The organism is Herbaspirillum sp. C9C3 (assembly GCF_013359625.1).
In the GTDB taxonomy this organism is placed as follows: domain Bacteria; phylum Pseudomonadota; class Gammaproteobacteria; order Burkholderiales; family Burkholderiaceae_D; genus Herbaspirillum.
In genome coordinates this window covers 1-115343 of the sequence record NZ_JABFMQ010000012.1, presented here as the reverse complement: position 1 = coordinate 115343, position 115343 = coordinate 1, and the positions used below count along the sequence as shown (strand labels likewise).

The 115343-nt window shown below is 61.7% G+C and carries 91 protein-coding genes, 1 tRNA gene and 1 other RNA gene (1 of these 93 running past the window's edge); 50 read left to right on the top strand and 43 right to left on the bottom strand.

Annotated elements, in window-relative coordinates; translation table 11 throughout:
* The 3 genes from alaS to HNO82_RS13270 form a co-directional block, all read left to right on the top strand.
* Positions 1 to 1282: the final stretch of an alanine--tRNA ligase gene (gene alaS / locus HNO82_RS13280; RefSeq protein ID WP_175344038.1), read on the top strand. The gene continues 1343 nt to the left of window position 1, outside the view; the window shows 1282 of its 2625 coding nt (coding positions 1344-2625); the start codon falls outside the window, past its left edge; it ends in the stop codon at positions 1280 to 1282.
* Between the two features lie 28 nt (positions 1283 to 1310).
* A complete protein-coding gene (locus HNO82_RS13275) occupies positions 1311 to 1865 on the top strand; it encodes an NUDIX domain-containing protein (RefSeq protein ID WP_175344037.1) in 555 nt (184 codons plus the stop codon).
* 161 nt (positions 1866 to 2026) lie between these two features.
* Positions 2027 to 2263: a sulfurtransferase TusA family protein gene (locus HNO82_RS13270; protein ID WP_006464319.1), complete on the top strand. Its 237-nt coding sequence runs from the start codon at positions 2027 to 2029 to the stop codon at positions 2261 to 2263.
* A gap of 104 nt (positions 2264 to 2367) precedes the next feature.
* Here HNO82_RS13270 and HNO82_RS13265 read toward each other — a convergent pair whose 3' ends face one another.
* The gene (locus HNO82_RS13265; protein ID WP_008331414.1) at positions 2368 to 3963 is read right to left on the bottom strand and encodes an FMN-binding glutamate synthase family protein; all 1596 of its coding nucleotides are present in this window, start codon (positions 3961 to 3963) and stop codon (positions 2368 to 2370) included.
* Between the two features lie 412 nt (positions 3964 to 4375).
* On the opposite strand from HNO82_RS13265, the gene HNO82_RS13260 reads away from it, so the two are divergent.
* The 14 genes from HNO82_RS13260 (at position 4376) to HNO82_RS13195 (ending at position 24005) form a co-directional block, all read left to right on the top strand.
* Positions 4376 to 6460, top strand: a complete 2085-nt coding sequence (locus HNO82_RS13260) for a putative bifunctional diguanylate cyclase/phosphodiesterase (RefSeq protein ID WP_175344061.1) — start codon at positions 4376 to 4378, stop codon at positions 6458 to 6460.
* Between the two features lie 422 nt (positions 6461 to 6882).
* On the top strand, positions 6883 to 7797 hold the full coding sequence (gene scpB, locus HNO82_RS13255; RefSeq protein ID WP_175344036.1) for an SMC-Scp complex subunit ScpB: 915 nt from the start codon (positions 6883 to 6885) through the stop codon (positions 7795 to 7797).
* Entirely contained in the window at positions 7784 to 9823 is a 2040-nt protein-coding gene (gene rluB / locus HNO82_RS13250) for a 23S rRNA pseudouridine(2605) synthase RluB (RefSeq protein ID WP_175344035.1), read from the top strand. The genes scpB and rluB overlap by 14 nt, the downstream gene beginning before the upstream one ends.
* Before the next feature lie 385 nt (positions 9824 to 10208).
* Positions 10209 to 10703 (top strand): ribosome maturation factor RimP, encoded by a 495-nt coding sequence (rimP, locus tag HNO82_RS13245; RefSeq protein WP_175344034.1) that lies wholly within the window; start codon positions 10209 to 10211, stop codon positions 10701 to 10703.
* Positions 10700 to 12259 (top strand): transcription termination factor NusA, encoded by a 1560-nt coding sequence (gene nusA / locus HNO82_RS13240; RefSeq protein WP_175344033.1) that lies wholly within the window; start codon positions 10700 to 10702, stop codon positions 12257 to 12259. The genes rimP and nusA overlap by 4 nt, the downstream gene beginning before the upstream one ends.
* Before the next feature lie 52 nt (positions 12260 to 12311).
* Entirely contained in the window at positions 12312 to 15182 is a 2871-nt protein-coding gene (gene infB / locus HNO82_RS13235) for a translation initiation factor IF-2 (protein ID WP_175344032.1), read from the top strand.
* A 109-nt stretch (positions 15183 to 15291) separates the two neighbouring features.
* Entirely contained in the window at positions 15292 to 15684 is a 393-nt protein-coding gene (gene rbfA / locus HNO82_RS13230; protein WP_008331399.1) for a 30S ribosome-binding factor RbfA, read from the top strand.
* 98 nt (positions 15685 to 15782) lie between these two features.
* Positions 15783 to 16787, top strand: a complete 1005-nt coding sequence (gene truB / locus HNO82_RS13225) for a tRNA pseudouridine(55) synthase TruB (RefSeq protein ID WP_175344031.1) — start codon at positions 15783 to 15785, stop codon at positions 16785 to 16787.
* A gap of 155 nt (positions 16788 to 16942) precedes the next feature.
* Positions 16943 to 18784: a translational GTPase TypA gene (gene typA / locus HNO82_RS13220; RefSeq protein WP_008331395.1), complete on the top strand. Its 1842-nt coding sequence runs from the start codon at positions 16943 to 16945 to the stop codon at positions 18782 to 18784.
* Between the two features lie 649 nt (positions 18785 to 19433).
* Entirely contained in the window at positions 19434 to 20423 is a 990-nt protein-coding gene (dusA, locus tag HNO82_RS13215; protein WP_249777002.1) for a tRNA dihydrouridine(20/20a) synthase DusA, read from the top strand.
* A gap of 66 nt (positions 20424 to 20489) precedes the next feature.
* Positions 20490 to 21611, top strand: coding sequence for a bifunctional 3,4-dihydroxy-2-butanone-4-phosphate synthase/GTP cyclohydrolase II (gene ribBA, locus HNO82_RS13210; protein ID WP_008331358.1), 1122 nt, complete (start codon positions 20490 to 20492; stop codon positions 21609 to 21611).
* A 57-nt stretch (positions 21612 to 21668) separates the two neighbouring features.
* Positions 21669 to 22154 (top strand): 6,7-dimethyl-8-ribityllumazine synthase, encoded by a 486-nt coding sequence (gene ribH / locus HNO82_RS13205; protein WP_008331356.1) that lies wholly within the window; start codon positions 21669 to 21671, stop codon positions 22152 to 22154.
* Between the two features lie 104 nt (positions 22155 to 22258).
* The gene (gene nusB / locus HNO82_RS13200; RefSeq protein ID WP_008331354.1) at positions 22259 to 22729 is read left to right on the top strand and encodes a transcription antitermination factor NusB; all 471 of its coding nucleotides are present in this window, start codon (positions 22259 to 22261) and stop codon (positions 22727 to 22729) included.
* A gap of 94 nt (positions 22730 to 22823) precedes the next feature.
* Positions 22824 to 24005, top strand: a complete 1182-nt coding sequence (locus HNO82_RS13195) for a pyridoxal phosphate-dependent aminotransferase (RefSeq protein ID WP_175344029.1) — start codon at positions 22824 to 22826, stop codon at positions 24003 to 24005.
* A gap of 131 nt (positions 24006 to 24136) precedes the next feature.
* On the opposite strand, the gene HNO82_RS13190 is transcribed toward HNO82_RS13195, so the two are convergent.
* Positions 24137 to 25132 carry a lytic transglycosylase domain-containing protein gene (locus HNO82_RS13190; RefSeq protein WP_175344028.1) on the bottom strand — a complete coding sequence of 332 codons (996 nt, stop codon included), beginning with the start codon at positions 25130 to 25132 and terminating at the stop codon, positions 24137 to 24139.
* A gap of 463 nt (positions 25133 to 25595) precedes the next feature.
* Between HNO82_RS13190 and ubiD the strand changes: the two genes are divergently transcribed.
* Together ubiD and ffs are read left to right on the top strand one after the other, a co-directional pair.
* Complete coding sequence (gene ubiD, locus HNO82_RS13185) at positions 25596 to 27080, top strand: 4-hydroxy-3-polyprenylbenzoate decarboxylase (RefSeq protein ID WP_008331348.1); 1485 nt, start codon at positions 25596 to 25598, stop codon at positions 27078 to 27080.
* A 163-nt stretch (positions 27081 to 27243) separates the two neighbouring features.
* An RNA gene (gene ffs / locus HNO82_RS13180) (signal recognition particle sRNA small type) lies at positions 27244 to 27342 on the top strand.
* A 168-nt stretch (positions 27343 to 27510) separates the two neighbouring features.
* Here the strand turns inward: ffs and HNO82_RS13175 are convergent.
* Together HNO82_RS13175 and HNO82_RS13170 are read right to left on the bottom strand one after the other, a co-directional pair.
* Positions 27511 to 28515 (bottom strand): glucokinase, encoded by a 1005-nt coding sequence (locus tag HNO82_RS13175; protein WP_175344027.1) that lies wholly within the window; start codon positions 28513 to 28515, stop codon positions 27511 to 27513.
* A gap of 172 nt (positions 28516 to 28687) precedes the next feature.
* The gene (locus HNO82_RS13170) at positions 28688 to 30499 is read right to left on the bottom strand and encodes a tetratricopeptide repeat protein (protein WP_175344026.1); all 1812 of its coding nucleotides are present in this window, start codon (positions 30497 to 30499) and stop codon (positions 28688 to 28690) included.
* A 283-nt stretch (positions 30500 to 30782) separates the two neighbouring features.
* On the opposite strand from HNO82_RS13170, the gene HNO82_RS13165 reads away from it, so the two are divergent.
* Both HNO82_RS13165 and HNO82_RS13160 read left to right on the top strand, forming a co-directional pair.
* Complete coding sequence (locus tag HNO82_RS13165) at positions 30783 to 31466, top strand: fumarylacetoacetate hydrolase family protein (protein ID WP_008331332.1); 684 nt, start codon at positions 30783 to 30785, stop codon at positions 31464 to 31466.
* Between the two features lie 325 nt (positions 31467 to 31791).
* The gene (locus HNO82_RS13160) at positions 31792 to 33246 is read left to right on the top strand and encodes a DEAD/DEAH box helicase (protein ID WP_175344025.1); all 1455 of its coding nucleotides are present in this window, start codon (positions 31792 to 31794) and stop codon (positions 33244 to 33246) included.
* A 24-nt stretch (positions 33247 to 33270) separates the two neighbouring features.
* Here HNO82_RS13160 and gluQRS read toward each other — a convergent pair whose 3' ends face one another.
* Both gluQRS and HNO82_RS13150 read right to left on the bottom strand, forming a co-directional pair.
* Positions 33271 to 34164, bottom strand: coding sequence for a tRNA glutamyl-Q(34) synthetase GluQRS (gene gluQRS / locus HNO82_RS13155; protein ID WP_175344024.1), 894 nt, complete (start codon positions 34162 to 34164; stop codon positions 33271 to 33273).
* Positions 34161 to 35099, bottom strand: a complete 939-nt coding sequence (locus HNO82_RS13150; RefSeq protein WP_175344023.1) for a LysR family transcriptional regulator — start codon at positions 35097 to 35099, stop codon at positions 34161 to 34163. Before HNO82_RS13150 ends, gluQRS begins: the two co-directional genes overlap by 4 nt.
* Before the next feature lie 149 nt (positions 35100 to 35248).
* On the opposite strand from HNO82_RS13150, the gene HNO82_RS13145 reads away from it, so the two are divergent.
* The gene (locus tag HNO82_RS13145; RefSeq protein ID WP_008331323.1) at positions 35249 to 35950 is read left to right on the top strand and encodes a pirin family protein; all 702 of its coding nucleotides are present in this window, start codon (positions 35249 to 35251) and stop codon (positions 35948 to 35950) included.
* A 100-nt stretch (positions 35951 to 36050) separates the two neighbouring features.
* Positions 36051 to 36626 (top strand): flavodoxin family protein, encoded by a 576-nt coding sequence (locus tag HNO82_RS13140; RefSeq protein WP_008331321.1) that lies wholly within the window; start codon positions 36051 to 36053, stop codon positions 36624 to 36626.
* Between the two features lie 85 nt (positions 36627 to 36711).
* On the opposite strand, the gene HNO82_RS13135 is transcribed toward HNO82_RS13140, so the two are convergent.
* Complete coding sequence (locus tag HNO82_RS13135) at positions 36712 to 37593, bottom strand: sulfurtransferase (RefSeq protein ID WP_175344022.1); 882 nt, start codon at positions 37591 to 37593, stop codon at positions 36712 to 36714.
* A 219-nt stretch (positions 37594 to 37812) separates the two neighbouring features.
* Between HNO82_RS13135 and dnaE the strand changes: the two genes are divergently transcribed.
* From dnaE to HNO82_RS13120, 3 genes are all read left to right on the top strand, one after another.
* The gene (gene dnaE, locus HNO82_RS13130; protein ID WP_175344021.1) at positions 37813 to 41271 is read left to right on the top strand and encodes a DNA polymerase III subunit alpha; all 3459 of its coding nucleotides are present in this window, start codon (positions 37813 to 37815) and stop codon (positions 41269 to 41271) included.
* Positions 41272 to 41340: 69 nt separating this feature from the next.
* Positions 41341 to 42333, top strand: coding sequence for a glycosyltransferase family 8 protein (locus HNO82_RS13125; protein WP_217509912.1), 993 nt, complete (start codon positions 41341 to 41343; stop codon positions 42331 to 42333).
* Between the two features lie 119 nt (positions 42334 to 42452).
* Positions 42453 to 43694, top strand: coding sequence for an O-antigen ligase family protein (locus HNO82_RS13120; RefSeq protein ID WP_175344019.1), 1242 nt, complete (start codon positions 42453 to 42455; stop codon positions 43692 to 43694).
* 21 nt (positions 43695 to 43715) lie between these two features.
* Here the strand turns inward: HNO82_RS13120 and HNO82_RS13115 are convergent, their stop codons facing one another.
* The 14 genes from HNO82_RS13115 to HNO82_RS13050 all read right to left on the bottom strand — a co-directional run bounded on the left by HNO82_RS13115 (position 43716) and on the right by HNO82_RS13050 (position 58159).
* Positions 43716 to 44753: a glycosyltransferase family 9 protein gene (locus HNO82_RS13115; protein WP_175344018.1), complete on the bottom strand. Its 1038-nt coding sequence runs from the start codon at positions 44751 to 44753 to the stop codon at positions 43716 to 43718.
* Positions 44754 to 44815: 62 nt separating this feature from the next.
* Positions 44816 to 45802, bottom strand: coding sequence for a glycosyltransferase family 8 protein (locus HNO82_RS13110; protein ID WP_175344017.1), 987 nt, complete (start codon positions 45800 to 45802; stop codon positions 44816 to 44818).
* Complete coding sequence (locus HNO82_RS13105; RefSeq protein ID WP_175344016.1) at positions 45802 to 46905, bottom strand: glycosyltransferase family 9 protein; 1104 nt, start codon at positions 46903 to 46905, stop codon at positions 45802 to 45804. Before HNO82_RS13105 ends, HNO82_RS13110 begins: the two co-directional genes overlap by 1 nt.
* Positions 46906 to 46907: 2 nt before the next feature.
* Positions 46908 to 48650 carry a lipid A export permease/ATP-binding protein MsbA gene (msbA, locus tag HNO82_RS13100; RefSeq protein ID WP_175344015.1) on the bottom strand — a complete coding sequence of 581 codons (1743 nt, stop codon included), beginning with the start codon at positions 48648 to 48650 and terminating at the stop codon, positions 46908 to 46910.
* Positions 48651 to 48696: 46 nt separating this feature from the next.
* Positions 48697 to 49923, bottom strand: a complete 1227-nt coding sequence (locus HNO82_RS13095; RefSeq protein ID WP_175344014.1) for an O-antigen ligase family protein — start codon at positions 49921 to 49923, stop codon at positions 48697 to 48699.
* An 81-nt stretch (positions 49924 to 50004) separates the two neighbouring features.
* Positions 50005 to 51468: a ribonuclease G gene (gene rng / locus HNO82_RS13090; RefSeq protein WP_008331299.1), complete on the bottom strand. Its 1464-nt coding sequence runs from the start codon at positions 51466 to 51468 to the stop codon at positions 50005 to 50007.
* Entirely contained in the window at positions 51465 to 52079 is a 615-nt protein-coding gene (locus HNO82_RS13085) for a Maf family protein (RefSeq protein ID WP_008331290.1), read from the bottom strand. The genes rng and HNO82_RS13085 overlap by 4 nt, the downstream gene beginning before the upstream one ends.
* Positions 52080 to 52136: 57 nt before the next feature.
* On the bottom strand, positions 52137 to 52607 hold the full coding sequence (gene rlmH, locus HNO82_RS13080; RefSeq protein ID WP_006464668.1) for a 23S rRNA (pseudouridine(1915)-N(3))-methyltransferase RlmH: 471 nt from the start codon (positions 52605 to 52607) through the stop codon (positions 52137 to 52139).
* Complete coding sequence (gene rsfS / locus HNO82_RS13075) at positions 52607 to 53362, bottom strand: ribosome silencing factor (RefSeq protein WP_175344013.1); 756 nt, start codon at positions 53360 to 53362, stop codon at positions 52607 to 52609. Before rsfS ends, rlmH begins: the two co-directional genes overlap by 1 nt.
* Complete coding sequence (locus tag HNO82_RS13070; RefSeq protein ID WP_008331281.1) at positions 53362 to 54030, bottom strand: nicotinate-nucleotide adenylyltransferase; 669 nt, start codon at positions 54028 to 54030, stop codon at positions 53362 to 53364. The genes rsfS and HNO82_RS13070 overlap by 1 nt, the downstream gene beginning before the upstream one ends.
* Entirely contained in the window at positions 54030 to 54950 is a 921-nt protein-coding gene (gene hemF, locus HNO82_RS13065; RefSeq protein ID WP_175344012.1) for an oxygen-dependent coproporphyrinogen oxidase, read from the bottom strand. Before hemF ends, HNO82_RS13070 begins: the two co-directional genes overlap by 1 nt.
* A gap of 133 nt (positions 54951 to 55083) precedes the next feature.
* The gene (locus tag HNO82_RS13060) at positions 55084 to 55914 is read right to left on the bottom strand and encodes a mechanosensitive ion channel family protein (RefSeq protein ID WP_175344011.1); all 831 of its coding nucleotides are present in this window, start codon (positions 55912 to 55914) and stop codon (positions 55084 to 55086) included.
* Positions 55915 to 56092: 178 nt separating this feature from the next.
* A complete protein-coding gene (gene purD, locus HNO82_RS13055) occupies positions 56093 to 57361 on the bottom strand; it encodes a phosphoribosylamine--glycine ligase (RefSeq protein WP_175344010.1) in 1269 nt (422 codons plus the stop codon).
* A 72-nt stretch (positions 57362 to 57433) separates the two neighbouring features.
* Positions 57434 to 58159, bottom strand: a complete 726-nt coding sequence (locus tag HNO82_RS13050; protein ID WP_008331277.1) for a YebC/PmpR family DNA-binding transcriptional regulator — start codon at positions 58157 to 58159, stop codon at positions 57434 to 57436.
* Positions 58160 to 58387: 228 nt separating this feature from the next.
* On the opposite strand from HNO82_RS13050, the gene HNO82_RS13045 reads away from it, so the two are divergent.
* From HNO82_RS13045 to HNO82_RS13020, 6 genes are all read left to right on the top strand, one after another.
* Positions 58388 to 60031: a helicase HerA-like C-terminal domain-containing protein gene (locus tag HNO82_RS13045; protein ID WP_175344009.1), complete on the top strand. Its 1644-nt coding sequence runs from the start codon at positions 58388 to 58390 to the stop codon at positions 60029 to 60031.
* Positions 60032 to 60100: 69 nt separating this feature from the next.
* Positions 60101 to 61021, top strand: coding sequence for a DMT family transporter (locus tag HNO82_RS13040; protein ID WP_175344008.1), 921 nt, complete (start codon positions 60101 to 60103; stop codon positions 61019 to 61021).
* Between the two features lie 75 nt (positions 61022 to 61096).
* Positions 61097 to 62071 (top strand): quinone oxidoreductase family protein, encoded by a 975-nt coding sequence (locus HNO82_RS13035; protein ID WP_175344007.1) that lies wholly within the window; start codon positions 61097 to 61099, stop codon positions 62069 to 62071.
* 48 nt (positions 62072 to 62119) lie between these two features.
* Entirely contained in the window at positions 62120 to 62290 is a 171-nt protein-coding gene (locus tag HNO82_RS13030; protein WP_008331263.1) for a hypothetical protein, read from the top strand.
* A gap of 261 nt (positions 62291 to 62551) precedes the next feature.
* Positions 62552 to 63640, top strand: a complete 1089-nt coding sequence (locus HNO82_RS13025; protein ID WP_175344006.1) for an ABC transporter substrate-binding protein — start codon at positions 62552 to 62554, stop codon at positions 63638 to 63640.
* 107 nt (positions 63641 to 63747) lie between these two features.
* Positions 63748 to 64683: a DMT family transporter gene (locus HNO82_RS13020; protein ID WP_175344005.1), complete on the top strand. Its 936-nt coding sequence runs from the start codon at positions 63748 to 63750 to the stop codon at positions 64681 to 64683.
* 6 nt (positions 64684 to 64689) lie between these two features.
* Here HNO82_RS13020 and HNO82_RS13015 read toward each other — a convergent pair whose 3' ends face one another.
* Positions 64690 to 65343 carry a DUF4136 domain-containing protein gene (locus tag HNO82_RS13015; protein WP_175344004.1) on the bottom strand — a complete coding sequence of 218 codons (654 nt, stop codon included), beginning with the start codon at positions 65341 to 65343 and terminating at the stop codon, positions 64690 to 64692.
* Positions 65344 to 65767: 424 nt separating this feature from the next.
* Between HNO82_RS13015 and pepN the strand changes: the two genes are divergently transcribed.
* Positions 65768 to 68464, top strand: a complete 2697-nt coding sequence (pepN, locus tag HNO82_RS13010; protein ID WP_175344003.1) for an aminopeptidase N — start codon at positions 65768 to 65770, stop codon at positions 68462 to 68464.
* A 75-nt stretch (positions 68465 to 68539) separates the two neighbouring features.
* A complete protein-coding gene (locus tag HNO82_RS13005) occupies positions 68540 to 69541 on the top strand; it encodes a class 1 fructose-bisphosphatase (protein WP_008331252.1) in 1002 nt (333 codons plus the stop codon).
* Between the two features lie 92 nt (positions 69542 to 69633).
* On the opposite strand, the gene HNO82_RS13000 is transcribed toward HNO82_RS13005, so the two are convergent.
* The 3 genes from HNO82_RS13000 to HNO82_RS12990 form a co-directional block, all read right to left on the bottom strand.
* Complete coding sequence (locus HNO82_RS13000) at positions 69634 to 71181, bottom strand: sensor domain-containing diguanylate cyclase (protein WP_034350850.1); 1548 nt, start codon at positions 71179 to 71181, stop codon at positions 69634 to 69636.
* A 109-nt stretch (positions 71182 to 71290) separates the two neighbouring features.
* Positions 71291 to 72196 (bottom strand): EamA family transporter RarD, encoded by a 906-nt coding sequence (gene rarD / locus HNO82_RS12995; RefSeq protein ID WP_008331250.1) that lies wholly within the window; start codon positions 72194 to 72196, stop codon positions 71291 to 71293.
* 139 nt (positions 72197 to 72335) lie between these two features.
* The gene (locus HNO82_RS12990; RefSeq protein WP_175344002.1) at positions 72336 to 72647 is read right to left on the bottom strand and encodes a hypothetical protein; all 312 of its coding nucleotides are present in this window, start codon (positions 72645 to 72647) and stop codon (positions 72336 to 72338) included.
* Positions 72648 to 72853: 206 nt separating this feature from the next.
* On the opposite strand from HNO82_RS12990, the gene HNO82_RS12985 reads away from it, so the two are divergent.
* From HNO82_RS12985 to HNO82_RS12975, 3 genes are all read left to right on the top strand, one after another.
* Complete coding sequence (locus HNO82_RS12985; RefSeq protein WP_175344001.1) at positions 72854 to 73150, top strand: hypothetical protein; 297 nt, start codon at positions 72854 to 72856, stop codon at positions 73148 to 73150.
* A 254-nt stretch (positions 73151 to 73404) separates the two neighbouring features.
* Positions 73405 to 74232: a substrate-binding periplasmic protein gene (locus tag HNO82_RS12980; RefSeq protein WP_175344000.1), complete on the top strand. Its 828-nt coding sequence runs from the start codon at positions 73405 to 73407 to the stop codon at positions 74230 to 74232.
* A 390-nt stretch (positions 74233 to 74622) separates the two neighbouring features.
* Positions 74623 to 76563 (top strand): methyl-accepting chemotaxis protein, encoded by a 1941-nt coding sequence (locus HNO82_RS12975; protein WP_175343999.1) that lies wholly within the window; start codon positions 74623 to 74625, stop codon positions 76561 to 76563.
* Between the two features lie 113 nt (positions 76564 to 76676).
* Here the strand turns inward: HNO82_RS12975 and HNO82_RS12970 are convergent, their stop codons facing one another.
* The gene (locus HNO82_RS12970) at positions 76677 to 76925 is read right to left on the bottom strand and encodes a DUF3297 family protein (RefSeq protein ID WP_008331244.1); all 249 of its coding nucleotides are present in this window, start codon (positions 76923 to 76925) and stop codon (positions 76677 to 76679) included.
* A gap of 242 nt (positions 76926 to 77167) precedes the next feature.
* Here HNO82_RS12970 and HNO82_RS22380 point away from each other — a divergent pair, with 242 nt between their 5' ends.
* The 4 genes from HNO82_RS22380 to HNO82_RS12955 all read left to right on the top strand — a co-directional run bounded on the left by HNO82_RS22380 (position 77168) and on the right by HNO82_RS12955 (position 79321).
* On the top strand, positions 77168 to 77290 hold the full coding sequence (locus HNO82_RS22380) for a hypothetical protein (RefSeq protein ID WP_008331242.1): 123 nt from the start codon (positions 77168 to 77170) through the stop codon (positions 77288 to 77290).
* A gap of 474 nt (positions 77291 to 77764) precedes the next feature.
* Positions 77765 to 78250 carry a FecR family protein gene (locus HNO82_RS12965; RefSeq protein WP_237713574.1) on the top strand — a complete coding sequence of 162 codons (486 nt, stop codon included), beginning with the start codon at positions 77765 to 77767 and terminating at the stop codon, positions 78248 to 78250.
* A complete protein-coding gene (locus HNO82_RS12960; protein ID WP_241820836.1) occupies positions 78243 to 78854 on the top strand; it encodes an OmpA family protein in 612 nt (203 codons plus the stop codon). Before HNO82_RS12965 ends, HNO82_RS12960 begins: the two co-directional genes overlap by 8 nt.
* A 290-nt stretch (positions 78855 to 79144) precedes the next feature.
* Complete coding sequence (locus HNO82_RS12955) at positions 79145 to 79321, top strand: hypothetical protein (protein ID WP_008331236.1); 177 nt, start codon at positions 79145 to 79147, stop codon at positions 79319 to 79321.
* A 31-nt stretch (positions 79322 to 79352) separates the two neighbouring features.
* Here HNO82_RS12955 and HNO82_RS12950 read toward each other — a convergent pair whose 3' ends face one another.
* Entirely contained in the window at positions 79353 to 79730 is a 378-nt protein-coding gene (locus HNO82_RS12950; RefSeq protein WP_008331232.1) for a response regulator, read from the bottom strand.
* A 256-nt stretch (positions 79731 to 79986) separates the two neighbouring features.
* On the opposite strand from HNO82_RS12950, the gene HNO82_RS12945 reads away from it, so the two are divergent.
* Positions 79987 to 80607, top strand: coding sequence for a LysE family translocator (locus HNO82_RS12945; protein ID WP_175344060.1), 621 nt, complete (start codon positions 79987 to 79989; stop codon positions 80605 to 80607).
* On the opposite strand, the gene HNO82_RS12940 is transcribed toward HNO82_RS12945, so the two are convergent.
* A complete protein-coding gene (locus tag HNO82_RS12940; protein WP_249776999.1) occupies positions 80604 to 80840 on the bottom strand; it encodes a hypothetical protein in 237 nt (78 codons plus the stop codon). The two genes, HNO82_RS12945 and HNO82_RS12940, sit on opposite strands and share 4 nt — an antisense overlap.
* 183 nt (positions 80841 to 81023) lie before the next feature.
* A complete protein-coding gene (locus tag HNO82_RS22375; protein ID WP_175343996.1) occupies positions 81024 to 82301 on the bottom strand; it encodes a methyl-accepting chemotaxis protein in 1278 nt (425 codons plus the stop codon).
* A 243-nt stretch (positions 82302 to 82544) separates the two neighbouring features.
* On the opposite strand from HNO82_RS22375, the gene HNO82_RS12930 reads away from it, so the two are divergent.
* The 3 genes from HNO82_RS12930 (at position 82545) to HNO82_RS12920 (ending at position 84799) form a co-directional block, all read left to right on the top strand.
* Positions 82545 to 83447, top strand: coding sequence for a DNA/RNA non-specific endonuclease (locus HNO82_RS12930; RefSeq protein ID WP_175344059.1), 903 nt, complete (start codon positions 82545 to 82547; stop codon positions 83445 to 83447).
* Positions 83448 to 83549: 102 nt separating this feature from the next.
* Positions 83550 to 84101, top strand: a complete 552-nt coding sequence (locus HNO82_RS12925; protein ID WP_175343995.1) for a DUF2846 domain-containing protein — start codon at positions 83550 to 83552, stop codon at positions 84099 to 84101.
* A 128-nt stretch (positions 84102 to 84229) separates the two neighbouring features.
* Positions 84230 to 84799, top strand: coding sequence for a hypothetical protein (locus tag HNO82_RS12920; RefSeq protein WP_034350847.1), 570 nt, complete (start codon positions 84230 to 84232; stop codon positions 84797 to 84799).
* A gap of 38 nt (positions 84800 to 84837) precedes the next feature.
* On the opposite strand, the gene HNO82_RS12915 is transcribed toward HNO82_RS12920, so the two are convergent.
* The 5 genes from HNO82_RS12915 to HNO82_RS12895 form a co-directional block, all read right to left on the bottom strand.
* Complete coding sequence (locus HNO82_RS12915) at positions 84838 to 85953, bottom strand: sterol desaturase family protein (RefSeq protein ID WP_175343994.1); 1116 nt, start codon at positions 85951 to 85953, stop codon at positions 84838 to 84840.
* A gap of 189 nt (positions 85954 to 86142) precedes the next feature.
* Positions 86143 to 87474 carry a hypothetical protein gene (locus HNO82_RS12910; RefSeq protein ID WP_175343993.1) on the bottom strand — a complete coding sequence of 444 codons (1332 nt, stop codon included), beginning with the start codon at positions 87472 to 87474 and terminating at the stop codon, positions 86143 to 86145.
* Complete coding sequence (locus tag HNO82_RS12905) at positions 87474 to 88763, bottom strand: lipopolysaccharide biosynthesis protein (RefSeq protein WP_175343992.1); 1290 nt, start codon at positions 88761 to 88763, stop codon at positions 87474 to 87476. The genes HNO82_RS12910 and HNO82_RS12905 overlap by 1 nt, the downstream gene beginning before the upstream one ends.
* Before the next feature lie 444 nt (positions 88764 to 89207).
* Positions 89208 to 89283, bottom strand: a tRNA-Thr gene (locus HNO82_RS12900).
* A gap of 130 nt (positions 89284 to 89413) precedes the next feature.
* A complete protein-coding gene (locus HNO82_RS12895) occupies positions 89414 to 89920 on the bottom strand; it encodes a hypothetical protein (protein ID WP_008331221.1) in 507 nt (168 codons plus the stop codon).
* 343 nt (positions 89921 to 90263) lie between these two features.
* Between HNO82_RS12895 and HNO82_RS12890 the strand changes: the two genes are divergently transcribed.
* On the top strand, positions 90264 to 90590 hold the full coding sequence (locus tag HNO82_RS12890) for a plasmid stabilization protein (protein ID WP_175343991.1): 327 nt from the start codon (positions 90264 to 90266) through the stop codon (positions 90588 to 90590).
* A gap of 225 nt (positions 90591 to 90815) precedes the next feature.
* Here the strand turns inward: HNO82_RS12890 and HNO82_RS12885 are convergent, their stop codons facing one another.
* Positions 90816 to 91958: a branched-chain amino acid ABC transporter substrate-binding protein gene (locus HNO82_RS12885; RefSeq protein WP_175343990.1), complete on the bottom strand. Its 1143-nt coding sequence runs from the start codon at positions 91956 to 91958 to the stop codon at positions 90816 to 90818.
* A 203-nt stretch (positions 91959 to 92161) separates the two neighbouring features.
* Here HNO82_RS12885 and HNO82_RS12880 point away from each other — a divergent pair, with 203 nt between their 5' ends.
* The 3 genes from HNO82_RS12880 (at position 92162) to rpiA (ending at position 95683) form a co-directional block, all read left to right on the top strand.
* On the top strand, positions 92162 to 92674 hold the full coding sequence (locus HNO82_RS12880; RefSeq protein ID WP_008331218.1) for an Lrp/AsnC family transcriptional regulator: 513 nt from the start codon (positions 92162 to 92164) through the stop codon (positions 92672 to 92674).
* 481 nt (positions 92675 to 93155) lie between these two features.
* Positions 93156 to 94919 (top strand): cation:proton antiporter, encoded by a 1764-nt coding sequence (locus HNO82_RS12875; protein WP_175343989.1) that lies wholly within the window; start codon positions 93156 to 93158, stop codon positions 94917 to 94919.
* Positions 94920 to 95002: 83 nt separating this feature from the next.
* Positions 95003 to 95683: a ribose-5-phosphate isomerase RpiA gene (gene rpiA, locus HNO82_RS12870; RefSeq protein WP_008331214.1), complete on the top strand. Its 681-nt coding sequence runs from the start codon at positions 95003 to 95005 to the stop codon at positions 95681 to 95683.
* A gap of 103 nt (positions 95684 to 95786) precedes the next feature.
* Here rpiA and HNO82_RS12865 read toward each other — a convergent pair whose 3' ends face one another.
* The 3 genes from HNO82_RS12865 to argA all read right to left on the bottom strand — a co-directional run bounded on the left by HNO82_RS12865 (position 95787) and on the right by argA (position 100361).
* The gene (locus tag HNO82_RS12865; protein ID WP_175343988.1) at positions 95787 to 98534 is read right to left on the bottom strand and encodes a M16 family metallopeptidase; all 2748 of its coding nucleotides are present in this window, start codon (positions 98532 to 98534) and stop codon (positions 95787 to 95789) included.
* Between the two features lie 143 nt (positions 98535 to 98677).
* Positions 98678 to 98950, bottom strand: a complete 273-nt coding sequence (locus HNO82_RS12860; protein ID WP_008331210.1) for an oxidative damage protection protein — start codon at positions 98948 to 98950, stop codon at positions 98678 to 98680.
* A gap of 97 nt (positions 98951 to 99047) precedes the next feature.
* Positions 99048 to 100361 (bottom strand): amino-acid N-acetyltransferase, encoded by a 1314-nt coding sequence (gene argA / locus HNO82_RS12855; protein ID WP_008331208.1) that lies wholly within the window; start codon positions 100359 to 100361, stop codon positions 99048 to 99050.
* 185 nt (positions 100362 to 100546) lie between these two features.
* On the opposite strand from argA, the gene hrpA reads away from it, so the two are divergent.
* Positions 100547 to 104596: an ATP-dependent RNA helicase HrpA gene (gene hrpA / locus HNO82_RS12850; RefSeq protein ID WP_175343987.1), complete on the top strand. Its 4050-nt coding sequence runs from the start codon at positions 100547 to 100549 to the stop codon at positions 104594 to 104596.
* A gap of 38 nt (positions 104597 to 104634) precedes the next feature.
* Here the strand turns inward: hrpA and HNO82_RS12845 are convergent, their stop codons facing one another.
* From HNO82_RS12845 to HNO82_RS12825, 5 genes are all read right to left on the bottom strand, one after another.
* Positions 104635 to 106104: a TolC family protein gene (locus HNO82_RS12845; protein WP_249776998.1), complete on the bottom strand. Its 1470-nt coding sequence runs from the start codon at positions 106102 to 106104 to the stop codon at positions 104635 to 104637.
* Positions 106094 to 107437 (bottom strand): HlyD family type I secretion periplasmic adaptor subunit, encoded by a 1344-nt coding sequence (locus HNO82_RS12840; protein ID WP_175343986.1) that lies wholly within the window; start codon positions 107435 to 107437, stop codon positions 106094 to 106096. The genes HNO82_RS12845 and HNO82_RS12840 overlap by 11 nt, the downstream gene beginning before the upstream one ends.
* Before the next feature lie 4 nt (positions 107438 to 107441).
* Entirely contained in the window at positions 107442 to 109604 is a 2163-nt protein-coding gene (locus HNO82_RS12835) for a type I secretion system permease/ATPase (protein WP_349627564.1), read from the bottom strand.
* Positions 109605 to 109726: 122 nt separating this feature from the next.
* A complete protein-coding gene (locus tag HNO82_RS12830) occupies positions 109727 to 113842 on the bottom strand; it encodes a calcium-binding protein (RefSeq protein ID WP_349627563.1) in 4116 nt (1371 codons plus the stop codon).
* Between the two features lie 516 nt (positions 113843 to 114358).
* Complete coding sequence (locus tag HNO82_RS12825) at positions 114359 to 114859, bottom strand: hypothetical protein (RefSeq protein ID WP_175343985.1); 501 nt, start codon at positions 114857 to 114859, stop codon at positions 114359 to 114361.
* Between the last annotated feature and the right edge of the window lie 484 nt (positions 114860 to 115343).

The following is a 115343-nucleotide window of genomic DNA, read 5'->3' as shown; positions in this document are numbered from 1 at the left end:
TGAATACACCGGCGACAAGACCCGCTTCGTCGGCTACGAATCGCTGGCCCAGTCGGCCAAGGTGGTGGCCCTCTACGTGGCCGGCAGCCCGGTGCAGAAGATCGAGGCCGGCCAGGACGCCATCGTGGTGCTGGACACCACCCCGTTCTATGCGGAATCCGGCGGTCAGTGCGGTGACGCCGGAGCGCTGGAAGCGGCCAATGGCCTCTTCGCCGTAGCCGATACGCAAAAGATCCAGGCCGAGGTGTTCGGTCATCACGGCCAGTTGATCAAGGGCAGCCTGGCCATCGGCGACGCCGTCGAGGCCAAGGTCGATGCCGACCAGCGCGCCCGCACCATGCGCAACCACTCGGCCACCCACCTGATGCACAAGGCCCTGCGCGAAGTGCTGGGTTCGCACGTGTCGCAGAAGGGGTCGCTGGTCGATGCCGACAAGACGCGTTTCGACTTCAGCCACAACGCCCCGATGACCGCCGACGAAATCCGCCGCGTGGAAGACATCGTCAACCGCGAAGTGCTGGCCAACGTCGCCACCGGCGCCCGGCTGATGGGCTACGACGATGCCATCGCCGCTGGCGCCATGGCGCTGTTCGGCGAAAAGTACGGCGACCAGGTGCGTGTGCTCTCCATCGGTACTTCCACCGAACTGTGCGGCGGTACCCACGTCACCCGTACCGGTGACATCGGCCTGTTCAAGATCGTCTCCGAAGGGGGCGTGGCCGCTGGTATCCGCCGCGTTGAAGCCGTCACCGGCGAAGGCGCGCTGGCGCTGGTGCAGTCGCTCTCGACCCGCGTGGCCGAAGCCGCTGCGGCGCTCAAGACCCAGCCGGAAGAACTGCTGCCGCGCATCGGCCAGGTGCAGGACCAAGTCAAGGCGCTGGAAAAGGAACTGGCTTCACTGAAGTCCAAGCTGGCTTCCAGCCAGGGCGACGAACTGGTCAGCCAGGCGGTCGACATCAACGGCATCAAGGTCCTGGCGGCCACGCTGGAAGGCGCTGACGTCGCCACCCTGCGCGAGACCATGGACAAGTTGAAGGACAAGCTCAAGACCGCCGCCATCGTGCTGGGCAGCGTCAAGGATGGCAAGGTCAGCCTGATCGCGGGCGTGACTGCGGACGCTACCGCCAAGGTCAAGGCCGGTGAACTGGTCAACTTCGTTGCCCAGCAGGTCGGCGGCAAGGGTGGCGGTCGTCCGGACATGGCCCAGGCGGGCGGCACCGAGCCGGCGGCTCTGCCGGGTGCGCTGCAGGGTGTGGCCGGCTGGGTTCAGTCCAAGCTGTAATGTTCAACGGCCCTGACCCGGAGCGCGCATGAGCGAGTTCAAGTTTTGTCCGGTCTGCGCGGCATCGCTGGTGCTGCGCGCCGATGAAGGCGAGGCCGGCAAGGTCCGGCTGGCCTGTCCTGATGGCCACTGGACCCATTGGGACAACCCCCTGCCGGTGCTGGCCGCGCTGGTGGAGATCGACGGCAAGATGCTCACTGCGCGCAATGCCGCCTGGGCCGAAGGGCGTTTTGCGCTCATCACCGGTTTCATGGAACGCGACGAAACCCCTGAACAGGGGATCGCCCGGGAACTGAAGGAAGAGACCGACCTGGACGCCCAGGAGATCGAGTTGATCGGCGTCTATGAATTCATGCGCAAGAACGAGCTGATCATTGCGTACTACGTGAAGGCGAGCGGCACCATCAGGCTTTCTCCGGAGCTGCTGGAATATCGTCTGACAGCCCCGGCCGACCTGCGCCCCTGGCCTGCCGGGACCGGCCATGCCGTCGCGGACTGGATGCGGCGGCGTGCGCTGCCGGTACAGTACGTCGAATTTGCCGGGTCAAGCACGCCGATCGAAACACCCCAGGTCCTGAAGTAAGCGGGTAGACAAGACAAGACGAACCGTTCCATCGTGGCACATGTTCTTCTTGCTTTTGCACAAGCCTAGTGCGGCGAAAACAACAGAACTTGTGCAACGCATCAAGTCGGCGCATTTTGCAGTAAAATCGTTTTCGTCGTGATCCATTTTGAGTCGAAGTAATGACCATCCAATTTCACCGGGAACTCGATGCGCGCGGTCTGAACTGTCCGCTGCCCATCCTCAAGACCAAGAAAGCCCTGGCGGACATGGCCAGTGGCCAGGTGCTCAGGGTGACCGCCACCGATACCGGTTCGGTGCGCGATTTCCAGGCCTTCGCCAAGCAGACCGGCAACGATCTGCTGGAGCAATCGCAGAATGATGAACACGAGTTCATCTTCTTCATGAAGCGCAAATAAGCCCTACCCCTGTCCATCCCGGCAAGATCAGGCTGGCAGCATTGAAAAACCCGCAGCTCGGTTGAACTGCGGGTTTTTGTTTGTCCGGGGAGATGAAGCTTTCTTCAAAATTCCGGATGGAAGCTTTCCGCACGGGCAATCGGCCAGAACTTTTCGTAGACCCGATAACGATAATTGCCTTCCAGCAAATCGTTGGGCTGCAGATACTTCAGCACGTTGGACATGAGCTGGATCTCATGGTCGTTGATGCGCCGCACGATGTGATGCGGCCGCAGCGCCGAGGTGTGCGGCAGACCGGCTGCCTGCACCAGCTCCTGCAGCGCGTGCAGGGTGCTCTGGTGGAAGCGGAAGACGCGCTCGGCCTTGTCCGGCACCACCAGGGCGCGGGCGCGCTGGGCATTCTGGGTCGCCACGCCCGTCGGGCAGCGATCGGTATGGCAGCTCTGCGACTGGATGCAGCCCAGGGCGAACATGAAGCCGCGCGCCGAATTGCACCAGTCCGCTCCCAGTGCCAGTGTGCGCGCCACATCGAAGGCGGTGATGATCTTGCCGCTGGCGCCGATCTTGACCTTGTCGCGCAGGCCGATGCCCGTCAGGGTGTTGTGCACCATCAGCAGCCCCTCCTGCAACGGCATGCCGACGTGGTCCACGAATTCCAGCGGCGCCGCACCGGTACCGCCTTCGGAGCCATCCACCGTAATGAAGTCGGGCACGATGCCGGTCTTCAACATGGCCTTGGCGATGCCGAAGAATTCCCAGGGGTGTCCCACGCACAGTTTGATGCCGACCGGCTTGCCGCCGGACATCCCGCGCAGCTTCTCGATGAATTCCAGCAGTCCGATCGGCGTGGAGAAGGACGAGTGCACGGCCGGCGAGATGCAGTCCACACCCATCGGAATGCCGCGCGTGGCGGCGATCTCGGGGGTGATCTTGGCCGCCGGCAGCACGCCGCCGTGGCCCGGCTTGGCGCCTTGTGAAAGCTTCACCTCGATCATCTTGATCTGTGACGACTGCGCCTGGACGGTGAATTTCTCTTCATTGAAGCTGCCATCCGCATTGCGACAGCCGAAATAGCCCGAGGCGATCTGCCACACCAGGTCGCCGCCGAATTCGCGATGGTATTCGGAGACCGAGCCTTCGCCGGTGTCGTGGGCGAAATTGCCCTTTTTGGCGCCCTGGTTGAGCGCACGGATGGCATTGGCCGAAAGCGAGCCGAAGCTCATGGCCGAGACGTTGAAGACCGACATCGAATACGGCTGGGCGCGGTCGGCCCCGACGACGACGCGGAAGTCATGGCTGGCGATCTTGGTGGGGGAGAGTGAATGGCCTATCCATTCATGGCCGGCCTGCTGCATGTCCAGCTCGGTGCCGAAGGGGCGGCTGTCGACATCGGCCTTGGCACGCTGGTAGACCACGCTGCGCTTCTTGCGCGAGAAGGGGCGGCCATCCATTTCATCTTCGAAGAAATACTGGCGCAGTTCCGGCCGGATGGCCTCGAACAGGAAGCGGAAGTGGCCGATCAGCGGATAGTTGCGCAAGACCGCATGGCGTCGCTGCACCAGGTCGTGGACGCCGATGACGCTCAATACCAGGGGAATGAGCGCCCAGCCCCAGCCCAGGCCATGGGTGGCCGCCAGGGCCAGCAAGACTGCAGTCAGCACGAGCACTGACCAGAACACGAAATACCGATTTGCCCACATAGAAGAGTCCGCTAGTTGTCATGAGGAAACCTGCACCGGCCGGTGCGGTCGGTGGGCGGGTTTGCATGGATTCTACCGCCCGCGCTCAACCGTAGTGCGCGATGAAGTGAAGGGTTTTTCCGGCCGATTCTGGCGAACTGCTCTGTGTGCCGCTTCTCAGGCCCGCTGCTTGCGCAGTGGCATCCTTATTGCTTTGATGAATCTTCCAGTCAGGCACCGTGGGGAACCGGTGCCCGGCACCCGGGCCAACCGCACCATCACAGCCAGCCTGCACACCAGAGGCCAGAGACACGATGTCGTTATGAAAACAGTTGCTTCACGAGGCGCATTGGCGGCCTCTTCCTCCTCCTCGCGCCCTGCGGCCAGGGCATTGTGCCGCCAGGACGCCACGCAGAGCCAGTCGGTGGTGGTCATGGCGCGTCCGCCGAGACTGCTGGAGACACTGCTGGCCAACCTTGACGGCATGGTCTACCGCTGCCGCGACGATGCTCACTGGACCCTGGAATTCGTCAGTGAAGGCTGCTACGCCCTGACCGGCTACACGCCGGAGGACCTGTTGCTCAACAGCCGCATTTCTTTTCTGCAACTGACGCATCCCGAAGACCGCGCGATGGTGCGCAGCCACATCGATCTCTGCATGCGCGAGCGGCGCCGCATCGACATCGAATATCGCATCGTGCATGCCGACGGCAGCCTGCGCTGGGTGTGGGAGCGCGGGGTGGGGCTGTACAACGCCGCCGGCGCGGTGGAGGCCATGGAAGGCTTCCTGCAGGATGTGACCGAGCGCAAGGAGGCCGCACAGGCATTGCAGGAAGCTGAGCGCCGCTATCGCAGCATCTTCGAGAACGCCATCGAAGGGGTCTTCCAGACCACGCCCGATGGCACCTACATCGCCGTCAACCCGGCGCTGGCACGCATTTACGGCTACCACTCGCCGGAAGACCTGATCGTCGGTCTGCGCGACATTCGCCATCAGTTGTATGTGGAGCCGGAGCGGCGTAGCGAATTCATGCGGCTCATGGAGCAGCAGGGCTCGGTCTCCAATTTCGAGTCGCGCGTGTACCGGCGTGATGGCGACATCATCTGGATCTCCGAGAACGCCCGTGCCGTCTATGACGATGGCGGCACCCTGGTTTGTTATGAAGGCACCGTCGAAGCCATCACCGAGCGCAAGCTCTATGAAGCCGAGATGCGCCACCACGCGACCCACGATGCGCTCACCGGATTGCCCAACCGCAACATGCTGCACGAGCATCTGCAGCGCGCCATTCAGGCGGCGCGCCAGAAGGGCGGGCTGACGGCGGTGGTGTTCGTGGATCTGGACCAGTTCAAGTTCATCAATGACAGCCTGGGCCACCAGGTCGGTGATGAACTTCTCAAGACCGTGGCACAGCGCCTGCAAGCCTGCCTGCGCGATACCGACATGGTGGCGCGCCAGGGTGGCGATGAATTCGTGCTGGTGTTGCAAAACCAGACCGGCGGCGAGTTCGGCATCGCCGAGGTGATGCAGCGTATCCTGGCGGCGGTGGCGCGCCCCTGGCAGGCTGGCGATCGCGAGTTCCAGGTCACCGCCAGCATCGGGGTCAGCCGCTATCCTATCGATGGCAAGGATGTCGAGACCCTGTTGAAGCAGGCCGATTCAGCCATGTATCGCGCCAAGGAGCAGGGGCGCAACAACTTCCAGTTCTTTGCGCCCTGGATGGACACGCAGGTCAGCAATCGTCTGGAAATGCTGATCAACCTGCGCCGTGCGCTGGATCAGGACGAGTTCAAGCTCTACTACCAGCCCAAGCTGAGCCTCAAGGATGGCAGTGTCATCGGCGCCGAGGCGCTGATCCGCTGGCAGTCGCCGGAGCAGGGCATGGTGCCGCCGGACCGCTTCATTCCGTTCGCTGAAGAAGCCGGGCTGATCCTGCCCATCGGGGAGTGGGTGCTGCGCAGCGCCTGCCACCAGAACAAGCGCTGGCAGGAGGCCGGGCTGCCGACGATACCGGTGGCGGTCAACCTCTCGCCACGGCAGCTCAACCAGAGCTTGCCGGAGTTCGTCGCCGGCGTACTGGAGCAGAGCGGCCTGGCGGCCTCCTGTCTTGAACTGGAGATCACCGAGAACGTGGTCATGAAAGATGCCGAGAAGAGCGTGGCGACCCTGCATGCCTTGAAGCGCCTGGGTCTGCAGATTTCTGTCGATGATTTCGGCACCGGCTATTCCAGCCTCTCCTATCTGCGCCGCTTCCCGGTCGACGCCCTGAAGATCGACAAGTCCTTCGTACGCGACATTGCGCGCGATGCTGACAGCGCAGCCATCGTCAAGGCCGTCATATCGCTGGCCCATATCCTGAACCTGCGCGTCATCGCCGAGGGAGTGGAGGATGAAGAGCAATATGCTTTCCTGAAGGAAAATGCCTGTGACGAGGTACAGGGTTATCTCTTTGGCAAGCCCATGACGGTCGAGGATTTCACGGCCTGGCTGACCCGGCAGGCGGGAAGCGCCCGGTAATGGTCATGGAAATAATTGTCCGCAGGCTGCAACAGGCTGCATCCCCGCAAATCTTTGTGCTACACTCCGCCTAGTACTTTTGATGCCTTGCGCCCCGACCGCCGCAGCCTGTGCGGCCAACAAAGGCTCCATGACGCAAGGCCGGTAGTTGAAAAGGTGCAGGTCGGCCGTCCGCAACCCCGCGACATGACGGCTTTGCGAAAGCGCGAGTCCTCCGCGACGCCGATTTGCCCGGGTCTTAGATTCCAGCTCATTCAATCTCCAAACACCGGAAGGCAGCGCCGCCGCATCCAGCACTGCGCAAGACTTGCCGCACCCGGCCTGTTTCGGCTTTCGCTGCCGGACGGGCGGACTGCAGCCGTAGCGCCGGAGACCTGCTGCAAGCCGAACTTTGTTAACAACAAGACGCACAAGAGTGGTACATGAATATTGCTGAGGCCAAGAAAGTCCTCGAAACTGCATTGCTTTGCACGCATGAGCCCCTGTCGATCAATGACCTGAAAAAGCTGTACGTCGATCCCGAGAGCGAAGAGAGCAGCGACATCAACGCCGAGATGATCCGGCAGATGCTCGATGAACTGCGCACCGAATGGGCCGACAAGGGGGTGGAAGTGGTCAGCCTGTCGACGGGCTGGCGCTTCCAGAGCCGCAAGGAAATGAAGGTCTACCTGGAACGCCTGAATCCGGAGAAGCCGCCCAAGTACACCCGCGCCACGCTGGAAACGCTGGCCATTATCGCTTACCGCCAGCCGGTCACGCGCGGCGACATCGAAGAGATTCGCGGGGTGGCCGTCAATACGCAGACCATCCGCATGCTGGAAGACCGGGGCTGGATTGAATCGATCGGCCACCGTGACGTGCCGGGGCGACCGGCGCTGTTTGCCACTACGCGCAAGTTCCTGGATGACCTGGGCCTGAGTTCGCTGGAAGAATTGCCTCCGCTGCAGCAGGTCAGCGGTGAAGCTGCTGCCCAGGGTGCGCTGCTGGAATTGCAGGCCCTCGAGGGCGGGGTGGCGGCGCTGGCAGAGCAGGCGCAGGAAGAAGACGAGGTGCCTGGCGCCGAGGCCCAAGCGGCCCGGTCCGGGGATATCGCCGCAGAGGATGTAGAGCAGTCCGATAGCGCAGCCGCCACCGGGGAAGAGCGCGCTGCAGGCAGTGAAGACGCTTCCCCAGAAGCGCAAGAACCTTTTGAGCAAGACGTTGCCGTAACTGGCACAGACGCCATCGAGGCCGCCGACGAAGCGGCAGGCGAGCACAACGACACCACCGAGCGGGCCGATCAGCGGGGAAATGACGCGCGTCCGCCACATCCAGATTCGAAGAATGAAGCCAACTAGTTCCAAAGACGAGACCCAGGTCGACCTGGCCGCGGCCGATGCTGCCGCATCCGACAAGCCGGTGAAGAAGCGTACCCGCAAGCCTGCGGCCGGCGCTGCGCCGGTCGAGGCAATCGCGGCCGCGCCGCAAGCCGTCGCTGACGAGGCTGCGCCGAAAAAGCGTGCGCCGCGAGCAAAGAAGCTCAGCGCCGAGACGGCGGCACCGGCCGTGGCAGTGGTGGAGACACCTGCTGCCGAGTCCGTACCTGCTCCGGAAAAGAAACCGCGCGTCACCAAGCCGCGTACCAGGAAGGCCGATGTGGTGGCAGACGCCCCCGTCGCCGAGGCCGCGGCTCAGATGAGCCTGGCCATGGAGCCTGCACCTGCCGCGCCGGCCAAGCCCAAGCGCGCTGCCAAGCCCAAGGCGGCAGCGCCTGAGGTGGCCGCGCCGGTATCGGCTCCGGTGGCCGAATTGCCCAAGGTCATCGTCACCGTCGGTGAGGAAGTGGTTGCCCCGCCGGTGCTGCTGGATGCCCCGGTCGATCCCAATCGCGCCAAACCGGCCCGCCGTGGCGTGCGTGGTCCGCGTGCCTTGCGCAACAATCGCGCCGCCCAGCGTGCCGCCGCCGGTGGTGCCGAGGCCGCACCGGTGCATGGCAAGAGCGAGGGCGATGTCGCTCCCGCCGTCGAACGCCAGCCGCGCGGCCAGTTCGGCAAGAACAATGGTCATGGCGCTCATGGCGGTCAGCCTGGCCAGCAAGGCAAAAAGAATTTCGAGAAGAACGGCAAGAAGCCCAAGGCCCCGCAACTGGGCCTGCGTTCGGCCGAACCGGTCGATGACATCTTCTCCTACGTGACCTCGGAAGCGTATGACCGCGACGAGGGCGCCAAGGCCGGTGGCCGTCAGCCGCACCAGATGCGCGGCAAGAATGGCCGTCGCGACCTGACCGCCGAGGACGATGCGCCCAAGCTGCACAAGGTGCTGGCCGATGCCGGTCTGGGTTCGCGCCGCGACATGGAAGAGCTCATCGTTGCCGGCCGCGTATCGGTCAATGGCGAGCCGGCCCATATCGGTCAGCGCATCCTGCCCACCGATGCCGTGCGCATCAACGGCAAGCTGATCCAGCGCAAGGTGAGCAAGCGTCCGCCGCGCGTGCTGGTCTATCACAAGCCCTCGGGCGAGATCGTCAGCCATGCCGATCCGGAAGGTCGCAGCTCGGTGTTCGATCGCCTGCCGACCATGAACGCTGGCAAGTGGCTGGCCGTGGGGCGCCTCGACTTCAATACCGAAGGTTTGCTGCTCTTCACCACCTCCGGTGACCTGGCCAATCGCCTGATGCACCCGCGCTACAACATCGAGCGTGAATACGCCGTGCGTACCCTGGGCGAGCTGGAAGAGGGCATGCGCCAGAAGCTGCTGTCGGGCGTGGAGCTCGATGACGGTCCGGCGCAGTTCTCGCGCATCGCCGATGGCGGTGGCGAAGGTGTGAACAAGTGGTATCGCGTGACCATCGGCGAAGGCCGCAACCGTGAAGTGCGCCGCATGTTTGAAGCGGTCGGCCTGACCGTGTCGCGCCTGATCCGTACCCGTTACGGTGCCATGACCTTGCCGCAGACCCTGAAGCGTGGTCGTTGGGAAGAGCTGGAAGAAAACGCCGTGCGCAACCTGATGGCCGCCTGTGGTCTGGAAAAGCAGGCCGGGGAAGCCAAGTCCGGCAATGCCGGTCACGCCGGTCGCGGCCAGAACAACGGCCCGCGCGGCAACGCCATGCAGAACAAGGGTCCGCAGAAGGGGCGCAATGGCGGCAACTTCGGCAACCAGGGTGGCAACTATGGCAATGGCGGGGGCAATGGAGCAGGTTATGGTGGTGGCAACAAGGGCGGTCAGCCCAAGAGCCGCCAGCCTGATCCGCTGCAGACCGCACTGGGCTTCCCGGATGCCGGCAACCAGCGTCGCGGCAATCGTCCCCAGCGCGGTGGCAACAGTGCCCCCAACTTCATGCTGGGTGGCCTGCCGGGCATGAATCGCCGGCGCGGCGGTCGTTGATGACGTTCTTGCCTGTCGGCAATGTCGGGGCGGGCAAGAGCTTCTTTACACTACCCGTGACGCTTGAAATGCAGCAATGACGTTTTTTATGGACGTTTTTGGCACTGCAATCCTATTTGACATGATTCCGGATTTGCTGTGGATACCTGAATCGGTTATAATATGTTAGTTAAACGCAACCTGCCGCGAATCGCATATGTGATAAATCATTGATAGATCCGCCTGCGCCATGATCGATGGAAGTACGGTGGTTCGCGTGATGTGTGATCTCGCGTTGCGTGAGATAACAAAAGATGGGCAGATGCCCATTTTTTTTTTTGCTGATCAATTTTAGATGTCTGCTTTGCCCGCGCTGGCAAACCGGCATCCTGATGGAGAAATAGTCTTGCAATTGCTGGAGCTGATCGAATCCACCCTCGCGGGCCTGGGCTACGAACTGGTTGAGTTCGAGAAGGCGCAGCGCGGTCTGGTGCGTGTCTTCATCGATTTTCCGTTCGACCCCGAAGCAGAAGAAGCGCGTTCGATCACCGTCGAGGATTGCGAGAAGGCGACGCATCAGCTGTTGCACGTCTTCACCGTGGAAAACGTGCTGTATGAACGCCTGGAAGTCTCCTCGCCCGGGCTGGATCGCCCCCTGAAGAAGTTCACTGACTTCGTGCGTTTCGTGGATTGCGAAGCCGTGGTCAAGTTGCGCGTGCCGCTGCCCGGTACGTCCAACCGCAAGACCTATGAAGGCGTGCTGCGCGAACCGGAAGGCGAGGAACTGGTATTGGAATTTGAAGCAAACGATGGGTCGGCCGCCGTGTTGAATTTCACGCTGGCCGATGTGGATAAGGCACACCTGGTGCCGCAGGTCGATTTTAGGAGTCGCAAAGGATGAGTCGCGAAATTTTGTTGTTGGTCGATGCGCTGGCGCGCGAAAAGAACGTCGATAAGGAAGTCGTCTTCGGCGCACTGGAGCATGCGCTTGCGCAGGCTACCAAGAAGCGCTATGACGGCGAGGTCGACATTCGCGTCTCGATCGACCGTGAAAGCGGCGAGTTCGAATCCTTCCGCCGCTGGCACGTCGTGCCCGATGAAGCCGGCCTGCAACTGCCTGACCAGGAAGTGCTGCTGTTCGAAGCCAAGGAACAGTTCCCCGATATCGAAGTCGACGAATACATTGAAGATCCGATCGAATCCGTTGAATTCGGCCGCCGTTTTGCGCAAGACACCAAGCAGGTCGTCCTGCAGCGCATCCGCGACGCCGAGCGCGAGCAGATCCTGGCGGACTTCCTGGCCCGTGGCGATGCCCTGGTGACCGGCACCATCAAGCGCATGGAGCGCGGTGACGCCATCATCGAATCCGGCAAGATCGAAGCCCGCCTGCCGCGCGACCAGATGATCCCCAAGGAGAATCTGCGCATCGGTGATCGCGTGCGTGCCTACATCCTGCGCGTGGACCGCGGCGCCCGTGGCCCGCAGGTGATCCTGTCGCGTACCGCGCCGGAATTCATCATGAAGCTGTTCGAACTGGAAGTGCCGGAAATCGAACAAGGCTCGCTGGAAATCAAGTCGGCTGCCCGTGATCCGGGTGTGCGCGCCAAGATCGCGGTCTACACCGCCGACAAGCGCATCGACCCCATCGGTACCTGCGTGGGCATGCGCGGTTCGCGTGTGCAGGCCGTCACCGGTGAACTGGGCGGCGAGCGCGTGGACATCGTGCTGTGGTCGGAAGATCCGGCGCAGTTCGTCATCGGTGCGCTGGCCCCGGCCAACGTGACCTCCATCGTGGTCGATGAAGAAAAGCACGCCATGGATGTGGTGGTGGATGAAGAAAACCTCGCCATCGCCATCGGTCGCGGCGGCCAGAACGTGCGTCTGGCAGCCGAACTGACCCGCTGGCAGATCAACATCATGACGGCCGAGGAATCGGCTGACAAGTCGGCGGCCGAAACCGCGCTGATCCGCAAGCTGTTCATGGAAAAGCTCGATGTCGACCAGGAAGTGGCCGACATCCTGGTCGAGGAAGGTTTCTCGACCCTGGAAGAAATCGCCTACGTGCCGATCAACGAGATGCTCGAGATCGAATCGTTCGACGAAGAGACCGTCAATGAGCTGCGCAACCGCTCGCGCGACGCCCTGGTGACCGAAGCGATCGCCTCCGAAGAAGGCCTGGAAGGCATGGAAGAGGAACTGATCAACTTCGAAGGCCTGGACCGTGTGCTGGCTGGCAAGCTGGGTCTGGCGGGTGTGAAGACGCTGCCGGCCTTTGCCGGCCTGGCTTATGACGAATTCGGCGCGATCCTGGCCCTGCCTTCCGAGCGCGCGCGCCAACTGATTGAAAATGCATTTGAAGATGTGACCGACGATGAAATGAAGCTCATCGATTCCAAATACGATGAGCGCGCCAAGGCCCTGCAGGCCAAGGCATGGAGCGCTGTCGAAGGCCGCTGAAAAGCGGAGCGTCTCCACATCATCTGCCGAGCCACATAGAAAAGAGGACTGAATGGCGAGTAACAACGTTGCCCAATTTGCCACCGAGCTTAAGATGCCTGCTGACCTGCTGTTGACCCAGCTGCGTTCGGCCGGTGTCGAGAAGAGCTCTGCATCCGATTCCCTGTCGAAGGAAGACAAGGACCGCCTGCTTGAACACCTGCGCCGTTCGCGCGGGGCCGCGCCGGAAGGCGAGAAGAAAAAGATCACGCTGACCCGCAAGGAAACCACCGAGATCAAGCAGGCCGATGCGACCGGCAAATCGCGCACGATCCAGGTGGAAGTGCGCAAGAAGCGTACCTTCATCAAGCGTGACGAGCCCGGCGTCGACGAGTCCGCAGCACGTGCTGCGGCGCCTCAGCGCGATCCGGCCATCGAGGCGCAGGAACGTGAGCAGGAAGAGGCTCGCCGTCAGGCCGAACTGAAGGCCCAGCAAGAGCGTCTGGCCCAGCTGGAGGCCGAACGCGCCGCCCAGGCCAAGGCTGCCGAGCTGGAACAGCAACGTGCTCGCGAAGAAGCCGAAGCCGAAGCCAAGCGCCAGGCTGCCGAAGCCGCCGCAGCTGCTGCCGAAGCCGAGAAGGCCAAGGCTGCTGCTGCCAGCTCGAAGGCTGCCGCTGCTGCGCCGGCCCCTGCCGCCGATCCGGCCGCTGAAGAAAAAAAGCGCGCTGCTGCTGAGGAAGCGAAGAAAAAGGCCGAAGCTGCCGCCAAGGAAGCCGCTGACCGCGCTGCTGCCGCAGATCGTGCGCGCAAGGCCGTGGAAGACGAAGTGGCCCAGATCAAGGCCATGATGAATGCGCCGCGTCGCGTCATCAAGGCACCGGAACCCACACCGGCCCCGGCCAAGACCTCGGAAGGCACGCTGCACAAGCCGGCGACCGCGGCCAAGCCGGGCGAGAAGAAGGATGACAAGAAGCCCGCCGTGGCGGCAGACAAGAAGTCGATCAAGTCGGCCAATGTCTCCTCCACCTGGCAGGACGATGCCAAGAAGCGTGGCACCGGCGGCATGAAGTCGCGCGGCGCCACCGGTGGTGGTGGTCGCGATGGCTGGCGTGCCGGCCCCAAGGGCCGTCGTCACTCGCACGGCGACGACCAGCGCGAAAGCAACTTCCAGGTGCCGACCGAAGCCGTGGTGCACGATGTCTACGTGCCCGAAACCATCACCGTGGCCGAAGTGGCCCACAAGATGGCAGTCAAGGCTTCCGAAGTCATCAAGCACCTGATGAAGCTGGGCCAGATGGTCACCATCAACCAGGTGCTGGATCAGGAAACCGCGATGATCGTGGTGGAAGAAATGGGCCACCGCGCCCACGCCGCCAAGCTGGACGATCCGGAAGCCCTGCTGGTCGAGGGTGAAGAACATGGTGACGCCGAGGCCCTGCCGCGCGCACCGGTGGTTACCGTCATGGGTCACGTCGACCACGGCAAGACCTCGCTGCTGGACTACATCCGCCGCACCAAGGTGGCCTCGGGTGAAGCCGGTGGCATTACCCAGCACATCGGCGCCTACCACGTGGAAACCCCGCGCGGCATGATCACCTTCCTGGATACCCCGGGCCACGAGGCGTTCACCGCCATGCGTGCCCGCGGTGCCAAGGCAACCGACATCGTGATTCTGGTGGTGGCCGCCGACGACGGCGTCATGCCCCAGACCAAGGAAGCGATCGCCCACGCCAAGGCCGGCGGTGTACCGCTGGTGGTAGCCATCAACAAGATCGACAAGCCGGGTGCCAACCCCGACCGCGTCAAGCAGGAACTGATCGCCGAAGAAGTGGTGCCGGAAGAATACGGTGGCGATGCCCCGTTCATCGCCGTCTCCGCCAAGACCGGCGAAGGCATCGACTCGCTGCTGGAAAACGTGCTGCTGCAAGCCGAAGTGCTGGAACTGAAGGCACCGGTGGATGTGCCGGCCCGTGGCCTGGTGATCGAAGCCAAGCTGGACAAGGGCCGCGGCCCGGTGGCAACGATCCTGGTGCAGTCCGGTACCTTGAAGCGCGGCGACGTCGTGCTGGCGGGTTCGGCCTACGGCCGTGTGCGTGCGATGCTGGACGAAAACGGCAAGAACATCGCCGAGGCAGGCCCGTCCCTGCCGGTGGAAATCCAGGGCCTGACCGAAGTGCCCTCCGCCGGTGAAGAAGTGGTGGTCATGACCGACGAGCGCAAGGCGCGTGAAATCGGCCTGTTCCGCCAGGGCAAGTTCCGCGACGTGAAGCTGGCCAAGCAGCAGGCTGCCAAGCTGGAAAACATGTTCGACCAGATGACCGAAGGCGAGGTCAAGAACCTGCCGATGATCATCAAGACCGACGTGCAAGGTTCCCAGGAAGCTCTGGTGCAGTCGCTGCAGAAGCTGTCGACCGCCGAAGTGCGCGTCCAGGTGGTGCACGCTGCAGTGGGCGGCATCAGCGAAAACGACGTCAACCTGGCAGTCGCTTCGAAGGCCGTCATCATCGGCTTCAACACCCGTGCCGATGCGTCGGCACGCAAGCTGGCCGAAGCCTCGGGCGTGGACATCCGTTACTACAACATCATCTATGATGCAGTGGACGAGGTGAAGGCCGCGATGTCGGGCATGCTCTCCCCGGAAAAGCGCGAACAGGCGCTGGGCCTGGTGGAAATCCGCCAGGTGTTCGTGGTCAGCAAGGTCGGCTCGATCGCCGGCTGCTACGTGCTCGAAGGCCTGGTCAAGCGTGGCTCGCAAGTGCGCCTGCTGCGCAACAACGTGGTGGTGTGGACCGGCGAACTGGATTCGCTCAAGCGCTTCAAGGACGACGTCAAGGAAGTCAAGTCGGGCTTCGAGTGCGGTCTTTCGCTGAAGGGCTACAACGACATCGAAGTGGGCGATCAGCTCGAAATCTTCGAAGTCCAGGAAGTCGCCCGTACCCTGTAATGCAATACGCCGGCGTATCGTTCGCGATGCGTCGGCTTCACTGGCAAGATCCGTCGCAGCAACGCGGGAATCCTCCCGCCACGCCATCGGCGGATTGTTTTTTTAAAGCATGGCAAAACACAGCAAATCCATTCCCGGACGCGGCTTGCGCGTCGCCGACCAGATCCAGCGCGATCTGTCGGAGTTGATCGCCTTCGAGCTGAAGGATCCGCGGGTGGGCATGATCACCATTACCGAAGTGCAGGTCACCCCGGACTACGCGCACGCCAAGGTCTTCTTCACCACGCTGGTGGACAACCCGGACGCGATCAAGAACACCCTGGCCGGCCTGCGCGCGGCGGGCGGTTACCTGCGCACCCAGCTGGGCCGCAGGCTGACCATCCACACCCTGCCGGAACTGCATTTCGTGCATGACAACTCGACCGCACGCGGCATTGAAATGTCGCGCCTGATCGACGAAGCCAACGCCACTCGCGCCAAGGATTCGGACGACGAGGTTTGATGACGGGCAGTTCTTTTCCCGTTGCATTGCAGTTTTCTTCATTCTTTTCGCACCGGTCTGCGTTTCCCTTCATCGGGCGTGGGCGGGTCCTGCATTTCATGGCCGACGATACGACGGCGGACATTGTCTCCGCTTCCCCTGAACTGCCGCAGCCGCGCGCCAAGCGCGGCCAGCAGGCCCGCACGGCGCGTCCTCCCCGTGTGCCGGTGCACGGGGTGCTGTTGCTGGACAAGCCGGTCGGCTTGTCCAGCAACGATGCCCTGATCCGCGCCAAGCGCATGCTCAATGCGCCCAAGGCGGGCCATACCGGCACGCTGGACCCGTTTGCTACGGGCCTGTTGCCGCTGTGTTTCGGCGAAGCCACCAAGTTCTCCCAGGACCTGCTGGAAGCCGACAAGACCTATGAAGCCGTGGTGCACCTCGGCATACGCACCGATACCGGCGATACCGAAGGCCAGGTCATCAGCGAGCGTCCTGTTGAGGTCAGCCTGGAGCAGATCGAAGCGGCCATGGCGCAGTTCCGTGGCCCCATCAGCCAGGTGCCGCCGATGCACTCGGCCCTGAAGCGCGACGGCAAGCCGCTCTACGAATACGCCCGCGCCGGCATCACGCTCGAGCGCGAAGCCCGCAACGTCATCATCCACACCCTGGAACTGCTGGACTACCAGGCCCCCATGCTGCGCATCCGTGTCACTTGCAGCAAAGGGACATATATCCGCGTGCTGGGTGAAGATATTGGCGAAGTACTGGGCTGCGGGGCTCACCTCAATGCCCTGAGACGCACGGGTGTCGGCGCTCTTAAGCTGGAGGGCGCGGTCACGCTGGAGACCTTCGATGCCGCCGGCGAGCTGGAGGCCCGCAAGGCCTTGCTGCTGCCGGTGGACGGCCTCTTGCGCAGCTTCCCCGCGGTGCAACTGACCGATGAGCTGGCGCGCCGCTTCCTGCATGGCCAACGCTTGCCGCTGGGCAAGGAAGGGGTGGCGGTGCCGGAGCAGACCGGCCGCGTAAGGGTCTATCGCGGTTCGGATGAAGCCTTGCTGGGCACCGGACTGTTGCAGGAATACGCCATCCTGGCCCCCGAAAGGCTGGTGTCCACCGCCTGAGGACAGATGGCTTCAAAACGGCCTGCAGAGCGCCTTCCGGAATGCCTCGGAGGTGGCGGCAAGCCGTTGATAACACAGGTTTTTCCAAAGTTCATGCGTCGCAACATGCTATAATGCGCGCCTCCCGAGATTCGGCATTCCCAACCACATTCACCATGTCAAACAATATCCGCGCAATTCGCAACATCGCCATCATCGCCCACGTTGACCACGGCAAGACCACCCTGGTGGACCAGCTGCTGCGCCAGTCCGGCACCTTCCGCGACAACCAGCAAGTGGACAACCGCGTGATGGACTCCAACGACATCGAAAAGGAACGCGGCATCACCATCCTGTCGAAGAACTGCGCGGTGGAATACAAGGGCACCCACATCAACATCGTCGACACCCCGGGCCACGCCGACTTCGGCGGTGAGGTCGAGCGCGTGCTGTCGATGGTGGACTCGGTGCTGCTGCTGGTGGATGCCCAGGAAGGCCCGATGCCGCAGACCCGCTTCGTGACCCGCAAGGCACTGGCCCTGGGCCTGAAGCCCATCGTCGTCCTGAACAAGATCGACCGTCCGGGTGCACGCGCCGAGTGGGCCATCAATGCCACCTTCGAACTGTTCGACAAGCTGGGTGCCACCGAAGAGCAGCTGGACTTCCCCGTGATCTACGCTTCGGGCCTGAACGGCTACGCCAGCCTGGATCCGGAAACCCGCGAAGGCAACATGGAGCCGCTGTTCGACGCGATCCTGAAGTACGTGCCGGCCCGCAAGGATGATCCGGACGCACCGCTGCAACTGCAGATCACCTCGCTGGAATACTCCTCCTACGTCGGCAAGATCGGCGTGGGCCGCATCCTGGCCGGTCGCGTCAAGGGCGGTCAGGACGTGGTCTGGATGAATGGTCCGGAAGACAAGCCGACCAAGGCCCGCATCAACCAGGTGCTGACCTTCAAGGGCCTGGAGCGCGTGCTGGTCGATGAAGCCCTGGCGGGTGACATCGTGCTGATCAACGGTATCGAAGAAATCGGCATCGGCTCCACCATCTGTGCGCCCGATGCCCCCAACGGCCTGCCGATGCTGAAGGTGGACGAGCCGACCCTGACCATGAACTTCATGGTCAACACCTCGCCGCTGGCTGGCCGCGAAGGCAAGTTCGTCACCACCCGCCAGATCCGCGACCGCCTGGAAAAGGAACTGAAGTCCAACATGGCCCTGCGCGTGGTGCAGGCCGAGAACGACGACTCGACCTATGAAGTGTCGGGCCGTGGTGAATTGCACCTGACCATCCTGATCGAAAACATGCGCCGTGAAGGCTTCGAGCTGGCCGTCTCGCGTCCGCGCGTGGTGTTCCGCATGGTCGACGGCGTGCGTGAAGAGCCGTACGAAAACCTGACCGTGGACGTTGAAGAAACCCACCAGGGCGGCGTCATGGAAGAACTGGGCCGCCGCCGTGGCGACCTGCAGAACATGGAACCGGACGGCAAGGGCCGTGTGCGCCTGGAATACCACATCCCGGCACGTGGCCTGATCGGCTTCCAGGGTGAATTCATGACCCTGACCCGCGGCACCGGCCTGATGAGCCACGTCTTCGACGACTACAAGCCGGTCGATACCACCAAGGGCGAACTGGCCGGCCGTCGCAACGGCGTGCTGATCTCCCAGGACGACGGCGCTGCCGTGGCCTACGCACTGTGGAAGCTGCAGGATCGCGGCCGCATGTTCGTCAGCCACAACGACCCGGTGTATGAAGGCATGATCATCGGTATCCACTCGCGTGACAACGATCTGGTCGTCAACCCGATCAAGGGCAAGCAGCTGACCAACGTGCGCGCTTCCGGTACCGACGAAGCCGTGCGCCTGGTGCCGCCGATCGAACTGTCGCTGGAATACGCGGTGGAATTCATCGAAGACGACGAACTGGTCGAAGTGACTCCGAAGAGCATTCGTCTGCGCAAGCGTCACCTGAAGGAACACGAGCGCAAGAAGGCATCGCGCGAAGAATCCATCTAAATCGGTAGCGGGGAAGGGCGGGCCCGCAGGGCCTGCCTGCAGTGAAGAGTCGGGAATGGCGGGCTGTGCTGGTGGTGATATCTGGTTTGTGAATAACTGATATCAGCACAATAAAGCAGACAGCCATGATGCACTGCCATATAGTTACACCTGTCTCCTCCAATTTCCTCCTAAAGAATTGGATTCAAGCCCGCAACTTCGGTTGTGGGCTTTTTTTTTGCCATTTCCACTCTCCAGTCGCAGAGGTCCGGTGCTAGTGGTTTTACGCCTGCGCGGCGGACGTGAATGCGGTCTTTATCCTTCCGTTCATTGTTGCGCGAGATGAACGTTTGTCCAAAATAGTTTGTGCTGCGCTGTTTTTGTGCATTGCGAAATGACGGCTGCCGGATTGTGGTGCAGAATCGTGTCCGTTGTACGAAAAATCCTATCTCGAAGAGGATAGAGGGGACACCAGCCCGCAATGCGCAAGCCTTGCGGGCTTTCTATTTGCCGCTGTGGCGGATCCAGGGTGCTAAAACGGGCAAATGAAGGTTTGTTCCTCCCCGGCGCTTGTTGTCCGGTTTTCCGGCCTCCAGCTCAGAAATTTAATGAAGCATTTCGTCAGTTTATGAAGAACTCCCTGCCAGCGCGTACGCTGTCGGTCGCCCCCATGATGGACTGGACCGACCGCCACTGCCGCGTCTTCCACCGCCAGATCACGCGCCACACCTGGCTTTACACCGAGATGGTCACCACCGGTGCGCTGCTGCATGGCGACGTGCCGCGTCACCTGGATTTCGACGAGCAGGAACATCCCGTGGCCCTGCAACTGGGTGGCAGCGAGCCCGCCGACCTGGCGCACAGCGCCAGGCTGGGCGAGCAGTGGGGCTATGACGAGATCAACCTGAACTGCGGCTGCCCCTCCGAGCGCGTTCAGAAGGGCGCTTTCGGTGCCTGTCTGATGGGCGAGCCCGCGCTGGTGGCCGATTGCGTCAAGGCCATGCGCGATGCGGTGTCCATCGATGTGACTGTGAAGCACCGCATCGGCATCGATGACGTGCAATCCTATGATTTCGTGCGCGATTTCGTCGGTCAGATCGCCGAGGCGGGTTGCAAGACCTTCATCGTCCACGCCCGCAACGCCATCCTCAAGGGGCTGAGCCCCAAGGAAAACCGCGAGATCCCGCCCCTGAAGTATCACTACGCCTATCAACTGAAGCAGGATTTCCCCGACCTGGAAATTCTCATCAACGGCGGCATCAAGACCTTGCCCGAGATCGATGAGCATCTCAGGCACGTCGATGGCGTCATGCTGGGTCGCGAGGCGTATCACAACCCCTATCTGATGGCCAGCTTCGATGCCCGCTACTACGGCGAGTTGCCCGGTGGTCGCCAGCCCAGCCGGGCCGAGGTGATCGCGGCCATGTTGCCCTACATCAAGCACCAGCTGGAATTGCACGGCGACAATGGGCGCGGCCTGCGCTTGAACAGCATCACCCGCCACATGCTGGGCCTGTTGACCGGCATGCCCGGCGCGCGCGCCTTCCGCCAGACCTTGTCGGATTCCAAGCGCCTGGCGCTGGGCGATCCGGCCCTGTTGTTGGAAGCCTTGCAACGCACCCAGGCGGCCCAGGCTGCGCAAATCGGGTCAATGGCGTAATTGGCCAGCGGAGCAGGCCCGCAATCCTTTAAAATAGCGGGTTCCAATTGGGAAAAGAGCGCGAACATGCCACTTGCTACAACCGAAGAAATCGTTGCCGAACTCCGTGCCGGGCGCATGGTGATCCTGGTCGACGAAGAAGACCGCGAAAACGAAGGTGATCTGGTGCTGGCCACCGACTTCGTCACGCCCGAAGCCATCAATTTCATGGTCACGCATGCGCGTGGCCTGGTCTGCCTGACGCTGACCGAAGAACACGTGGACCAACTTGACCTGCCGCTCATGGCCAGCCGCAACGGTACCGCCTACGGTACCAATTTCACCGTCTCCATCGAAGCCGCCGAAGGCGTGACCACGGGGATTTCTGCCGCCGACCGCGCCCGGACCATCCAGGTGGCCGCCTCCAAGGGCGCCAAGCCGTCGGACCTGGTGCAGCCGGGCCACATCTTCCCGTTGCGCGCGCAAAAGGGCGGGGTGCTCATGCGCGCCGGTCACACCGAAGCCGGTTGCGACCTGACGGCCATGGCCGGGCTTACCCCCGCTTCCGTGATCTGCGAGATCCTGAAGGAAGACGGCACCATGGCGCGCCTGCCGGACCTGCTGGAGTTCGCCGAGAAGCACAATCTGAAGATCGGTACCATCGCCGACCTGATCCATTACCGCAGCCGCAACGAAAGCATCATCGAACGCGTGGCCGAGCGCGAGATGCAGACCGCGCACGGGACGTTCAAGGCCATCGCCTACCGCGACACCCCCTCGGGCGGCGCGCACCTGGCGCTGGTGCGCGGCGACATCGAGCCGGGTCGTGAAACCCTGGTGCGCGTGCACCAGCCGGTCTCCATCCTGGACCTGCTCGAAGCCGGCGTGACCACCCACTCCTGGAACCTGGCGGCGGCGATGAAGGCCGTGCAGGAAGCCGAGTCCGGCGTGATCGTGCTGCTCAACTGCGAAGAGTCGGCCCAGCAGATGTTCGACCAGTTCGGTGCACTCAACAAGGTCGGTACGCCCGAGGCCGCCAAGCCCGGCCGCGCCGACCGCATGGACCTGCGCACCTACGGTATCGGCGCCCAGATCCTCAAGGATATCGGCGTGTGCAAGATGAAGCTCCTGGCCAGCCCGCGCAAGATGCCCTCGATGGCCGGCTTCCAGCTGGAAGTGACCGGTTATCAGGCACGCGAAGGCGCGTGATCCTGCCGCCCGACGTATCAAGAATTACGCAAGTCAACCTATCAAGAAGGAACAGCCATGACCATCGGAACCTATGAACCAGACCTCAATGGCGAAAGCTTGCGCATCGGCATCGTCCAGGCACGCTTCAACGAAGACGTCTGCCACGGCCTGCTGGCGTCCTGCCTGGCCGAACTGAAGCACTTGGGCGTGGCCGATGAGGACATCCTGCACGTGACCGTGCCGGGCGCCCTGGAAATCCCCCTGGCATTGCAGAAGATGGCCGAGACGGAACAGTTCGATGCCTTGATCGCGCTGGGCGCGGTCATCCGTGGCGAGACCTATCACTTCGAACTGGTCTCCAACGAATCCGGCGCCGGCATCACCCGCATCGGCCTGGACTTCGGTCTGCCCATCGCCAATGCCGTGCTGACCACCGAAAACGACGAGCAAGCCGAAGTCCGCATGGCCGAGAAGGGCGCCGATGCCGCGCGCGTGGCCGTGGAAATGGCCAACCTGTCCATCGTGCTGGAAGAACTCGGCCAGGCGACCGAAGAAGAATAATTCACAGGCAGCGGCGGGGTGCATATCCCGCTGCCGTCCCGCCGGCCTGTGCCGGCACTCGCATTCCTTTGTTTCAGTTATCCAAGGCTCCGGCCGCATTCATCATGTCGAACAAAACTCCACACGCCAATTCGAACAAGAACCGCACCCCGCGCCACCGCGCGCGCGAGTTCGCGTTGCAGGGCTTGTACCAGTGGTTGCTCAATCACGAGGACGCGGGCGCCATCGAAGCCCACATCCGCGAGGCCCACGGTTTCGACAAGGCCGACGCCGAACATTTCGACACCCTGCTCACCGGGGCCATCCGTGATGCCGACAAGCTGCGTGCAGGCCTCTCTCCGCTGATCGATCGTCCCATCAAGGAACTCTCGCCGGTGGAGCACGCCGCCCTGCTCATCGGTGCCTACGAGTTGCAGAACCATATCGAGATCCCCTACAAGGTGGTCATCAATGAAGCGGTCGAACTGACCAAGTCCTTTGGCGGCATCGACGGTCACAAGTATGTCAATGGCGTACTGGACCGTTTCGCCGCCCAGGCGCGCAGCACCGAAGTGGAAGCTGCCGGTCGCCGCTGATCTGCTGTCGTCGGCTGATTTGCTCGTGTTTGGACGGCGCCGTTGGCTTGGGCGCCGTCTTGTCTTTTTTGCCCATGTTGTCTGGAATTAGCGCATGAACCTGAACCAACTTGCTTCACGTTTGCAGCACATCGCTCCCTTCCATGTGATGGAATTGTCCAAGAAGGCCGATATCCTGGCCCAGCAGGGCCGTCACCTGATCCACATGGGCATCGGCGAGCCTGATTTCACCGCACCGCCCGCCGTGGTCGAGGCCGCCACCCGCGCGATGGCCGAAGGGAAGATGCAGTACACCTCGGCCACCGGCTTGCCGGCCTTGCGGGCCGCCATCTCGGAGCACTACCGCAGCGTCTACGGCCTGGAGATTGCGCCGGAGCGCATCGTCATTACCGCTGGTGCCTCGGCCGCCTTGCTGCTGGCCTGCGCGGCGCTGGTCGAGCGCGATACCGAAGTGCTCATGCCCGACCCCAGCTATCCCTGCAACCGTCATTTCGTGGCGGCCTTCGAGGGACGTGCCAGGCTCATCGCCAGCGGTCCCGAGCATCGCTTCCAGCTGTCGGCGCAGATGGTGCGCGAGCACTGGAGCGAGCAGACCCGTGGCGTGTTGCTGGCCTCCCCCTCCAATCCGACGGGCACCTCGATCGCCCCCGAGGAGTTGCGGGCCATCCTGGGCGAAGTGCGCCAGCGTGGCGGCTTCACCATCGTCGATGAGATCTACCAGGGCTTGTCTTATGAAGGCGCGCCGTTCTCGGCGCTGTCGCTGGGCGAGGACGTGGTGGTCATCAACAGCTTCTCGAAGTACTTCAACATGACCGGCTGGCGCCTGGGCTGGCTGGTGTTGCCGCCGGCCCTGGTGCCGCAGGTCGAGAAGCTGGCGCAGAACCTCTTGATCTGTGCGTCCTCGATTGCCCAGCATGCGGCCGTGGCCTGCTTCACGCCCGAGACCATTGCGCTGTATGAAGAACGCAAGGCCGAGTTCAAGCGTCGCCGCGACTACATCGTGCCGGCCCTGGAAAGCCTGGGCTTCAAGGTGCCGGTGGTGCCCGACGGCGCCTTCTATGTCTATGCCGATTGCAGCGCGCTGTCCGATGATGCCGACCAGCTCAGCCTGGACATGCTCAATGAGGCCGGCGTGGTGCTGGTGCCAGGGCTGGACTTCGGCCCCTCTACGGCGCGACGTTTCATCCGACTGTCCTATGCGACCTCGCTGGAAAACCTGCAGGAGGCCGTGGCGCGTCTGCGCGTGTTCTTCGAGCGGCGTCGCCAGGCAGCCTGAAGCAGGGCAGAGCTGCAGCCTTGCCTGCCAGTGGACAGGCAAAAAAAAAAGGAGCCCGAGGGCTCCTTTTTCGTGCGTGCTGAATACCGGTAATATTCACATCGCAACACACCAACCTGTATCCAGCAATATTACAGGGCAGCGAGTTGTTCTTCGGTCTTGGGCTTGGATGCCGAGGCCACGTTGTTGGCAGGCGCCTTGGGCTGTGCGGCACTGGCCGAGACACCCGAGGAGGCCGGCGGCAGCTTGATGGTCGCGGTGGTGTAGATCGACACGTTCTTGCCCATCGCCACTTGCTTCAGGTTCTGGTACTCGGAGAGCACTTTGAGACCGTAACCGCCATCATTGGCCATGTCGGCCGCACCCACGTAGCTCTTCAGGCCGGCTTCCACCGAGCCGCCACGGGTCACATATTCCTTCAGGATCTGCGAACCGACGCGGATGTTGGCGACCGGATTCAAGGCTGCCTTGATGCCGCCCAGCTCCTGGAACTTGTCGTGGTGTACCTTGGCCATCACCTGCATCAGGCCCTGCGCACCCATGGGGCTTTCGGCGAAGGGATTGAAGCGCGACTCGATGGCGATCACCGACAGGATCAGCAGCGGATCGAGTTTGATGTCGCGCGCGGTCAGGTAAGCCGCCGAGACCAGCATGTCTGCTGCATCGCTGGCCACACGATAGCGCTTGGCCAGCCAGTTGGTCACCAGTTTCTGCTGGCGCGGATTGCCCAGCAACTGGCGTTCTTCCGGCGACAGGGCCTGGATCGGTGCGTTGGCGTGCTGCACCGAACTGGCCGCAGCCGCACCTGCCAGTGCACTGACGGTGGCCATCGGCGCGGTCGGGGCCATCAGGTCGGCCAGCGCCGGCGTGGCCGGTGCCTCCGCTTCCTGGACTTCTTCAGTGGCGTCCGAGAAGGGCGACATGCTGATCAGCTTGTCGGCCAGGTCGGGATTGAAGAACATCAGACCCAGAACAAACAACGCGGCAATGCCGAGTATCGTCAGCAGACGATGAGCGATGCCGAAAAATTGAGCAATGCGTACATTTCCGGAGAAATTCCGGAAATCCACGCGGCGAACCATCTGCGGGGCGCCCGCTAAAGGCGCCTCGGAAGCTTGGTTGGACATTGAACCTCCTGCGTTATTGCGGCAAAAACAGGGCGCGCCTGGCCAAGAAGTGAAGACCAAACGGCTGAACTGTCGTCGCTGCAATCTATTGCGTTACCGTCGCAAGGCGTTACGGCAAGGCCATCCGCGAGGCCTGCTGGCCCTGCCGTCGGATGGCATGTTTCGGGGGGTAGGGCTGACGCCCTGGACACACTTCTTGAGTTGCTGGGACCCCGGTTCCCTGGATACCTTGCTAGGCTTGACTGTTTTCGATCAAGCCTCTACGAGCCCACGGCTCACCTCTTCGGTTTAGAGTGGGCGCATTGTAGAAGCCACTTTATATCGAGTCAATACTATGAAATTGGTTCTTTATAACTTTTGTGTATCATATTGCATGTGGCCTTTCGTCAAAATTCAATAGAATCAAGCGTTTGCCGGGGTTACTTGAGCCGGCTGTGATGCAAAAAGAAATTTGTTAAAAAGTATGAAATACACTGATTTGCGGGATTTTATTTCCCAGTTGCAACAAAAAGGTGAGCTCAAGCGTGTTTCACACCCCGTGTCGTCACATCTGGAGATGACCGAAATCGCCGACCGTACCCTCCGGGCGGAAGGTCCGGCGCTTCTTTTTGAGCAGGTCGACAAAAAAAATATCCCGGTTTTAGCGAATCTTTTCGGTACCCCTCATCGCGTGGCACTCGGCATGGGAGCCGACAGCATCAGTGAACTGCGCCGCATCGGTCATTTGCTGGCGCGTCTGAAGGAGCCGGAGCCGCCCAAGGGCATCAAGGATGTGCTGGACCTGGGCGGGCTGGTGAAGTCGCTGTGGGACATGGCACCCAAGGAGCGCAGCTCGGCACCCTGCCAGGATGTGGTGTGGGAGGGCCGGGACGTGGACCTGTCGCGCCTGCCGATCCAGCACTGCTGGCCGGGCGACATTGCGCCCCTGATTACCTGGGGCCTGGTCGTCACCAAGGGGCCGAACAAGAAACGCCAGAACCTGGGCATCTATCGCCAGCAGGTGCTGGGTCCGAACAAGGTCATCATGCGCTGGCTGGCCCATCGCGGCGGCGCTCTGGATTTCCGCGAGCACTGCATTGCCAATCCCGGCAAGCCCTATCCGATCGCGGTGGCCCTGGGTGCCGATCCCGCCACTATATTAGGTGCGGTCACGCCAGTGCCCGACAGTCTCTCCGAATACCAGTTCGCGGGTCTTCTGCGCGGCAGCCGTACCGAACTGGTCAAGGCCATGGGCAGCGACTTGCGCGTGCCGGCTTCGGCTGAGATCGTGCTGGAAGGGCATATCTATCCGGATGAAAAACACGCCTCCGGATTCGAGCATGCGCTCGAAGGGCCGTATGGCGATCACACCGGTTACTACAATGAGCAGGACTGGTTCCCGGTCTTCACCATCGACCGCATCACCATGCGGCGCGATGCCATCTATCACTCCACCTACACCGGCAAACCGCCCGATGAGCCGGCCGTGCTGGGGGTGGCGTTGAATGAAGTGTTCGTCCCGCTGTTGCAGAAGCAGTTCGCCGAAATCACCGATTTCTACTTGCCGCCAGAGGGATGCAGCTATCGCATGGCGGTAGTGCAGATGAAGAAATCTTACGCCGGCCATGCCAAGCGGGTGATGTTCGGGGTGTGGAGTTTCCTGCGCCAGTTCATGTACACCAAGTTCATCGTGGTGGTGGATGAGGATGTCGATATCCGTGACTGGAAGGAAGTGATCTGGGCCATCACCACGCGTGTGGATCCGGTGCGTGACACCGTCATGGTGGACAACACGCCCATCGATTATCTCGACTTCGCCTCGCCCATCAGCGGGCTGGGCAGCAAGATGGGCATCGATGCCACCAACAAGTGGCCCGGTGAAACCAGCCGTGAATGGGGTACGCCCATCGTGATGAGCGACGACGTGAAGAAACGTGTCGATGCCATCTGGAAGGACCTCGGCATCTGAGCGGGCAGGGCGCGCACCCGGTATGGCGCGCCTGACGAACATATGAAGCTTCATGCAAAAAGCCGCGTAAATTGTTTAGGCAATTCGCGCGGCTTTTCACTTTCTGATGCGCTGCAATGATTTCTCTGGCGGCAAGTCGCTGAACTGCGATACAATGCACCCCGGCGGGCCCCTGCGCATTGTGGCATGGTCAACCTGGTCAGGTCGGGAACGAAGCAGCCACAGCCATTTCCCGCAAGTGCCGCAGACAAGGCTCGCCTCTTATCTCTCTTCTGTTTCTTCTGTTGTTCCGGCAGGTCCTCCCCCTCGACTCATCTCCTCGGATTTTTTCTCGTTGTTGAGCTATTGCCGTCTCGCGCGATGCCATAAAAAAGGCTGACGCGAATCTGCCGCATCAGCCTCCTGCAAAACCTCGCAGCGCTACCTGTTCTTACTCGTACGGATCCAGCCGGTCGGCCAGGATCGCTGACACGCCCGTGAAGGCCGGATATTGCGCCGTGATCACATAAGTCGGAATGGCCTTGGTCAGCACGGACATGCGGCCCTTGTTCTCGAAGCGTGCGCGGAAGGCCGAACGCGCGAAGTATTCGCCCAGGTGCGGTACCACGCCGCCACCAATATAGATGCCGCCAAGTGCACCCAGCGTCAGCGCCAGATCGGCTGCAACGGTACCGAGCATGCTGCAGAACAGGTCCAGCGTTTCCAGGCAGACCGCGTCGCCTTGCTTGAGTGCGCCGTCCACGATTCCGGCGGCCTTCAGTTCGGCAGCCGGATGACCATCGATGGCCAGCAGTGCACGATGGATGAGTTCGAGCCCGGGCCCCGAGACCAGGCGTTCAGCCGACACGTGCTCATGAAACTGCCAGGCATAGGCCAGCACAGCCGCTTCACGCGCATTGGCCGGGGCGAAGGCGACGTGACCGCCTTCGCTGGCCAGCGGCAGCCAGTGGCCGTCGCCGCGCACCAGTCCGCCCACGCCCAGTCCCGTCCCGGCGCCCACCAGCCCGACCGGCTGGCCCACCTTGGGCGCGCCGCCACCGATCTGCTGCAACTCATCAGCGCGCAGTTGCGGCACCGCCATGGACAGTGCCGTGAAGTCATTGACCACCAGTAGCAGATCAAAGCCCAGCAACTGGCGCGCCGCTTCGATGGAGAAGGCCCAGTCATGGTTGGTCATCTTGATCTGGTCGCCCTGCACCGGGTTGGCAATGGCCACCGCCGCGTGCTTGACGGCGGGCTGGCCCGCCAGCTCCAGATAGGCCTGCACGGCATCGGTGAATTGCGGATAGTCGGCACCGCGCAGGACCTGCACTTGTTCTAGATGGCCGGGTGAAGTTTCCAGCGCGAAACGGGCATTGGTGCCACCAATGTCGGACAGCAGGCGCGGACCGGCGGCGTGGGGAGACTTGCTCGGGGAGAGGGTGGGGGCTTGCATCGTCTTGTCCTTGTTTTCTTCATGCCGGCAGGCGGCAGGGCGCTGGGCGGTGCCGCCTGTCACAGTGTCAGAGAGATCGGGCCGCAGCTGCGTTACAGGGTATGAGGCGAGCCGGCGCGCCAGGTTCCGACGGAAGAGCGGGTCATCCGTATCGGCGCGCATGGTAACAGCATCAGGCCAACTGTTGTAGCAGGGCGCTGCGGACCTCGGCGATGACCTCGCTCCAGTCGCCGGTCTGGCGCTGGCGGAACAGGCGCATGGTCGGATACCAGGGGGTATCGCTGCGTTCCAGCTGCCAGCGCCAGCAGGTATTGGCGCGGTTGAGCAGCCAGACTGGCTTGCCCAGGGCGCCCGCCAGGTGGCAGACGGCGGTATCGACGCTGATGAGCAGGTCGAGATTGGCGAGCAGGCCGGAGGTGTCGGCAAAGTCATGCAATGCGCCGGCACAATCCTGCACCTGGCTGGCCAGCGGATGGGCATGCAGCTGCTCCAGCGCGGCCTGGCCCACCTGCAAGGAATAGAACTCCAGTTGCGCATGCTCATGCGCCAGTTCCACCAACGGTGCCAGTGCCGAGAAGGGCAGCGAACGTTCGCTGTCGATCCGTACCGCATCCGGGTGGGTCTGGGCCGAGCTACCTGCCCAGACCAGGCCGACCCGCAGGGCGCGGTTGTGCGGCAGACGCTGCAGCCAGGCTGCCCAGGCTTCCGACTCGGGCAGCAGATAGGGCGCACGCGGTATGTCGGCTTCGCTGAAGGACTTGCAGGCCAGCGGCAAGCTCATCAGCGGGCAGTGATAGTCGAACGCGGGACGCGTGTCCTGGTCGCTGCCGATGACTTCGGCCGCCCCCGGTACCCCGGCCAGCAGGCGCTTGAGCGCGGGTTGCACTTCGAGGATGACGCGGGCGCCGAGACCGGCCACCCGCGGCAGGTAGCGCACGAACTGCAGGGTGTCGCCAAAGCCTTGTTCGGCGTGGATCAGGATGGTCTTGCCTCGCAGCGGTTGCAGTCCGAGCCAGAGCGGCTCCAGGAACTGACGTACCTGCGTACGCATCTGCGCGGTCTTCCAGCGGGATTCATAGGCCGGCCAGCCTTTGGCGAACTCACCCAGGCGCAGTTTCAGGAGGGCTTCGTTCCACTGAGCCGAATGGCTCTCGGGGCTGAGTTCGCGCGCCCGCTGATAGGATTGGCTGGCCTCGCTGAAACGCGAGAGTTGTTCCAGCGTCGATGCCCGGTTGAACCACAGGTCCGGGGAGCTGTCGCTGAGCGCCAGGGCGCGGTCGTAGGCTTCCAGCGCTTCCTCCGGACGCTGCATCTTGAACAGGACGAAGCCCCGGTTGGACTGGGCTTCGAAAAAGTCGGGCTGCACCGCCAGCGCACGGTCAAAGGCCCGCAGGGCCTCCTCGAACTGGTAGCTGTCCTTGCAGGCATTGCCCAGGTTGAACCAGGCCTCGATGAAATCGGGGCGCAGCGCGACCGCGCGTTCATAGCTGGCGCGCGCATCGCGATAGCTGTAGAGCTCGTGCTGGAGATTGCCCAGCTGGAACCAGGCATCGGCATGGTCCGGCACCAGCCGCACCGCTTGCTGCAGATCCTCCAGTGCTTCCCGGTTCAGATCGAGCCGACGCAAGGCGGCGCCCCGCGCCAGCAGGGCATCGGCGAAAGCCGGGTTCTGCGTCAGAATCTGGTTGTAGCGCTCCACTGCCTCGGCATCTCGGCCCAAATGGACCAGGGCCCCGGCGTGATCGAAATAGGTATCGGGATGGTCGGGATTGAGTTCGATCGCCTTGGCCAGTTGCGCCTCGGCGGCTTCCCACTCTTCCTGGTGCAGCTTGAGCATGCCGTACAGATAATTGGCCTCGAAATGGCGTGGCAGCTTCGCCAGCACCTTCTTGTAGAGGTCTTCCGCTGGCGCCAGCTGGCCTTTCTGGTGGAGTGCCAGGGCTTTTTGCAACAGGATGAGAGAAGCGTTGGCTTGCGGGTGCATGGATCGAGTCGAGATGAGGAGAAAGTGCCGGCAGCGCCGACAAGTGGCAAGTGTCCCAAATTCGCCGGCTTTCTGCTGGCGGATTACCGGGGCAATCGCCCTCCAATTGCGGGCTATGGCGGGTCGTCGGGTAGGAGAGAGAGGCCGGGTGAGCTGCAAGCGGGGCCAGCGCTTTTCTTTTACACTACCGGGACATCAGACAACTGATGCGCTCGCCAAGCCGGCCATGACCGGTTCTTCATCCACCGCATGCAGCTGCATGCGCCACCACGGAGTTTTCCTGATGAGTTTCGCCATTCCCGCCCCCGCCCAGGCCACCGTTGCGGTGGTCGGCGGTGCGCCGTTCCCGGTTCGCCGCATCTATTGCGTAGGTCGCAACTATGCCGCCCATGCCCGCGAGATGGGGCATGACCCTGACCGCGAGCCGCCGTTCTTCTTCATGAAGCCGGCTGACGCCGTCGTGCCGACCGATGCCGTGGTGCCGTATCCGGCGGCGACGGCGGACTATCATCATGAGATCGAACTGGTGGTGGCACTGTCCGGCGGAGGGCGCGATATCCCTGTGGAGAAGGCGCTGGAACTGGTCTATGGCTACGCCGTCGGCCTGGACATGACCCGTCGCGACCTGCAGGCGCAGGCCAAGAAACTGGGGCGCCCCTGGGACATGGCCAAGGGTTTCGACCAGTCCGCACCTTGTGCGCCCATCGTGCCGGTGGCCCAGTGCGGGCATCCGGACAAGGGTGCCGTCTGGCTCAAGGTCAACGGCGAGGTACGTCAGCAGGGCGATCTCTCGGACCTGATCTGGAACGTGGCCGAGACCATTTCCTATTTGTCCGGCCTGGTCGAGCTGTTCCCCGGCGACCTGATCTACACCGGTACCCCCGAAGGCGTGGGTGCGGTGATCAAGGGTGACCAGTTGCAAGGGCATGTGGACGGCTTGCCGGACATCAACATCACCATCGGCTGAACACCCTGGAGGTGAGGGCGCTGCGGCTTCTTCGCAGCGCTGCACAGGCCCTCGGTACCGGGCGGAAACCAAACTGTCATGAAGCCGGCGGCGATGCGGCGTATAATACGGAGTTCCGCAAGGAATTCCGGGCATTGCAAGTCGTCCGCCCGGTCAGCATCGTTTTTGGCGTTTGCATCATCCGAAGCGCCCGGCTGCGCAGCAATTGGCCGGTTCGCCCGTAACACTTCAACACAGAAAGCAATCAGAACCCGTGCGCATGCACCCCATGCACCGGAGCCGCCTGGCGGCTGCCGCGGCGCTGTCGCACCGTTCGCAATAAACCATGTCCGACACCACGTCCGCGTCCGCAGCACCGGCTGCACCTGCCGTCCGCTTTGAAGATTTCGGCCTCTCGCCCGATATTCTGAAGGCCTTGTCCGAACAAGGCTACGTCCATCCGACTCCGATCCAGGCCCAGGCCATTCCAGTGGTGCTGCAAGGCCGGGACGTGATGGGCGCAGCCCAGACCGGCACCGGCAAGACCGCCGGTTTCTCCCTGCCGATCATCCAGCGCCTGCTGGCGCATGCCAGCCACAGCGCTTCCCCCGCCCGTCATCCGGTGCGCGCCCTGATCCTGACCCCGACCCGCGAGCTGGCCGACCAGGTGGCCGAGAATGTGAAGGCTTATTCCCGCTTCACCTCGCTGCGCTCCACCGTGGTCTTCGGCGGCGTCGACATGGCACCCCAGACCGCCACCCTGCGTGCCGGTGTGGAAATCGTCATCGCCACCCCGGGCCGCTTGCTGGACCACGTGCAGCAGAAGACGGTCAACCTGTCGCAGACCCAGATCCTGGTCATGGATGAAGCCGACCGCATGCTGGACATGGGCTTCCTGCCGGATCTGCAGCGCATCATCAACCTGTTGCCCAAGCAGCGGCAGAACCTGCTGTTCTCGGCCACCTTCTCGCCCGAGATCAAGAAGCTGGCCGCCAGCTTCCAGAACAATCCGGTGACCATCGAAGTCGCGCGCAGCAATGCCACGGCAGAAAACGTCAGCCAGACCATCTACAAAGTCGAGGAGGCGGCCAAGGCCGATGCTGTGAGCTTCATCATTCGCCAGCGCGAACTGAAGCAAGTGATCGTCTTTTCCAATACCAAGATCGGTGCCTCGCGCCTGGCGCGCACATTGGTGGCCGAAGGTGTGAAGGCTTCTGCCATCCATGGCGACAAGACCCAGTCCGAGCGCATGGCGGCGCTGGAGTCCTTCAAGCAGGGGCAGATCGAGGTCCTGGTGGCCACCGACGTGGCCGCCCGTGGCCTGGACATTGCCGAACTGCCTTGCGTCATCAACTACGATCTGCCCTACAACGCCGAAGACTATGTGCACCGTATTGGCCGTACCGGTCGCGCGGGCGCTTCGGGTGACGCCATCTCGCTGTTCTGCGACAAGGATGAACGCCTGCTGGTCGATATCGAAAAGCTGATCAAGAAGAAGTTTGAGCGCGCCGAACTGGTCGGCTTTGCCCCGCGTGCCCGTCACGAACGTGGCGAGCGTAGCGAACGCGGTGAGCGCGGTGAACGTCCCGAGCGTGGTGAACGCAGTGAACGTGGTGAGCGCAGCCGCAGCAGTCGCGAAGGTGGCGCACCGGTGGCCCGGCGCGAGAAGGTTGATCCGTGGTTCCTCAAGCCATACGAACCCAGTACCACCGAAACCGTCTCCACCAAGCCGGAGCTGGCGAAGAACAACCGTCCCAAGCCCAAAGTTGCGGCCTTGCTGGGCGGCATCCCCAAGCGCTGATGCGGACATCGGGCCTGGCGTCGATCATGCGCTTGCGCCCGGACCGAAACGCGCTCCCCAGCCGGTGAGCGCCAGGGTCCAGAATCCTTCCCTGTCACGGGCTGCGCCCGTGTCCAGTCCAAGAAAGGCCGCCGCCTGCTGCAAGGCTTGCAGCGGCTGGCCCAGGTCCAGCGCCTGGGCACCGTTCTGCTTGGAAAACTTTTCTCCCGACGCATTCATCAACAGCGGCACGTGCAGGTAGCGCGGCGTCGCATAGCCCAGCAGTCCCTGCAGGTAGATCTGCCGTGCCGTCGAGTCCAGCAGGTCGGCGCCGCGCACGATGTCGGTGACGCCCTGTTCGGCATCATCGACCACTACCGCCAGTTGGTAGGCCCAGAAGCCATCAGCCCGCTGCAGCACGAAATCCCCGACTTCCGAGGCCAGGTGCTGGACCTGCGGCCCCAGCCAGCGGTCCGTGAATTGCACCCGTTCGCCGGGCTGGCCGGCATCGGGTACGCGCAGCCGCAGCGTGCGTGGCGTCTTGCCGGGGGCCAATCCGTGGCGGCAGGTGCCGGGATAGAGCGCGGCACCATCACTGGCCGTGCCCACCCTGGAATCCGCGATTTCCTTGCGGCTGCAGCCGCAGGGGTAGGCCAGCGATCCCAGGCGCTCGCGCGCAAGCTGGTAGCGTGCCTTGCGCTGGCTCTGTACCAGGACCGGTCCATCCGAGTGCATATCCAACGCCGCCAGTGTGGCGACGATGTCGTCGGCCGCGCCGGGCACGGTGCGGGTCTCATCGATGTCCTCGATGCGCAGCAGCCAGCGTCCAGCGTGTACACGCGCATCCAGGTAGCTGGCCAGCGCCGCCACCAGCGAGCCCGCATGCAGCGGACCGGAAGGCGAGGGCGCGAAGCGGCCGACATAGGCATGACCGCTCACATCTGCTCCCGCAGGGGGATCGGTCCGATCAATGATTGCCTTACATGCGGCTGTGCCAGGTACTGGATGAACCATTTGAGCGACTTGCCCTGCTCGGCCTTGGGCCAGGCCACCATGAAGTTGTCGTTGGGTTTGGCCGCCAGGGTCTGCTTTTCCACCAGAGCGCCGGTGGCGAGGTAGGGCGCGGCCCAGATGCGCGGCAGATGGCCGCAACCGAGACCGGCCAGCTGGGCCTGCAGCTTGTCGGCCACGGTGGCCACCGTCAGCGTTTCCTGGCCCGACAGCAGGCCCATGGTCAGTGTCGGCAGGGACTGGCTGTTGTCGCCCACGGCAATGGCCCGGTGGCTGCGCACCAGCTCTGCTGACAAGGGTTCGTCGGCGGCCGCCAGCGGGTGCGTCGGCGCCACTGCAAACACCCAGTCCACCGCGCCCAGCTCCTGCATCTGGAAGCGCCCGCTGGTGCGCACCACTTCGGGCCCGTCCAGCGTGACCCCGATGACCAGGTTGGCACGGCCTTCGATGAGCTTTTCCCAGGCGCCGGTCAGCACACCGGGCGTGAAGCGCAGCCGTGTGCCGGACTCTTCGCGGTCGAAGGCTTCGATGACCGGCAGCATCTTCTCGAAGGGAATCAGACTGTTGAGCACGATGTGCAATTCGGTCTCGCGTCCGGTGGCGGTGCGCTTGACACGCTGCTCCAGATCGCTGGCGGCCAGCAAAAGGTGTCGGCCTTCCTGCAACAATTGCAGGCCGGCCGGTGTCAACTGGGCCCGGTGGCCGCGACGGTCGAACAGCAGCACATCGAGGTCATCCTCCAGCTTGCGCACGCTGTAGGTCAGGGCCGAGGGCACCCGGTCCAGGGCCACGGCGGCCGCGGCAAAGCTGCCCTTGCGGTCGATCATGTCGAGGATCAGCAGGGATTCCAGGGTGAGGTTCACGTCGAGCTCCGCTTGTTTAAATTTTTTGAATGAACACTACGGATTTTAGACCTTATCTGCGAAAAAGTTAGCCTCTATAGTGACGCCATCGACAAACATTTTGACCAAATCAATTCCGGTTTGGTCCCACTCAAGAAAGAGGTGTTGACATGATGGAACTTCGCAAAGCGAACGATCGTGGCCACGCCAACCACGGTTGGCTGGATTCGTATCACAGCTTTTCCTTCGCGGACTACCATGATCCCAAGCACATGGGCTTCGGTCCGCTGCGGGTGATCAACGAGGACCGCGTGGCCGCAGGGCAGGGTTTTGGTACCCATGGCCACCGTGACATGGAGATCATTTCCTATGTGCTCGAAGGTGAACTTGCGCACAAGGACAGCATGGGCAATGGCAGCGTGATCCGTCCCGGTGACGTGCAGCGCATGAGTGCCGGCACCGGCGTACGCCATTCGGAGTACAACCATTCGCAGGACGGCACCACGCATTTCCTGCAGATCTGGATCATGCCTGACCGAGCCGGGGCCGAGCCGGGCTACCAGGAAGCGCACTTCTCGGCCGCTGACAAGGACGGCAAGCTGCGTCTGGTGGCCTCGCGCGATGGCCGTGACGGTTCGGTCAGCATGAACCAGGATGCCCAACTGTACGCCGGCCTGTTCGATGGCGCACAAACGGCCGGGTACACCCTGCCGCCAGGCCGCCTGGGCTATGTACATGTGGCTCGCGGCAAGGTCAGCGTCAATGGCCAGGCGCTGCAAGCCGGCGACGCCGTGAAATTCAGTGCGGTCGACCGCATTGACATCAGCGGCGGCGAGAAGGCTGAAGTGCTTTTGTTCGATCTGCCGCGCTGAGCATTTCAGCGCAGGCAGGGTTGCAGTAGCAAGCCCGCCGGTACCGATCACACCGGCGGTTTTTTCGCGTCACTTCACTCTCTAGAGAAGGAATTTTGTCATGACCAAAGTTGCCATCGTTTACCACTCCGGCTACGGCCACACCAAGAAGCAGGCCGAAGCCGTGCAGGCTGGCGCGGCCGGCGTTGCCGGCGCCGATGTCGAGCTGATCGCCATCAGTGCCGAAGGCACCATCACCGATGCACAGTGGGCCAGCCTGGATGCGGCCGATGCCATCATCTTCGGTTCGCCGACCTACATGGGCACGGTCTCCTGGCAGTTCAAGAAGTTCGCCGACGCCTCCTCCAAGCCCTGGTTCAGCCAGAAGTGGAAGGACAAGGTCGGTGCCGCCTTCACCAACTCGGCCACCATGAACGGCGACAAGCTCTCGACCCTGCATTACCTGTTCACGCTGGGCATGCAGCACAGCATGATCTGGGTCGGCACCGGCCTGATGCCCGCCAACAGCAAGGCTGCCCAGCGCAATGACATCAACTTCGTCGGTTCCTTCTCGGGCCTGATGGCGCAAAGCCCGTCGGACTCCTCGCCGGAAGAAGGCCCGCTGCCGGGCGACCTGGAAACAGCCAAGCTGTTCGGTGCGCGCGTGGTGGAAACGGCGGCCAAGTTCAAGAAATAAGATTCATTGTCTGCATTGCAATTCTGAAGATGTAAAAAAGCCGACCTCGCGGGGTCGGCTTTTTCGTTGCCGGGCAGGGCAGCGGTCAGGCGGCGGCAGAACTGGCTTGCTGCGCTGCGTGCTGCCTGGGCGCGCAATGGGGACAGGACTTGCCCGGCACGTAATCCGGCGAGAGCTGTTCACGCGGGGTGACCACGGCGCGGCAGGCGAAGCATTGGGCGGTCTGGGTTTCCTTCAACTCCGGGCTCAGGGCAGTGCGATAGTCGAAAACGAAGCAGTCGCCGTTGTAATGGGCACCGCCGACATCCTCGAAATACTTCAGGATGCCGCCTTCGAGCTGGTAGACATGGTCATAGCCGATGTTCTGCATATGAATCGCAGCCTTTTCGCAACGAATGCCGCCAGTGCAGAAGGTGACCACGGTCTTGCCTTCGAAATCGGCCTTGTGCTCCTCGATCACCTGCGGGAATTCGGTGAACTTGCTGATGCGGTAGTCCACCGTGTTGTCAAACGTACCCACATCGACCTCGAAGCCATTGCGGGTATCCACCATCACCACCGGACGACCTTCGTCGTCGTGCCCCTGGTCCAGCCAGCGCTTGAGTTCCCTGGCTTCCACGAAAGGCGCACGACCCAGCTCAGGCTTGATCAGCGGATGCTTCATGGTGATGATCTCAGCCTTCAGTTTCACCAGCATGCGGGTGAAGGGCTGCTTCTCGGAATAGCTTTCCTTGACCGTCAGGTCGGTAAATCGCGCATCGGCGCGCAACCAGGCCAGGAAGGTATCGATTTCATGGCGCAGGCCGGCCAGGAAGAGGTTGATGCCTTCCGGGCTCAGGATCACGGTGCCACGAAGATTGTTCTTCTGGCAAATTTCCAGGAAAGCCGGACGCTTTTCAGCGGTGTCATCGAAGCTGATGAACTTGTAGGCGGCGATGTTGACGTAGGGGGTCTGCGGGGACTGCATGATGGCGTACTCAACTGTAAGTCTTTGAATCGTCAGCATTATAACCGTGCACCCCGGATGGCCGCAGTTATTTGGCGTACGCCTTGAGCTTCTCTGATGCAGATCAAGGCGGACGGTCGCTTGACCCGGATTGGGTTTGTGTAAAGTCTTCATATTTCTCACAAATCGAGATCAAACGGAATCGGTCAGGATCGCAAGCTCCGGTAAAATGGCTACCCTATGACTACCCCGCAATTTGTACACCTCCGTATGCACTCGGAGTACTCCATCGTCGATGGGCTGGTGCGTATCGACGATATCGTCAAGGCCGCCGCCAAGGATGGACAGGCCGCCCTGGCGGTGACCGACCTCGCCAACCTGTTCTGCATGGTGCGTTTCTACAAGGAAGCGCGCGGCAAGGGCGTCAAGCCCATCGCCGGCTGCGACCTGTGGATCACCAACGACGCCGACCGCGAAAAGCCCTTCCGGTTGCTGGTCCTGATCAAGAGTCGTCATGGCTACCTGCAACTGTGTGAAGTATTGTCCCAGGCCTGGCTGAGCAACCAATACAAGGGCCGCGCCGAAGTGCGCATGGAATGGCTGGAGGCGCTGCGCCACCAGGACGGCGGCAACGGCTTGATCGCCCTGTCCGGGGCCGGCATGGGCGACATTGGCCAGGCCATCGACAACGGCAACCTGGCCCAGGCTGAAGCCTGCGCGCGCCGCTGGGCCGAGATTTTCCCCGGCGCCTTCTATCTGGAACTGCAACGCGCCGGCCAGGCCAACATGGAACTGCAGGTGCGCCAGAGCGTGGCCCTGGGTGCCAAGCTGGGCTTGCCGTGCGTGGCTACGCATCCGATCCAGTTCCAGAGCCCTGAAGAATTCATCGCCCACGAAGCCCGCACCTGCATCGCCGAGGGCGAGATCATGGCCAATGCGCGCCGCGTGCGCCGCTTCAACGAGCAGCAATACTTCAAGTCGCAGGCCGAGATGGCCGAGCTGTTCGCCGACCTGCCGGGTGCGATTGCCAATACGGTGGAAATCGCCAAGCGCTGCAACCTGGTGCTGCAACTGGGCAAGCCGCAACTGCCGGACTTCCCCACGCCGGACGGCATGAGCATCGACGATTTCCTGGTGGCCCAGACCAAGGCCGGCCTGGAAGTGCGCCTGAAGGAGCTGTTCCCCGACGAAGCCGAACGCGAGAAGCAGCGGCCCCGTTACGAGGCGCGCCTGGAGTTCGAGAACAACACCATCATCAAGATGAAGTTCCCGGGCTACTTCCTGATCGTGGCCGACTTCATCCAGTGGGCCAAGAACAATGGCGTGCCGGTCGGCCCCGGCCGGGGCTCGGGTGCCGGTTCACTGGTGGCGTATTGCCTGTTGATTACCGACCTGGACCCGCTGCGCTACAACCTGCTGTTCGAACGTTTCCTGAACCCGGAACGCGTCTCGATGCCCGACTTCGACATCGACTTCTGCCAGGAAGGCCGCGATCGCGTCATCCAGTATGTGAAGGATCGTTACGGCAAGGAGGCGGTTTCGCAGATCGCCACCTTCGGTACCATGGCCGCCAAGGGCGCGGTGCGCGACGTGGGTCGCGTGCTGGACCTGGGCTACAACTTCTGTGACGGCATCTCCAAGCTGATTCCCTTCAAGCCGGGCAAGCTGGTCACGTTGGCCGACGCCATCGAGGAGGAGCCGCTCCTGAAGGAGCGGCTGGAGAACGAGGAAGAGGTCAAGCAGTTGATGGGCCTGGCCCAGCAGGTCGAAGGCATCGCCCGCAACATTGGCATGCACGCCGGTGGCGTGCTGATCGCGCCCGGCAAGCTGACCGATTTCTGCCCGCTTTACACCCAGGGCGGCGATTCCGGTGTGGTCTCGCAATACGACAAGGACGACGTGGAAGCCGTCGGCCTGGTGAAGTTCGACTTCTTGGGCTTGACCACGCTGACCATCCTTGACCGTGCGGTACGCTACATCCGCATGCTCGATCCGGCCATGGCCGATTTCGATCTGGCCAAGTTGCCGCTGGATGACCGGCCGTCCTATGAGCTGCTGACCAAGGCCAAGACGGTGGCCGTGTTCCAGCTGGAAAGCCGCGGCATGCAAGGCATGTTGAAGGATGCGCGGCCCGACCGCTTCGAGGACATCATCGCCCTGGTGGCGCTGTATCGTCCGGGCCCGATGGACCTGATCCCCGACTTCTGCAAGCGCAAGCACGGCGAAGCCTTCGACTATCCTGACCCGCGTACCGAGGGCATCCTCTCCGAGACCTACGGCATCATGGTCTACCAGGAGCAGGTGATGCAGATGGCGCAGGTGATCGGCGGCTACTCGCTGGGCGGCGCCGACTTGCTGCGCCGGGCGATGGGCAAGAAGAAGGCCGAGGAAATGGCCAAGCACCGTGAACTGTTCCGCGAAGGCGCGGCCAAGAACGGGCTGGACCAGGCCAAGGCCGACGAGATCTTCGACTTGATGGAAAAGTTCGCCGGCTACGGCTTCAACAAGTCGCACGCGGCCGCCTATGCGCTGCTGTCCTACTACACCGCCTACCTGAAGGCGCATCACCCCGCCGCGTTCATGGCCGCCAACTTGTCGCTGGCCATGGAAGATACGGACAAGGTCAAGATCCTGATCGAGGATGCGATCGACATCTGCAAGCTGGCCATCCTGCCGCCGGACATCAACAAGTCCGACTACCGCTTCATGCCGGTGGGCGAGCCGGGCAAGAAGGCCACCCAGATCCGCTATGGCCTGGGTGCCGTCAAGGGTGCCGGGCAGAACGCCATCGAAGCCATCCTGGAGGCGCGCAAGAGCGGCCCCTTCAAGGACCTGTTCGACTTCGCCAAGCGGGTGGACAAGAAGCAGATCAATCGTCGTACTATCGATTCGCTGATTCGCGCCGGTGCCTTCGACTGCTTCAAGGTCGACCGCGCGATTTTGCAGGCCTCGGTCAACCTGGCCTGGGAAAGTGCCGAGCAGGCCGAGAAATCGGCCAACCAGGTCAGCCTATTCGGCGGTGACGACAGCGACCTGGAAGCGCCGCTGGAATACGTGCAGGTACCGCCCTGGAGCGACAAGCAGCGCCTGACCGAAGAGAAGGGCGCCTTGGGCTTCTATCTCTCCGGCCATCTGTTCTCGGCCTACGAAAAGGAAGTGCGCCGCTTCGTGCGCACCAAGATCGCCAGCCTGGAACCCTCGTGGGAGCCGCGCAGCCTGGCCGGCATCATCACCGGGGTGCGGGTGCAGATGACCCAGCGCGGCAAGCTGGTGATCTGCACGCTCGACGATGGCACGGGCGTGATCGAAGCCACGATCTACAACGAACTCTTCGAGCCCTTCAAGCATCTCATCAAGGAAGACGAATTGCTGGTGGTCTCGGGCAAGGTGTCGGAAGACCGTTTCAATGGCGGCCTGCGGGTGGCCGCCGACAAGGTCATGGACCTGGGCGCGGCGCGCATCCAGTATGGCGTGCGCATGGTGGTGTCGCTCAACAAGGCGATCGACCCGAATCACCTGCGCGATACGCTGGCTGCGCATCGCCAGGAGCAGGGCCTGCCCTTCGTGATGAAGTATCGCCAGGCCGATGCGGCCTGCGAAGTCGTGCTGGGCGATGCCTGGCGCGTCAATCCTAGCGACAGTCTGCAGTCGACGCTGGTGGCGTCGTTTGGCAAGGAAGCCGTCGTCGTCGAATACTGAAATCGATCAATGAAATAGCAAGCCCGATAAGCAAAACACAGACAACGGTGACAAGCCGTGCAACCAACAATGAAAACAACATCAGAAACCGGGGGCGGCAATGTCCCCCAAGGCAGCGCGGGTGGGGCGCTGCACGTGGCCTTCGGCGTGGACAGCGGCTATTTCCGCGGTATGGGTGCGGCCATAGTCTCGCTGCTGCAACACAATGCACAGCAGCGTTTTATCTTCCACGTCTTTGCGTTCGCAGTCTCCGAAGATAGCCGCAACCGTCTGGACCGGCTGGCGCAGAGGTATGACCTGGACATTCGTACGCATCTGCTGGATGCTCACATGCTGGACGCCTTCCGTGCTTTTCCCTGCTTCGCCCAGCATCAGCTTGGGACGTTCATCCGCCTGCTGATTCCCAATCTGCTGCACGGCATCTCCGACCGCGTTCTTTACCTTGATGCCGATCTGCTGTGCTTCGGCAGCATCGCGGCGTTGCACGCCATTGAGCTCGATGGCGCCATTGCGGCGGCCGTGCATGACGAGGTATCGACGACGGCCAAGACCCAGATCGCCGCGCTGGGCCTGGCCAAGCCGGAGTACTTCAACGCCGGGGTGATGCTCATCAATGTGCCGGAATGGATCAGGGCGGATGTACAGACCCGTGCCTTGACGGTACTGTCCACGCAGCAACTGCTCTTTGCCGACCAAGATGCGCTCAACGTGGCGCTCAATGGTCGGGTGGTCTACATTGGCGACGAATGGAACACCCGCTATCACCTGGTCGACTACACCAGCCGTGGGGAAAGTGAACTGGTGGTGCCGCCTCAGGTCGTGTTCATGCATTTCACCGGCCCCGTCAAGCCGTGGCAGGACTGGTGCCTGCACGATGCCCGGAAAGTGTTCTTGCAAGTACAGGACAGGTCGTCCTGGAGCGACATGCCTCTGGATCCGCCGCGTACCGCGCGTGAATTCAAGCTGTATTCCAAGTCGTTGATGAAGCATGGCAGATGGAAAGAGGGCATTTGCATGCACTTGCGCTATCTGCGCAAACGTTCAGCATCGAAAAAGCGCTGAAACAGGGTACATGCCCGCGATCCGTTTATCTACTCGGTTGGACCTGCCCGTTGGCGGTCCGAGGCTTGCTTGACGATCTTGGCAAGTCGAATTTCAATGCTGGACATCTGGAGTCTTCCTTGCGTTACCTGAAATATTTTGTCGCCTTGCTGTTCGCTTTCTTTTTCGCATTTGCGCTCGTCATCGACCGCTCGGCTGGCGTCACCTATAGCCTGATGGTGTTGACCGGCATGGCAACTGCAGCCCTTGGCCTGCGCCCTGAAGGATGGAGTTTCCCGTCCTTCCTGCGCAAGTACTGGATGGTGTCGCTATCCATGGCCTTGCCCCTGGTCGCGGTACTGATCAATCAGCTCGTCACGGGCCATTACGCCAGCCGGGCGTATGACGCGCAGAGTCGTCTGGCCTTGTTCCTCTTCATGTTCTGGCTGATGCTGTTCCTCCCGCTGGAGTATTTGAAGCAGTTGCAATGGCCAATCGTGCTGGGCGCCATGTTGACCCTGATCAAGATGTATGTGCTTTCAGACGGCGGCAACGATCGCTACGGGACGGACTTCATTCCCATCATCATCTGTGCCCATATGGGGTTGCTGCTCGGCGTCTTCGGCATGCTGTCGCTGGGCTGGACTCATTCAGACTCCCGACTGGTCACCGTCATCAAATTGGCGGGGCTTTGCGCGGGCCTTTACATGGCTTACCTGTCGGGCTCGCGCGGCGTATGGATGACCATCCCCGTCTATGCGGCCATTTCCAGCATGGCCCTGAAGCATATCAGGCGCAGTTACAAGCTGGCCGCGCTCGGCGTGTTCGTGGTGATCGTGGCAGCGAGCCTGACGTTCGGCCATTCGATCAAAGAGCGCATGATCGCGGCACAGGTGGACCTGCAGCAGTATTCTGCCGGCTCTGATAAGGATACTTCCTTGGGAACCCGACTGCAGTTGTGGAACGGTTCCTGGGTCCTGTTCAAGGAACATCCGCTGGTGGGCGTAGGCATCGACCGCTACCAGACGGCGCTGGAGGAACTGGCTGACCGCAAGATCATCACGACGCAGGCCGCGACCTTCCCGCATTCCCACAATGAGATGCTGTTCATGATGGTGCGCCTGGGCAGTATGGGCGCATTGGCCCTGCTGGCCATCTATCTGGTGCCGCTATGGATGTTTGCACGCCAGTGCCGCCATGCTGATCGCGAGATCCGCAGTAGTGCAGCCATGGGCTTGTCGCTGGTAGCCGGTTTCATGGTGCTGGGGTTGGTGGACGTGGTCTTCCTGTGGTGGGAATGCTATCCCTTCTACGGCATCGGCATAGCCTACTGCCTGACTTGCATCCTCAAACGCCAGCAGCAGTTGCAAGCGAACGCCTGAGTGATTGCACTGAGAGGGAGCTCAGGCTCCCGCCTTCTTTTCCTCGACCCAGCGTGAGACCACAGCGAGCACCTGGTCCGGGGTGATCTTGCGCATGCAGTCGCAGGTCATGATGCGTAGTTTCTCGCAGCCAGTGCAAGGCGCCTGGTCTGTGCACAGATTGCTGGCGCGCTTGCCCAAGGCCGCCCAGCGTCCCGGATGCATGGGGCGGGTCGGCGGAAACAGGCCCAGTGTACGCTGGCCGATGGCCGCCGACAGGTGCAGCGGACCGGTACCACTGGCGATCAATCCATCGGCCTGCGCAATGAATTGGGTCAGTCGCGCCAGGCTCATGCTGCCGCAGGTATTGATGACATTTGGCAGGGCCAGCAGGGCAACCGCATTCTGCTGCAGCCATTCGCCTTCGCCGGCGCTGCCGGTCAGCCAGATCTGCACTCCGGGATGCTGCCCCAGCGTGTGAGCCAGCGCAATGTAGTAATCCACCGGCCACTCGCGGCCATGCCCGTTGGACTTGGCGTGCAGGATCAGGTTGAAGCGGTAAGGCGCAAAACCGGCCGCGATCTCGGCATCGTGCGGCACGGTGAAATGGTAATGGTCGGGAATCTCTTGGCGGTTCGGAATGTGGTTGTCGCCATAGGGCCGCAGGAACTCGAAATTGATCTGCGACTCGTGGTTCTCCGACAGACCCTTGCTGAAGCGTACCCGGTCATTGCAGTAGATTAGCTGGTACACCTTCTGGCGTGCATTGCCGATACGGTGTTTCACGCGCGCCAAAAAAGCGGCTTTGGCAAGTTCACGGTTGGGCTGGGCCAGAATCACGGTATCGATGTCGCTGCCGCGCAGGAAGCCGTAAAGATCATCGGCCACCTCTTCTTCTTCCACCACTTCATCGATGTCGTTGCAATAGCGCACCACGTCGGCCGCATAGCGGCGACACAGCAGGCTGATCTTCACGCCCGGATTGAGTTGCCTCAGGCGCGCTGCCATGGGCAGGGTCAGCACGATGTCGCCGATGTTGTCGGTGCGACTGATGAGAATATGCTTGCTGGTGATCGGCATGACGAAAGCGTGTAATTCTGTTCTTCTGGTTGATCAAAGTATGCGTAGGAGCCCTGCAGTGATCAGCGGGCGCGGCGTTTGCGCAGGTAGCGCAGATACCACTTCAGGCTTTCCAGCGGGCGTCCCTGCCGGTACATGAAGCGCGAGTGCATGCGCAGCTCCTTGGTATTGCGCGGCGCCTGGTCCAGCGCCATATCGGCCCAGGGCGAGATATCCAAGTAGCGCCGGAATAGCGTGCAGGCTTCGTGCCGACTCCATGCCGCCCAAGGCTTCACGGCACCGGCGAAGTGCACGAAGATGGCCTTGCCTACGGGCTTGAGGGCGAACTTGTTCACGTTCAGGTCGTGGATCAGGTCATACAGGTAGTTCCACTTCGGCGACAAATAGCGCGCGCGGCCGTTAAGGACCATGTTGAGCGCATCCTGGTCAGGGAAGCGCATGTCGGTCTTGCTGTTGAGCAGTGCATCCAGGGTCTTGGACGTAATATCCTCCGCCAGCCATCTGGGGATATTGATGAAGATCACGCCGCCGTTGAAATATTCGTTGTGCGCCAGCCCCAGCGCTGCCACGCGACGCTGCAGCGTGACCGGTGCATCCGGCACCACCACGGCGATCTCCTGAGCGATATCCATGTCCACCAGTTCATCGAGGCGGTTGAAGCAGAGGATATCGGCATCCAGGTAGAGCACCCGGTCGGTAAGCTTGGCCAGTACCGTGGGGATGACCAGGCGCGTGAAGATCGACAGCGAATAGTGGGAATGGCCGAGGAAATGCGAGAACTGGGCGAAGTCTTCCAGCCTTAACTGATGCAACTCGGTCTTGACCCGATACATCGATTCCAGTTGCTTCAGGCGCCGCTGATGGTCTTCCGACACCTCGAAGGCCAGCACGTGGAAGGTGAAATGCTGGTCCGGATTATTGGCCACGATGGAGGCGATGGTGCCGCCCATGGCGCGGAAATAATTGTTGTCGACGCAAAAGGCGATATGGAAGGACGGCTTGCCATTCTCCGGTACCGCCATGATCTCTTGTTGGGTGGGGACGTTCATCAGATGGCTTTCATGACTTGTTCGACAGTCACCGCCTTGACCCAGTCGCGGCGGCCGGGCGCGGTGATGACGGTGCTATGGTCGCGGTCGACCGGCACCCACTCCGGATTCTTCTGGCGCATCAGGGCGATGACCGGTACCCGTACCGCATTGGCCAGGTGCATCACCGCCGTCTCCACCGAGATGATCAGATCGCAACAGGCGAGCATGGCCGGCAGCTGGAAGAAGTTTTCTTCGGCACTGAAGAGCTGGGTGCGCTGCAGGCCGTAACGGCCGATCACCTCGCGCGCATGGGCCAGTTCCTGCGGTACGGCGTTGACGATGAAGCAGGCATCTTCCCAGCCGGCGCGCGCCTGCATGGCCTGGATCAATGCGGCTACATGTTCCAGCGGCCAGCAGCGTTTCCTGGTCTTGGCATAGGGATTGATGAAGACCAGCTTGCCCTTGCGCGGCGTGAACTGCCACGCCTCCAGCTGGTCTTGCACGTACTGGTGCCACTGCGCCGGGATATCGACAAAGGGGAAGCGTGCTGCGCCGCTGACGTCCAAGCCACTGAGCTGCTGGAACCAGTGCGCATAGACATCGCTGATGTGATGCTCCGGCGTGGCACTGCGATAGGGGGGCATGGCGGCATCGAGCTTGCGATACGCCAGCAGATGATGCGGCTGGAACAGCTTGACTGATTTCTTCATGCCCACCACCCAGCCTTCGGGGCTGATCTCGCGCGCCAGTGCTGCATACAGGTGCGGACGCAGGGTGGCCAGCGAGACCACGATGGGATAGTCCTCGCGGCGCGCCTCGGCGATGGATTCGCGATAGAGCTCAGGGCTGTAGGTGCGGGTATAGACCTTGGCGAAGAAGGGGCAGGCGGCGGTCCAGTCGTACAGGGCGTATTTCTTCAGGTGCGGCCACTGGCTTGCATCGGCCGTGCGCCTTACTTCGTCCACCCACAGATGGATCTTCATATGCGGGTTCTGCGCGGCAAAGCCCTTGAAGAAGTTCTGCAGGTAAGTGAAATCTCCCAGGGCCAGGTGGGCGATGAAAAGGATCTTGTCCGACTTCTGCAGCAGTTCTGCCGGGATCAGGGTGTCGTGTTGGTGCATGGTCAGGCGGAGGCTTCCTGTTGCTGGGAGAACTGCAGGCGGTACAGGTTGGCATATACGCCTTCCTTTTGCAGCAGCTCCTGATGGTTGCCAATCTCGGCGATCTGTCCATGCGAGAGCACCACGATGCGGTCGGCGCGTTCGATGGTGGACAGACGGTGGGCGATGACGAAGGTGGTGCGGCCCTGCATGAGCCGGTCCAGTGCGGCCTGTACCGCGCGTTCGGATTCGGTATCCAGGGCCGAGGTGGCCTCGTCCAGGATCAGGATGGGCGCATCCTTGTAGATGGCACGGGCAATGGCTACGCGCTGGCGCTGCCCGCCGGACAGGCGCGAGCCATTGTCGCCGATGCGGGTCTGCAGCCCGTCAGCCAGGCCCGCCACCACGTCGATCAGGTGCGCGGCTTCCACGGCTGCCTCTACGCGCGCCGGGTCCGGCTGGGGATCACCATAGGCGATGTTGGCCGCGAGGGTGTCGTCGAAGAGCACCGTGTTCTGGTTCACCATGGCGATCTGCTGGCGCAGGCTGAGCAGGGAGATGGTTTCGATGGGACGCCCATCGAGCAGGATCTCGCCGGATGTAGCCGAGTAAAAGCCAGGTACCAGGCTCACCAGGGTGGACTTGCCGCCCCCGGACATGCCCACGAAGGCGATGGTTTCACCGGCCTCGACGTGCAGGTTGATGTTCTTGAGCGCCAGTTGTTCGTGGCCGGGATAGGCGAAGCTGACATCGACGAAATCGAGCTGGCCGGTCGCGCGCCGGGGCAGGGCTTGGCCTGTTGTGCGTTCGGTGGGTTTGTCGATGAGCTTGTAGACTTCTTCGGCAGCGGCCATGCCGCGTTGCAGGGGGCCGTTGATCTCGGCCAGTTGTTTGAGCGGGGCCAGCAGCATCAGCATGGCCGTGATGAAGGACACGAACCCGCCCACGGTGATCTGGCCATTGCCGGACTGGATCAGCGCCATGACGATGACCACGGCCACTGCGGTGGCGGTCATGAGCTGGGTGATCGGCACCGTCGAGGAAAACGCAGCCGTCATGCGCATGGTATAGCTGCGCAGGTTCTCGGCGCGACGGTTGAAGCGTTCCTTCTCGTAGTCCTGGCCGCCGAAGATCTTGATGACTTGCTGGGCGCGCGTGGTTTCCTCGATCACCTGGGTCATCTCGGCATTGACCGCCAGCGAGTCGCGATTGAGTTTTTTCAGGCGCTTGCCGGTGGTACGCACCACGATGGTCACCAGCGGCAGCAGTACCAGGGTGACGATGGTCAGTACCCAGTTCAGGTACAGCAGCCAGGCCAGCAGACCCAGTACCGTCAGGGCCGAGCGCAGGATGGAGGTAAACACCTTGGTCACCATGTCGATGATCTGCTGCACCTCGAACATCATGGAATTGATGACCTTGCCCACCGTATTGGTGGCATAGAACTGTACCGGCAGGTCCAGCATGCGGGCGAACATCTGGCGCCGCAGTTCATTGAGGATGCGGGTGGAGACCCAGGTCATCATGTAAGAGCTGGTAAAGGTGGCGATACCGCGGATGAAGAAGATGCCGATCACCGCCGCCGGCACCAGCCACAGCGAAAAGGCCGGCTTGCCCACGAAGCCCTTGTCCAGCAGCACCTGGAAGATATAGGGCACCACCGGCTCGGTGGCCGCCGTGACGATCATGGCAATGAAGGCGATCGCCAGCCGCTTCTTGTAGGGCCAGTGCAGGGCAGCCAGGCGTTTCATGTTGTTGGACAGCATCGGGGATCCTTGCTTGCAGGTAAGGCAGGTAACGAAAAAAGAGAGATTATGCCGTGTTCGCCGTGCCGACAGGCTGTTGCTGCGACAGTGACCACAAGATCGCGATCAGGAAGCCCAGCATCATGACGCCATTGTTGTGCGTCAGGAACGCCTGAGTCAGGCCGAACACCAAGTAGCTAAGCATGAGCATCACGCCCGCAGCCGACGCCAGCCGGACCTCCCGGTTTGCCGACCGACGCAGGCGGGCGGCAAACAGGCCCAGCGGCACCAGAAACAGTGCCGTCACCGTCAGCAGTCCAGGCAGGCCGTACTTGACCAAGGCATCGACGTATTCATTGTGCAGATGGGTGTGTTCCTGGATCGAGGGCGAGGCAAGACCATCGCGCACCATCTGTGCCTTGGCCTGCATCATGCCTTCCTTGCCCCAGCCCAGCAGCAGATGCTGCGGGGCCAGCTGCAGGCCCACGCGCAGCATTTCCAGGCGGGCCCCCACCGACGAATCAGCATTGGCGCTGCGAGCGTATTGATCCGCTTCGGTAACGGCCAGACGCATGCGCGCTGTCAGCGGGGAATTGGGTAGCAGAGCCAGCAACGCGATGGTAACCAAGGCGCTTGTCGCCAGTTTGAGCATGAGCCGGCCCTGGCCGGCGCGTAGCAGCAGCCAGCCTGCCACCAGGGCGCAGAAGGGTAGTGCCAGCCAGCTGCCACGGCTGCCGCTCAACAGGCAGGCTGCCAGGCCCAGCAGCACGCCGGCGGCGTGCAGGAGCTTCCAGGGCAGACTCTGGCGCAACTGGATGGCCCGCGCCAGAGCACAGGCCGCCAGCATGGCCAGCAGGACGCTGATGTTGCCGTACTGGATGGGATTGGTGCTGCCGCCGGGACGCTCCAGCGCCAACACCAACCATTGCCAAAGACTGAGAAGGCCCGCGCCAATCGCCCCCACGGCAGCGCCATTCCACAGGGCAGCAGCTTGCAGTGGGAAGGCGCGCAAGAGCAACAGGGCCGGAATGGCCAGCAGGAAGCGCAGGGGGGCGTCGTACTCACGGCCGGGCGCTTGATGCGCCAGGTTGAGCACCATATGCACCCCGAAATAACCGGCCAGCACCGCCATCAGCAGCCAGTCGTCGCGCTCCAGCCGTGCGCGCCGTGCGTTCGGACGAAACAGCACGACAGCACCCAGTACCAGCATGGCTGCACCCAGCGAGAAGCCGCTTGCGATGACCAGGGAGATTGCCAACAGGAGGAAGACTGCGAAGGAGTTATAGATGGGCATGGAAAAGCACGAAAGCACCGGCAACCGGCCGCGAAGTGCGCATTGTAATCCATGCGCTGCGGCCGTCGGCTGGCGGGGCAATTACATCAGGATGATGTCGTACTGCTCTTGCTGATAATCACTCTGCACCTGCAACGACACCGGCTTGCCGATGAAGTCCCCCAGCATGGCCAGGTGCTGCGATTCCTCTTCCAGGAACATGTCCACCACCACCTGCGAGGCCAGGATGCGGAATTCGCGCGGATTGAACTGCTTGGCCTCACGCATGACCTCGCGCAGGATCTCGTAGCACACCGTGCGCGGCGTCTTGACCTGGCCGCGCCCCTTGCAGGCCGGGCAGGTCTCGCAGAGGATATGGGCCAGCGATTCGCGGGTGCGCTTGCGAGTCATTTCCACCAGCCCCAGGGTGGAAAAGCCCGATACCGAGATCTTGGTGCGGTCGCGCTGCAGCGCCTTGCCCAGTTCGGCCAGCACGGCCTGGCGGTGCTCGGCGCTCTCCATGTCGATGAAGTCCAGGATGATGATGCCCCCCAGGTTGCGCAGCCGCAGCTGGCGGGCAATGGCATGCGCCGCTTCGAGATTGGTCTTGAAGATGGTGTCATCGAAGTTGCGACCGTTGACGAAGCTGCCCGTGTTCACGTCGATGGTGGTCATCGCTTCGGTCTGGTCAACGATCAGGTAGCCGCCCGACTTCAGGTCCACCCGGCGACCCAGGGCTCGCTCGATTTCCTCTTCCACGCCGTACAGGTCGAACAGCGGCCGCTCGCCGCGATAGTGCATCAGCTTGGGCAGCACCGAGGGCGTGTAGATGGCGCCGAACTCCTGCAGCATGTGGAAGTTCTCGCGCGAATCGACCTGGATGGTAGCGGTCTGGTCGGAAACGAAGTCGCGCAGCACCCGCTGCGCCAGCGACAGGTCCTGATGCAGCAGCGTCGGTGCCGGTTTGGTCTTGGCCTGTTTGATGATGGTGGCCCAGGTGGTGCGCAGGTATTCCACATCCATCTGCAGGTCGGAGTCGGACGCATCCTCGGCCATGGTGCGGATGATGAAGCCGCCTTTTTCTTCCGGCGGCAACAGCGCCTGCACCTTGCTGCGCAGGAGTTCGCGCTCGGCTTCGTTCTCGATGCGCTGGGAGATGCCGATGTGCTTGTCCTGCGGCAGATAGACCAGCATGCGCCCGGCAATGGAGATCTGCGTCGACAGCCGTGCCCCCTTGGTGCCGATGGGGTCCTTGATGACCTGCACCGTGATGGTCTGGCCATCGTGCAGCAGTTTCTCGATGGGAATGGCCGGCGCATTCTGACCATCGTGCGGACGGGCCTCCCAGATGTCGGCCACATGCAGGAACGCCGCACGCTCCAGGCCGATATCGATGAAGGCCGACTGCATGCCCGGCAGCACCCGTACCACCTTGCCCAGGTAGATGTTGCCGGCCAGGCCGCGCGAGAGGGTACGTTCGATGTGCAGTTCCTGCACGGCGCCTTGCAGGATCAGCGCCACGCGCGTCTCCTGCGGCGTGATGTTGATGAGGATGTCTTCGCTCATAGGATGCGCACGCCCGCTTGTTGTAATAGTTGAGCCGTCTCGAAGAGCGGCAGTCCCATGATACCGGAATGACTGCCCACGATATGACTGATGAACACCGAGGCCAGGCCCTGGATGCCATAGGCGCCGGCCTTGTCGTAGGGTTCCACCGTATTGCAGTAGGCAGCGATGGCCTGCTCGGTGAGCGGCGCGAAGCTGACGTCGGATTGCTGCACGATCTGCCAGACGTCGGTGTCCAGCCCGTGCGTCACGCCCACGGCCACGCTGGTCAAGACCTGATGCGTGCGGCCGGAGAGCAGGGTGATCATGCGCACGGCTTCATCGTGATCGGCCGGCTTGCCCAGGATCATGTCATCGACCACCACGGTGGTATCGGCCGAGAGCAGCGGGCGGTGCGGCAACTGGCGCAGGATCATGGTCTGCTGGGCGCTGTCGAGCTTGGCGCGGGTAACGCGGGCGACATAGTCCAGCGGGGCTTCGCCGGGCAGGACACTCTCGTCGACTTCCTTGTCCGAGAGCAGCAGTTCGAAATCGATGCCGATCTGGCGCAGCAGTTCGCGACGGCGCGGGCTTTTTGAGGCGAGGTAGATTTTGTGGTCCGCTTGTTTCATTGAGCCAGGGATGTCAAGAGCCGGTACCGGAAGGCCGGAAGCCGGCGGTGGACGCCGTCAGGCGCGGTGATACGGATGGTTCTGGGTGATCGACCAGGCGCGGTACAACTGCTCGGCCAGCATCACCCGCACCATGCCATGCGGCAAGGTCATGCTGGAGATGCGGATGAGCGTGTCGGCGCCGGCCTTGAAGCCGGGATCGAGCCCGTCAGCCCCGCCGATGACGAAGGCCACGTCGCGCCCGTCCTGCTGCCACTGCACCAGCTGCTGCGACAACTGCACCGAGGTCCAGTCGCGCCCGCGCTCGTCCAGCGCAATCACGCGCGCGCCCTTGGGCAGCGCCGCTTCGATCTTCTCGCGCTCCTGCGCCATCACGGTTTCCGCCGTGCGGCTGCCGGAACGTTCGACGGGTTTGATTTCCTTGAGGATGATCCGGCATTCCGGTGGCATGCGCTTGGCATACTCCTGGAAGCCGGTTTCTATCCACGCCGGCATCTTGTGGCCGACGGCCGCGATGACCAGCTGCATCAAGCCTTGCTGGAACGCTTGGCGGCCGGCTTCTTGGCGGTCTCGCTCTTGGCCGGTGCCACACGCACGGTCTTGCCGGTCGGGGTCTTGGGCGCTGCCGCCTTGCGAGGGCTGGCGGCCTTGCTCGTGGTGGTCTTGCTGCCGGCCGCGGTGCCACGGGTCGTGGTGGTCTTGGCCGCCGTGGTCTTGGTGCCGGTGGTGCGGGTGGTGCGGGTCGTGCCGGCAGCGGCGCGGGTGCCGGTGGTGGCCGAGGTGGTACGGGGCTTGCGCGCCGGCTTCTTCGGTGCGTCCTCGTCGTCGTCCAGGGCCTGGCTGGCTTCGACCGCTTCGGCCTGGGCGCGGGTACGACGGGTCTTGGGGGCCGGGGTATCTTCGGCGGCGCGCTTGGCGGCGGCCGAGGTGCCGGTGCGCTTGGCCGCGCCCAGCTTGACTTCCTTGTCGCCCCAGATTTCTTCCAGACGGTAGTAGGTGCGGATGGCCGGCTGCATGATGTGCACGATCATGTCACCCAGGTCGACCAGCACCCATTCACCGGTGTCCTCGCCTTCAACGCTGACGACGTTGCCGCCCTTGGCCTTGACCTTGTCGCGCACCGAGGCGGCCAGCGCCTTGGTCTGACGGTTCGAGGTACCGGAGGCAATGGCCACGCGGTCGAACAGGCTGGTCAGGTGCGAGGTGTCGAAGATGCGGATTTCTTGGGCCTTGACGTCTTCCAGGGCGTCCACGACCAGGGTTTGCAGTTTTTTGATGTCCATTATTGAGTTCGGTACAGATGTTGTTGTTCGATATAGTCTAGCACCCTGCCCGGAATCAGCGAATCGGGTCGGGTGCCGCGTTGCAGCTGGGCACGGATTTCAGTCGACGAGATATCGACCGCCAGCCCGAGGGCCAGGTAGCCGTATCCGTGCGGGGTGCTGCGGATCTCTTGCGGCGCAGCGTTGCGTCGCTTGAATTCTTCTCTCACGGCCGGCGGCACGTGCGTGTCGGCCAGCGCGAAGCCAGGCCGCGAGGCGGCGCACAGGTGCGCCAGGTCAAACAGTTCCTGCCAGTGCTGCCAGGTGTCCAGATGCTGGAGCTGATCCGCGCCCATCAGGAACACGATGGACACCTCCGGTCCCAGTTCGGCCCGCAGGGCGCGCAGGGTATCGATGGTATAGGTCGCGCTGGCGCGACGGATTTCCTGCTCATCGATGACGACCGGTACCTGCTGGCGATCGAAGGCCCGCCGCACCATTTCCACACGATCGGCCGCGGCGGCCTGCAAGCCGTGCTTCTGCCACGGATTGCCGGTGGGGATGACGCGCAGCTCGTCGGGCTGCAGCAACTGCACGAAATGCTCGGCCAGCAGGACATGGCCATTGTGCACCGGATCGAAGCTGCCGCCGAGCACGGCGATGCAGCGCTGCGCCGCAGGCGGCGCCATTACAGCCATTCCTTGTGCACCAGGAAGTCGGCATACAGCGCCGCTTCCGCACTGCCCGGCTCGGGATGCCAGTCATAGCGCCACTTTACCAGCGGCGGCATCGACATCAGGATGGATTCGGTCCGGCCACCGGATTGCAGCCCGAACAGCGTGCCCCGGTCGAAGACCAGGTTGAATTCCACATAGCGTCCCCGGCGATAGGCCTGGAAGTCGCGCTCACGTTCACCATAGGGCGTATCGCGGCGCGCCGCTACGATGGGCAAGTAGGCGTCCAGGAAGGCATCACCGACGCTGCGCTGCAGGGCAAAGGCTTGCTCGAAGGGCAGGGCGTTGAAGTCATCGAAGAAAATGCCACCGACACCGCGCGGCTCCTTGCGGTGCTTCAGGTAGAAATAGTCATCGCACCACTTCTTGAAGCGCGGATACAGGTCCTCGCCATAGGGCTGCAGCGCAGCGCGGCAGGTGCGGTGGAAGTGGACTGCATCTTCCTTCACACCGTAGTAGGGCGTGAGGTCCATGCCGCCGCCGAACCACCAGACTGCTTCTTCGCCTTCCGCATGGGTGGTGAAGAAACGTACATTCATGTGCACCGTCGGCACGTAGGGATTGCGCGGATGCAGCACCAGCGACACGCCCATCGCCTCCCAGGCCCGGCCCGCCAGTTGCGGGCGGTTGGCCGCCGCCGAAGGCGGCAGGTTCTTGCCCATCACGTGCGAGAAGCCCACGCCGCCACGTTCGAGCAGGTTCCCTTCTTCCAGCAGGCGCGAGGTGCCGCCGCCACCTTCGGGGCGTTCCCACGAATCCGACAGGAAGGTCTTGCCATCGGCGGCTTCCAGGGCCGCGACGATGCGCTGTTGCAGGTCCTGCAGATAAGCCTTGACGGCGGCAGTGTTGGTGGAAGCGTTGGAATGGTGGGTCACGGCGGGTCGCTCTGATGCACGGTTACTGGACGGAAATGCGTTCCAACCCGCCATTGTACCTTGAGCGCCCCTGGCTGGGGCACCAAAAGCCGCTCCGTACGCCTTGCCGGGGCGGCCTTGTGGGGCATTGGCCTCAGTTTTGCGGCGGCTGTGTCGGCGCGATGTTGACCTGATAGGTCGCTGGTGCCGGCCAGCCTTCCTTCAGGCAGACCTCGGCGATGGCGTTCTGCACGTCGTTGTAGACCTGGCCGAAGTTGGGGGTGGGCGCATGCACGCGCAGAGCGATCAGGGTACCGGTGGCATTGAATTCCTGGATCACGATGCCAGGGGCCGGCGTCTGCAATACGTTGGGGATGGCCTTGATGCGCTCGGAGAGTTTGGCGATGGCCTCCTGCGGATCGACCCCGTAGGCAATCTGGCAACGCAGGTCGGTACGACGGGTGGCGTTGACGTTGTAGTTGATGATGTTTTCCGAGAACAGCTTGTTGTTGCCGATGATCACGCGCAGGTTGTTGTCGGTGGTGATGATGGTGGTCACCAGACCGATGTCGGAGACCGTGCCGGTCTGACCGGCGGCGGTGATGTAGTCGCCCACCTTGAAGGGCCGCAGCACCACCAGGAAGATGCCGGCCGCGAAGTTCGACAGCAGGCCCGACCAGGCCACACCCAGCGCCACGCCGACCGCGCCGATCATGGCGGCAAAGGAAGTGGTGGGGATGCCGCACACCTCCAGGATGCCCATCACCAGCAGCACGCGCAGGATCACGTGCATGGCCGAGCTGGCGTAGTTGATCAGGGTGGTCTCGAACTGGCGTGCCGTCAGCACGCGGCGCACGACCTTGGACAAGGTGTTGATGAACAGGCCGCCGACGATCCAGATGACGATGGCGGCGATCACCTTGAGCCCGAAGGGAACCAGGTAGAGGTTGATCAAAGTTTCAACATTGAGCAGGTGGTCTGGCATCGATATGTCCTTTTTTTCTCGGAATGCGGGTTGTGGCCGCGGCATGCTGCCCGCAAACGCCCGTCAGGCTTGGGCTGTGCGGACGCCATTTTTGTTGCAGCGCTGCGCACGCCTGCCAAATGAAATCCCCCGCAACACGCAGGGCGTTGCGGGGGATGGGGAGGGCATGCGGCCCGGCTTAGCGCTTCAAGGCGCGCCAGCCGATGTCGCGGCGCATCTGCGAACCGGCGAAGTGGATCAGGTCGGCGGCATCGTAGGCGTGTTTCTGCGCTACCTTGACGCTGTCCCCCAGGCCCACTACGCACAGCACGCGGCCGCCGTTGGTGGTCAGCTTGTCGCCGGTCAGGGTGGTGCCGGCGTGGAAGGTCACGCAATCGGGCGTTTCGGCCGGGATATCGGTGATCAGATCACCACGGCGCGGTTCTTCCGGATAGCCGTGCGCGGCCATGACCACGCCCAGTGCGGTGCGGCGGTCCCATTCCAGTTCGACCTTGTCCAGCGTGCCGGTGACGGCGTGTTCAAACACGGTCAGCAGATCGGTCTTCAGGCGCGCCATGATGGGCTGGGTTTCCGGATCGCCCATGCGGCAATTGAATTCCAGCGTCTTGGGATTGCCGTCGGCATCGATCATCAGGCCCGCATACAGGAAGCCTGAGAAGGGGATGCCATCCTTGGCCATGCCCTGCACGGTGGGTACGATGATTTCGCGCATCACGCGCGCATGCAGCGCCGGGGTGACGATGGGCGCGGGCGAATAGGCACCCATGCCGCCAGTGTTGGGACCCTGGTCATGATCCTGCAGGCGCTTGTGGTCCTGGCTGGTGGCCAGCGGCAGGATGTTCTTGCCGTCGACCATGACGATGAAGGAAGCTTCTTCACCGGCCAGGAATTGCTCGATCACCACGCGCGCACCGGCGTCGCCCAGCTTGTTGTCGGAGAGCATCATGTCCACGGCCGTATGCGCTTCTTCCAGCGTCATGGCAACCACCACGCCCTTGCCGGCGGCCAGGCCGTCGGCCTTGATGACGATGGGCGCGCCCTTTTGGGCGATGTAGTCATGCGCGGCGGCAACGTCCGAGAAGGTCTGGTATTCGGCGGTAGGGATCGCATGGCGCTGCATGAAGGACTTGGCGAAGTCCTTGGAGCTTTCAAGCTGGGCCGCTTCCTTGGTGGGGCCGAAGATCTTCAGGCCGCGGGCACGGAAGACGTTGACGATACCGGCAGCCAGCGGGCCTTCCGGACCGACCACGGTCAGTGCCACGTGCTCCTGCTCGACGAAGTCGGCCAGGGCCACGGGATCGGTGATGGCGATGTTCTGCAGGCGCTCGTCGAGCGCAGTGCCGCCATTGCCGGGAGCAACATAGACCGTCTGGATGCGCGGCGACTTGGCAATGGCCCAGGCCAGCGCATGTTCACGGCCACCGGAGCCAACAACTAGGATTTTCATGGGATAGGAAGATAAAAGTGGCGAATGGGGCGGAAAGGGGCGTGTTGTCCGAATCGGTTCAATTCAGGTGAATTATTCTTCGATCACGGCATTGGTATAGAGCTCCTGGGTATCGTCCAGGTTCTCCAGCGCATCCAGCAGTTTCTGCATCCTGACGCCATCCTCGCCGGCGAACACGGTTTCGGTGGAGGGCTTCATGGTGATCTCGGCGACTTCGGCCTTGAAGCCGGCCGCTTCCATGGCGGACTTGACGGCTGCGAAGTCGTTGGGGGCGGTCAGCACTTCGATGCCGCCTTCGTCGTCGGTGATGACGTCTTCGGCACCGGCTTCCAGCGCCGCTTCCATGACCGCATTCTCATCGGTGCCGGGCGCATACATCAGCTGGCCGCAGTGCTTGAAGAGAAAGGCCACCGAACCTTCGGTCCCCATGTTACCGCCGAACTTGGAGAAGGCGTGACGCACTTCGGCCACGGTACGGACGCGGTTGTCGGTCATGCAGTCGACGATGATGGCCGCACCGTTGATGCCATAACCTTCATAGCGCACTTCTTCATAGTTCACGCCATCCAGGGCGCCGGTGCCGCGCTGGATGGCGCGGGTCACGTTGTCCTTGGGCATGTTGGCGTCGGAGGCGCGGTCCACGGCCAGGCGCAGGCGCGGGTTGGTGTCCGGATCGCCTCCGCCCATGCGGGCGGCGACGGTGATTTCCTTGATCAGACGGGTCCAGACGCGACCGCGCTTTTCGTCCTGACGGCCTTTACGATGCTGAATATTGGCCCATTTGCTGTGTCCAGCCATGTTCAATCTTTCCTGCGAGAGAGTGAGGCCAGAACCGCCCCGCCTGCCCAGACCGCGCTCCGGGGCGCCTCGGCAAGACCGTGGGGCGCAGGTGACGCATCGCTGCAGAAGGGGACCGGCGCAGGCAGGACCGATAATACATTTCCTGGCGCCATGTTCTGACTATAATCGGGCGGGCATTTTACCATATCGCCACCCCATCATTTTTGCCTTCGAGGCCGAGCCGACATGATTAATCCGCTTCCGATCGCCACCCATTCAGGGGTGCAGCTGTGCCTGCTGCCGCAACTGGCCAACCGCCACGGCTGCATCACCGGCGCCACCGGCACCGGCAAGACCGTCACCCTGCAGGTGCTGGCCCAGGCCTTGTCCGACATCGGCGTGCCAGTCTTCATGGCGGACGTCAAGGGTGACCTCTCCGGTCTGGGCAAGGCCGGCAGCAACTCGCCCAAGACCAGCGCGCGCCTGGCCCAGCTGGGCCTGCCCGAGCCCGCCTGGGCCGCCGCGCCGGTAGCCTTCTGGGACGTCTATGGCGAGCAGGGTCATCCGGTGCGCGCCACCGTTTCCGACATGGGACCGCTGATGCTGGCCCGCATGCTCAACCTGAACGACACCCAGCAGGGCGTGCTGCAACTGGTCTTCAAGATTGCCGATGATCACGGCCTCTTGCTGCTCGATACCAAGGACCTGCGCGCCATGCTGCAGCATGTGGGCGAGAACGCGGCGCAGTTCAAGACCGAATACGGCAACATTTCGGCCGCCAGCGTGGGCGCCATCCAGCGCGGCCTGATCGCCATCGATGAACAGGGTGGCGACCGCTTCTTCGGCGAACCGATGTTGAACATCGAGGACTGGATGCAGACCGATGCGCAAGGTCGCGGCGTCATCAACATCCTCGCCGCCGACAAGCTCATGAACGCGCCGCGCCTGTATTCCACCTTCCTGCTGTGGATGCTCTCGGAGCTCTTCGAGCACCTGCCCGAGGTGGGTGACCTGGACCAGCCCAAGATGGCCTTCTTCTTCGACGAGGCGCACCTGCTCTTCGATGAAGCCCCCAAGCCGCTCCTGCAGAAGATCGAGCAGGTGGTGCGCCTGATCCGCTCCAAGGGCGTGGGCATCTATTTCGTGACCCAGAATCCGCTGGACATCCCCGACACCGTACTGGGCCAGTTGGGCAACCGCGTACAGCACGCCCTGCGCGCCTACACACCGCGCGACCAGAAGGCGGTGCAGGCCGCCGCCGAGACCTTCCGTCCCAATCCCATGGTCAACACCGCCCAGGCCATCACCGAACTGGGGGTGGGCGAGGCCCTGGTGTCCTTCCTGGACGAGAAGGGCCGGCCCAACATGGTCGAACGCGGCTACGTGCTGACACCGGCCTCGCAGATCGGTCCGCTCAGCGACCCGGAGCGGCGTGCCCTGATCGCGTCCTCGCTGGTGGCCGGTGTCTACGAACAGGCCATTGACCGCGAATCGGCCTATGAACGCCTGAAAGGCCGTGCCGTGCAGCAACCGCAGTCCGCCCCGGCCCCGGTCCCGCAAGAAGCCCCGGCCCCGGTGGATGACAACGCCTGGGGCGCTTCGGCCGGCCGCACTGCACCGGCCCCGGCCAGCACTTCGCGTCCCGGCGGCGGTACGCGCATGCCGCCACCCGGGCCGCAACCATCGCCGGCACCGTCACAAGGCCAGAGCGGCGGCCTGGGGGATCTGCTCAAGGATGCCGCCGGCGGCATCTTCGGTAGCGGCAGTGGCAGCCGCCGCAGCGATTCGCCCTTGCAGGCCATGGTCAAGTCGGCCGCGCGCAGCATCGGTTCGCAGGTTGGCCGTGAACTCATTCGCGGCGTGCTCGGCACCCTGATGAAGAAACGCTGATCCGCCACCGCCCGCGCTGTCCGGACATCCGTACGGCGCGCGGGCAGCCCAGGGTTTACAATCGCGGCCATGACTGCCGCTCCCTCCCCCGTCCATTCCACCCCGCGCCAGGCCTTCCTGGGCGGCTTGCTGCTGGCCATCGTCGGCGCCATTTTCTTTTCCGCCAAGGCCATCGTGGCCAAGCTGATGTACCGCTATCAGGTCGATGCGGTCATGGTGATCACCTTGCGCATGGTGTTTTCCTTCCCCATGTTTGCCGCCGTGGCACTGTGGAAGGCCCGCACCCAGCCGCCGCTGGCGCGCGCCGACGTCCTGCGCATCGTGGTGCTGGGCTTGATGGGCTATTACCTGTCGAGCTTCCTCGATTTCCTCGGGCTGCAATACATCTCCGCCGGGCTGGAACGGCTGATCCTGTTCCTCACCCCTTCCTTCGTGATGCTGATCGCTTTTTTCTTCTTCAAGCGCAAGGTCGGTGCGATCGAATGGGTCGCGCTGCTGGTGTCCTACTTCGGCACCGTGCTGGTGCTGCAGCATGACCTGCACACCGGCGGCAGCAACGTCCTCCTCGGCAGTGCCCTGGTGCTGGGCTCGGCCTTGAGCTATTCGATCTATCTGATTGCTTCCGGCGAGCTGGTCAGGCGGGTCGGGGCGGTGCGGCTGGTGGCCTATGCCATGTGCGTCTCCAGCGTGGCCTGCGTGATCCAGTTCTTCGTGTTGCGCGCTCCCTCTGATCTGGTCACGCAGGTGGCGGCGGTGTACCAGCTGTCCTTGTTCAACGCCGTGTTCTGCACCGTGCTGCCGGTGTTCCTGACCATGGTGGCGGTCTCTCGCATCGGCGCGCCCACTGCCGCCCAGGCCGGGCTGGTGGGGCCGGTGTCGACGCTGTTCATGGGCGCGGTCTTGCTGGATGAGCCCATCACCGGCATCCAGCTGGCCGGCACCGCCCTGGTGCTGGCCGGCATGTGGCTGCTGTCGCGCAAGAAGCGCTGAGGCGTTTTATACTGCCTCACAAAAGTGAATTTTCAGGCGCGAAACCGAGCACCAACCACCAACCAGGAGACCCAGATGGCAAAAGCAATCCGCATGAGCAAGACCGGCGGCCCCGAAGTGATGGAATACGTGGACGTGGAAGTGGGCGAGCCAGGCCCCGGTGAAGTCCGCATCCGCCACGCTGCCGTCGGCCTGAACTTCATCGATTGCTACTTCCGCTCCGGTCTCTATCCCCAGCCGCTGCCCGCCGGACTGGGGCAGGAAGGCGCCGGCACCATCGAAGCGGTGGGGCCGGGCGTGGCCGGTTTCCAGGTCGGCGACCGCGTGGCCTACGCGGGCCGCCCCAATGGAGCCTACTGCGAAGCGCGGGTGATGCCCGCTGACATCCTGGTCAAGCTGCCCGATGCCATCAGCTTCGATACCGCCGCCGCCATGATGCTGCAGGGCATGACCGTGCAATACCTGCTGCGCCAGACCTATGTCGTGCAGCCCGGCGAGACCATCCTGTTCCACGCCGCGGCCGGCGGTATCGGCTTGATAGCCTGCCAGTGGGCACGCGCGCTGGGTGTGAACCTGATCGGCACCGTCAGCAGCGACGAGAAGGCTGCGCTGGCCAAAGAACATGGCGCTGCCCACGTGATCAACTACAAGACCGAAAACTTCGTCGACCGCGTCAAGGAAATTACCGGCGGCAAGGGCGTCCCGGTGGTCTACGACTCCATCGGCAAGGACACCTTCACCGGCTCGCTGGATTGCCTGCGCCCGCGCGGCATGATGGTCAGCTTCGGCAATGCCTCCGGTCCGGTGGCGCCGTTCGGCGTGTCCGAACTGGCTTCCCGCGGCTCCTTGTTCCTGACCCGGCCTTCGCTGGGCAACTACATCGCCACCCGCGCCGAACTCGACGCCACCGCCGGTGACCTGTTCGACATGGTCGAGAGTGGCAAGATCAGCATCGAGATCAACCAGCGCTATGCCTTGAAGGATGTAGGCCAGGCGCATGCCGACCTGGAAGCGCGCAAGACCACCGGTTCGACCATCCTGATCCCCTGATGGCCGCCTGATTCATCCCGACTGACGCCAGCCACAAGAGGAAGCCCCATGGACCAGCCACCGCGCGAGCCCGGCCTCGACAACCCCATGGGGCATCCCCCCGAGCAGGCCACAGGCAACGACGGCTCGCCCAAGTTCGGGCGGCTGTTGGTCGTGCTGATCTGCGCGGTGCTCATGATCGTCTTCATCACCTTTGCCAGCGAAGCCTATTTCTCCTAGTTTTTTTACCGAATATCGAAATTATTCGGCATGGATCTCGCAAGTTATCGGTTTTTGCTCACGACTATGCGCAGATCGCGCATTTTTCTCCGTCTTGATCGTCAAATGCAGCCTTTGACGTTTGGGTGAGTTTCTTCACCCGAGCGCCTCCAGGGAGAACATTTTTGGCGGGAGAGGGAGATGGGAAGGAGCTGGCGTACGGTCGTCGTCCGGTGTGGCCGACTGGCCTTGGCATTGGCGTGGGCATGCGGCCTGCACGGGATGGCGGCAGCCGAGAACGGGGTCACTGCGCAAGAGATCGTCCTGGGCCAGTCCTCGCCCTTTACCGGGCCGGCCGCCGAGGTCGGCCGGGATTTTCAGGAAGGGGCGCGCAGCTATTTTGCCCAGGTCAATGCCCGCGGCGGCGTCCATGGCCGACGCGTGCGGCTGTTGAGTCTGGATGACGGCTACGATCCTGAACGCACCCTGGCCAATACCCAGCAACTGATCTGGCGCGACAAGGTCTTCGCGCTGTTCGGCTTTTCCGGCACGCCTACGGTCCTGGCGGCATTGCCGGCCATCCGCGAGGCCGGTATCCCGCTGATTGCGCCGCACACGGGCGCGGTCGCCCTGCGCGAGCCTTTCCATCGCCTGATCTTCCACGTACGCGCCAGCTACGCGCAGGAAACCGACTTCCTCCTGCGCCAGTTGCAAGGCAATGGACGGGTGAGGGTGGCGGTGTTCTACCAGAACGACGAGCTGGGCAAGAGCCTGCTGGAGAACCTGCGCCAGCGCGTGAGCGTCTACGGCCTGATCCTGGTGGGCAGCCGGTCCATCGAGCGCAACAGCGATGAGGTTTCGGCCGCGGCAGAAAAATTCATGCAGATGCGCCCCGATGTGGTGATCCAGGCGGTGTCGTATCGACCGGCGGCCGCGCTCATCACGCACATGCGCGCAGCGGGCTATCTGGGAGGTTTTTCCAATTACTCCTTCGTCGGCAGCCAGTCGCTGGCCGCGCGCCTGCAGCAGGCCGGTGTCGGCACCGAGATTACCCAGGTGGTGCCGTTCCCCAACAAGGCCAGACTGCCCATCGTCTATGAGTATCAGAAAGCCATGGACAGCAGCGCCTCGCGTGCGGGCTGCAACTTCATCGGTCTGGAGGGCTACATCGCTGCCCGCGTGCTGGTGGAGGGCCTGCGCCGCGCCGGTCCCCATCTCACGCGCGCCGGTCTGATCCGGGCGCTGGAGAGCATCACCCCGGCCAACTACGATGGTGGCGGTTTCAGTCTGCATTTCAGCCGCACCGATCACAGCGGTTCGGATTTCGTCGACCTGACCGCCATCGGCACGGGCGGGCGCTTCATCAATTGAGGGGCAGCGCGGCGGGCCAGCAGGCCGGGTCGGTGTTGGGCTACACTGTGGCGCTGCGCCCGGCGACCGGTCGGACGCCCCCGCCACCTTCATTGCAAGGACTTACCGTGACCGGCTCCCGTTCTCCTTCCCTGGCTGCGCCCCATTACTCGGGGGTGGCGCTGATGGCCGCCTGCAGCGCCGGCTTCCTGTGGGGCACCGGTGCCCTGGTGGTCAACATCCTGATCGCGCAATACGGTTTTGCTCCCGGCGACATCTCCTTCTGGCGCTTTGCGGTGGGTGCCGTCTTCCTGTGCCTGGTGTTCGGCACCCGCATCCATCTGCCGACCCTGCGTACGCTGCTGCTGCCCGTGCTGCTGGCCGGTACCACCATGGCGGGTTACGTGCTGTGCTGGTTCCTCGGGATAGAGCGCATCGGCGCGGCTATTCCCACCCTCATCGCTCTGTGCCTGCCGCCGGTGTTCTCCACCTTGATCGCGCTGCTGCGCGGGCAGGACAGGCTGGACTGGACGCTGGCGACCGTGCTGATCGCTGCCCTGGGCGGCACCGTGCTGATCGTGGCGCGGCACCAGAGCGCCGATACGGCGGGGTCGGGCCAGATGGATCTGATGATCGGCCTGCTCTGTTCGGTGGCCTCGGCGCTGCTCTATACCGGCTTCACGCTGGTCAGCGGACGGCTCTCCGCGGCCCTGGGGGCAGGGCCATCGGCCACCTGCCTGACCGTGGTGGCGGCCCTGGTGATGGGCCTGGCCAGCCTGGCCCGGCCGCTGCACTGGCCCAGCGGCCTGCCGCCGCAGGCCTGGTATCTCTACCTGGGCGTGGTCACGGCGGCCCTGGCGCTGCTGGTGTTCAGCTGGGGCGCCGCGCGCCTGACCCCTACGGCGCTGACCGTGGCCACGCTCATCGAGCCGCTCACCGCCGTGCTGCTGGCGGCCCTGCTGCTGGGGCAGACCCTGAGCCCCAGCCAGTGGCTGGGCGGCGCGCTGCTGCTGTTGAGCATCTGGGGACTTGGCAAGCGGCTGGGACGGCCGCCGCATGGCTGAGGACGATCAGTCCTCCGGCTGGCCGTTCTTGTCGACCTTGATGCGGATGTGCCGCGTCACCCCGCTGGGGCCGGGGAAGTCATCAAAGGCGGCGCGTACCATGGCAGGCATGGCCTCCGCCAATCCAGCGCGCTGGCCTTCGCTGTCCACCACCACATCGAACAGCTTCTTGCCGTCGCTGGCCTGGCTGATGCCGATCTGCAGCCGCCGCAGGAAGACCGGATAGCTGGTCGTCTGCATCGGTGCGCCATACCAGAAGGGATCGTAGAAGGGACCATAAGGCCCGTAGAAGCCGAACGGACGTGGTCCGAAGCGCCCCCAGCCCGGACCCGGACCATAGAAGAAGGGATCGTAGGCCGGCTGGCTCACCACCACCTGCCCGGTATTCATGCCGTAGCTGAAGCTGACCTGCAATTGCGCCGACTTCAGATCACGTGCCTCGGTAAATCCCAGGAACTGCAGCTCCTGGCGGATCAGGCCGGCATAGTTCTGATATTGCAGGTCGTTTTCCTGGTCCTTGGTCGGGGCGAAGGCATAGTCCTTCTGGTTGTCGCCGGGCGACCAGGCGTGGAAAGCGGTGACGTTGCTCTCGATGACCGAGGCGCAACCGGAGAGCAGCAAGCTGGCCGCTGCAAGAAGGGGGTAAAGCCAGCGTTTCATGAACGAACTCCATCAGAAAAAGGTCCGGCATCGAGTGCAAGGCCAGGATGCCATGGGCAGGGCGCTTGCGCGGCGATATGAAGCAAAAGGCAGAAAGCCGGGCCTGGTCAGACTCTGCGCGAGGCCATTTTGATCCCGGGCGGCGAGTGCTCGCCGCAAAGCCGCATGGCGCCTGCCCGGCGCATTCCGATGCGGGGCAAGTGCCGGTTTGGTCATTGTACTGGCCAGAGGGCGATATGAACCATGTTTCCCGCCGATGGTCCCTGAGGGAGGGCGGCGCAGCAATTCAGGCCGATTCCATTCGCGCAGTGCGGGATGATTGGTAAAATCGGGTTTTTGCTGCACCTGAATTGGCTTTCTGCTGTCTTAGCCTTCACCTTAGTCATCATTTTTGACCTCCATTTCCCTTCCCGGACAGGCCTCCATGCGCACCGATACGCCCCAGACGATCTACCGTAAAGACTACGCCGCTCCCAACTACCTGGCCGACACCGTCGAGATGGGTTTCGACCTTGATCCCGCCGACACCCGTGTCGCCACCCGCATTACCCTGACCCGCAACCCGGCCGCCCGCGGCCGCGACCTGGTGCTCTTCGGCGAAGAGCTGGAACTGGTGGCCCTGCGCCTGAACGGCAAGACGCTCTCGCAGGCCAAGGGCGATTTCCGCATCGCCGGTGGCGTGCTGACCATCCCCGCCGCCCCGGCCAAGGTGACGCTGGAGATCGAGACCCTGGTCCATCCGGACCGCAATACTTCGTTGATGGGCCTGTATGTGTCCAACGGCAATTTCTTCACCCAGTGCGAAGCCGAAGGTTTCCGCAAGATCACCTACTTCCCGGACCGTCCGGACGTGATGGCCAAATTCACCGTCATGCTGCGCGCCGACAAGGCCCGCTATCCGGTGCTGCTGTCCAACGGCAACCTGATCGAGCAGGGCGACCTGCCCGATGGCCGCCATTATGCCAAGTGGGAAGATCCGTTCAAGAAGCCCTCTTACCTGTTCGCCCTGGTGGCCGGCCAGTTGGTCTGCCAGGAAGAAACCGTGCGCCTGCATTCGGGCCGTGATGCGCTGCTGCAGGTGTGGGTGGAAGAGGGCAACCTCGACAAGACCCAGCACGCCATGGATTCGCTCAAGAACAGCATCACCTGGGACGTCGAACGCTTCGGCCTGGACCTCGACCTGGACCGCTTCATGATCGTCGCCGTCGGTGACTTCAACATGGGCGCCATGGAAAACAAGGGCTTGAACATCTTCAACACCAAGTACGTGCTGGCCAATCCGCGCATCGCCACCGATGTCGACTTCGCCAACATCGAAGCGGTGGTCGGCCACGAATATTTCCACAACTGGACCGGCAACCGCGTCACCTGCCGCGACTGGTTCCAGCTGTCGCTGAAGGAAGGCCTGACCGTCTTCCGCGACCAGGAATTCTCGGCCGACATGATCGGCAGCGACAGCGGCCGTGCCGTCAAGCGCATCGATGACGTACGCGTGCTGCGCCAGGCCCAGTTCCCGGAAGATGCCGGTCCGATGGCACACCCGGTGCGTCCTGACTCCTTCGTCGAAATCAACAATTTCTACACCGTCACCGTCTACGAAAAGGGCGCTGAGGTCGTGCGCATGTACCAGACCCTGCTGGGCCGCGATGGCTTCCGCAAGGGCATGGACCTGTACTTCAAGCGCCACGATGGCCAGGCCGTGACCTGCGACGATTTCCGCGCCGCCATGGCCGACGCCAATGGTCGCGACCTGTCGCAGTTCGAACGCTGGTACAGCCAGGCCGGCACGCCCCTGGTACAAGCCGCGGTCGACTACGATGCCAAGCGCAAGACCCTGACCCTGACGCTGGAACAAAGCTGCCCGGCCACGCCCGGCCAGAAGAAGAAACAGCCCTTCCACATCCCGGTGGCCGTGGGCCTGCTGGATGCGCAAGGCCGTGACCTGGCGCTGACGCTGCAAGGCGAGAAGAAGGCCGCTGCCACCACCCGCGTGCTGGAACTGACCAAGGCCAAACAGAGCTTCACCTTCATCAACGTCGAGGCAAAACCGGTGCCCTCGCTGCTGCGTGGTTTCTCCGCCCCGGTGGTCCTGCAATACGATTACAGCGATGCCGAACTGGCCTTCCTGATGGCGCATGACAGCGATGCCTTCAATCGTTGGGAAGCCGGCCAGCGCCTGGCCACGCGTCGCCTGTTGAATCTGACGGTGGCCGTGCAGGCCGCGCGCCAGTCCGGCCACGTGGTGGCGGTCGACACCGTGCTCAACAACATCGAGCACGATGGTGCCCTGGCTGAAGCCCTGCGTGCCACCCTCAAGGACGAGTCGCTGGACCCGGCCTTCCGCGAACTGGTACTGACCCTGCCGTCGGAGACCATGATCGCCGAACAGATGGAAGTCATCGACCCGCACGCCATCCACGTGGCGCGCCAGTTCCTGCGCCGCTCGCTGGCGCGCGAACTGCGTGAGGACCTGCTGGCGGTGTATCGCGCCCACCAGACCCCGGGCGCCTACAGCCCCGACGCCGCATCGGCCGGCCACCGTGCCTTGAAGAACGTGGCCCTGTCCTACCTGGCCGAGCTCGATGATGAAGAAGCCATGGCCCTGGCCCAGCAGCAGGACCAGGACGCCAACAACATGACCGACCGCCTGGCCGCGCTGTCGGCGGTCTTGAACAGCGCCGCCCCCGGCAAGAGCGAAGCGCTGCAGCGCTTCTATGCCGAGTTCGAACAGGAAGCCCTGGTCATCGACAAGTGGTTCACCCTGCAGGCCACGGCCCGCAATGCCGATGTGAACACCGTGCGGACATTGACCGAGCATCCGGCCTTCACGTTGAAGAACCCCAATCGCGCCCGCAGCCTGATCTTCAGCTTCTGCAACGGCAACCCCTCGGCCTTCCATGCGCTGGACGGCAATGGCTATGCCTTCTGGGCCGAACAGGTGATCGCCTTGAATGCCAGCAATCCGCAAGTGGCCGCTCGCCTGGCGCGCAGCCTGGACCGCTGGCGCAAGTACACTCCGGCGCTGCAGGAAAAGATGCGCCTGGCCCTGCAACAGGTTGCAGCCACGCCCAAACTCTCGCGCGACGTGGCCGAAGTCATCACCAAGGCCCTGGCCGATTGATCTGTCAGACAGATAAATGATCCCTCACTCATTCATCCGATTCATTAAATAAAAACCACTGCAAGGAAGACCACCATGAAACGCATCAGCCTCACGCAACACCTGATCGAGCAGCAGCGCCTGCACAACAAGATCCCGTCCGAGCTGCGCCTCTTGATCGAAGTCGTCGGCCGTGCCTGCAAGTCGATCTCGCATGCGGTTGGCAAGGGCGCGCTGGGCGAAGTGCTGGGCAGCGCCGGCAGCGAAAACGTACAGGGTGAAGTGCAGAAGAAGCTGGACGTGATCTCCAACGAGATCCTGCTGGAAGCCAATGAATGGGGCGGTCACCTGGCGGCCATGGCCTCGGAAGAAATGGAGACCATCCACCGCATCCCCAACCGCTACCCCAAGGGCGAATACCTGCTGATGTTCGATCCGCTGGACGGCTCCTCCAACATCGACGTCAACGTCTCCATCGGTACCATCTTCTCGGTGCTGAAGGCCCCGGAAGGCATGACCGAGCCGACCGAGCAGGACTTCATGCAGCCCGGCACCAAGCAGGTCGCCGCCGGCTATGCCGTCTATGGCCCGCAGACCGTGCTGGTGCTGACCACCGGCGACGGCGTGCACTGCTTCACCCTGGACCGCGAAATGGGCGCCTGGGTGCTGACCCAGAAGGACATCAAGATTCCCGAAGACACCAAGGAATTCGCCATCAACGCCTCCAACCAGCGTCACTGGTTCCCGCCGGTCACCCGCTACGTGGATGAAATGCTGGCCGGTTCCACCGGTGTGCGCGGCAAGGATTTCAACATGCGCTGGATCGCCTCCATGGTGGCCGACGTGCATCGCATCCTGAACCGCGGCGGCATCTTCATGTACCCGGCCGATGCGCGTGAGCCGGGCAAGCCGGGCAAGCTGCGCCTGATGTACGAAGCCAACCCGATGGCCTTCATCGTCGAGCAGGCCGGTGGCGCCGCCACCGACGGCCAGCAGCGCATCATGGACATCCAGCCGGAAAAGCTGCACCAGCGTGTGGCCGTGTTCCTGGGGTCGAAGAATGAAGTCGAGCGCGTGACCTCGTATCACAAGGAGTAAGTCTGCGGCGCGTGGTGCGCGCGTTGCAGACCATGCGCAAACCATGCCGCCCGGTATATGCCGGGCGGCATTTTTTCTGCCGGCGGCTCTGTCTATGTTCTGGCCAGCCTGACCTGGTTGCGTCCGCCATGCTTGGCGTCATAGAGCGCGGCATCGGCGCGGCCCAGCAGGTCTTGCGCCGTGCGTTCATCAGGCCGCAGCAATTCCATGGCGCAGACCCCGGCGCTGGCCGTCACCACGCCGGTTGGATTGCCGCGATGGGGCAGGTCCAGCGCCTGGATCTCGGCGCGGATTTTCTCGGCCACCTGCATGGCGCCGGCGGCATCGGTCTCGGGCAGCAGCATGACCATTTCCTCGCCGCCGTAGCGCGCGGCCAGGTCGCCCGGACGGCGCTGGCGCTGCTTGAGAACCTCCGCGATGCGGCGCAGGCATTCATCACCAGCCTGGTGGCCATAGAGGTCGTTGTACTGCTTGAAGAAATCCACATCGATCATGATCAGCGACAGCGCCGATCCGCTGCGCGCCGCGCGCCGGAACTCCGCTGCCAGCGTGGTATCGAGATGGCGTCGGTTGGCCAGGCCGGTCAGGCCATCCTGGTGCGCCAGCTGCTCCAGGCGCTGGTTGGCCTGGTGCAGTTCGCCCATGACTTGCAGCGCGCGGTCTTCGGCGACCAGGCGCAGTTCGATCTGGCCGATCAGGCGCCAGCCGAACACGGCGATGATGATCAGCAGCAGCAATACCGCCACGCCATAGACGATGGTCTGCTGGCGCCACGGGGCCAGGACTTCATCACGGGTGGAGGTCACCGTCACCAGCAGCGGGAAACCCTGCACCGGCTGCCAGGACACGTAGCGATCGATATCATCCAGCGGTGAATGCACCAGTGCGTGACCGCTGCCGGTACTGGCCAGCACCGGGCCGATGGCCGGATCGCGGCTCAGGTCAACGTCGACGAAGGCCGGATTGAAGGGCTGGCGCGTGAGTACCTTGCCGGGACGCAGCAGCAGCAGGATGGCGCTGTCGCGCCCGATCTCCACCGTCTGGTAGAGCGCATTGAAGTGATCCAGCCGCAAGGTCGCCAGCAGCAGTCCGGCGAAGCGGCCATCGGGATGATTCAGGCGGCGCGACATGGGGATGATCCACTGGTCGGTACTGCGGCTGAGCAAGGTCGGATGGATGTGCGGTTCGGGATCGTCGTGATCGCGCTGATAGATGAAGTACTCGCGGTCGGCATTGTTGGCATCGGCCGCGCGTGGCGGCGAGGAACTGGCGACCCGGTTGCCGTGCTCATCGAAGATGTAGAGCCCGTCGAGCTGCGGCATTTCGCTGGCCAGCCGGCGCAGGATGGGGCTCATGGCATGCAGCTGCGCGTGGTTGGTACCGGTCTCGTCGATGCGGTCGCTGATGTTGATCAGGGCGCCATGGGTGGCCTGGAACACGTCATAGGCATGGCGCGCCAGGGTGCGGGCGATGTTGCCCGAATAGATGCGGGTGTTGTCCAGCTGTACCATGCGTGCGGCCAGGCTTTGCCAGATGTGACCGGCAGCGATGGCCAGGCAGATCAGCACGACGAACAGCCGCGCCCGCCGCGCTACCGAATGGCGCGCTACCCGCCCTGCCTTTGCCAGCATTGGCCGCATGTAATGTCTCCCCCTCCTGCCGGTCTGCGCCCTCCCCAAAGACGACCGTGGCTGCCAGTATAAGGTCTGGCTCAGCCGTACTGGCCCCGATCAGTCCACGAAAAAGCCCTCAATTCATGCTCTGCACCGCAGGTCGGCGCATCAGCCTGACGCTGTGCAGGGCCGTCAGTACCACCGACAGCCAGATCGGCACATAGGTCCCCAGCTGCGTCAGTCGCAGGCTTTCGCCCAGCACCGCCATGGCCACCAGCACCAGCAGTACCGGTTCCACGTAGCCCAGGATGCCGAACAGGCCCATGGGCAACAGCTTGCCGGCTCGCAGGTAGCTGGTCAGGGCGATCATGCTCAGGATCCCCAGACCGGGCAGCAGCAGCCACATGGCCGGCGTGTGCAGGGTGGGCAGCGAGGCCGGGCTCATGATGAGGGCGACCAGCGACGGCAGCGCCAGCACCATCAGTTCCACCGCGAAGATGAGCATCGAATCCAGACGGATGCGCCGACGCAGGATGAAGTAGGGCGGATAGCCCAGCGCCACCGCCAGCGTCGGCCAGGAGAAGGCGCGCGTCATCCATAGTTCATGCGCCACGCCGATGCAGGCGCACAGCACCGCCAGGCGCTGCAGCAGGTCCATCTTCTCGCCATAGTGGAAGCGGCCCACCAGCACCATCGACAGGGGCAGCATGAAATAGCCCAGCGAGACTTCCAGCGCCCGGCCATTGACCGAGCCCCACAGGAAGAGCCATTGCTGCAAGCCCAGCAAGGCCGCCATGAGCAGCAGCAGGAGCACGCGCGAGGGACTGGCCAGCAGTTCGGCCATGGCCGCGCGCAGGCGCGGCAGTTCTCCGCGCCAGGCCAGCAGGCCGAGCACGCACAGCAGGGTAATGAGGATGCGCCAGGCAAAGATGTCCGTGCCATCCAGTGGCGCCAGCAGACGGGTATAGCCGGAGAGAAAGGCGAACAGGGAAGAGGCCAGCACGGACAAGCCGATGCCGCGGCCGACAAGTTGAGGATTCATCACGGGACCGGGTGTGTCCGGCGCAAGGAAGAGGCGCCGGCAAAAGCGCGATTCTACGGCATGCCGGGCCGGTCGGTGGCGTCCATGCAGAAAGCCCCGGTCGGGGCCGGGGCTTCGGGGGCGAGGCGAGAAGCGAGGATCATGCCCCCGGAGAGGTGCCCATCGGGCCATCCTTCAGTTCACGCGCGTAGTTGTTGGGACGACCATTGGGCACTTCATAGCTCTTGCGTTCGATGTACTGGCCGTTCTGGCCGCTTTCCTGCATGGCGGCCGGCGAGCTGGTCTGGTCGCCCTGGTAGTTGTAGTACTGCGACTGCGACGACGTCGAGTCATATTGCTGCTGCGGGCTGGCCTGCATGGAACTGCCGTCCTGATCATAGGACTGGGCATAGGCACCCGTGGCGAAGGTGGCAGCGGCCAGCACGGCGGCGGTGAGGAAGGTCTTGGTCATGGCTGTTCTCCTTTATCCTTGGTTGCGCATTCGATGCTGCCGAATGCAGTCGGGACTTCAGTGGCGGATCGGGGCTTGCTTGCATCCGCAGGGGGGCCTTCGTTTCCTGGAAGCAGGCGCGGCAGCTTGGCGGGTCGCCTGCATTGCGTGAAAACTTGGCTTCATCATAGGAATCCCGATGCAGCGCGGCAGTCGGAAAGGCCAGCATGTTCTTGTCGGACGATTCGCGCGCCTCTGACAGCGGGGCTGGAGCGGCACAGGCAAAACATGCCGGTTTCCGGATGGATGCAAAAGTGAATGTAGTTCACCTCATCAGTGAATGCGCCGCATCATTGAATAATTCAGGCTCCATTCGGATGCGAGCAGACCAGGTCCTTGCCTTCGCAGTGCCTGTCAGCGGGCCAGCTGACACGCGCCCCCGGTTTCGTTACAAGACGTATCGTTGCGTCATTGCCGCGCATCTCCGGGGCAGCACGGCGGCGCTGCTGCGCGAGCTTGTGTGAGGATGTGCTGAAGGCGCGCTGAAGGTGTGCTGCCGCCGAGATGATCGGATCGGGGCTTTGTTCTGTGGACAACCATGCTGCTTGATCTGCGACAGGTGACGGCCAGATCGCTGTGGCAAAAATGCGCTGCTCTCTCGCCACGCGCGAAATGCGTTTTGGCGTGGGGCGCAACCGGGGTTATGCTGAAGCGGACATGATTTGCTCGCACCGCCTGTTCAGGGCCGCGTGATGAAGCAGAAGAAAAGGGGGGGACCATGCACACACCATCCTGCGCCACGGCACTGGCCGTCTTTACGGTGCTCACTGCGCTCACGGCGCTGACCGCGCCGCTGACGGTGCAGGCGGCCGATTGCAGCAAGGTCGTCATCTCGGCTGATTCCGATTACGCGCCCTTGCACTGGTATGACGGCAAGCGGCTGACCGGGGCCAGCATCGAGATCGCCACCCGTGCCTTGAGTGCGCTCAACATCCCCTACGAGGTGCGCTACGTCGGCCCCTTCCATCGGGTACTCAAGGAAGCCGAGAGCGGCGAAGTGGCCATGGTGTCCTCGCTCAAGAACACGCCGGAGCGCCAGCAATATCTGGCCTTTGCCTCGGTGCCGCTGTTTGTCAATCCGATTGCGGTATTCGTGGCGCGCGACAAGCACTTCGCCTATGCGGGCTGGAAGGACCTGGTCGGCAAACGTGGCGCCATCACGCTGGGCAACCAGTTTGGTGGCGGCTTCGATGAATTCCTGCGCGACCATCTCACCATCGAGACGGCGCAAAAGTTTTACATGAATTTCACCAAGCTCGATTCAGGGCGGATCGACTATCTCATTACCGGTTACTACAACGGCATGATCTACCTGAACCAGACCGGCCAGACCGATCGCTTCATGCCCCTGCGCCCCTTCGTCAGCGAGAGCGACAATTACATCGCCATGAGCCGCGCCAGCCCCTGCGTGAAGCTGCTGCCCCGCATCAACGCCCAGCTGGAAGCCATGCAGAAGCGCGGTGAACTGCGCGCCGTACTGCAGAGCTTCGAAACCGATTTGCGCATCGACACCGCCAATCCCGCCGATGGTGACCGCGCCAGGTGAGGTGCGGTGCGTCGTTCTCGCTTTTCATCTTCCTTTCTCCATCCGGCGTGCGCCTCACGCGTGACTTATGGTGAGTAGCTGTGACTTCCGGTGACACATGAGGCCTGGCCGGCAGATTTATCTTTCTTTCAGGAACTCTCCCGGCTCTGCCTTGGTCTAGGAGTGGCTCGTATTTGTTTCGGGAACAGCGGGACGAAACGAGACAGTCGGAAATGCACAACAGAGCGGGTCGCCAAGCTTGGAATCCATGGAGAAAACCAGCCGACCTCAGTAACATCCCTCGACTGAAAAAAGTCGCAATGCAGCGACTTGACGGCGCAACGGAGCGTCTCGCGCGACAGCGCAGGTGGCCAATGATGGCCCTTCCTCCACTCCAACATCAACAACATCATGCGCGCCTGGATCAATCATCTCAATTACTCACGCAAGTTCGTCCTGATCGGCGCACTCGCTTTCTTGCTGTTCATCGTGCCCACCACCATCCTGGTGCGCGCCAACCTCAATGACCTGGCCACCGCCCAGCGCGAAGGCCTGGCCATTGCGCCCGGACGTGATCTGCTGTTGCTGCTCAAGCAAATGCAGCAGCATCGCGGACTGTCGGCCCTGTCTCTGGCCGATGGCGATGGTGCAGCGGCCGGTCGCGCGGAGCGCCAGAAGGAGGTCGATGCGAGTTTCGAACGTGTGCGCAGCGGTCTGCTGCCCTTGCAGGACAAGACCCTGAGCGCAGCACTGGACAGTCTGAATGCCGACTGGCGTACGCTGACGCAAAATATCGCGGCCAAGTCCATCAGCGGTGCACAGAGCAACCAGCAGCATGGGCAACTGATCAAGCGCGAGCTTGATCTTTTGAATGACCTGGCCAACAGCTCCGGCCTGGCGCTGGAAGCGGAGCCCGCCCTGTTCTATGTGCAGCGCGCGGTGATGTCCGAACTGCCGCAACTGACTGAGGCACTGGGCCAGGCACGTGCACTTGGCGCCGTGATCCTGGGACGCGGGCAGGCGAATGCTGAAGAGCGCGCCCGGTTGGAGAATCTCGCCGACCGTGCCCGCCGCAGCTACGACAGCGCACGTGGATCACTGACGCTCGCAGCCGGGAGCCACGCCTTGCCCGCCGATGTGGAAAGTACCCGTGCGGCTGCCGTGACCGCCGCCGACGAAGCCATCAAGCTGGCCGACAGCGCCATCGTCCAGGCCGACCCGCTGACCATGCCGGCACCGCAATGGGTTTCCACCATGACGCGCATCATCGATACGCAATTCGCGCTGGTCAACGCTTCCTTTGACATGATGCGCGACGGGCTGCAGGCCAAGATCCCGCGCCTGCGCAATGAGCTCATCGTGCTGTGCGCGTCGCTGGCGGCACTGGCGCTGGCGGCACTGTGGGTGATGGTGGCCATCACGCGCGCCACTACCGGTGCGCTCTCTGAAGCGGTACGCCTGACCGAAGCCGTCTCGTCCGGCGATCTGACCCAGCACGTCGAGGTCACGGGCAGTGACGAGGTGGCCCGTCTGCTCTTGGCCATGCAGACCATGATGGCGCAGCTGAGCAAGGTGGTGGGCAGCGTGCGCAGCAATTCCGAAAGCGTGGCCACGGCCAGCGCCCAGATTGCCCAAGGCAATGCGGACCTGAGCAAGCGTACCGAGGAACAGGCCAGCGCCTTGCAGCAGACGGCCGCCTCGATGGAAGAACTGGGCTCGACGGTGCAGCAGAATGCCGAGGGCGCGCGCCAGGCCGGCCAGCTGGCGCGCGATGCCGCCGAGGTCGCCAGCCAGGGTGGCGCGGTGGTGCAGCAGGTGGTGCAGACCATGCAGGGCATCCATGCCAGCTCGGATCGCATCAGCGACATCATCGGTGTAATTGATGGCATCGCCTTCCAGACCAACATCCTGGCGCTCAACGCCGCGGTGGAGGCGGCCCGTGCCGGCGAGCAGGGACGCGGCTTCGCGGTGGTCGCCACCGAGGTCCGCAGCCTGGCCCAGCGTTCGGCCACGGCGGCGCGCGAGATCAAGGAGTTGATTACTGCCAGCGTCGACCAGGTGGGACAGGGCACGCAACTGGCCGACCAGGCCGGCAAGACCATGGAGGAGATCGTGACCTCGATTCGCCGCGTCAGCGACATCATGGTCGGCATCAACGCCGCCACGGCCGAGCAGAATACCGGCATTGCCCAGGTGGGCCAGGCCGTCACCCAGATGGACAACACCACGCAGCAGAATGCGGCACTAGTGGAAGAAAGTGCCGCAGCAGCCATCAGCCTGTCGGACCAGGCCCGCGAGCTGGTGCAGGCGGTGGCCGTTTTCCGGGTGGGACGCATGGCGCTGAGGGCCTGAAGCGACTTTGCCGGGGCGGCAACAGCAAAGGCCCGCAGCGTGATGCTGCGGGCCTTTCTGCATGCGGGGAGGAAATGGCCGCGCGTGAGCGCTGCCGGCAGATCAGGGAAGGATCAGCGGTAGAAAGCTTCGACCCGGCCCTTGAGCTTGGTCAGCATGGGATTGCCCTTGCGATCGAGGGCGCGACCGGCGGGGATCTTGATCCAGCCTTCGCTGATGCAGTACTCGCTGACGTTGTTCAATTCCTTGTCGTTGAGCTTGATGCCGATGTCGTGCTCGAAGAGGGCGGCATCGTAATGCGGGCTGCGGGGATCGATGCTGAGTCGATCGGGGAGGGCGGGGCGTTGTGCGGTATCGTTCATGGGCGCGATTATCGGATATAAAAACCGCCAAGACAATGGCTCTGCGGCCTGCCGGCGTTGCGCGTCGTGCTGGCCCTGGCCGTACGGCAGCGGGCGATGGCGGGCACTCGGCTATAATGTCGGGCCTTGGCCGCTGGCCCGCCCCGCTGGATGCTCACTGGCAAGCCATGTGAAGTTCGTGGTGCGGGGAGGGCGGTCCAACCCGTCAACCTGCCGGCACCGCGCCGGCTGCTGGAGAAAACATGAACAATCGTGCAAGAAAACGCCTGATCTACCGCCGTCATCGCATCGGCATGCTCATCGCCGCCATCGAATCCCTGATCGCTCTGGAAGAATCGATGCTGGAAGCCAAGAAGGCGGCCTGAGCAGTTGCATCGCTTTGGCGGGTGTTGTGCTCACCCTTGAAAGACCGGTCATTTGCCTGACCGGTTTTTTTTCGTCCTGCGATGCGTTACCCCGGTGCCATGGCGATGGCACCGGGGTAACGCATCGCAGGCTGCTTCCTTGAGACTCCAGCATGTACGTCAACCAGACCCCATTTCATCAACAGGCGTGAGATGCGTTCGGTCCAGAACCCGGAGGGAGCGCCCCGTTTGGGCGAATTGCCGCGTGACGAATTTGGGTCAAGACGCCCGGTCTTGACCCACTCGCGCCTTGCACTTCATCCCAAACGGGACTCGCTCGCACTCACGCCTGTTGATGAAATCGGTTCTAAAGAAAAGTTGACCGGAGGGATGATTTTCTGTGAAATTGCGCAGTGGCATCGTCGCCAGCTCGCTTCGTTTGGTCGTGCTGGCCGACGGATCATCATCACGATTTCGGGGGAACATGGCATGGGGATGGCGAACACAGGGAAGGCGGGCCTGCTGTGCAGATGGCGTGGGGTGCTGCTTGCCGGCATCTGGCTGCTGGGTCAGGCCGATGCGTCGGCACAGGAGAGCACAGCCAGCCAGGCCGGCATCGTCAAGGTACTGCAAGGGGATGTACACGCCGAGCGTAGTGGCAAGAGCCGGCCACTGGCCATTGGTGAGCGTCTCTATGCGGGAGACCGCGTCGTGACTGCTGCGGCCAGCTCGGTCGGCTTCACCCTGCGTGACGACACGCTCATCTCGCTCGGCCCCAACAGCCAGTTCCTGCTGGAACGATTCGCCTACAGCGACAAGACCGACGAAGGAAACATCGCCGTGCGGCTCACCAAGGGTACACTGCGCTACGTCTCCGGACTGATCGGCAAGCGTACCCCGGAGAATCAGTTGCTGAGCACGCCGACGGCTACCATCGGCATTCGTGGAACCGATTTCATCGTGGAGGTGCCCGGTGAATAAGCTACTGCTCCCCTTGTCGACGAACTGCGCCCTGATGGCGCTGGTCGTCCTGCTCGCAGCCTGTGCCGGACCCGGCGAGCGTTTTGTTCTGCTGCCGCAGCCCGATGGTTCGGCCAGCAGCATCGTGGTCAAGACTGCCAGCGGTGAGACCGCGCTGACCTCTCCCTACGCTGCTGTCCAGACGCGCGCAGGCAAGCCCGAGCCTGTGCAGACACTGTCGGCGGCTGAAGTGGAGCGCCGTTACGCCGAGGTCATGCGCAGCCTGCCGGCACGCCCGCGCAGCTACGACTTGTTGTTCGAACTGGGAACGGACCGCCTCACGCCACCCTCCCAGGAATTGCTCAAGAAGGCCATCGCCGAGATCAAGGAATTCCCGGCCGGTGAATTTGTTCTCACCGGTCACGCCGACAATATCGGCAGTGATGCCACCAACGATGCCTTGTCGCTGCGCCGCGCGCGCCTCATCGAGCGCGAGCTGCAGCGGGCAGAGGTCAAGGCCCTGAGCATCGAGGTCATCGGCAAGGGAGCCCGCGATCCCCGGGTCCCGCAAAAACGCGGCGTGGCCGAGCCGCGCAACCGCTTCGTGGAAATCAAGATCCGCTGAACCAGCGCGCTTGCCTGGCCGCACAATCGCTCCCGGTCGTCGTCTCTCACCTCGGCAATGGTCAGGATAATCACGCCAGGCTGGTCGGACCACGGCCTCATCGGTGCTCTTCAGACATGTGTCGGCGCCCCCTGTTGCCTCAGTGATCTCCCGGCCAAAATAAATCGTTGACTATCCAATAGCTCAGCAATGACCTGTGTGCGATACAGATAGGAAATTTCCTGATATTCCCGAATTTATATAAAACATAAGATCACGCCATCGCATCAACCTTTCCAATGCAGGCGGACATGGCCATGATTGATTTTCTTCTCCACTACGGCAGCTATCTCGCTGCGTTCTACGCGGCATACGTCGTGGTCGGCATGGCCTTGTCGGGCCTGTTCCTGTGGCGAGTACTCAAGCGCAAGCCGGCCATGCGGCCTACGCCTGCCAGAACGGACCAGGCGCAGTGTGATATCTCGTGAGGTTCATGGGCGCGGTGCGCAAGTGCCGCTGTCATTGCACCGCCTCGATGGTCGTGAGCAGTTGCTCGAATGAGCAGGGTTTGGTGAGCAGGGCAGCAAACACCCCCAACGCCTGCCAGGAGTTGCTCATGGGAGTGGCGCTGAGCAATACCACCGGAATGGTCGAGAACCGTACATCGGCCTTGATCCGGCTCGCCAGTTCGAAACCATCCATCACCGGCATGCGCAAGTCGGTCAGTACCACATCGACCGGGGCCCCCGTACTGGCCATGAGCGCCAGCGCATCCTCGCCGTTACCGGCTTCCAGCACCTGATAGCCTGCGCCCTGGAAGACCTCCGCAAAAATGGTTCTGACATCCTTGTTGTCTTCAACGATCAGCAGGGTACGAGCGCGACTGCTCGGATTCATGAAGCGATCTCCGGGTGGATTGGCTACGTCCTGAGATCAGAACGAACGGCATCGCGATTATGTGACCGAAATGGAAATACCTGCATCAGTCAATTCCTGTTTCATGGGAAAGATTCGCTGACAGCGGTGTAAGAATATGCGCTTCACCTGCGCGTCGTTGTGCGGCCCGCTAGAATGAACGTCTCGGTGGCTGGAACGCGTTTCACCCATAGGGATGCGTTCTCCCGGTGTCACCCTCATCTGCCAAGGACCCATGATGTCTCCGGAAAGCCTGTTGCTGTTCCTTCCTTCCTGCTTCGCGCTGAACATGGCCTTTGGCCCCAACAATCTGCTGTCCATCACCATTGGCGCGCACCATGGCCTGCGACATGCACTGCTGGCGGCAGCGGGTCGCCTGGTGGCATTTGCACTGATGATCGGCGTGGCCGCCGTGGGGATGGGCGCTCTGCTGATGGCCTCGCAGATGGCCTTTACGGTAGTCAAGCTGCTGGGGGCGGCTTATCTGATCTGGCTGGGTTGCAAGCTCATTTTCGCCCGGGCCGAGGTAGGCGGGCAGGGAACTCAGGCGCTGCAGCGCAGTATCGCTGGCCATGCCCGCAAGGAATTCCTGGTGGCCATCGGCAACCCCAAGGCCATCCTGGTGTTTACGGCGTTCTTCCCGCAGTTCGTGGTCCCTGAAAATTATTTATCCAGTTTTCTCACTCTGGGCGCGATCTTCCTGGTGCTGGAACTGGTAGCCATTGCGGCCTATGCCTACGCGGGAACGCGGCTCAAGGGGCTGCTGCAGAATGCGCGTGGCCTGCGCTGGATGAACCGCATCAGCGGCGCGATGATGGTCTTCTTCGGCACCTTGCTGGCGCTGGCCAGGCGACCCTAGGAGAAGCTCAGTTCCAGGCCAAGCATCCTGGAGACAAGAAACGTGGCCACGCCCAGGACCACCAGCGAGACCACGAACAGCGCCGCCACCTTGCCGCTGGCGCGCAGGACCGCGTTGCGCTCGGCTTGCTTGCCCTTCTTGCCCTGATCGTAGTGCCATTTGATGGCGTAGAACATGCCAATGCCGAGCACGGCAAGCTTGAAGATGATGAAGACGATTGGAACCCAATCCATGATGTCGACCATTCGATTCGCTGGAAGAAAAATCCGGTGCCAGCTTTGCGAATCCGAAAGTAGCAGAGGTGAGTCACCGTTTCCGTAACGGTGACGTGTGCATTCTAACCAAGGCAGTGCGTCAGGGTCCAGCAGACAAGATCCATACAAGCGCACGGATTGTTTTTTGGTCCCGGTTTAGGTTCATTTCATCAAGAGCTGGAGCTGGCCCACCGCTTCATTGACGTGCTCGATCTCGTTGGTCTGATTGTGCGCGGAAGTGCTGATGGTCTCGATGATCTCGCTGATGTTGTTGATGGACTCGACCATGGTGCTCATGGTCTTGCCGGCGTTCTTGACCAGATCCGCGCCCTGTCGGGCCTCATTGACCGAGCCGCCGATGAGGGTCTTGATTTCGCTGGCCGAGGTCGCCGTGCGTTGCGCCAGGCTGCGTACTTCACCGGCGACCACCGCAAATCCGCGTCCGTGCTCGCCCGCGCGGGCTGCTTCCACGGCCGCATTGAGGGCCAGCAGGTTGGTGCGGAAGGTGATTTCGTCGATCACGGCGATGATCTCGGTAATCTTGACCGCACTGGTATTGATCGCGGCCATCTTGTGTACCACCTCATTCATGACTTCTCCGCCCTGCACGGCGACGGTCGAGGTGGACTTGACCAGCTGATTGGCCTGCTGCGCGCTGGCCGATCCTGCGCTCAATGCTTCGGACAGGCCCTTCACCGCTGCCTGCAGGGTCTGCGTGGCTTGAGTCTGGACGGTCACGTCGGTGGCATATTTGACGACCTTGAAGACCCGTCCATTCATGTCGAAGATGGGGTTGTAGTTTGCCTGCAGCCACAAGGCATCGCCATTTTTCTTGACCCGCCGATACAGTCCCGCGTCATATTCGCCCATGCCCAGCCGCTGCCAGAATTGCTTGTACTGCGGCGAGGCGCGCTCGGAAGGTTCGACGAAGATGGCGTGATGCTTGCCCTGGATCTCTGCAAGTGAATAGCCTACGGCGCGCAGGAAGTTGTCGTTGGCATGGAGGATATTGCCCTCCACATCAAATTGGATGACGGCGCGTACCTTGTTGATTGCCGTGATCTGCCCCGAGAAATCCGCTAGCTGCATTTGCTGCTGTGTAACATCGCGGGCATATTTGACGATCTTGAAGGGACGTCCCCAGGCATCCATGATCGGGTTGTAGGTTGCCTGAATCCACACCTCGGCACCTGATTTCGTGATGCGGCGATAGAGGCGCTGATCGAATTGGCCGCGTCCGAGCTTCTGCCAGAACTGTGCATAGGCCGGTGCATTGCGCTCTTGCTCGTCGACGAAGATGCGATGATGCTGGCCTTTGATTTCGGCCAGCGAATAGCCCATGAGATCGAGGAAGTTCTTGTTGGCCTTGATGATCTTGCCGTCGAGCGTGAACTCGATGACGGCCACCGCTTTGTCAATTGCGGCGAGTTGTCCCAGCATGTCTGCTTTTTTTCTTCTGTAACGAGAGAAGAACGAGAGCGAATCAAGAAGAGCCATAGCAGGAAGCTGAATAAGGGTTGATCTTTGGCTAGCGCCATCTCGGCGCAAGCGGGAGGGTCATTTTTCTGGTTGAATGGAGATGACCTCTTCAGGCCGTAGTGTATGGAGCGGGATAAAAACAACCATCGGAGATTTCCTGATGGGCTGGCAGGGATGGTGGATGCGCGTTACCATTCGGCCGCTATGGCAACACGACAGAAAAAGGCAGCCCCGCGCAAGCGCGCCACCTCCAGAAACAGCAAGCAGAAACGCACAGGATCCATCCGCCGTTTTCTGATTTCCTTCACCAGTACGACGCTCGTTGTCTTCGGCATTGCCAGTTGCGTCATCAATACGCAGCTGACCGAGGGCTGGCGGGAGCGATTGAGCCTGCCTCATCTCGACCTGCCGCTCGAGGACGCGCCTGCGCCTGCGCGGCAGGCCGAACCGGGGCGCACGGTCACTCGCTTTGCGCAATGTCCGCAGTTCTTCCCTGGCGCGCATCCCGTGCAATTGCCTGCGGGCGCGCACTTGCGGGAATTGTGTTTCAGCGCCTTTGCCGTGCTTTACAACACGCAGACCAAGACGCCCTTGGTCGTAGTGGAGCGCCTGAATCGCTCAGTCCTGGTGCATGCCCGGGAGCAACATCGTACGGACCGGTTCTATCCGGAGTCACGGCTGCCGCGCGCAGAGCGGGCGGAGCTGGAGGATTACCGGGGATCGGGCTACGCGCGCGGACATATGGCGCCTGCCGGGGACATGGCGACGCCGGAGTCGATGGCGCAGAGTTTTTCATTGGCCAATATGGTCCCGCAGAATCAGAAGCACAATTCCGGCCCCTGGTCCAAGATCGAAAGGGATACGCGCAAGTACGCCATGCGCGCGCGCGGGGATGTGTTCGTCTTCACAGGACCGCTGTTCGATGCCGCGCCAAGCACGATAGGGCGAGGTCACGTTGCCGTGCCCGCGCGGCTCTTCAAGCTGGTGTATGACGCCAGCAACGGCAGGTCCTGGGCGTATGTGCAGGCCAACCGCGCTGATACCGAGGTGGGAGCGCCGATGGATTATGCGGCCTTTGTGCGGCGGACGGGGTTGCGGTTGTTATGACCGCCGCAGTCTTTGCTGATATAGTTTGCGACGTCCGCGATCGGCAAGATGCGGACAAATAAGAAATCAATACATCTCCGCAAAGGAGATAGGGGGAAGAAAATGATAAGAAATGTCGCCAGTTTCAATACCTTGTTTGCCACATTGCGCCGTCTGGTGATCGGGTTTTTCTGTTTGCAATGTCTGGCTTCTTGTTCCGCTACCGGCCCTTTGTTCAGCGACGCGGGGCCCGTCCCGGTGGACAAAGGCAGAGTGTATGTCTACCGTCCGGATCTATGGGCCATGGGAGTGGTACGGGCGCTGATCAGTGTGGATGGTACGCCGACTTTCGAACTGGATAACAACGGCTATTCCGTGCTTGATCTCACCCCGGGGGCTCATGTGTTTGTGCATACCTGGGGCAAGAAGTTCTATACCACTGACGTCGTCACAGGCAAGCCCGTAACGGTGACCGTCGATGTCAAGGCAGGCCAGACGAAATACGTGATCCTTCGTTCGCAGGCCAACAGTCGCCTGACGGATTTTTCGCCAACGCCAACGATGCGAACGCAATACAGCTGGCAGATTTCTGAAATCGCGAACAGTATCGGGCAAGAAGAGATCGCCAAAACGCATTACCAGGCGCCTCTGCCTGCAGTCGTGGGGACGAAGTAATGAGGTGAGGAATCACTCCCCAGTGCTTGAGACGTCAGCGTTTCTCGTGACTGCGATGTATTGCGTATGGTCTGGCAGCGTAAGTGCCCAGTCTTTTCTTGAATTGCTCTTCGAAATCTAAATCAAAAATGAGATCCCTCGCGTTTCGCCTGCTCGTTGTGTGCCTGTTCGGCAGTCTATTGGTTGGATGCGCTACCAATATCGAATTGGCCCCCATTGATTCTGCAAGAGTTGCCAAGGTCGATGTGATCGATAATCGTCCGGCTGACACCAAGGTCTACAAGTCATCCGACTGGGCAAAGGCGGTCAGGTATCTTGGTGATGACAGTTTCTCTACGCCGCCGTTGAAGCAGTTGGCCGCACTTCTGGAGGTGAGACTGAAGCCGGGGTCATTTACTCTCCAAGTTGATCAATTCCGTGTCATTGACATTTTCCCCATCAGAAAGGGCCAGGCAATGGCGGGCGCATTTTTCGGAATAGGGATCGCCTTGTCGGTTCGGGTTCCGACGAACGATGACAGCATTCAGTGCATTTTCTCCGGGAAGCTTGGCACGCATTTGATTGAGACTGCCGAAGGCGAGACTTACAAACTCTCTCCTGTCGGCGTAATGGTTGCCAACGATCCGAGCTTCAAGTCGGCCGTCAATGGATGCTTGTCCAAGCTTGCGCAGAAAATCGCGGATGAGGCTGACCGGTAGTCTCCTTCAATATCTCCATTGCGGCCTGAGGCGTCGCGTCAGAGCAAGGCGTAGGCTGTCACTGCCGCCGTCACATCAATGGCAAGCACCAAGGCCAGGCCCAGGCGACGCTGCATGTACGCACCGAGCGTCCAGAAACAGGCGAGCAAGGCGGCGCTGATCACCAGCAGGTGCAGGTAGGACTGTTCCTCTGCCCTCCACAGCAGAGTCGAGGCAGCTGCCAGTAGTGCCAGGAACTGTAGTACTGACAACCACTGCCTCACGCGCGGCAGCTGCACATCATAGCGACGGCGCGCGAGTTCAAGGTCGAATGGGCGATGTGCTTCCATCCCTGGCGGCTGCCAGCCAGGGGCTTTGAACCATATTTTCAGCTTGTCCTGCCAGCGCGGCATCTTTGCCGCACTGTGGAGTATCTGCCAGTAGCCGGACACGATTGCCCAGATCGGATCCCAGCTATTGAGGGGCATACGCGTGCCGTAGACCACCTGCTCCTTTTCTTCGGCGAAGGTGCCGAATATGCGGTCCCAGATCACCAGCATGCCACCGTAGTTCTTGTCGAGGTACTGCTCGTTGACTGCATGATGAACCCGGTGATTGGAGGGTGAGGAAAACACGCGATCAAACCAACCCAGCTTGCCGATGTGTTCGGTGTGGATCCAGAATTGATAGGCCAGCACCACCAGTCCGGCGATAGCGAACTGCTCGGGCTCCACGCCCAGGATCGCCATGGGCAGGTAGAACACCCAGCCGAGCAGTGCCACGGTACTTTCTTGACGCAAGGCCGTGGAGAAATTGAAGTCCTGGCTTTGGTGATGCACCGAGTGAGCCGCCCAGCCCAATGCGTTCTCGTGGCCGAACCGGTGCAACCAGTAGTCGAAGAAATCGAATAGCAAGATGGCCGCGATCCAGCCCAGCGCACCTTGCCAGAAGCGTGCCGCCGGGAAGATGGCCAGTGCACGGTAAGCCAGCGAATACAGCCCGACCTGGAACAACTGACTGAGCAGCGCCACCAACTGGCTGATCATCCCCTGCGACAGGCTGGCCATGACGTCGGACAGACGATAGGTGTTGCGGCCGCGAACGTAGCCATAGGCGAATTCCACGGCGATCAACAGCAGGAAGACGGGAATGATGTAGACAATGATTTTTTCCATGGGGATATTATGACGCGGCGCACAAGATGCTGTCTGACAAAAGCCTGACGATAACTGCTTTCCAGGACGAGTTTTGACAAGGTACAGCGGATGCACGCTGCTCACACTGAACCAGAAAAAGCGGTCTACATTTCCGCGGGCGGCTTCTGTTACGGTACTGGTCGGAGGGGCGAAGCGTTGAATTGGGACTTAACTGAAAGCACTTCCATGCAATTGAGAATTCTCTTCACGCACAATTCGGCGCACTAGAATATCAAGACAGAGCAAAGTTATCGGCACTAACGCAATGCCGTAAGTAACCAAAGCTGTATGCAACGCAATTTGGTTGAGAAAGACTAGATTCATTCCGACCACTGCCAAATAGGTCGCGCGCAATGATGCCACCCTGATTTTCCTTCCGAGGAAATCCACGGACCAAAGCAGTAACGCCCCTAACAGAGCATAAGCAACCAGTCCGGGCATGCCAAATGCCGCATATCCTCCCAAGAAATAGACGCCCGGATTGCTTCCGCTATCGGTACCAAGAAGTACCTTGGCCACTTCGATATCGGGTAGTCGCGCGGATAATCCAAAAAATTTTGCAAGAAGGTTGATGCCACCAAATCCCGTATAAGACAGCATTTCTGGATATACAGTGAAATATCGCACGATCACTGAGTACGTCTCGCCCCAAATGCGCTCGATTGCCAGGTTCAGCGGAAGCACCGTACCATTTATCACGGCGCTCTGATATTGAGCCGTATAAAGTACGACTAGCATGGTTACGATGATGACCGTAGCTATTACGAGCATGGCCGCGAGAAATCGTATATCGAGAAAGCGCGGATATCGACAAGCGCCCAGAATGACAGCATAGCCGATGAAGAAAAAGATCGGCAACTTCGACAACGAGGCAGGCAAAGCCACGAATATCAACGCGGCCAGCGCGGCAGCAAAGACCAGCCTCTTTTTTTCTAAGAATGGATACAAGGTCAAACAAAACAAAATAGGTAATACAGTGAAGCGTGCACGAGCAAGAATCCCTTCGATAATCCATCCGTCCGAATAACTCTCGTTGCGAAGTCTTCGATAATCACTGCCCTCGAACTGAAAGCTAAAGAACCGGAGAATATCGAGCTTGAACTTGCGGAATTCGGGACTGATCATCAGAAGTGAAAACATCGCCGCCAGACACAGGGCAGCGATACCTGCTATCACCAATGTCGACCGCTTGGTGGAGATCTCCTGCACCCGTCGGGTCAGAGAATCGAATCGTCGCTCTGCATAGCGACGCAAGATAAATACCATCGATCCAGTAGCAAGCATGATGAGCATACCGGCCTCTGCCCTGGTTGCGGCTTCAGAAGGCAGGTGCAAGCCATTGAGTGTTGTTTGCCCGCTGGGATTAAAGATAAAGCCTGGTACGTAGATCAATAGAAATGACAGGACGAAAAAATCGCTGGGTTCAACCAGGCTCGAATATCGGGATTTCAACCACGACCGGATGAACAGCGAAATTAGTATGAGCTTCAATAAAATCACTAAAACCTCGCAGCTAAATTCGCAGAATCTTGTTGCAGAAGTCCATATATGCCGACTCCAAAAAATATGGCGAACAGTAAAACATTGGAGATCAAAGACGCCAATGCGATCGCATATCCCCCCCAAGTTACGACTAAGCCGATTGCAACGGGAAGCACAATAGCTAGTGCGAGCAAATGGGCATAGGCATAAATTGCTTCGCGACCACTCATCAACATCAGATTGCTCCAAGGAAGAGAAAAGGCAAAGAGAACTTGGGAGAAAACAATAAGGCCGAGGTATTGAGATGAATCTTCGTACCGTGCTCCAAACAGAAAGCCCATGATTTGGGCGGGATATTTCATCAATAGCCACGCTAAAGGCAGCGCACACAGCGTCACAAGCAGCGTCTGCAGTGCCATTTCACGACGGAGCAAAGCGATGTCTCCTCGAGCGGAAGCCCTGCTGACATGGGGCGAAAAGACCGGGAGCAGTACAGTCGGTGCCACCAGCAACAGAACCGTGGCCCGTTGTGCTGAGTTGTACAGAGCAAATTGTACAGCCGGACCAAGCGTCGCCAGCACTAGCGTGTCAAGCCTGTCCAGAATGGCTCTTCCACCAAAGCCGAGCAGAGACAGTCCTCCGGCGCGTATCCATGCGCGCGTATTGAACGTCGGACGCGCCACATTCAAATAGGGACGTAGTGCCTTTAAGACCACCGGAATCTGTATCGCGCAAGACACAAGTAGCCCGAGAAGGAACGCCAGAGCGGCAGGGGTCGCGCGCGCCGGTTGAATGAGCCATACGATACCACCCGTAATAACAACCGGAAGTACCTCGGAGGCAGCGATGCTCAATGCCGGCATGCCAAGAGCAATAAGATATTCACGCAAAATAGCTACGACCGCGTACACAGTTATAACCGTGGCGATACAGAAGTAAAGGCTCCTGTCCTCCTCCCGCATGAGTCCATAGAGGATCATGCCGACAGCCGCGCACAGCACCGGAATCATTGGAACCTGGAAAGAGCGAAGGATAAATCCTTTGAAAATGACCGGTGATATTTCGGAACGCCGAGCAACTTCACGGCGAATCAAATTGAGCCATCCAATCGTTCCCAGCTGGGTCAGCAATTGCGGCAAGGTGATCGCGAAAATAAACTGTCCATTGTCGTGTTGCGAAAAAATCCGTGCCGTGAGCGCAAACAGTGCGATTGAGGAAAATCGCGCCAATACTACGCTCAGGGAGGTGCGCAACAACGAAAAAAAGCGAGGTAAGAGGTGCATGAACATGTCCCCGATGAGCTTCATTTAAATTTGTATTATTGCAATTTTGCTGCTTGTCACAGCTTTGATGTTATCCGCCGCGTGATTTTCACACAGTCGTGTGTCTTCTGGACGCGCAGTGTCGTTCACCTTTGAACTACTATGAGCCGGAAGCGTTCACCAAGAAAGGAGAAAAGGTCCTGCCAATCGAGGCAATTCCAAATTGGCTTGGGCCGGGAAAACCGGGTAGCTCACAACCAGAAGACCTTGGAGCCACCACAGCTTTGGCGAAAAAGGCCACGGTTGAACTGCGAGCGCTCTTCAAGTTTTCGTTGAAAAACTTGTGGAGGAGAGTCTCATCACGGAGTAGTCCTATATCACGTTGATCAACGCCCCGTAAACACGAGTAGCTATTGGTGATGAGCCAGTAAATTTGGAAATTCCGGAGCAAAAAAAAGCGGCCTGCATCGCTGCAAGCCGCTTCTATTCTGGTGCTGATGGGCGGAATCGAACCGTCGACCTACTGATTACGAATCAGTTGCTCTACCAACTGAGCTACATCAGCAAAAGTCCGCGATTATAACGGGTTATTTCGGCTTCATCCAGATCCCTGCCAGAAATTTTCAGCCGGCCTGCCCCAAGAGGCAGGCCCGTGCTGCGCGCTGGCCCAGGCCGCCAGGACCGGCCACTACCGCTCACCCATCAATTTTCTTGTCCTCTTCCTTGGCCTCTTCCATGGCGTCCGGCTCCAGCTCTTCGGCCGAACGGTTGCAATAGATGAAATAGCCCCAGGAGGCCAGCAACACCCCTGTCCCCACCAGCAACGCCGCGGCGTAGATCATGTCAGCGGCCTCCTCGTGCGCGGCGCGAAAGGTCATCACCAGGCCCTCGATGGCCAGCGCCACGATCACCACCACGAAAAACCGCGACAGAAACCGCCGTACCCGCGTCGGCGCGCTGATGTTGGCGTCCCGGACCACCTCCTCTTCCGTAATGGTCTCGGCAATCTGAAATGCCACCACCGCTGCGGCCAGAATACCAATGGCCTCGATCAGCGCCTGCGCCTGCACCAGCCCCAGACCTTCGGTCACCGCGTCAAATCCCATGCGCGCAGCAATGGCGATCAATGCCAGTGCACCCAGCGCAAACAAGACCGCAATCACCGCATGCACCACGCCAAAAGCCGCCGTGATCCGTTTCATTCTTTTCTCCCGTCCGTTTTGTGATGAGCGGTTGGACTGATGAGGCACAGAAAGGTTGTCTCATGATTTTCCTTGTGACGTTTCCTGTCGGCATCACCGCCGCGAGGCACCCGGGAAAGGATGACCAATGCGCACGCTTGCACCGCGCTCCAGAAATGGCCGGGCAGATCGGCAAGGCGTTCGTGTTCTCCTCTTCCTACAGGGCTTTCAGTCTCTATCGGATGGCGGGGCCAAGGGGAGGGAGGGAAGATGAATTCTTCCTGGGGAAAACAATTCTCTGAGCAGTCGATCCCCATCCACTGTCCGCCTGTCCATGGGTGGGCGCCAGCCTGAGGAGGCCATCATGCCGCAAGCCGCATGGAGCAAAAAACGTGAACGCCAGTACCAGCACATCAAGTCCGGCACCATGAAACGTGGCACCGGCATCCAACGTGCCGAGGAAATCGCCGCGCGCACCGTCAACAAGGAACGCGCCCAGCACGGCGAATCCAAGAAGGCCAGCAAGACGTCCACCCAAGATATGCCCGCCTCGCGTCGAGGGGGGCTACGTTCACACACCGGCTCCGGTGGCCCTACCTACAAGCAGTTGTATGCGCAAGCGCGCACGCGTGGCATCAAGGGCCGCTCGACGATGAACAAGGCGGCGCTGCAAAAGGCGCTCTCCAGCTGAACGACAGGGTCTAAGTATCCGGTCTGGATGTGCAGGAGAAAAAACTAAGTAAACCGGAACATGGCGAAAATCATTAAAACAATATGCGCAGCGCGGTCAGCACGTCCCGACCTGGTAAAAACTTTTCTACCAAAAGAAAGCGCCCCCGATCTACATCGGGGGCGCTGCCTCATCTTCGCGCTGGAGGCCATCCCGCAAAGCGGCCACCAGAAAAGATCTTCGCTATTACTTGGTCACCGCCAGCACGGTACGTTGGCCGCCCTTGTAGGTGTACAGTGTCAGCGAACCATCCTTGATATCACCCTTGGCATCAAAGGCGATTACACCGGTCACGCCCTTGTGGCTGATCTTGGCCAGCTCGGGCAGGTATTTCTTGGGATCGGCGGAGCCGGCCTTGGCCATGGCGTCTGCCACGGTCATGGTGGCATCGTAGGCATAGGCAGCGTTGTAGACCACGTCAATGCCGAACTTCTTCTTGTAGGCCGCACGGAAATCATCCATCCCCTTCTTGCCTGAGGCATCCACGCCACCGGCTTCGGCACAGATCACCTGGTCTTCACCCAGTCCATCGCCGGCCAGGCCGGGCAGCGAGCCGGTGCAGATACCGTCACCGCCCATGAACTTGGCGCCGATGCCCAGCTGCTTCATCTGTCGCAGCATCGGGCCACCCACTGCGTCCATGCCGCCAAAGAAGATCACCTGCGGCTTCTTGCCCTTGATCGAGGTCAGGATGGCATTGAAGTCGGTGGCCTTGTCATTGGTGTACTGGGTGGCCACGATGCTGCCGCCAGCAGCCTTGGCGCCCTTGGCGAATTCCTCGGCGACGCCCTGGCCGTAGGCGGTGCGGTCATCGATCACGGCAATCTTCGTGGTGCCCAGCTTCTGCACCGCATACTTGCCCAGTGCGGCACCCAGCTGCGCGTCGTTGGCGACCACGCGGAAAGTGGTCTTGAAGCCTTGCTGCGTATACTTTGGATTGGTGGCCGAGGGCGATACTTGCGGGATGCCGGCATCGCTGTAGATCTTCGAGGCCGGAATGGTGGTGCCGGAGTTCAGATGGCCGATCACGGCAGCAACCTTCTGGTCGACCAGCTTGGTGGCCACGGCAGTGGCCTGCTTGGGATCGGAGGCATCATCTTCGCCCAGCAGCTCGAACCTGACCTTCTTGCCGCCAATGGTGAAGCCCTTGGCGTTCAATTCGTCGACCGCCATGCGCGCGCCGTTCTCGTTGTCCTTGCCCATGTGGGCGTTAGGACCGGACAGCGGACCCACATGAGCGATCCTGACCACTTCCTGGGCATACGCGGCGCCTGCGAATGCCAGACCAACAGCGGCGGTTAATGGAATAATGGCGCACTTGAGTTTCATAACTTTCCTCTGTAGATTGGATTGACCACTTTTAATGTTTTGTCTCACAACACAGTTTATTCAGATCCCTGTTGCGGCGACCTGGCGTACCGCTTTGCTTTCGTCTCCGACTTTCTGAATAATGCGACGGTACAACATAAGAATCGGCCAAGCCAAGTTTTTTTTGAGCGGCCGGCCTGAACAATCTTCCTCGACTCTGTCCCATGGCTGCCAAACTTCATACCCTCGACAAGGTGGATCGCAAACTGCTCAACATGCTGCAGAAGGACAACCAGATCTCCACGCGGGTACTGGCTGAAAAGCTGCACATCTCGCAACCGACCTGCCTGCGCCGCATCCGCGAACTGCGCGAGGCCGGCATCATCAGCGCCGAAGTGGCCATGGTCGATCCCTTCGCGCTGGGCTACGGCATGCTGGCCTTTCTCGAGATCTCGCTCAACAACCAGTCCGACCAGCACATGCAGGACTTCGAGCAACGCATGGCCAAGGAGGCCGAGGTGATGCAGTGCTACTTCGTCTCCGGCGAATATGACTACTTCCTGGCCGTGCACGTCATCGACATGGATGCCTATTACCAGTTCGTCAGACGTGTGATTTCTGGCTCAGGCAATGTGCGTCACTTCCAGTCACGCTTCCCCATGAAGCGCGCCAAGTTCACCACCCGCATCGCTTTCGATGAAAAGGCCGTCGAGGTGCAGGTGCGCGTACCGGGCTGAGACTGTTGCGCAAGTCCGCACGGAGGATGCCGTCAACGCATCCGGCAGGATTTTTGTTAGGTTCGGTGCCTGCTTCCCTTAGCAGATGCGCCGAAATTACTAAGTTTTTCATTTCCCGTTGATGCAATCTCATGGTGCAGGATCCTCGTTTTTCCATGAGCAGGCACGCACTTTGCATTGCAGTGCGCTTGTCAGTTGTGTTATTTTCGGGGCATCCCGCAGTGTGCGATGAAGAGATGTTGCGCCACTGCGTCTTCGCTCAAGCCCGTTCAAGCCGTACCGTGGTCACCAGCAACAAGAGCGGACACAGATCAGCACCCAGCGCCGGCGCCTCCTGTGGTCGGCCCGCCAGCAGTACCCGTAACCCTTGTCATCCACCGTCCGCGGCCACAGCCGCGGGGCGCAGCCATGCCCGGTGCCGCAGCCTCCTGCGGCGCCAACCGGCCATCTCTACGGCAACACAGAAAGGAAATCCCGCACGATGCACGAAGTCGAGTTATTCATCCAGGACATGGCCATCATCATGCTCATTGCCGGCATCGTCACCGTGGTCTTCAACAAGTTGAAGCAGCCGGTGGTGCTGGGCTATATCGTGGCCGGCGTGATCATCGGTCCGCATACACCGCCCTACGACCTGATCCAGGATGAGAAGACCGTGCATATTCTTTCAGAATTGGGCGTGATCTTCCTGCTGTTCTCGCTGGGTCTGGAATTCAGCCTGAAGAAACTGGCCAAGGTTGGCGCCACCGCCTTCATTGCCGCCGCCGCCGAGATCCTGCTGATGATCTGGATCGGCTACGAGATCGGCCTGTACTTCGGATGGAAGCGCATGGATGCCATCTTCCTGGGGGCCATGCTGGCCGTGTCCTCCACCACCATCATCGTCAAGGCTCTCAACGAGCTGGGCATGAAGAACGAGAAGTTCGCCCAGATCATCTTCGGCATCCTGATCGTGGAAGACATCCTCGCCATCGGCATGATCGCGCTGCTTTCGGGCGTGGCTACCAGCGGCTCGGTGGATTCCACCGAAGTCTTTACGACGGTGGGCAAACTGGTGCTGTTCATGACGGTCTCGCTGGTGGTGGGCATCCTGGCGGTGCCGCGCCTGCTCAGTTTCATCTCCCGTTTCAAGAGCAACGAGATGCTGCTGGTGGCGGTGCTGGGCGTGCTGTTCGGCTTCTGCCTGCTGGTGATGAAGCTGCAATACAGTGTGGCCCTCGGCGCCTTCCTGGTCGGTGCGGTGATGGCCGAGTCGCGCCAGCTGCATCGCATCGAGCGCCTGGTGGAGCCGATCCGCGACATGTTCTCGGCCATCTTCTTCGTGGCCATTGGCTTGCTGTTCGATCCCGGCGTGCTGGTCAAGTATTGGATGCCGATCACCGTCATCACGCTGGCGGTGGTCTTCGGCAAGCTCATCAGTTGCGGGCTGGGGACCTTCGTGGCGGGGCAGGGCGGGCGTACGCCCATGCGCGTGGGCATGGGCCTGGCGCAGATCGGCGAATTCTCCTTCATCATCGCCGCGCTGGGCCAGAGCCTGAAGGTGACCAGCGACTTCCTCTATCCCATCGTGGTGGCGGTCTCGGCGGTCACCGCCTTGCTTACGCCTTACCTCATCAAGGCCGCCGATCCGCTCTCGGCCAAGGCTGTTACGCTGGTGCCGGCACGCGTCTCCGGCCTGCTGGGCATGTATTCACGCTGGCTGGAAAGCCTGCAGCCTACGGGGGATCGTGCCGAACTCACGCGCATCATCCGCCGCATCCTCATGCAGGTGATGGTGAACCTGGCCCTGGTGATTGCAGTATTCCTGGCCGGGGCCTTCTTCGTGGACGGTCTCTCGCGCCAGCTCTCGGCATGGACGCCTGACCCGGAGATGCAGAAGGCCATCATCTGGGGCTGTGCCCTGGTGCTCTCCTTGCCCTTCCTCATTGCCACCTATCGCAAGTTGCAGGCGCTGTCGATGCTGCTGGCCGAGGTCAGCGTCAAGCCCGAGTTCGCAGGAGCGTATACTTCGGGCGTGCGCAAGGTGGTCTCGGAGGTCTTGCCCATCATGTCCATCGTGGGCATCATGCTGCTGATCTTCGTGTTGAGCGCCAGCATCCTGCCACCGCTGAACCTGCTGGCCTTCGTGCTGGCGGCGGCCGCCGCGCTGCTGTGGTTGCTGTGGAGCAAGCTGGTCAAGCTGCATTCGCGGCTGCAGATTGCGCTCTTCGAGACGCTGGATGAGCAGCCGGACGATGTGCATTGAGCACGTCGATCCTGTCATTTGAGAATTCGGGCGTGACCGGAAACGGCACGCCCCCGATTTTATTTACGTTGAACTGAACCATCATGACTCAAGACGAACTCAAGCAAGCCGTAGCCAAGGCCGCCATCGACTACGTGGTCGACGGCGAAATCATCGGCGTGGGCACCGGCTCCACGGCCAACTTCTTCATCGATGAACTGGGCAAGATCAAGCACCGCATCAAGGGCGCGGTTGCCTCTTCCGAAGCCACGGCAGAACGGCTGCGTTCGCACGGCATCACCGTGTTCGATCTCAACGAGGTCGAGACCATGCCCGTCTACATCGACGGCGCCGATGAAATCAATGGTGCCGGTGCCATGATCAAAGGCGGGGGCGCTGCCCTCACGCGCGAGAAGATCGTGGCTTCCGTGGCGCAGAAATTCGTCTGCATCGCTGATGGTTCCAAGCTGGTTGAGGTGCTGGGCAACTTCCCGCTGCCGGTGGAAGTGATCCCGATGTCGCATGCCGTGGTGGCCCGCAAGCTGGCGGCACTGGGCGGCCAGCCGCGCCTGCGTCTGAACAAGAACGGCGACGGCCAGCCGCTGGTTACCGACAATGGCTGCTACATCATCGATGTGCTGGGACTGTCCATCACCGATCCGGCTGACATCGAAGACAAGATCAACAATATTGTCGGCGTGGTCACCAATGGCCTCTTCGCGCGCCAGGGTGCCAACGTCTGTCTGCTGGGCACGGCTGAGGGCGTCAGGAAACTGGAGTTCTGACGCACTGCCCACTGCCGTTGGTCTTTGTCTCAGAAAAAAATGCCCGTTGTCCTATGACACGGGCATTTTTTCATCCCCTCATCCCTTCATTGCACGCCTTGCCTCAGGGCTGGCCGGCCTTGGCCTCATCCCGTGCAATCACCACGCTCATGCGCGCCGGATCGATGTACTTGCGCACGGCCGCGTTGAGTTGCGCCAGCGTCAGGTCGGCCAGCTTCAGGTCCAGCTGCTGCTGCCACAGGAAGCTGCGGTCCAGGTTCATCAAGGCACTCCAGCTGGTGGCGATGCCGCCGTCGCCGGCGCGCTGCTGGTTGCGCTGCTGCAGGATGCCGGACTTGGCGCGTTGCAGTTCATCCTCGGTGAAGCCGTCCTTGATGAGGCGGGCGATTTCTTCGTGTACCGCCGCATCGACCTTGTCCAGGTTCTGTGGCGCGGCGATGGCGCGCACCATGAAGTAGCCGGCATCGCTGATGGCGCCAATCTGCAGGCCACTGTTGATGCCATAGGACAAACCATCCTTCTGGCGGATGCGGTCCGCCAGGCGCGACTTCAGGCTGGAGCCGCCGAGCAGGTAATTGGCCACGGCCAGGGCCGGGTAGTCGGGATCATCGTCACGCAAGCGAATATTCTGGCGCGCCAGATAGACACCGTTTTCCTTGTCGGGCGTATCGATGACCATGCGCCTGGCCGGGATGTCGGCCCAGCTCTGCAGCACGCGCGCATAGGGCGCCGCACTGGCCCAGCCGCCGAAGGCTGCATCAATCGCCTGGCGCGCGGTCTGCGCATCGAAGTCACCGACCACGGCCACCTCACCATGCGAGGCGCCATAGAAACGGTGATGGAAGTCCTGCACCTGTTCCAGCGTCACCGCCTGCACGGCGGCGATACGCTGCTCCAGCGTTTGCGCGGCGCGCCAGTCACCGGCCGGGTAATGGTTGAAGTGCAGCTGCAGGGCCTCGCCCGCGCGCGCATCCGGCTCCTTGCGGGTGGCTTCGAGCGCGGCCACGGTCTCGTTCTTCAACTGTGCAAACTCGACCGGATCCATGCGCGGGTAGCGCAAGACCTCGCCCACCAGCGCGAACGCCGGGACCAGGTTCTCGCGCGTGGTCTGGAAGCGATAGACGTTGCCGTTGATCTTCAGGCGCGTGAACTCGTCGGCCAGTTGGCGCCGATCAAGATTGCGGGTGCCGCGCATGAGCATGGCCGCCGTCAGTTGTGCCACGGCGCGCTGACCGAACAGGGTCTGGGCATCGCCGAACTCCAGATTCATGCTCACCGACACCGTCTGCCCGCGCGATTGCTTGGGCAGCAGCGCCAGCTTGAGCGCCGTGTGCGGCGGCTGGCCCGGCGCGATGAGGGTAGTGCGCTGTTCGATGTTGCCCGGCGCCGGGTCGAAGGCTTCGCCGGAGGCGATGGCCGGGCGCGGCTGGTATTGCGTCAGCAGCGATGCCACGCTGGGGGCAGCCGGGACGTCGGCGCGCAGCGGATGATCTTCCGGCAGGTAGAGACCGACGGTGCGATTGTCGCGACGGAAGTATCTGCCGGCGGCAGCGGCGATGTCTGCACTGCTCAGGCGTTGCTCCAGGTCGCGTTCGATGAAGACCAGGCGCCAGTCACCGCGTGCAATCGCGTTGGACATGGCCACCGCCATCTGCTGCGGATTGTTCTGCAGCGTCTCGAAATTGTTGCTGCTCTCGCGGTGCAGGCGTGCCACTTCCTCGACGGTTGGCGGTGTCGTGCTGAAGGATTCGACGGCGCTGATCATGGCCTGCTTGACCGGTTCGATGTCGGCCCCCGCCTTGAGCTGCGCCACGATCATCTGTAGCCCCGGCGCAAAGCCACTGAGCTGCATCGCATAGACCTGCGTGGCCAGACCTTTCTCGACCAGCAATTTGTGCAGGCGACCATTGGGCGTATCGGTCAGGATGTCGGCGGCGAAGGCAAGGGCGGTGGCATCCGGATGTAGCGCGGAGGGCATCTTGTAGCCCAGCGCCACCAGTTGCACGTCCCCCCGACGGCGGATCACGAACTGGCGTTCGCCATCCTGGGTCGGTTCCACCGTCCAGAATTCAGGCAGCTTGCGCTTGGGTCTGGGCAGGCGGCCGAAGCTCTGGTTGACCCATTGCAGTACCTGCGCCGGCTCGAACTTGCCGGCGATGAGCAGCACCGCATTGTCGGGCTGGTAGTAGGTCCGATAGAAGGCTTGCAGGTTCTCGATGCGCACGTTTTCGATATCGCTGCGCGCGCCGATGGTGCTGCGGCCATAGCTGTGCCAGTCATAGGCCACGCTCTGCATGCGCTTCAACATCACGCGCGAGGGAGAGGTCTCGCCGGCTTCATATTCGTTGCGCACCACCGTCATCTCGCTGTCCAGATCCTTGCGCGCGATGCGGGAATTGACCATGCGATCAGCTTCCATCGCAATGGCCCATTGCAGGTTGTCCTTGCCGGCCTCGAAGGTCTCGTAGTAGTTGGTGCGGTCCAGCCAGGTGGTACCGTTGAAGTTCATGCCGCGCTTGCTGAATTCCTGCGGGATCGCCGGGTTGTGCGGCGAGCCCTTGAACATCAGGTGTTCCAGCAGATGGGCCATGCCGGTTTCACCATAGTTTTCATGGCGCGAGCCGACCAGGTAGGTGATGTTGACCGTGACCGTGGGCTTGGAATCGTCCGGCAGCAGGAGCAGCTTGAAGCCATTGGCAAACCGGTACTCGCTGATGCCCTCGGCGCTGGGGCCCTGCGTAATGCCCGGCGGCAGGTTTGGCGCAGCTGTTGCCGCGTGGATCTGCGGGGGCAAGAGGGCAAGGCCCAGACTGAGGGATAGCAGGGCAAGGCGCATGCGACGCAAGGACAAGATAGGCTCCAGCAGGAAGTCGGAAACGAAGCGCGCATTGTAGCGCCCTCTACTGCGCTGCAACCCCCGGACGCAAAACAAACGCCGCCGTGGCGAGCCAGGGCGGCGTTACAGTCGGTGCGCCAGCAATGACGCGGTCCGATTTACTCGCTCGGCGGTACGTAGCCCGCTGCGGCATCGGCACCTTCGCCGAAGAAATGCTTTTCCATTTGTGCGGCCAGGTACTTGCGGGCGCGGGCGTCGGCCAGCATCAGGCGGTTTTCGTTGACCAGCATGGTCTGGTGCTTGAGCCAGGCAGCCCAGGCTTCCTTGGAAACACTTTCATAAATGCGCTTGCCCAGTTCGCCCGGATAGGGCGGGAAGTCCAGGCCTTCGGCTTCCTTGTTCAGTTTGATGCAGTGGACCATGCGTGCCATGTCGATTCCTTGGTTCGTTAAGTTGAAATGCCTGGGACGGGCGGGCCAGCGATGGGGGTCAGCGGTTGAGCCTGCTCACGTCCTGACGGAAAAATGATTAATACAAATTCTTGATCAATACCTGCGACTTGCGCTGCCAGTTGTAGATCTGCTGGCGATCCTGCGGCAGGTCGTTGACACCGGCCAGCACGAAGCCGCGCTTCAAGAACCAGTGCGAGGTACGGGTGGTGAGCACGAAGAGCTTGGTCAGCCCGGCTTCGCGCGCACGGGTTTCGATGTGCTTGAGGATGCGGTCGCCGTCGCCCTGGCCTTGCACTTCCGGATTGACGGTGAGGCAGGCCATCTCGCCCATGCGTTCCTTGGGGAAGGGATACAGGGCAGCACAGCCGAAGATGACGTTGTCGTGTTCGATCACGGAGAAGTAGTCGATTTCCCGTTCGATCAGTTCACGGCCGCGCTTGACCAGAGTGCCATCGGCTTCCAGCGGTTCGATCAGCTTGAGGATACCGCCCACATCCTCGATGGTGGCCTGGCGCAGGCTTTCCAGGTTCTCGTAGGTGACCATGGTGCCCACGCCATCGTGGGTGAACAGTTCCAGCAGTGCCGAGCCATCGGTGGAGAAGGGCACGATGTGGGCGCGCGAGACGCCGGCATTGCAGGCCTTGACCACGCTGGCCAGGTAGAAAGCCGCATCCGCGGGCAGGAAGCCGGCCGACAGCACCGCCTCGGCCTGGTGCGAGGACAGCTCGCGGATTTCAGCGCCGCCGGCATCCTTCATCAGCGGGGTTTCGGACAGGAAGATCAGCTTTTCGGCGCGCAGCGCGATGGCGGCGGACACGGCCACGTCTTCCATGGTCAGATTGAAGGCTTCGCCGGTGGGCGAGAAGCCCAGCGGCGAGAGCAGCACGATGCCGCCCGCATTCATGATGGGCTGGATGACGTCGGCGGCGATCTTGCGCACCACGCCGGTCAGTTGCAGGTCCACGCCATCGATCACGCCCATGGGGCGAGCCGTGACGAAGTTGCCGGAGATCACGCGGATGGCCGAATGCGCCATGGGGGTATTGGGCAAGCCCTGGCTGAAGGCGGCCTCGATGTCCAGGCGCAGTTCGCCGGCGGCTTCCTTGGCGCATTCCAGCGCGGCGCTGTCGGTCACGCGCAGGCCGTTCTGGAAGCGCGCCTCGACATTGCGCAGGGCCAGTTGCTCGGCCACCTGCGGGCGCGAGCCATGCACCACCACCACGCGGATGCCCAAGGCATGCAGCAGCGAGAGATCCTGGGCCAGTACCTGCAGGCCGCCGGCCGTGACCAGCTCACCCGGAAAGGCGACCACAAAGGTCTTGCCGCGGAAGGCGTGGACATAGGGCGCGACGGAACGCAGCCAGTTGACGAATTCGGTCTGTTTTTCCATGACGCGCATTATAACCAGCGTCGCGGCGGGCCGTAGGCTTGCGGGCCGCTTGGGAGCAGATTTCTTGTGCGGATGTTGCAAAGCGGAGCCATTGGCACGGCAAGGCTCGCCAAAACCTGCACTATCGGCCCTCCAGCCGCATCCAGCCTGACCGGGCGGGCGGTGGCAGGTATAATGTCGGCCTCATGTCCGTTACCAAAGCACCCCACACTCCCCCAGGCGCCCAGTCGCAGCAGAACCCGCAACAGGACCGTGGGCGCGGCCCGCGCGAGCCGCGTGCTCCCCGTCGCGCCGAGTCTGCCGCCGAGGCCGCGCCACCGGTCCGCAATGCGCTGCCCCCGGTCACCTTTCCCGAAGAGCTGCCCGTCTCCGGCCGCCGCCACGAGATCGCCGAAGCCCTGCGCCGTCATCAGGTCATCATCGTCAGCGGCGAGACCGGTTCCGGCAAGACCACCCAGCTGCCCAAGATCTGCCTGGAGCTGGGCCGTGGCGAGAAGGGCCTGATCGGCCACACCCAGCCGCGCCGTATCGCTGCCTCCTCGACCGCCAAGCGCATCGCGCAGGAACTGAATTCCCCGCCGGGCGAACTGGTGGGCTACAAGGTCCGGTTCAACGACACGCTGTCCAAGGGCGCATGGATCAAGCTGATGACCGACGGCATTCTGCTGGCCGAGACCCAGACCGATCCGCTCTTGCGCCAGTACGACACCATCATCATCGATGAGGCGCATGAACGCAGCCTCAACATCGATTTCCTGTTGGGCTATCTGAAGCAGTTGCTGCCCAGGCGCCCCGATCTGAAGATCATCATCACCTCGGCCACCATCGATGCCGACCGTTTCGCCCGCCATTTCGGCCGCGAGGTCAAGGGCGAGATCGTACCGGCTCCGGTGATCGAGGTCTCGGGCCGCTTGTATCCGGTGGAGATCCGCTATCGTCCCATCGACAATGCCGACCGCAGCGGCGTCTCCACCGAAGTGGCGCAGGCGCGTGCGCGCGCCGAGGGCCGCGCCAGCCAGGCCCAGAAGGACCGCGAGCAGCGCGACCTGATGGATGCCGTGGTCGATGCCGTGGATGAACTGGCGCGCATCGGGTCGGGGGACGTGCTGGTGTTCCTGCCCGGCGAGCGCGAGATTCGCGATGCTGCCGAAGCACTGCGCAAGCATCATCCCCCGCATGTGGAAATCCTGCCGCTGTTTGCGCGCCTGTCTGCGCAGGAGCAGGAACGCGTCTTCAAGACCAGCAATGCCCGTCGCATCGTGCTGGCGACCAATGTGGCGGAAACTTCACTGACCGTGCCGGGGATCCGCTATGTGGTCGATGCCGGTCTCGCACGTGTGAAGCGTTACAGCTATCGCAACAAGGTCGAACAGTTGCAGATCGAGCCGGTGGCGCAATCGGCGGCCAACCAGCGTGCCGGACGATGCGGCCGGGTGGCCGCGGGCGTGTGCATCCGTCTGTATGATGAGCAGGATTTCCTGCAGCGTCCCAAGTTCACCGATCCCGAGATCTTGCGCTCCTCGCTGGCCTCGGTGATTCTGCGCATGAAGTCGCTGCACCTGACCGATGTGGAGAGTTTCCCCTTCATTGAACCACCGCTGGGCCGCGCTATCGCCGACGGCTATCAGCTGTTGCAGGAGCTGGGTGCGGTAGAAGAGCAGGGCGGCGTCAATCGCCTGACTGCACTGGGCAAGCAACTGGCCCGGTTGCCGCTGGACCCGCGCGTAGGGCGCATGATCCTGGCGGGACGCGACAATGCCTGCCTGACCGAACTGCTCATCATCGCCGCAGCGGTATCCGTGCAGGACCCGCGCGACCGGCCCATGGATGCGCAGAATGCAGCGGACAACGCCCACAAGAAATTCGCCGACGAGAAATCGGAATTCGCCAGTTATCTGAAGATCTGGAAGTGGTTCGAGGAGGCCATCGCCCACAAGAAATCGAATCGCCAGCTGCAGGAATACTGCCGTGAGAATTTCCTCTCGCAATTGCGTCTGCGCGAGTGGCGCGATGTCCATTCGCAGTTGCTGACCATCGTGAAGGAACAGGGCTGGCGACTCAATGAAGCCCCCGCCACTTATGACCAGCTGCACCTGGCGCTACTGACGGGCTTGCTGGGCAACGTTGGTTTCAAGAGTGAGGACGATGCGCAATACCTGGGCGCACGCGGCATCAAGTTCAACATCTGGCCCGGTGCGCATCTGACCAAGAAGCCGGGCCGCTGGGTGATGGCCGCTGAGCTGGTCGATACCGCCCGCCTGTATGCGCGCTGCGTCGCCAACATCCAGCCCGAATGGCTGGAGAAACTGGGCGGCCATCTGCTCAAGAAATCCTGGGGCGAACCGCGCTGGGAAAAACGCGCCGCCCAGGTCACCGCCTCCGAACGCGCCACGCTCTACGGGCTGGTGGTGTACAGCCAGCGCCGCATCAACTACGGCAAGATCAACCCGGCCGACGCGCGCGAGATTTTCATTCGCGACGCCCTGGTCGGTGGCGACTTCGAGACTCGCGCACCATTCTTTGCGCACAACCAGAAACTGGTGCGGGAGATCGAAAACCTGGAACACAAGTCCCGTCGCCTCGATGTGCTGGTGGACGATGAACTGATCATCGGTTTCTACGACAAGCTGATCCCGCACGACATCTGCAATGGCGTGGACTTCGAGAAGTGGCACAAGCAAGCCACGGCCGCCGATCCCAAGTTGCTGTACCTGAACCGTGACGACCTGATGCGTCATGAAGCAGCGGGCGTCACCACCGAGCTGTTCCCCAAGACCATGAACGTGGCGGGCATCGCCATGGCCTTGAGCTATCACTTCGAGCCGGGTGCGGCGCGCGATGGCGTCACGCTGACCGTGCCGCTGTATGCGCTCAACCAGGTCTCGGCGGATCGCTGCGACTGGCTGGTGCCGGGCATGTTGAAGGAGAAGGTGCATCTGCTGTTGAAGTCCCTGCCGCAGAAGCTGCGCCGCCACTGCGTACCGCTGCCCGATTACGCCGCACGTTTCTGCGAGCGCATGGAGGAGCGCAAGACCTTTGGCCGGGGCAACCTGATCGACGCCATCATTGCCGACATCCGCGAGCAGATCACGATCCTGGTCAAGCCCAGCGACTTCAAGCAGGAGACGCTGTCGGCGCACCACGCGATGAACTTCAAGATCGTCGATGAGCATGGTCGCCAGCTGGAGATGGGCCGCAACCTCGCGGCCCTGCAAGCCGAATTCGGCGGTCAGGCGCGCCAGCAGTTCCAGAAGCTGGCCGAGCAGGTCGCCATTGCCCCGCGCGAGGAGGAGGACAGCACCGCACCGGCACCCGCAGCCCTCGGCAAGGGAGCCGCGAATGCAGCCCCGGCGGCCCCCGCGTCAGTGGGCGAGTACAGCAATCTCACCAGCTGGAGTTTTGGCGAATTGCCCGAACTGCTGGAGATCACGCGCGGCAGTGGCAAGCAGGCGCAGACGCTGATCGGATTCCCGGCGCTGGTGGATCGCAAGACGCATTGCGACCTGGAGGTCTTTGATGATCCGGCCGAGGCGGCGCGCTACCACCATGCGGGTCTGCGTCGCCTGTTTGCGTTGCAGATGAAGGAACAGCTCAAGTATCTGGAGAAGAACATTCCGGGTCTGCAGCAGATGGGCATGCAATTCATGGCCCTGGGCTCGCAGGAGGAATTGCGGGAACAGATCCTCAATGCCGGGCTGGAACGCGCCTTCCTGCAAGACCCGCTGCCGCGCAATGCGGACGAATTCAATCGCCGCCGTGATGAGGGCAAGGCGCGTCTGGGTTTGCTGGTCAACGAGATCGCGCGCCTGTGCGGCCAGGTGCTGGCCGAGTATCACGCCCTGCCCAAGAAGCTGCAGGGTATCAAGGCGCATGCGGCTGCGGCGACCGACATGCAGGCGCAGTTGTCGCAACTGGTGGGCAAGCGTTTCGTGGCCGAGACGGATTACACCAATCTGAGTCACTACCCACGTTACCTCAAGGCCATCAACGTACGGCTGGACAAACTGCGCGCCGATCCGGCCCGCGATACGCGCTTGCTGGCCGAGTGGAATTCGGTGGCGCAGCCTTACCAGCGCGCGCTCAAGGACCGCGCCGGGCGGGTGGATCCCAAGATGACCGAGTTCCGCTGGATGCTGGAGGAACTGCGCGTGTCGCTCTACGCGCAGGAACTGAAGACGCCGATGCCGGTGTCGGTGAAGCGCTTGCAGAAGGTGTGGGAGAGCATGCAGCGCTGAACCACCTTGAGCGCCCGTCGTGTGTTGATCGCCACCCCTCACTTGCCTTGTTCAGCGATCCGCGTGCGTCCCAATTCTCCGGCGCTGGCCAATAGCCGCAACCTGGCAGAACGCCATTCGGCCAGGGCACGTATGCGTTCCTGGCTTGCATCGGCCAGTGCGGCCTGCACATTGAGGATGCCGATGATGTCGCTCAGTCCGCGTTCATATTTGCGCTGAACGTCTTCCATGGCCATCTTCGCGCTTTCCAGCAGGCGCAGGGATGAGCTCAGGTTGCGTTGGGCAGCCTGATTCTCCGCGAAGGCATTGGCGAGTTCGCTGATGACCTGCCCCTCGGCCTCCAGCAGTTCGGCTTCCCGGAGGTCGATCTGTGCCTGGGCGTTGCGTACCTTGTAGGTGTGAGCAAAGCCGTCGAAGAGCGGGAAGTTCAAGGCCAGTGCGCTCACCGTCTCGCGTGTTTGCGTGCCCGCACTCCCCTGATTGGGGCGTCCGTTGACGTAGTATCCATGAGAAAAATCCAGACTGGGCAAGCCTTCGGCGCGCGTGGCCGCCAGCTTCTCGCGCGACGAGGCCAATTGCGCCCTGGAGGCAAGCAAGGCAGGATGTTGCTGCCCAGCGAGCTCCATCCATTGCACCAGGTCTTGCGCAATCTGACCGGCCTCGATGGCCGAGTCGGGACTGTCGATGGGGACTTGCAGGCGAGCTCCCTGTCCTCGCAGTCCCAATGAGACCGACAAGGTGACCAGGGCTTTTTCATGTTGGCCGATGGCACGCGCATGTTCCAGTTCCGCTTTGGACAGGGAGGTCTGGACTTGCAACAGGTCAGAGCGCGCGGCCATGCCCCGTTCGGCACGCTTGTGGGTGATCTCCATGATCTGGCGTGCCAGGCGTTCGTTCAGTTCACGGGCCTGGCGATTGGCACCGCTTGTTTGAACGTCGTAATAGGCCGCAATGACGCTGCTCATGGTCTTTTGCAAGATGGCGTCATGACTGGCCAGGGCGGCGTCGAGCAAGGCATCGGCTGCGCGCAGGTTGGCGCTGCGGCCACCGAAGTCCAACAGGCGCCAGGTCAGCGTGTAGTACTGGGAGCGGCTCTTGCGTTGGTTCCCCAGAGGTAGTAGCGAATCGGGCTGCTGCAAGCGTTCTTGCTGAAAGCGCAGTCCAGCGTTGATGCTGGGTAAATAGGCCGCCCTGGCTTCGCCCTTTTGCGCTGCTTGCACTTTGATGCGCGCCCAGCCGGCCTTCACCTGGGCGTGATGACACAAGCCCAGGTCGATCGCATCCCCCAAGGTGAGTGGCGCAGTCGGTACGGCAGAACGGCCATCGCAAACCAGGGTATGGGCATCTCCCGGAAGCAATTTGCCTTCGTCCAGTTCCGGTGGTCGCGCCAACAAGGGATCCTCAAGAGGCGCCGAGGCCCGTTCCAGCCATTCCCGTGCGTGGGCCATGTCCGTCAGACATACCGGCGCTGCTGCCATCAGGACTACGCAGACAGTTCTAACGTTCATTGAGGGACTCCTGCTGGTGGCGAATCAGAGGGGAGAGCACGTATTCGATGACCCGTCGTGTTCCCGTCCGGATCTCGACGGTGACCGACATGCCCGGCGCAAGCGCCAGCGTGCGCCCCTCTGCTGCCAGCGTATGGCGTGACAGAACGATCTTGCTGGCGTAGATCAGGCCGCGCTTCTCGTCTTCGATGGCGTCATGCGAAACATGCCGCACCGTTGCCGGGACCGTGCCGTACCTGGTGTAGTCGAAGGCTTCTATCTTGACCTTGGCGTCCTGGCCAACCTGGACGAAGCCGATATCCTTGTTCTCCAGAAACGCTTCCACCTCCACGGCTGCTTCCTGCGGAACGATCTGCATGAGCGGCTGGGCTGCCGGCACCACGCCGCCCACGGTATGGACATTGAGTTGCTGCACCGTTCCACTGACCGGCGCTACCAGCTTGAGCAACTTGCTGTGCTCGCCAGCGCGACGCTGATCCTGCAAGCCTGCTTCGATTCGCTTGCTGGCGTCGATGCCCTCGTCGTGCGCTTCTTTCAGGGTTTGGGCAATCAGCGCGGAACGCTGGTTGCGGGCATCGGCAAGCTGTCCCTGGAGCTCAATCCTGGCTTGCTCTTTCTCCTGCCAGGCATGGCGCGAGACCGTATTGTCGGCCAGCAGCGATTGATAGTCTTCGGCAAGCTGCCTGGCCAAGGGCAGGGCGGCACCGTAGCGTACGATTTCATCATCCAGGCGATCCAGCTTGCTTTTCACATCCCGATATTGGCTTTCCAGTTGCCGCTGCGCCGCTTCCCATTGCGCAGCAGTCGCTGCCGGTACCTGCGGCAATCTCGGGTTTGCGCCGGATGCTACGGCTTCGCGCAATGCGTTTGCCCGCGCAAGCTGCAATCGCGCCTGTGCCACGGCATCGGCGGCCTTGTCATGCTCAGCGTCGCTGCTGCTGGAATCGAGCTCGATGAGCAACTCGCCTGCCTTGACCGTCTGTCCCTCCACCACATGCAGAGCCTTGACGCTGGCCACATCGATCGAAGCGATGGTCTTGGTACGGGATGAGGGAATGATCTTGCCGGTGGCATGGACGATGATGTCGATGCGTCCGAAGATCGCCCACAGGAAGAAGAAGGCCACCAGACTCATCAGAATGCGCCCTGTCCATCGCAAGGTCGGTGAAGCCGGCGACTCCTGCAGTGCCAGTACGCCTGGCAGAAACTGGGCTTCCTGCTGGTTGTAGTAATCCGTGCGCAGGTTTTTCCGCACGCTCCAGAAATGCAGAAAGATGCCAAGGTAGCGTTGCCACAGGGCGCGCCATGCGGCCATCCATTGAAGCAGTTTCATATCGTCAACCCAATGGAGAAGTGCTGGAAGCGCCTTGTGTCATTTGCAGTTCATGCAGATGCGCATAGATGCCACCCGGCTTGCGCAGCAGCTCGTCGTGGCGCCCGCTTTCAACGATCTGACCCTTGTCCAGAACGATGATGCGGTGGGCATCACGCACTGCCGAGAGGCGATGCGCGATGATCAGCACGGTTCTTCCTGCGCAGATCTGGCGCATGTTGTCCTGAATGACTTTTTCGGATTCATAGTCCAGTGCGCTGGTGGCTTCGTCGAAGATGAGGATGGCCGGATTCGAGATCAGTGCGCGGGCGATGGCAATGCGCTGCCGCTGTCCGCCGGAGAGGCCAGTCCCATGTTCGCCGACCAGGGTGTCATACGCCTCGGGCAACTCGCAGATGAATTCATGGGCACCCGCCAGCTTGGCCGCAGCGATGACGGCTTCTATCGGCAGGGAGGGATCGGTGAGAGCGATGTTGTCCCGGATGGAGCGTGAGAACAGCATGTTTTCCTGCAATACCACCCCGATCTGCTGGCGCAGCGAGGCGGTATCGATGATGGCCAAATCCTGTCCATCGATCATGACCTTGCCGCGATCACAGACGTAGAGACGCTGAACCAGCTTGGTCAGGGTACTTTTGCCCGAGCCGGAGCGACCGACGATGCCCACGACCTCGCCAGGCCGAATGCTCAAGGTGAGAGAGCGGAGTACCTCCGAGGCTTCCGGGCGATATCGAAACGAAACCTGGTCAAGGACGATTGCACCGGATAGCCTTGGCAAGCGGGTTTTCTTTCCCGTGACTTCCGAGCGGGTATCCAGGACATCGCCGAGCCGGCTCATCGAGATCCCGACCTGTTGGAAATCGTTCCACAACTGGGCCAGCCTCAGCACCGGAGCGGCCACCTGGCCCGCCAGCATGTTGAAGGCTACCAGTTCGCCGACCGTGAGTTGCTGGTCGATCACCAGGGTGGCGCCCAGCCACATGATGGCGACCGTCACCAGTTTGCTGACCAGGCTGACGCTGCCGCTTGCCAGCAGGCCGATGTTGGCGGTGCTGAGTCCTGCGCTGACGTAGGCGGCCAATTGCTTGTCCCATTTCTGCTGCCAGCGTGGCTCGACGGCCAGGGACTTGATCGTATCCATGCCGGTGAGCGACTCCACCAGAAACGCCTGGTTTTCCGCGCTCTTGTTGAACTTGTCGTCCAGCCTGGTCCGCAAGATGGGTGTGAAGATGAAGGAAAGGCCCAGATACAGAGGAATCGACACCAGCACGATCAAGGACAGGGTAACGCTGTACCAAAGCATCACGCCCAGGAAGACGAAGGAGAACACCAGATCCAGCAGCAGGGTCATGGCATTGCCGGTCAGGAAGGAGCGGATGTTCTCCAGCTCCCGGATTCGCGCGATGGAATCGCCAGCACGCCGCGACTGGAAATAGGTGATGGGCAAGCTCAGCAAATGCGCGAACAATCTGGAGCCCAGTTCCACATCGATCTTGCTGCTGGTATGGGCAAACAAGGCGGTCCGGATGCCGCCCAGGATGGCTTCGAACAAGGTCGCAGCGATCAGCCCGATAGCGATTACGTTGAGCGTCTTCATGGCATGATTGACCAGCACCTTGTCCATCACCACCTGAAAGAACAGCGGCGTACACAAGCCGATCAGCTGCAGCATCAGCGAGATCAACAGCACTTCACCCAGCGCCTTGCGATACTTGACCACCGCCGGGATGAACCAGGTGAAATCAAACTTGCTCATGCTGCCCGCAAAGCTCGCCTTGCTGGTCATGAAGATCACCTGGCCGCTCCAGCATTCATCGAAGGCAGGGCGCAGCATGATGGCAGGCCGCTCGCCCGGGCGTTGCACAAGAATGCGCCAGATGGCTTGGCTGCGGTCGATCTTTCCGATCAGGAAGAACTTGCCGTCACGGTCCACGGCGATGGCCGGCAGCGGCATCCGTTCCAGGCGGGCCGGGTCTTGCCTGACGCAGCGGGCGGACAGCCCCAGTTTCCTGGCGGCCAGCAGCAGGGTCTGGATGGTGAAGGGCTCGCGGCCAAACTCATGCCGCAGCTGATGCGGATCTGCAGCGATGTCGTGCAGCCTGGCCATCATGAGCAGGCACAGCAGGCCGCTATCGGGAGTTTCAGGATGGTTCTCTTGGTCGTTCACGCTGGTGTACTTCGCAGGGAGGTGTCTTGAGGACGAGGAGAACGGTGCAGTGTGGAGCACCGGGATCGCTGGCAGCGGCAGGACCCGCTTTCACACGAGTGAGCTGCCGCCGCTGCTGTGAATCAATGCGTCACGGTCATCAGAATGCGGCCGTTGCTGGTCTGCCCGTTGGTCCAGCTGTATTGCGCAGCCGACGGTGCAGCAAAGCCGGCCATGGCCTGGACGAATTGCTCGACATCGGTATCGTGCAGATTCAATCCATCGGCAGTCTTGATGCGTTCGATGCGACCGGTGCTTTCCTCTGCGCCCATGCCGTACCAGCCCTTGACCACAATCTGGTCCGCCGTCCCCATCACGTTGATCTGCAGATCGTCGCCCACATGCCTGAACCACAGGTTTTGCTGCTGGATGCCCGAGAGTTCCAGCACATCGATATTGCCCAGCGTGGCATCGTTGTCGATGAGGGTATCGATGCCGTCACCCCGGCTGAAGCGATAGGTGTCGTTGCCGGCCTGGCCGATGATCGTGTCATTGCCACGGCCTCCGGTGAGGATATTGTCACCCCGGTTACCGGTGATGATGTTGGCCAGTTCGTTACCGGTGCCGTCGATGTTCTCGTTGCGCAGCTTGATCGGGTCGATGGTATAGATGCTGTAGGCATTGGCGACGTTGGCATCGCGTCGGAACTCTTCCAGTGACAGGTAGCGCGTCATGTCACTGACCAGGCCACGGCCCGAGTCGGCGATATAGAAGCCGTTGATGGCACCAGTGGCAGCGTCGCAGGCCACGCCGGTCACGGTCACCACGTGGTTGACAGCGCCGCCGTCGAGGTAGGCGTCTTCCCCCCACAGCTTGCCCGCATTCACGGCGATGATCACGCCGCGGCCACCCTTGATCAGGTTGGCGATGCCCTGTTCGTTGTAGCCCTGCATGAGACCATTGCGGATACCGTAGCTGTCCAGCAGGGCGCGCTGACCGAGGTAATTGGAGCCGCCGCGTTCGTAGTCGCTGACGGTGCTGTCGGTGACGCACCATTGGTTGTCGATGGCACGCTGCACCACCTGGGCTTCCGACAGGTTCTGGTTGGCCTGGATGGCCAGATTGGCGATGCTGGTCAGGGCGCAGGTGCCGGCATAGTCGCGCACCGCATTGCCCTGCATGTAGTCCAGTTCATTGGCTTTGGGATAGCCATAGACCAGGATGTCGACGCCATCGGCGACGCCCTTCTCGGGTTTGGAAAAGTCCAGCAAACCGAGGTTCTCGATCTGTGCGCCCAGCGTGTGGCTGATGCTGGAGAGCACCGTATCGTTGCCCTCGCCGTCCAGTTCGATGACGCGATCGCCGAGGTCGTCGACGTAATAGATATCGTTGCCCTGTCCGCCGATCATGATGTCGGCACCCGTGACGCCATCCAGGATATTGGCCTGGCTGTTGCCGATGAGCTTGTTGGCGCCGCTGTTGCCGGTGCCGTTGAAGTTGCCGCCCTCCAGCAGGCGCAGCTCCTCCACGTTGGTGCCGAGCATGGTGTTGCTGCTGGCGATGACGGTATCGTAGCCTTCGCCCGCATGTTCGAGGATGACATCGTTGATGCTGTTGACGATGTAGATGTCATCGCCCTTGCCGCCTTCCATCTGGTCGGCCCCCGCGCCGCCGTCGATATAGTCGTTGCCGATGCCGCCAATGATGATGTCATTTCCGGTGCCGCCATAGAGGAAGTTGCTATCGCTCACTCCGGCCGCCAGCCCGGCCTCATTCGAAGCCGCACCGCCGACGATGATGTCGTCACCCGTGCCGCCATAGATCACGTCATTGCCGGCCCCGCCAAAGAGACGGTCATTTCCTTCTTCGCCATAGAGCTGGTCATCGCCCACGCCGCCTTGCGCCTCGTCGTTGCCGATGCCACCCCACATCTGGTCGTTGCCGAACGCGCCGACCATGAAGTCATCGCCCGTGCCGCCGTACATCGTGTCATCGTCGGTCTCGCCGGCTGACAGGCTCTGCTTGCTGTCATTGGACGGTGTGAAGCCGACGAGGATATCGTTTCCGCTACCTCCCCACAGCGTGTCGTTACCTACGCCGCCGAAGATCTTGTCGATACCGGCGCCGCCGTCCACGCTATCGTTGCCGGCACCCCCGTCGAGTTCATCTTCCCCGGCGCTGCCGAAGAGGGTGTCATTGCCGGCATCGCCGAAGATCAGGTCGTTGTGCTCTCCGCCATCGAGAGTGTCATTGCCCAGGCCGCCATACAGGCTGTCGTCGCCCCTGCCGCCGCGCAGGGTGTCGTTGTCGGATTCGCCTGCGGCCAGGGTCTGCTTGCTGTCGTTGGATGGGGTAAAGCCGACCAGTACATCATCGCCGTCGCCGCCGTACAGGGTATCGTCACCGGCCTGGCCGAACAGCCTGTCATGGCCTGCGCCACCGTAGAGGGCATCATTGCCGTCGCCGGCCTGGAGTTCATCGTTGCCTTCGCCGCCGATCAAGGTGTCATTGCCGGCTTCAGCAAACAGCATATCGTCGCCGGTACCGCCGTCGAGCAGATCATTGCCCGCGCCACCGATGAGTTCATCGTTGCCTTCTTCACCGTACAAGGTGTCATTGCCCTCGTAGCCCCACAGGGCGTCGTTGCCGGTGCCGCCCCACAGCGCATCGTTGCGGCTGCTTCCGCCCATCAGGTCGTTGCCGCCGCCTGCATAGAATTTCACCAGCAGATCGGTGTTGAAGTAGATGCCGTTGTAGGCCGCATAGTAATTGGCACTGAAGCTGTCGTCGCCATCGGTGCCGATGAGGCTGTCGCGGTTGTTGCTGTTGATCTTGACCTGGTTGGGGCCGAACTGGATGTACTGCGTGGCATTGATGTAATACGTATTGTCGGAGCGGCGCAGGAAGTCGTAGCTGCTGAATTGCGCCCAGGGGAGGACGGGCTCCCTGTCCCCGGAAGGCGAAGCCGGTGCGCGTTGTAGCTGTGCTTCACTGCGGAAGCCGGCGTTGCCGGCCGTGTAGAAACCGTAGTCCGTCGCCCGCACGGTGGTCAGGCCGGCGCGCATCATGGCCATCGACAGTGTGGTCAGTTCGGGCGTCTGGGCGATACCGTCCTCGTTGCTGTCGGTCCAGGCTGTGAGGCCATTGAGTTCGCTGCCATTGAGCTGGCCGTCGCGGTTGGCATCGAAGTTGCCGAGTTGCGTGGCGCTCAGGGCGAGATTGGTGCTGTTGAGGATGCGGAAGGTGCGTTGCGCGATGGAGTCTGCACGGTCGGTGACGGTGGATTTGCTTTCGTAGAAGGCGCCGATGGGGAACAGGTCCGGTAGCGGGAAGCTGGGGGTGTACTGGATGCCTGGCGAATAGGTGAAGCGATTGTTGACCAGGAAATCGGTGGAGGCATTGACGAAGTTTTCGAAACCGGATTTGTCCAGCGCGCCATTGGCAAAGGCCGCCCAGGCTGCGTGATCGGCCGAGTTGGCGGCGTTGACGTCATTGAACTGGTAACTGCGGTCATTCCATCGGATGCCGTTGTTGGAGCGGTCGGTATAGGCGAAGCCGTTGACGTTGAGACCACCGATGTTGCTGCTGCTGCGGGTGATCTGGCCTGAGGCGGCGTCGTAGCGGAAGTTTCCGGAGGTGCCGTCGGCGAGGGTGCCGACGCTGGCGCCTAGTGTAAACCGTCCGACGTATTTGTTATTGTTGAAGACTTGAACCTGTCCATCGGAATAGAAGGAGAGGCTGCCATTGGCGGCGATATTGGCATTCGATACGCTGCCATCCGGGTTGCGCAACTGATAGGAGACTGCGCCTGTTTCCGTCTGGGTAGTGGTGATGAGCTTGTGTCCGTTCAATGCAGCTTCGGTGAAGGACTTGATGGAGACGATTTCAGTCGGTTTCGGCGGTACGGGATCAGCTTTGCTCTCCATGGGCATTGTCTTGAAGGTCGTTTCGCCGGTCACCAGGTTCTGGAATGTGGTGGTGATCTTGCCGGTATCCGGATTGGGGACGATCCAGGAGAGTGTTCCATTGTCTGCGTCCACGATATACCGCACGCCATTGGTGTAAGTGCGGACGGTCCCGTTGCGGCCGAAGTGTTCTTCTTTGAAGGCAAGGCCGGGGCCGCCGGTGTTGGGCAGCCAGTTGGCGTAGGACGGATCGTAAGTATGGATGCCTGCCCATAATTTTTCCGTGTTATTGGCAATCTTGGCTGAGTAGCTGCCTGCGGGGGCGGAATCAGGCTTGATCTGGTTGGTGTCCACGCTAGAGTATCTGCGGGTCACCTCTTGCGGGAGCATGGTGTCCGAGAGGGAGCTGTACGCGCTCGGAGAAATCTCACCTACGGTCAGGATGTTCTTGACGAAATCGGTGCAGACGTTGGACATCGGGCCTGTCACGCCGCTGATCGGGAGGATAAGAGGGATGACTCCGCGGACGGCGTTGTAATTGTCGGTGGTGTCGTTGGCAACCGAGGCGGCGTATTCGAGCATGTTGCTGTATTGGCGTTCTGAAACCGAAAATGTTTTTGACCATCGTTCCAAGTGAGCAGTAGGCTCCTTATTGCTATCTGGTTCGCCGGTTAGCGTATCGTCGCGTAGAGTTCCCGGTCCGGTGGTGCCAGAAACGATTGGATAATAGCCAATTGTAATGTCCGGTTTTCCAGAAGCTGAGAGCGTGATAAATGCATGGCCAACTTGAAGTTTTATTTTCTCGACACCACCAGTTGGATAGGTACGAACAGTAACGCTATAGGTAGTCATATTTGCCTAGAAATGTAGTTAGCGATTAAGGTAAGCGCGAAGATAAGTGATGCGGAAGATCGTCTTACCCGTTTTTCTGTCTATTACGAACATCGCGTAGGGTTCAGGCCATCCGACTGTGTCGGCGATGTAAGCAGCTAAGCACTCTGGTCGTTTTTCAAGAATTTCAGATCCGAAACTGGTCGAAAAATGGGCTTCGAGAAGAAGTGTTGAGCCATCCTCTCTTCCTAATGGGGGCGAGGTTGGTCCGTCTTCTATAAAAAAATTGCGACCATCCCCATCGAAGCAATTTAGCTTCTTTGCTAGTGAGGTATTCAGATGGTGCTGAAGCGGAATTTTGTTATTCCACCAAAACACACTGAGAAAGTTATAGGTGTAGACCAACAAGAACACCAAAAACAAGTACAACAAAACCAGCTTGATCCCAAGTTCATGATCTGCACACCACTGCCATTGCCTTCTGCTAAGCATGCTTTTCTCCCCTGATGGATTTAGGAAATTGAACGCAATCTCGGACATTTCATTGCAGTGGGACGAAGCTGCATTTCTAAAAATATTCCTGCGACATTGAACCCTTATTTCGCGCTTAATCACATCGAATATTTTCTGGAAATTGGAGCTTGATTAATTCCGAAAATGGTCGAGTAGCTTCTTTATGAAATACAGCAAATCTTGTTATTCGAAAAATCAGAAATATAAGTTTCTAAAACGATGTCCCCCAGGTTAATGGTAGATATGCAGTGCTGTTTGATGGCGGGGTTGGTAGTCATCATGCAAAGGAATTTTGTTATTCCACCAAAACACACTGAGAAAGTTATAGGTGTAGACCAACAAGAACACCAAAAACAAGTACAACAAAACCAGCTTGATCCCAAGTTCATGATCCGCACACCACTGCCATTGCCGTTTGCTTAGCACCGCCTGCCTCGTCGCGTTGAATGTTGAAAACTAGAACCCATTTCATAAATAGGCGTGAGATGCGTTCTGTCCAGAAAGGGCGCTG

Bases quoted from the DNA above. Each gene is read 5' to 3' on its own strand.
- HNO82_RS12890 (WP_175343991.1), top strand. From the start codon at position 90,264: ATGCCGCAAGCCGCATGGAGCAAAAAACGTGAACGCCAGTACCAGCAC.
- HNO82_RS13170 (WP_175344026.1), bottom strand. From the start codon at position 30,499: ATGCACCCGCAAGCCAACGCTTCTCTCATCCTGTTGCAAAAAGCCCTG.
- HNO82_RS12915 (WP_175343994.1), bottom strand. From the start codon at position 85,953: ATGGAAAAAATCATTGTCTACATCATTCCCGTCTTCCTGCTGTTGATC.
- HNO82_RS13140 (WP_008331321.1), top strand. From the start codon at position 36,051: ATGACCAAAGTTGCCATCGTTTACCACTCCGGCTACGGCCACACCAAG.
- argA (WP_008331208.1), bottom strand. From the start codon at position 100,361: ATGGAAAAACAGACCGAATTCGTCAACTGGCTGCGTTCCGTCGCGCCC.
- infB (WP_175344032.1), top strand. From the start codon at position 12,312: ATGGCGAGTAACAACGTTGCCCAATTTGCCACCGAGCTTAAGATGCCT.
- HNO82_RS13105 (WP_175344016.1), bottom strand. From the start codon at position 46,905: ATGCACCAACACGACACCCTGATCCCGGCAGAACTGCTGCAGAAGTCG.
- HNO82_RS12845 (WP_249776998.1), bottom strand. From the start codon at position 106,104: ATGAACGTTAGAACTGTCTGCGTAGTCCTGATGGCAGCAGCGCCGGTA.
- HNO82_RS13260 (WP_175344061.1), top strand. From the start codon at position 4,376: ATGGCGCGTCCGCCGAGACTGCTGGAGACACTGCTGGCCAACCTTGAC.
- nusB (WP_008331354.1), top strand. From the start codon at position 22,259: ATGTCGAACAAAACTCCACACGCCAATTCGAACAAGAACCGCACCCCG.
- HNO82_RS12990 (WP_175344002.1), bottom strand. From the start codon at position 72,647: ATGACCAAGACCTTCCTCACCGCCGCCGTGCTGGCCGCTGCCACCTTC.
- hrpA (WP_175343987.1), top strand. From the start codon at position 100,547: ATGTCCGTTACCAAAGCACCCCACACTCCCCCAGGCGCCCAGTCGCAG.
- HNO82_RS13030 (WP_008331263.1), top strand. From the start codon at position 62,120: ATGGACCAGCCACCGCGCGAGCCCGGCCTCGACAACCCCATGGGGCAT.
- HNO82_RS12875 (WP_175343989.1), top strand. From the start codon at position 93,156: ATGCACGAAGTCGAGTTATTCATCCAGGACATGGCCATCATCATGCTC.
- HNO82_RS13275 (WP_175344037.1), top strand. From the start codon at position 1,311: ATGAGCGAGTTCAAGTTTTGTCCGGTCTGCGCGGCATCGCTGGTGCTG.
- msbA (WP_175344015.1), bottom strand. From the start codon at position 48,650: ATGCTGTCCAACAACATGAAACGCCTGGCTGCCCTGCACTGGCCCTAC.
- HNO82_RS13265 (WP_008331414.1), bottom strand. From the start codon at position 3,963: ATGTGGGCAAATCGGTATTTCGTGTTCTGGTCAGTGCTCGTGCTGACT.
- HNO82_RS12980 (WP_175344000.1), top strand. From the start codon at position 73,405: ATGCACACACCATCCTGCGCCACGGCACTGGCCGTCTTTACGGTGCTC.
- HNO82_RS12860 (WP_008331210.1), bottom strand. From the start codon at position 98,950: ATGGCACGCATGGTCCACTGCATCAAACTGAACAAGGAAGCCGAAGGC.
- ubiD (WP_008331348.1), top strand. From the start codon at position 25,596: ATGAAATACACTGATTTGCGGGATTTTATTTCCCAGTTGCAACAAAAA.
- HNO82_RS13040 (WP_175344008.1), top strand. From the start codon at position 60,101: ATGACTGCCGCTCCCTCCCCCGTCCATTCCACCCCGCGCCAGGCCTTC.
- HNO82_RS13000 (WP_034350850.1), bottom strand. From the start codon at position 71,181: ATGCGGCCAATGCTGGCAAAGGCAGGGCGGGTAGCGCGCCATTCGGTA.
- HNO82_RS12880 (WP_008331218.1), top strand. From the start codon at position 92,162: ATGGCTGCCAAACTTCATACCCTCGACAAGGTGGATCGCAAACTGCTC.
- rarD (WP_008331250.1), bottom strand. From the start codon at position 72,196: ATGAATCCTCAACTTGTCGGCCGCGGCATCGGCTTGTCCGTGCTGGCC.
- HNO82_RS13165 (WP_008331332.1), top strand. From the start codon at position 30,783: ATGAGTTTCGCCATTCCCGCCCCCGCCCAGGCCACCGTTGCGGTGGTC.
- HNO82_RS13115 (WP_175344018.1), bottom strand. From the start codon at position 44,753: ATGCCGATCACCAGCAAGCATATTCTCATCAGTCGCACCGACAACATC.
- ribH (WP_008331356.1), top strand. From the start codon at position 21,669: ATGACCATCGGAACCTATGAACCAGACCTCAATGGCGAAAGCTTGCGC.
- HNO82_RS12970 (WP_008331244.1), bottom strand. From the start codon at position 76,925: ATGAACGATACCGCACAACGCCCCGCCCTCCCCGATCGACTCAGCATC.
- rbfA (WP_008331399.1), top strand. From the start codon at position 15,292: ATGGCAAAACACAGCAAATCCATTCCCGGACGCGGCTTGCGCGTCGCC.
- HNO82_RS13110 (WP_175344017.1), bottom strand. From the start codon at position 45,802: ATGAACGTCCCCACCCAACAAGAGATCATGGCGGTACCGGAGAATGGC.
- HNO82_RS13175 (WP_175344027.1), bottom strand. From the start codon at position 28,515: ATGCAAGCCCCCACCCTCTCCCCGAGCAAGTCTCCCCACGCCGCCGGT.
- HNO82_RS12925 (WP_175343995.1), top strand. From the start codon at position 83,550: ATGATAAGAAATGTCGCCAGTTTCAATACCTTGTTTGCCACATTGCGC.
- HNO82_RS13270 (WP_006464319.1), top strand. From the start codon at position 2,027: ATGACCATCCAATTTCACCGGGAACTCGATGCGCGCGGTCTGAACTGT.
- scpB (WP_175344036.1), top strand. From the start codon at position 6,883: ATGAATATTGCTGAGGCCAAGAAAGTCCTCGAAACTGCATTGCTTTGC.
- HNO82_RS13160 (WP_175344025.1), top strand. From the start codon at position 31,792: ATGTCCGACACCACGTCCGCGTCCGCAGCACCGGCTGCACCTGCCGTC.
- HNO82_RS12885 (WP_175343990.1), bottom strand. From the start codon at position 91,958: ATGAAACTCAAGTGCGCCATTATTCCATTAACCGCCGCTGTTGGTCTG.
- HNO82_RS13095 (WP_175344014.1), bottom strand. From the start codon at position 49,923: ATGCCCATCTATAACTCCTTCGCAGTCTTCCTCCTGTTGGCAATCTCC.
- HNO82_RS13005 (WP_008331252.1), top strand. From the start codon at position 68,540: ATGAAACGCATCAGCCTCACGCAACACCTGATCGAGCAGCAGCGCCTG.
- HNO82_RS13025 (WP_175344006.1), top strand. From the start codon at position 62,552: ATGGCGGCAGCCGAGAACGGGGTCACTGCGCAAGAGATCGTCCTGGGC.
- rng (WP_008331299.1), bottom strand. From the start codon at position 51,468: ATGAGCGAAGACATCCTCATCAACATCACGCCGCAGGAGACGCGCGTG.
- HNO82_RS22380 (WP_008331242.1), top strand. From the start codon at position 77,168: ATGAACAATCGTGCAAGAAAACGCCTGATCTACCGCCGTCATCGCATC.
- typA (WP_008331395.1), top strand. From the start codon at position 16,943: ATGTCAAACAATATCCGCGCAATTCGCAACATCGCCATCATCGCCCAC.
- HNO82_RS13135 (WP_175344022.1), bottom strand. From the start codon at position 37,593: ATGCAGTCCCCGCAGACCCCCTACGTCAACATCGCCGCCTACAAGTTC.
- rluB (WP_175344035.1), top strand. From the start codon at position 7,784: ATGAAGCCAACTAGTTCCAAAGACGAGACCCAGGTCGACCTGGCCGCG.
- HNO82_RS13015 (WP_175344004.1), bottom strand. From the start codon at position 65,343: ATGAAACGCTGGCTTTACCCCCTTCTTGCAGCGGCCAGCTTGCTGCTC.
- HNO82_RS13145 (WP_008331323.1), top strand. From the start codon at position 35,249: ATGATGGAACTTCGCAAAGCGAACGATCGTGGCCACGCCAACCACGGT.
- HNO82_RS13060 (WP_175344011.1), bottom strand. From the start codon at position 55,914: ATGCCAGACCACCTGCTCAATGTTGAAACTTTGATCAACCTCTACCTG.
- dusA (WP_249777002.1), top strand. From the start codon at position 19,434: ATGATGGACTGGACCGACCGCCACTGCCGCGTCTTCCACCGCCAGATC.
- HNO82_RS13050 (WP_008331277.1), bottom strand. From the start codon at position 58,159: ATGGCTGGACACAGCAAATGGGCCAATATTCAGCATCGTAAAGGCCGT.
- dnaE (WP_175344021.1), top strand. From the start codon at position 37,813: ATGACTACCCCGCAATTTGTACACCTCCGTATGCACTCGGAGTACTCC.
- HNO82_RS12950 (WP_008331232.1), bottom strand. From the start codon at position 79,730: ATGAATCCGAGCAGTCGCGCTCGTACCCTGCTGATCGTTGAAGACAAC.
- pepN (WP_175344003.1), top strand. From the start codon at position 65,768: ATGCGCACCGATACGCCCCAGACGATCTACCGTAAAGACTACGCCGCT.
- rpiA (WP_008331214.1), top strand. From the start codon at position 95,003: ATGACTCAAGACGAACTCAAGCAAGCCGTAGCCAAGGCCGCCATCGAC.
- HNO82_RS13045 (WP_175344009.1), top strand. From the start codon at position 58,388: ATGATTAATCCGCTTCCGATCGCCACCCATTCAGGGGTGCAGCTGTGC.
- HNO82_RS12945 (WP_175344060.1), top strand. From the start codon at position 79,987: ATGTCTCCGGAAAGCCTGTTGCTGTTCCTTCCTTCCTGCTTCGCGCTG.
- truB (WP_175344031.1), top strand. From the start codon at position 15,783: ATGGCCGACGATACGACGGCGGACATTGTCTCCGCTTCCCCTGAACTG.
- HNO82_RS13035 (WP_175344007.1), top strand. From the start codon at position 61,097: ATGGCAAAAGCAATCCGCATGAGCAAGACCGGCGGCCCCGAAGTGATG.
- HNO82_RS13195 (WP_175344029.1), top strand. From the start codon at position 22,824: ATGAACCTGAACCAACTTGCTTCACGTTTGCAGCACATCGCTCCCTTC.
- rlmH (WP_006464668.1), bottom strand. From the start codon at position 52,607: ATGCAGCTGGTCATCGCGGCCGTCGGCCACAAGATGCCGGCGTGGATA.
- HNO82_RS12955 (WP_008331236.1), top strand. From the start codon at position 79,145: ATGGCCATGATTGATTTTCTTCTCCACTACGGCAGCTATCTCGCTGCG.
- HNO82_RS13125 (WP_217509912.1), top strand. From the start codon at position 41,341: ATGAAAACAACATCAGAAACCGGGGGCGGCAATGTCCCCCAAGGCAGC.
- nusA (WP_175344033.1), top strand. From the start codon at position 10,700: ATGAGTCGCGAAATTTTGTTGTTGGTCGATGCGCTGGCGCGCGAAAAG.
- HNO82_RS12975 (WP_175343999.1), top strand. From the start codon at position 74,623: ATGCGCGCCTGGATCAATCATCTCAATTACTCACGCAAGTTCGTCCTG.
- rsfS (WP_175344013.1), bottom strand. From the start codon at position 53,362: ATGGACATCAAAAAACTGCAAACCCTGGTCGTGGACGCCCTGGAAGAC.
- HNO82_RS22375 (WP_175343996.1), bottom strand. From the start codon at position 82,301: ATGCTGGGACAACTCGCCGCAATTGACAAAGCGGTGGCCGTCATCGAG.
- ribBA (WP_008331358.1), top strand. From the start codon at position 20,490: ATGCCACTTGCTACAACCGAAGAAATCGTTGCCGAACTCCGTGCCGGG.
- HNO82_RS12905 (WP_175343992.1), bottom strand. From the start codon at position 88,763: ATGAAGCTCATCGGGGACATGTTCATGCACCTCTTACCTCGCTTTTTT.
- HNO82_RS13190 (WP_175344028.1), bottom strand. From the start codon at position 25,132: ATGTCCAACCAAGCTTCCGAGGCGCCTTTAGCGGGCGCCCCGCAGATG.
- HNO82_RS12825 (WP_175343985.1), bottom strand. From the start codon at position 114,859: ATGTCCGAGATTGCGTTCAATTTCCTAAATCCATCAGGGGAGAAAAGC.
- HNO82_RS13085 (WP_008331290.1), bottom strand. From the start codon at position 52,079: ATGAAACAAGCGGACCACAAAATCTACCTCGCCTCAAAAAGCCCGCGC.
- HNO82_RS12920 (WP_034350847.1), top strand. From the start codon at position 84,230: ATGAGATCCCTCGCGTTTCGCCTGCTCGTTGTGTGCCTGTTCGGCAGT.
- HNO82_RS12940 (WP_249776999.1), bottom strand. From the start codon at position 80,840: ATGGATTGGGTTCCAATCGTCTTCATCATCTTCAAGCTTGCCGTGCTC.
- purD (WP_175344010.1), bottom strand. From the start codon at position 57,361: ATGAAAATCCTAGTTGTTGGCTCCGGTGGCCGTGAACATGCGCTGGCC.
- HNO82_RS12965 (WP_237713574.1), top strand. From the start codon at position 77,765: ATGGCGAACACAGGGAAGGCGGGCCTGCTGTGCAGATGGCGTGGGGTG.
- HNO82_RS12930 (WP_175344059.1), top strand. From the start codon at position 82,545: ATGGCAACACGACAGAAAAAGGCAGCCCCGCGCAAGCGCGCCACCTCC.
- HNO82_RS12840 (WP_175343986.1), bottom strand. From the start codon at position 107,437: ATGAAACTGCTTCAATGGATGGCCGCATGGCGCGCCCTGTGGCAACGC.
- HNO82_RS12895 (WP_008331221.1), bottom strand. From the start codon at position 89,920: ATGAAACGGATCACGGCGGCTTTTGGCGTGGTGCATGCGGTGATTGCG.
- HNO82_RS12985 (WP_175344001.1), top strand. From the start codon at position 72,854: ATGTTCTTGTCGGACGATTCGCGCGCCTCTGACAGCGGGGCTGGAGCG.
- HNO82_RS13070 (WP_008331281.1), bottom strand. From the start codon at position 54,030: ATGGCGCCGCCTGCGGCGCAGCGCTGCATCGCCGTGCTCGGCGGCAGC.